Source organism: Gilvimarinus sp. 1_MG-2023 (genome assembly GCF_030548285.1).
On the sequence record NZ_JAUOSC010000007.1, the window covers coordinates 57,672 to 173,014 of the forward strand.

Annotated in this window: 98 protein-coding genes, 1 pseudogene and 1 riboswitch (2 of these 100 cut by a window edge); of the genes and pseudogenes, 54 read left to right on the top strand and 45 right to left on the bottom strand. The window is 49.4% G+C overall.

The features are described 5' to 3' along the window. Together glyS and glyQ are read right to left on the bottom strand one after the other, a co-directional pair. On the bottom strand, window positions 1-1,974 hold the 5' portion of the coding sequence (gene glyS / locus Q4563_RS09800; protein WP_303604390.1) for a glycine--tRNA ligase subunit beta. The gene continues 105 nt to the left of window position 1, outside the view; the window shows 1,974 of its 2,079 coding nt (coding positions 1-1,974); it begins with the start codon at window positions 1,972-1,974; its stop codon lies off the left edge, out of view. Window positions 1,975-1,977: 3 nt separating this feature from the next. Further along, window positions 1,978-2,925 (bottom strand): glycine--tRNA ligase subunit alpha, encoded by a 948-nt coding sequence (gene glyQ, locus Q4563_RS09805; protein ID WP_215974712.1) that lies wholly within the window; start codon window positions 2,923-2,925, stop codon window positions 1,978-1,980. 197 nt (window positions 2,926-3,122) lie between these two features. On the opposite strand from glyQ, the gene Q4563_RS09810 reads away from it, so the two are divergent. The 4 genes from Q4563_RS09810 to Q4563_RS09825 are packed head-to-tail and all read left to right on the top strand — an operon-like array spanning window position 3,123 to window position 7,182. Continuing rightward, a complete protein-coding gene (locus Q4563_RS09810) occupies window positions 3,123-3,992 on the top strand; it encodes a lysophospholipid acyltransferase family protein (protein ID WP_303604391.1) in 870 nt (289 codons plus the stop codon). A 19-nt stretch (window positions 3,993-4,011) separates the two neighbouring features. Then, window positions 4,012-4,722 (top strand): ATP-dependent zinc protease family protein, encoded by a 711-nt coding sequence (locus tag Q4563_RS09815; protein ID WP_303604392.1) that lies wholly within the window; start codon window positions 4,012-4,014, stop codon window positions 4,720-4,722. Continuing rightward, entirely contained in the window at window positions 4,719-6,242 is a 1,524-nt protein-coding gene (locus Q4563_RS09820) for an inactive transglutaminase family protein (RefSeq protein WP_303604393.1), read from the top strand. The genes Q4563_RS09815 and Q4563_RS09820 overlap by 4 nt, the downstream gene beginning before the upstream one ends. Further along, on the top strand, window positions 6,232-7,182 hold the full coding sequence (locus Q4563_RS09825; RefSeq protein WP_215974716.1) for an alpha-L-glutamate ligase-like protein: 951 nt from the start codon (window positions 6,232-6,234) through the stop codon (window positions 7,180-7,182). Before Q4563_RS09820 ends, Q4563_RS09825 begins: the two co-directional genes overlap by 11 nt. A gap of 4 nt (window positions 7,183-7,186) precedes the next feature. On the opposite strand, the gene Q4563_RS09830 is transcribed toward Q4563_RS09825, so the two are convergent. The 7 genes from Q4563_RS09830 to def all read right to left on the bottom strand — a co-directional run bounded on the left by Q4563_RS09830 (window position 7,187) and on the right by def (window position 13,751). Next, entirely contained in the window at window positions 7,187-7,609 is a 423-nt protein-coding gene (locus Q4563_RS09830) for a DUF3465 domain-containing protein (RefSeq protein WP_303604394.1), read from the bottom strand. Beyond that, on the bottom strand, window positions 7,594-7,947 hold the full coding sequence (locus Q4563_RS09835; RefSeq protein ID WP_215974718.1) for a VOC family protein: 354 nt from the start codon (window positions 7,945-7,947) through the stop codon (window positions 7,594-7,596). The genes Q4563_RS09830 and Q4563_RS09835 overlap by 16 nt, the downstream gene beginning before the upstream one ends. Before the next feature lie 43 nt (window positions 7,948-7,990). Next, complete coding sequence (locus tag Q4563_RS09840; RefSeq protein WP_215974719.1) at window positions 7,991-9,436, bottom strand: TrkH family potassium uptake protein; 1,446 nt, start codon at window positions 9,434-9,436, stop codon at window positions 7,991-7,993. Between the two features lie 52 nt (window positions 9,437-9,488). Then, on the bottom strand, window positions 9,489-10,874 hold the full coding sequence (gene trkA, locus Q4563_RS09845) for a Trk system potassium transporter TrkA (RefSeq protein ID WP_215974720.1): 1,386 nt from the start codon (window positions 10,872-10,874) through the stop codon (window positions 9,489-9,491). A 78-nt stretch (window positions 10,875-10,952) separates the two neighbouring features. Further along, entirely contained in the window at window positions 10,953-12,254 is a 1,302-nt protein-coding gene (rsmB, locus tag Q4563_RS09850; protein ID WP_215974721.1) for a 16S rRNA (cytosine(967)-C(5))-methyltransferase RsmB, read from the bottom strand. Continuing rightward, entirely contained in the window at window positions 12,251-13,216 is a 966-nt protein-coding gene (gene fmt, locus Q4563_RS09855) for a methionyl-tRNA formyltransferase (protein WP_215974722.1), read from the bottom strand. The genes rsmB and fmt overlap by 4 nt, the downstream gene beginning before the upstream one ends. Window positions 13,217-13,244: 28 nt before the next feature. After that, window positions 13,245-13,751: a peptide deformylase gene (gene def, locus Q4563_RS09860; RefSeq protein WP_215974723.1), complete on the bottom strand. Its 507-nt coding sequence runs from the start codon at window positions 13,749-13,751 to the stop codon at window positions 13,245-13,247. 169 nt (window positions 13,752-13,920) lie between these two features. Here def and Q4563_RS09865 point away from each other — a divergent pair, with 169 nt between their 5' ends. Together Q4563_RS09865 and dprA are read left to right on the top strand one after the other, a co-directional pair. Next, window positions 13,921-14,964: a LysM peptidoglycan-binding domain-containing protein gene (locus tag Q4563_RS09865; protein ID WP_303604395.1), complete on the top strand. Its 1,044-nt coding sequence runs from the start codon at window positions 13,921-13,923 to the stop codon at window positions 14,962-14,964. A 41-nt stretch (window positions 14,965-15,005) separates the two neighbouring features. Beyond that, window positions 15,006-16,106: a DNA-processing protein DprA gene (gene dprA, locus Q4563_RS09870; RefSeq protein ID WP_215974725.1), complete on the top strand. Its 1,101-nt coding sequence runs from the start codon at window positions 15,006-15,008 to the stop codon at window positions 16,104-16,106. Window position 16,107: 1 nt separating this feature from the next. On the opposite strand, the gene Q4563_RS09875 is transcribed toward dprA, so the two are convergent. After that, the gene (locus Q4563_RS09875) at window positions 16,108-16,260 is read right to left on the bottom strand and encodes a DUF3149 domain-containing protein (RefSeq protein WP_215974726.1); all 153 of its coding nucleotides are present in this window, start codon (window positions 16,258-16,260) and stop codon (window positions 16,108-16,110) included. Window positions 16,261-16,461: 201 nt separating this feature from the next. Between Q4563_RS09875 and Q4563_RS09880 the strand changes: the two genes are divergently transcribed. From Q4563_RS09880 to aroE, 3 genes are all read left to right on the top strand, one after another. Further along, window positions 16,462-17,028, top strand: a complete 567-nt coding sequence (locus tag Q4563_RS09880; RefSeq protein WP_303604396.1) for an L-threonylcarbamoyladenylate synthase — start codon at window positions 16,462-16,464, stop codon at window positions 17,026-17,028. A 77-nt stretch (window positions 17,029-17,105) separates the two neighbouring features. Next, window positions 17,106-18,023 (top strand): oxygen-dependent coproporphyrinogen oxidase, encoded by a 918-nt coding sequence (gene hemF / locus Q4563_RS09885; RefSeq protein WP_215974727.1) that lies wholly within the window; start codon window positions 17,106-17,108, stop codon window positions 18,021-18,023. Window positions 18,024-18,098: 75 nt separating this feature from the next. Continuing rightward, the gene (gene aroE, locus Q4563_RS09890) at window positions 18,099-18,941 is read left to right on the top strand and encodes a shikimate dehydrogenase (RefSeq protein WP_303604397.1); all 843 of its coding nucleotides are present in this window, start codon (window positions 18,099-18,101) and stop codon (window positions 18,939-18,941) included. A 17-nt stretch (window positions 18,942-18,958) separates the two neighbouring features. Here the strand turns inward: aroE and Q4563_RS09895 are convergent, their stop codons facing one another. After that, window positions 18,959-19,354 (bottom strand): GFA family protein, encoded by a 396-nt coding sequence (locus Q4563_RS09895; RefSeq protein ID WP_215974729.1) that lies wholly within the window; start codon window positions 19,352-19,354, stop codon window positions 18,959-18,961. Between the two features lie 61 nt (window positions 19,355-19,415). Further along, complete coding sequence (hpf, locus tag Q4563_RS09900; protein ID WP_215974730.1) at window positions 19,416-19,739, bottom strand: ribosome hibernation-promoting factor, HPF/YfiA family; 324 nt, start codon at window positions 19,737-19,739, stop codon at window positions 19,416-19,418. A gap of 221 nt (window positions 19,740-19,960) precedes the next feature. Here hpf and Q4563_RS09905 point away from each other — a divergent pair, with 221 nt between their 5' ends. Both Q4563_RS09905 and Q4563_RS09910 read left to right on the top strand, forming a co-directional pair. Then, on the top strand, window positions 19,961-20,386 hold the full coding sequence (locus Q4563_RS09905) for a secondary thiamine-phosphate synthase enzyme YjbQ (RefSeq protein ID WP_215974731.1): 426 nt from the start codon (window positions 19,961-19,963) through the stop codon (window positions 20,384-20,386). A 396-nt stretch (window positions 20,387-20,782) separates the two neighbouring features. Beyond that, a complete protein-coding gene (locus tag Q4563_RS09910) occupies window positions 20,783-23,188 on the top strand; it encodes a putative bifunctional diguanylate cyclase/phosphodiesterase (RefSeq protein WP_303604398.1) in 2,406 nt (801 codons plus the stop codon). Here the strand turns inward: Q4563_RS09910 and Q4563_RS09915 are convergent. The 4 genes from Q4563_RS09915 to Q4563_RS09930 form a co-directional block, all read right to left on the bottom strand. Then, complete coding sequence (locus Q4563_RS09915; RefSeq protein ID WP_303604399.1) at window positions 23,185-24,018, bottom strand: M48 family metallopeptidase; 834 nt, start codon at window positions 24,016-24,018, stop codon at window positions 23,185-23,187. The genes Q4563_RS09910 and Q4563_RS09915 overlap by 4 nt on opposite strands. Continuing rightward, window positions 23,966-24,466, bottom strand: a complete 501-nt coding sequence (locus tag Q4563_RS09920) for a YbjQ family protein (protein ID WP_303604400.1) — start codon at window positions 24,464-24,466, stop codon at window positions 23,966-23,968. The genes Q4563_RS09915 and Q4563_RS09920 overlap by 53 nt, the downstream gene beginning before the upstream one ends. 3 nt (window positions 24,467-24,469) lie before the next feature. Further along, window positions 24,470-24,784 carry a YbjQ family protein gene (locus tag Q4563_RS09925; RefSeq protein ID WP_215974734.1) on the bottom strand — a complete coding sequence of 105 codons (315 nt, stop codon included), beginning with the start codon at window positions 24,782-24,784 and terminating at the stop codon, window positions 24,470-24,472. Window positions 24,785-24,849: 65 nt separating this feature from the next. Continuing rightward, complete coding sequence (locus tag Q4563_RS09930; protein ID WP_303604401.1) at window positions 24,850-25,404, bottom strand: gamma carbonic anhydrase family protein; 555 nt, start codon at window positions 25,402-25,404, stop codon at window positions 24,850-24,852. A 139-nt stretch (window positions 25,405-25,543) separates the two neighbouring features. On the opposite strand from Q4563_RS09930, the gene prlC reads away from it, so the two are divergent. Continuing rightward, the gene (gene prlC, locus Q4563_RS09935) at window positions 25,544-27,634 is read left to right on the top strand and encodes an oligopeptidase A (protein WP_303604402.1); all 2,091 of its coding nucleotides are present in this window, start codon (window positions 25,544-25,546) and stop codon (window positions 27,632-27,634) included. Beyond that, a complete protein-coding gene (locus Q4563_RS09940; RefSeq protein WP_303604403.1) occupies window positions 27,631-27,873 on the top strand; it encodes a YheV family putative zinc ribbon protein in 243 nt (80 codons plus the stop codon). Before prlC ends, Q4563_RS09940 begins: the two co-directional genes overlap by 4 nt. A gap of 11 nt (window positions 27,874-27,884) precedes the next feature. Here the strand turns inward: Q4563_RS09940 and Q4563_RS09945 are convergent, their stop codons facing one another. Then, on the bottom strand, window positions 27,885-28,613 hold the full coding sequence (locus Q4563_RS09945) for a hypothetical protein (RefSeq protein ID WP_303604404.1): 729 nt from the start codon (window positions 28,611-28,613) through the stop codon (window positions 27,885-27,887). 169 nt (window positions 28,614-28,782) lie between these two features. Then, entirely contained in the window at window positions 28,783-30,129 is a 1,347-nt protein-coding gene (locus tag Q4563_RS09950) for an MATE family efflux transporter (protein ID WP_303604405.1), read from the bottom strand. Between the two features lie 604 nt (window positions 30,130-30,733). Here Q4563_RS09950 and coxB point away from each other — a divergent pair. From coxB to Q4563_RS09970, 4 genes are read left to right on the top strand one after another with little or no spacing between them, the layout of a single operon-like run. Next, on the top strand, window positions 30,734-31,876 hold the full coding sequence (gene coxB / locus Q4563_RS09955) for a cytochrome c oxidase subunit II (protein ID WP_215974740.1): 1,143 nt from the start codon (window positions 30,734-30,736) through the stop codon (window positions 31,874-31,876). 10 nt (window positions 31,877-31,886) lie between these two features. Further along, entirely contained in the window at window positions 31,887-33,437 is a 1,551-nt protein-coding gene (ctaD, locus tag Q4563_RS09960) for a cytochrome c oxidase subunit I (RefSeq protein ID WP_215974741.1), read from the top strand. Between the two features lie 33 nt (window positions 33,438-33,470). Then, entirely contained in the window at window positions 33,471-34,067 is a 597-nt protein-coding gene (locus Q4563_RS09965; protein ID WP_215974742.1) for a cytochrome c oxidase assembly protein, read from the top strand. 23 nt (window positions 34,068-34,090) lie between these two features. Then, a complete protein-coding gene (locus tag Q4563_RS09970; RefSeq protein WP_303604406.1) occupies window positions 34,091-35,005 on the top strand; it encodes a cytochrome c oxidase subunit 3 in 915 nt (304 codons plus the stop codon). 18 nt (window positions 35,006-35,023) lie between these two features. Here Q4563_RS09970 and Q4563_RS09975 read toward each other — a convergent pair whose 3' ends face one another. After that, entirely contained in the window at window positions 35,024-35,251 is a 228-nt protein-coding gene (locus Q4563_RS09975; protein ID WP_215974744.1) for a DUF2909 domain-containing protein, read from the bottom strand. A gap of 121 nt (window positions 35,252-35,372) precedes the next feature. Between Q4563_RS09975 and Q4563_RS09980 the strand changes: the two genes are divergently transcribed. The 6 genes from Q4563_RS09980 to acnA all read left to right on the top strand — a co-directional run bounded on the left by Q4563_RS09980 (window position 35,373) and on the right by acnA (window position 42,341). Continuing rightward, a complete protein-coding gene (locus Q4563_RS09980; RefSeq protein WP_303604407.1) occupies window positions 35,373-36,116 on the top strand; it encodes an SURF1 family protein in 744 nt (247 codons plus the stop codon). A 4-nt stretch (window positions 36,117-36,120) separates the two neighbouring features. Then, the gene (locus Q4563_RS09985; protein WP_303604408.1) at window positions 36,121-36,732 is read left to right on the top strand and encodes a hypothetical protein; all 612 of its coding nucleotides are present in this window, start codon (window positions 36,121-36,123) and stop codon (window positions 36,730-36,732) included. Between the two features lie 8 nt (window positions 36,733-36,740). Further along, window positions 36,741-37,766 (top strand): COX15/CtaA family protein, encoded by a 1,026-nt coding sequence (locus Q4563_RS09990; protein WP_215974747.1) that lies wholly within the window; start codon window positions 36,741-36,743, stop codon window positions 37,764-37,766. A 37-nt stretch (window positions 37,767-37,803) separates the two neighbouring features. After that, window positions 37,804-38,712, top strand: a complete 909-nt coding sequence (gene cyoE / locus Q4563_RS09995; RefSeq protein WP_215974748.1) for a heme o synthase — start codon at window positions 37,804-37,806, stop codon at window positions 38,710-38,712. Window positions 38,713-38,725: 13 nt separating this feature from the next. After that, window positions 38,726-39,379 (top strand): SCO family protein, encoded by a 654-nt coding sequence (locus tag Q4563_RS10000; RefSeq protein ID WP_215974749.1) that lies wholly within the window; start codon window positions 38,726-38,728, stop codon window positions 39,377-39,379. 226 nt (window positions 39,380-39,605) lie between these two features. Continuing rightward, window positions 39,606-42,341: an aconitate hydratase AcnA gene (gene acnA, locus Q4563_RS10005; RefSeq protein ID WP_303604409.1), complete on the top strand. Its 2,736-nt coding sequence runs from the start codon at window positions 39,606-39,608 to the stop codon at window positions 42,339-42,341. A gap of 24 nt (window positions 42,342-42,365) precedes the next feature. Here acnA and Q4563_RS10010 read toward each other — a convergent pair whose 3' ends face one another. Beyond that, window positions 42,366-43,391: an integron integrase gene (locus Q4563_RS10010; RefSeq protein WP_303604410.1), complete on the bottom strand. Its 1,026-nt coding sequence runs from the start codon at window positions 43,389-43,391 to the stop codon at window positions 42,366-42,368. Between the two features lie 357 nt (window positions 43,392-43,748). Between Q4563_RS10010 and Q4563_RS10015 the strand changes: the two genes are divergently transcribed. After that, entirely contained in the window at window positions 43,749-44,219 is a 471-nt protein-coding gene (locus Q4563_RS10015) for a hypothetical protein (protein WP_215974752.1), read from the top strand. Between the two features lie 210 nt (window positions 44,220-44,429). Here Q4563_RS10015 and Q4563_RS10020 read toward each other — a convergent pair whose 3' ends face one another. Beyond that, window positions 44,430-45,266, bottom strand: coding sequence for an oxidoreductase (locus Q4563_RS10020; RefSeq protein ID WP_303604411.1), 837 nt, complete (start codon window positions 45,264-45,266; stop codon window positions 44,430-44,432). A 316-nt stretch (window positions 45,267-45,582) separates the two neighbouring features. On the opposite strand from Q4563_RS10020, the gene Q4563_RS10025 reads away from it, so the two are divergent. The 4 genes and pseudogenes from Q4563_RS10025 to Q4563_RS10035 all read left to right on the top strand — a co-directional run bounded on the left by Q4563_RS10025 (window position 45,583) and on the right by Q4563_RS10035 (window position 49,490). Beyond that, window positions 45,583-46,479: an AraC family transcriptional regulator gene (locus tag Q4563_RS10025; RefSeq protein WP_303604412.1), complete on the top strand. Its 897-nt coding sequence runs from the start codon at window positions 45,583-45,585 to the stop codon at window positions 46,477-46,479. 1,257 nt (window positions 46,480-47,736) lie between these two features. After that, window positions 47,737-47,877 (top strand): annotated as a pseudogene (locus tag Q4563_RS23625) (hypothetical protein); the annotation flags it as partial. Window positions 47,878-47,995: 118 nt separating this feature from the next. Beyond that, window positions 47,996-48,979 (top strand): fatty acid desaturase family protein, encoded by a 984-nt coding sequence (locus Q4563_RS10030; protein ID WP_303604413.1) that lies wholly within the window; start codon window positions 47,996-47,998, stop codon window positions 48,977-48,979. 67 nt (window positions 48,980-49,046) lie between these two features. Then, window positions 49,047-49,490 carry a GNAT family N-acetyltransferase gene (locus Q4563_RS10035; RefSeq protein WP_303604414.1) on the top strand — a complete coding sequence of 148 codons (444 nt, stop codon included), beginning with the start codon at window positions 49,047-49,049 and terminating at the stop codon, window positions 49,488-49,490. Between the two features lie 133 nt (window positions 49,491-49,623). On the opposite strand, the gene Q4563_RS10040 is transcribed toward Q4563_RS10035, so the two are convergent. Beyond that, a complete protein-coding gene (locus tag Q4563_RS10040) occupies window positions 49,624-50,223 on the bottom strand; it encodes a hypothetical protein (RefSeq protein WP_303604415.1) in 600 nt (199 codons plus the stop codon). 1,105 nt (window positions 50,224-51,328) lie between these two features. Here Q4563_RS10040 and Q4563_RS10045 point away from each other — a divergent pair. From Q4563_RS10045 to Q4563_RS10055, 3 genes are all read left to right on the top strand, one after another. Then, window positions 51,329-53,719 (top strand): DUF4962 domain-containing protein, encoded by a 2,391-nt coding sequence (locus Q4563_RS10045; protein WP_303604416.1) that lies wholly within the window; start codon window positions 51,329-51,331, stop codon window positions 53,717-53,719. Between the two features lie 297 nt (window positions 53,720-54,016). Beyond that, window positions 54,017-57,226 carry a TonB-dependent receptor gene (locus Q4563_RS10050; protein WP_303604417.1) on the top strand — a complete coding sequence of 1,070 codons (3,210 nt, stop codon included), beginning with the start codon at window positions 54,017-54,019 and terminating at the stop codon, window positions 57,224-57,226. Between the two features lie 128 nt (window positions 57,227-57,354). Then, the gene (locus Q4563_RS10055; protein WP_303604418.1) at window positions 57,355-59,619 is read left to right on the top strand and encodes a polysaccharide lyase 6 family protein; all 2,265 of its coding nucleotides are present in this window, start codon (window positions 57,355-57,357) and stop codon (window positions 59,617-59,619) included. Window positions 59,620-59,981: 362 nt separating this feature from the next. Here the strand turns inward: Q4563_RS10055 and Q4563_RS10060 are convergent, their stop codons facing one another. The 5 genes from Q4563_RS10060 to Q4563_RS10080 all read right to left on the bottom strand — a co-directional run bounded on the left by Q4563_RS10060 (window position 59,982) and on the right by Q4563_RS10080 (window position 65,681). Further along, on the bottom strand, window positions 59,982-60,791 hold the full coding sequence (locus Q4563_RS10060; RefSeq protein ID WP_303604419.1) for a FadR/GntR family transcriptional regulator: 810 nt from the start codon (window positions 60,789-60,791) through the stop codon (window positions 59,982-59,984). A 207-nt stretch (window positions 60,792-60,998) separates the two neighbouring features. After that, on the bottom strand, window positions 60,999-62,093 hold the full coding sequence (locus Q4563_RS10065; protein ID WP_303604420.1) for a FecR family protein: 1,095 nt from the start codon (window positions 62,091-62,093) through the stop codon (window positions 60,999-61,001). Then, window positions 62,090-62,650 carry an RNA polymerase sigma factor gene (locus Q4563_RS10070; RefSeq protein ID WP_215974762.1) on the bottom strand — a complete coding sequence of 187 codons (561 nt, stop codon included), beginning with the start codon at window positions 62,648-62,650 and terminating at the stop codon, window positions 62,090-62,092. Before Q4563_RS10070 ends, Q4563_RS10065 begins: the two co-directional genes overlap by 4 nt. Window positions 62,651-63,013: 363 nt before the next feature. Beyond that, the gene (locus Q4563_RS10075) at window positions 63,014-63,976 is read right to left on the bottom strand and encodes a universal stress protein (RefSeq protein ID WP_303604421.1); all 963 of its coding nucleotides are present in this window, start codon (window positions 63,974-63,976) and stop codon (window positions 63,014-63,016) included. Then, complete coding sequence (locus Q4563_RS10080; protein WP_303604422.1) at window positions 63,960-65,681, bottom strand: cation:proton antiporter; 1,722 nt, start codon at window positions 65,679-65,681, stop codon at window positions 63,960-63,962. Before Q4563_RS10080 ends, Q4563_RS10075 begins: the two co-directional genes overlap by 17 nt. A 429-nt stretch (window positions 65,682-66,110) precedes the next feature. Here Q4563_RS10080 and Q4563_RS10085 point away from each other — a divergent pair, with 429 nt between their 5' ends. The 7 genes from Q4563_RS10085 to Q4563_RS10115 all read left to right on the top strand — a co-directional run bounded on the left by Q4563_RS10085 (window position 66,111) and on the right by Q4563_RS10115 (window position 71,655). Further along, window positions 66,111-67,013, top strand: a complete 903-nt coding sequence (locus Q4563_RS10085) for a dienelactone hydrolase family protein (protein ID WP_303604423.1) — start codon at window positions 66,111-66,113, stop codon at window positions 67,011-67,013. Between the two features lie 4 nt (window positions 67,014-67,017). Continuing rightward, window positions 67,018-67,788, top strand: coding sequence for an META domain-containing protein (locus tag Q4563_RS10090; protein WP_303604424.1), 771 nt, complete (start codon window positions 67,018-67,020; stop codon window positions 67,786-67,788). A 24-nt stretch (window positions 67,789-67,812) separates the two neighbouring features. Next, window positions 67,813-68,172 (top strand): MmcQ/YjbR family DNA-binding protein, encoded by a 360-nt coding sequence (locus Q4563_RS10095; protein ID WP_303604425.1) that lies wholly within the window; start codon window positions 67,813-67,815, stop codon window positions 68,170-68,172. Between the two features lie 101 nt (window positions 68,173-68,273). Beyond that, window positions 68,274-68,837 carry a GbsR/MarR family transcriptional regulator gene (locus Q4563_RS10100; RefSeq protein ID WP_303604426.1) on the top strand — a complete coding sequence of 188 codons (564 nt, stop codon included), beginning with the start codon at window positions 68,274-68,276 and terminating at the stop codon, window positions 68,835-68,837. Window positions 68,838-68,870: 33 nt separating this feature from the next. After that, window positions 68,871-70,277: a cytochrome ubiquinol oxidase subunit I gene (locus Q4563_RS10105; protein ID WP_303604458.1), complete on the top strand. Its 1,407-nt coding sequence runs from the start codon at window positions 68,871-68,873 to the stop codon at window positions 70,275-70,277. Further along, window positions 70,274-71,305, top strand: a complete 1,032-nt coding sequence (cydB, locus tag Q4563_RS10110) for a cytochrome d ubiquinol oxidase subunit II (protein ID WP_303604427.1) — start codon at window positions 70,274-70,276, stop codon at window positions 71,303-71,305. The genes Q4563_RS10105 and cydB overlap by 4 nt, the downstream gene beginning before the upstream one ends. A 14-nt stretch (window positions 71,306-71,319) precedes the next feature. After that, window positions 71,320-71,655 carry a hypothetical protein gene (locus tag Q4563_RS10115; protein ID WP_303604428.1) on the top strand — a complete coding sequence of 112 codons (336 nt, stop codon included), beginning with the start codon at window positions 71,320-71,322 and terminating at the stop codon, window positions 71,653-71,655. Window positions 71,656-71,745: 90 nt separating this feature from the next. On the opposite strand, the gene Q4563_RS10120 is transcribed toward Q4563_RS10115, so the two are convergent. Then, on the bottom strand, window positions 71,746-73,731 hold the full coding sequence (locus Q4563_RS10120) for a hypothetical protein (RefSeq protein ID WP_303604429.1): 1,986 nt from the start codon (window positions 73,729-73,731) through the stop codon (window positions 71,746-71,748). Window positions 73,732-74,056: 325 nt separating this feature from the next. On the opposite strand from Q4563_RS10120, the gene Q4563_RS10125 reads away from it, so the two are divergent. The 4 genes from Q4563_RS10125 to Q4563_RS10140 all read left to right on the top strand — a co-directional run bounded on the left by Q4563_RS10125 (window position 74,057) and on the right by Q4563_RS10140 (window position 81,179). Continuing rightward, entirely contained in the window at window positions 74,057-75,460 is a 1,404-nt protein-coding gene (locus tag Q4563_RS10125; protein ID WP_303604430.1) for a DUF945 family protein, read from the top strand. A 651-nt stretch (window positions 75,461-76,111) separates the two neighbouring features. Further along, window positions 76,112-76,651, top strand: coding sequence for a GNAT family N-acetyltransferase (locus Q4563_RS10130; RefSeq protein ID WP_303604431.1), 540 nt, complete (start codon window positions 76,112-76,114; stop codon window positions 76,649-76,651). A gap of 57 nt (window positions 76,652-76,708) precedes the next feature. Beyond that, window positions 76,709-77,272, top strand: a complete 564-nt coding sequence (locus tag Q4563_RS10135; protein WP_303604432.1) for a phage tail protein — start codon at window positions 76,709-76,711, stop codon at window positions 77,270-77,272. 301 nt (window positions 77,273-77,573) lie between these two features. After that, entirely contained in the window at window positions 77,574-81,179 is a 3,606-nt protein-coding gene (locus Q4563_RS10140; protein ID WP_303604433.1) for a beta strand repeat-containing protein, read from the top strand. A 202-nt stretch (window positions 81,180-81,381) separates the two neighbouring features. On the opposite strand, the gene Q4563_RS10145 is transcribed toward Q4563_RS10140, so the two are convergent. Further along, the gene (locus Q4563_RS10145; RefSeq protein WP_303604434.1) at window positions 81,382-83,958 is read right to left on the bottom strand and encodes a TonB-dependent receptor plug domain-containing protein; all 2,577 of its coding nucleotides are present in this window, start codon (window positions 83,956-83,958) and stop codon (window positions 81,382-81,384) included. A gap of 1,202 nt (window positions 83,959-85,160) precedes the next feature. On the opposite strand from Q4563_RS10145, the gene Q4563_RS10150 reads away from it, so the two are divergent. Both Q4563_RS10150 and Q4563_RS10155 read left to right on the top strand, forming a co-directional pair. Beyond that, window positions 85,161-85,721 carry a YdcF family protein gene (locus Q4563_RS10150; protein WP_303604435.1) on the top strand — a complete coding sequence of 187 codons (561 nt, stop codon included), beginning with the start codon at window positions 85,161-85,163 and terminating at the stop codon, window positions 85,719-85,721. Then, the gene (locus tag Q4563_RS10155) at window positions 85,711-89,646 is read left to right on the top strand and encodes an amino acid adenylation domain-containing protein (protein ID WP_303604436.1); all 3,936 of its coding nucleotides are present in this window, start codon (window positions 85,711-85,713) and stop codon (window positions 89,644-89,646) included. Before Q4563_RS10150 ends, Q4563_RS10155 begins: the two co-directional genes overlap by 11 nt. Before the next feature lie 77 nt (window positions 89,647-89,723). Here the strand turns inward: Q4563_RS10155 and Q4563_RS10160 are convergent, their stop codons facing one another. The 5 genes from Q4563_RS10160 to Q4563_RS10180 form a co-directional block, all read right to left on the bottom strand. Then, on the bottom strand, window positions 89,724-90,851 hold the full coding sequence (locus Q4563_RS10160; protein ID WP_303604437.1) for a glycoside hydrolase family 3 N-terminal domain-containing protein: 1,128 nt from the start codon (window positions 90,849-90,851) through the stop codon (window positions 89,724-89,726). A gap of 667 nt (window positions 90,852-91,518) precedes the next feature. Next, the gene (locus tag Q4563_RS10165; RefSeq protein WP_303604438.1) at window positions 91,519-92,286 is read right to left on the bottom strand and encodes a choline/ethanolamine kinase family protein; all 768 of its coding nucleotides are present in this window, start codon (window positions 92,284-92,286) and stop codon (window positions 91,519-91,521) included. After that, entirely contained in the window at window positions 92,279-92,896 is a 618-nt protein-coding gene (gene pnuC, locus Q4563_RS10170) for a nicotinamide riboside transporter PnuC (RefSeq protein ID WP_303604439.1), read from the bottom strand. Before pnuC ends, Q4563_RS10165 begins: the two co-directional genes overlap by 8 nt. Then, on the bottom strand, window positions 92,893-93,156 hold the full coding sequence (locus Q4563_RS10175) for a hypothetical protein (RefSeq protein ID WP_215974776.1): 264 nt from the start codon (window positions 93,154-93,156) through the stop codon (window positions 92,893-92,895). The genes pnuC and Q4563_RS10175 overlap by 4 nt, the downstream gene beginning before the upstream one ends. Window positions 93,157-93,227: 71 nt before the next feature. Further along, window positions 93,228-95,375, bottom strand: coding sequence for a TonB-dependent receptor (locus Q4563_RS10180; RefSeq protein WP_303604440.1), 2,148 nt, complete (start codon window positions 95,373-95,375; stop codon window positions 93,228-93,230). Window positions 95,376-95,427: 52 nt separating this feature from the next. Then, a riboswitch (TPP riboswitch) is annotated at window positions 95,428-95,526 on the bottom strand. Between the two features lie 155 nt (window positions 95,527-95,681). Between Q4563_RS10180 and Q4563_RS10185 the strand changes: the two genes are divergently transcribed. Continuing rightward, a complete protein-coding gene (locus Q4563_RS10185) occupies window positions 95,682-96,026 on the top strand; it encodes a HopJ type III effector protein (RefSeq protein ID WP_303604441.1) in 345 nt (114 codons plus the stop codon). Window positions 96,027-96,378: 352 nt separating this feature from the next. On the opposite strand, the gene Q4563_RS10190 is transcribed toward Q4563_RS10185, so the two are convergent. From Q4563_RS10190 to Q4563_RS10205, 4 genes are all read right to left on the bottom strand, one after another. Further along, complete coding sequence (locus tag Q4563_RS10190) at window positions 96,379-97,242, bottom strand: UDP-2,3-diacylglucosamine diphosphatase (protein WP_303604442.1); 864 nt, start codon at window positions 97,240-97,242, stop codon at window positions 96,379-96,381. 160 nt (window positions 97,243-97,402) lie between these two features. Further along, window positions 97,403-98,188: a zinc ABC transporter permease subunit ZnuB gene (znuB, locus tag Q4563_RS10195; RefSeq protein ID WP_303604443.1), complete on the bottom strand. Its 786-nt coding sequence runs from the start codon at window positions 98,186-98,188 to the stop codon at window positions 97,403-97,405. Further along, a complete protein-coding gene (gene znuC, locus Q4563_RS10200; protein ID WP_215974782.1) occupies window positions 98,181-98,942 on the bottom strand; it encodes a zinc ABC transporter ATP-binding protein ZnuC in 762 nt (253 codons plus the stop codon). Before znuC ends, znuB begins: the two co-directional genes overlap by 8 nt. Then, a complete protein-coding gene (locus tag Q4563_RS10205; protein ID WP_215974783.1) occupies window positions 98,935-99,432 on the bottom strand; it encodes a Fur family transcriptional regulator in 498 nt (165 codons plus the stop codon). Before Q4563_RS10205 ends, znuC begins: the two co-directional genes overlap by 8 nt. A 102-nt stretch (window positions 99,433-99,534) precedes the next feature. On the opposite strand from Q4563_RS10205, the gene Q4563_RS10210 reads away from it, so the two are divergent. Next, on the top strand, window positions 99,535-100,407 hold the full coding sequence (locus Q4563_RS10210) for a metal ABC transporter solute-binding protein, Zn/Mn family (RefSeq protein WP_303604444.1): 873 nt from the start codon (window positions 99,535-99,537) through the stop codon (window positions 100,405-100,407). Here Q4563_RS10210 and Q4563_RS10215 read toward each other — a convergent pair. Beyond that, window positions 100,381-100,653 (bottom strand): hypothetical protein, encoded by a 273-nt coding sequence (locus Q4563_RS10215; RefSeq protein ID WP_303604445.1) that lies wholly within the window; start codon window positions 100,651-100,653, stop codon window positions 100,381-100,383. The two genes, Q4563_RS10210 and Q4563_RS10215, sit on opposite strands and share 27 nt — an antisense overlap. Window positions 100,654-100,904: 251 nt before the next feature. Beyond that, a complete protein-coding gene (locus Q4563_RS10220; RefSeq protein WP_215974786.1) occupies window positions 100,905-101,180 on the bottom strand; it encodes a hypothetical protein in 276 nt (91 codons plus the stop codon). 333 nt (window positions 101,181-101,513) lie between these two features. Between Q4563_RS10220 and polA the strand changes: the two genes are divergently transcribed. Further along, window positions 101,514-104,234 (top strand): DNA polymerase I, encoded by a 2,721-nt coding sequence (gene polA, locus Q4563_RS10225; protein ID WP_303604446.1) that lies wholly within the window; start codon window positions 101,514-101,516, stop codon window positions 104,232-104,234. A gap of 424 nt (window positions 104,235-104,658) precedes the next feature. On the opposite strand, the gene yihA is transcribed toward polA, so the two are convergent. Beyond that, entirely contained in the window at window positions 104,659-105,285 is a 627-nt protein-coding gene (gene yihA / locus Q4563_RS10230; protein WP_215974788.1) for a ribosome biogenesis GTP-binding protein YihA/YsxC, read from the bottom strand. A 198-nt stretch (window positions 105,286-105,483) separates the two neighbouring features. Between yihA and Q4563_RS10235 the strand changes: the two genes are divergently transcribed. The 6 genes from Q4563_RS10235 to Q4563_RS10260 all read left to right on the top strand — a co-directional run bounded on the left by Q4563_RS10235 (window position 105,484) and on the right by Q4563_RS10260 (window position 112,989). Further along, the gene (locus Q4563_RS10235; protein ID WP_215974789.1) at window positions 105,484-106,164 is read left to right on the top strand and encodes a c-type cytochrome; all 681 of its coding nucleotides are present in this window, start codon (window positions 105,484-105,486) and stop codon (window positions 106,162-106,164) included. Window positions 106,165-106,283: 119 nt separating this feature from the next. Beyond that, complete coding sequence (locus Q4563_RS10240) at window positions 106,284-106,907, top strand: thiol:disulfide interchange protein DsbA/DsbL (RefSeq protein WP_215974790.1); 624 nt, start codon at window positions 106,284-106,286, stop codon at window positions 106,905-106,907. 143 nt (window positions 106,908-107,050) lie between these two features. Further along, a complete protein-coding gene (locus Q4563_RS10245; RefSeq protein ID WP_215974791.1) occupies window positions 107,051-108,784 on the top strand; it encodes a GGDEF domain-containing protein in 1,734 nt (577 codons plus the stop codon). Between the two features lie 136 nt (window positions 108,785-108,920). Then, window positions 108,921-109,439, top strand: a complete 519-nt coding sequence (locus tag Q4563_RS10250) for a PhzF family phenazine biosynthesis protein (RefSeq protein ID WP_303604447.1) — start codon at window positions 108,921-108,923, stop codon at window positions 109,437-109,439. A 157-nt stretch (window positions 109,440-109,596) separates the two neighbouring features. Continuing rightward, window positions 109,597-112,002, top strand: a complete 2,406-nt coding sequence (locus tag Q4563_RS10255) for an acyl-CoA dehydrogenase (protein WP_303604448.1) — start codon at window positions 109,597-109,599, stop codon at window positions 112,000-112,002. Between the two features lie 75 nt (window positions 112,003-112,077). Further along, window positions 112,078-112,989, top strand: coding sequence for a pirin family protein (locus Q4563_RS10260; RefSeq protein ID WP_303604449.1), 912 nt, complete (start codon window positions 112,078-112,080; stop codon window positions 112,987-112,989). 33 nt (window positions 112,990-113,022) lie between these two features. On the opposite strand, the gene Q4563_RS10265 is transcribed toward Q4563_RS10260, so the two are convergent. The 3 genes from Q4563_RS10265 to Q4563_RS10275 all read right to left on the bottom strand — a co-directional run bounded on the left by Q4563_RS10265 (window position 113,023) and on the right by Q4563_RS10275 (window position 114,408). Further along, window positions 113,023-113,211, bottom strand: coding sequence for a hypothetical protein (locus Q4563_RS10265; RefSeq protein ID WP_215974795.1), 189 nt, complete (start codon window positions 113,209-113,211; stop codon window positions 113,023-113,025). Between the two features lie 80 nt (window positions 113,212-113,291). Continuing rightward, a complete protein-coding gene (locus tag Q4563_RS10270; protein ID WP_215974796.1) occupies window positions 113,292-114,083 on the bottom strand; it encodes a DUF2145 domain-containing protein in 792 nt (263 codons plus the stop codon). Window position 114,084: 1 nt separating this feature from the next. Continuing rightward, window positions 114,085-114,408 (bottom strand): hypothetical protein, encoded by a 324-nt coding sequence (locus Q4563_RS10275; RefSeq protein WP_303604450.1) that lies wholly within the window; start codon window positions 114,406-114,408, stop codon window positions 114,085-114,087. A gap of 126 nt (window positions 114,409-114,534) precedes the next feature. Between Q4563_RS10275 and Q4563_RS10280 the strand changes: the two genes are divergently transcribed. After that, window positions 114,535-115,266 (top strand): helix-turn-helix domain-containing protein, encoded by a 732-nt coding sequence (locus Q4563_RS10280; RefSeq protein ID WP_303604451.1) that lies wholly within the window; start codon window positions 114,535-114,537, stop codon window positions 115,264-115,266. 50 nt (window positions 115,267-115,316) lie between these two features. Here Q4563_RS10280 and Q4563_RS10285 read toward each other — a convergent pair whose 3' ends face one another. After that, window positions 115,317-115,343: the 3' end of a hypothetical protein gene (locus Q4563_RS10285; protein WP_303604452.1), read on the bottom strand. Its footprint extends 1,152 nt past the window's final position; the window shows 27 of its 1,179 coding nt (coding positions 1,153-1,179); its start codon lies beyond the right edge, outside the window; it ends in the stop codon at window positions 115,317-115,319.

The following is a 115,343-nucleotide window of genomic DNA, read 5'->3' on the forward strand; positions in this document are numbered from 1 at the left end:
TGCCATCACCATAACTTGGTCGAAAAAGTTATCCACCGGCTCGCGCAAACTGGCCAGTTCGGCCAAGGCGTCGGCATAGCGACGTTCTTGATACAAAGGCGCTACTGAATTTGCCTTGCTGGCTACCGCTTCGGCCAATACTTTTTCAGCGTTTTCATGCAGTAAGTCGTTGTTAACCGAACCGCTGGGTTCGCCATCTAGCTTGCTTAGAATATTCGATACCCGTTTATTGGCGGCAGCCAGTGCTTCGGCCTCACTCATACGGGCAAATGCATCCACCGCTAAAACGCGCGCGTTAATATCCAGTGGATGACTAATGCCTTTGGCCGCTACGGCGAGATAAATCTCAGTGGCAATGGCGTCTTCTTCGTACCAGGCGCGAAAACGCTCGAGCATATAAGCTAGCGATTCGGCGACGGTTTCATCGGGCTTCGCGATATTACTACCGTGGCCGGCGACGGCGGTTTGCAATAAGGTCTTAAGATCGAGGTTGATACCCTGTTCTACCATCAGGCGCAAAGCGCCGAGGCTGGCGCGGCGCAAACCGAATGGATCTTTGGAGCCGGTGGGTTTTTGACCAATGCCAAAAATGCCGACGATGGTATCGAGCCGGTCGGCCAGTGCGATCAGCGTACCCGTGGTGGTTTCTGGCAGCTTGTCGCCGGCGTATTTAGGTAAATACTGTTCGGTTAAGGCCTGGGCAACTTCTGGGTCTTCGCCGTCATTTAGCGCGTAGTAATAACCGGCGATGCCCTGCATTTTGTCGAACTCCAGCACCATTTCGGTCACCAGATCCGCCTTGCTAAGCTCTCCGGCGCGGGTCGCTTTGGTGGCGTCGGCGCCAACATCCTGAGCAATCGCCGCCGCGAGGCTGGCAATGCGTTCGGTTTTCTCGTAAATGCTGCCGAGCTTGGCTTGAAAAACAATCGTTTTTAAACGCTCGCGCTGAGTCGCTAGAGGTGTTTTCTTATCGGTTTCGAAAAAGAAAGCGGCATCGGAAAGGCGAGGGCGAATAACGCGCTCGTTACCGTCGATCACTTGTGCGGGATCTTTCGATTCGATATTGGCCAAGGTAATAAAGTTGGGCTTGAGCTCGCCGTTGGCGTCGACCACATGGAAATATTTTTGGTGCTCGGCCATAGAGGAAATCAAGGCCTCGGCGGGCACTTGTAAAAAGCGCTCTTCAAACTTACCCGTTAGGGCCACAGGCCATTCCACCAGAGCGGTCACTTCATCCAACAGACCTTCTTCGATGACAGCGGTGCCGCCAATTTGACTGGCCTGGTGGTTGACCTGCTCAATAATCAGCGAGCGTCGCTCAGCCATATCGACCAATACATAAGCGCTGCGCAGCGTTTCTACATAATCGCTGGCACTGTTAAAGCTAATCGGTTGGTTGTGGTGAAAGCGGTGTCCGCGTGATTCGCGCCCAGCGGTTAAGCCGAGAATAGTGGCATCCACAACGTCATTGCCGTACACCATCACTAGCCAGTGTACAGGCCGGACAAATTCAGTGCGACTGGCACCCCAGCGCATACGTTTGGGGATGGGTAATTTGGCTAAGGCGTCGTTAAATATGTCGGCCAACAGTGCGGTTGCCTGTTCGCCACCGGCCTGTTGGCGGGCCACTAGCTTGTCGGCTTTACCGTCATTTTCAGTGCTTAAATCACCGACACTCAAACCATTTTTGCCAGCAAAGGCCTCGGCGGCTTTGGTGGGGTTACCGTCAGCGTCAAAAGCGATTTTAGCTGGTGGGCCCCAAACGGTGACTTCTTTGACTGGAGTGGTAGGGGCTAAACCTTTAATAATGATGGCTAAGCGGCGTGGTGCGGCGTAGCTTTCTATATCGGTATATTCCAAGCCCGCTTTCTGTAAGCCCTCTTGGGCTCCAGCGGCGAGCGCCTTGAGCAGAGACTTAAGTGCAACGGGGGGCAGTTCTTCGGTGCCCAGTTCAAACAAAAAATCGGCAGACATGGCTTATTTCTCCTCCGCGGCGAGCACTTCCTGGCGTAATGATTCCTTCGCCAGCGGGAAGCCTAGTTGTTTGCGTGCCTCATAATAGGCTTGAGCGACCGCTCGGGCCAGAGTGCGCACGCGTAAGATAAAGCGTTGACGCTCGGTCACTGAAATTGCATGACGGGCATCGAGCAGGTTAAACGCGTGAGAGGCTTTCATCACCATCTCATACGCGGGAAGGGGGAGGCCGGCCTCGACTAAGCGCTGGCTTTCGCGTTCGCAGACATCGAAGGTGTGAAATAAAAACTCCACATCGGCTTGTTCAAAGTTGTAAGTGGACATCTCGACTTCGTTTTGATGGAAAACATCGCCGTAAGTCACTTTGTCCCCAGTTGGGCTGATGGTCCAGACCAGATCGTAAATAGAGTCGACGCCTTGCAGGTACATAGCAATACGCTCAAGCCCGTAGGTGATTTCTCCGGTCACCGGATAGCACTCAATGCCACCGACTTGCTGGAAGTAAGTAAATTGGGTGACTTCCATACCGTTGAGCCATACTTCCCAGCCTAGGCCCCATGCCCCTAACGTTGGCGATTCCCAGTTGTCTTCAACAAAACGGACGTCGTGTACCAGAGTATCAATGCCCAGTTCGCGCAGTGACTCTAAATAGAGCTCCTGAATATTGTCGGGGGAAGGTTTCAACACTACCTGAAACTGATAGTAGTGTTGCAAGCGGTTGGGATTTTCCCCGTAGCGGCCGTCGGTCGGACGGCGGCAGGGTTGCACATAGGCGCTGTTCCAGGTCTCGGGCCCGATGGCGCGCAGGAAGGTGGCGGGGTGGAAGGTACCGGCACCCACCTCCATATCGAGTGGCTGTAAAACGACACAGCCCTGGCGAGCCCAGTATTCCTGTAGGGCGAGAATCAGCCCTTGAAATGTACTTACATCGGCTTGGGATCTTTCGGACACAAGGTTTCTCCGGATTTTGCGGTTGCAGGCCGCGTCATTTCGCGACTCTCGGGGTATCAAAGGGGCGAATTATAGCGTCAGAAAGTGTCTATTGGTATGGCGAGAGGCGAATCAATGGACAAAGTGTGGCCGACACCTTTCCGCTGGCGGATAAATTCCGGTAAGCTTCACGTCTTTTGCAAGATTGAGGGTATATCTTGAAGCAGCGTTTGATACTCTTAGTGCTGAAAGGGGTGGGCCGGTTACCACTGGGGGCCGCCCGCTGCTTGGGTGCGTTTATCGGTTGGATGCTGTACAAAACCAATGCGCGTGCTGCGCGGATCACTAAAACCAATATCGCACTGTGTTACACCGGGTTGCCACAGGCGGAGCGCGACCAACTTGCGCGCCAAAGCCTGATCGAAACCGGGCGCACAGGGGTTGAAATTCCTGTGTTGTGGCGGCGCAAAGAGTCCTGGTTGCGCCAGCATGCGCTGGAGTACGAAGGCGTTGAGCTCATTCGTCGCGCTCGTGAGGCGGGTAAGGGCATCATTATTTTGACGCCCCACCTAGGAAATTGGGAGTTGTTGGCCGCCACGCTGACATTACACGGTAAAATTACATTTCTTTATCAGCCGCCTAAGAACTCAGAGCTAGAAGAGTATGTAGTGGCCGCTCGCAAGCGCAGCCAGGTTGAGCTGGCACCCACTAACCGGCGTGGCGTTAGTATGCTGATAAAAGCACTGAAAGCCGGCGAGATGATCGGGATATTGCCCGATCAGGTGCCAGATAAAGGCTATGGCGGGGTCGAAGCCCCCTTTTTTGGTGAGTCGGCACTGTCCATGACCCTGGTTCACAACCTTCTGCAACGCACCGAGTGTGAAGTGTTAATGTGTTACGCCTTGCGTGTGGCGGGAGGCTTTAAGGTGGTGATGGCTCCCTGTGAGCCCGATATCCGCCACTCGGATGTGCTCATTGGGGTTACCGCTTTGAACAAATCGGTTGAAAACTGTGTCCAGCGAGCTCCGGCCCAGTACCAATGGGAATATAAACGATTCAAACGGCGTAGCGAAGGCGCACCCTATTAGAGGTAAGGATAAGATGGCAATGACTCGCTATTTATGGGTTGCAGTCCTATTGATTTTGTCAGGTTGCAGCCAGTCGCAGTATAAGCTGGTGGGGGTGGACGACCTCGCCGAGCTACAATCCTGTGCGGTAACAGCCGATAATCACCACCATTTGTTGCTTGAGCAGCAGTTGGAATTAAAGCAAGGAGTGAATGAGCTAATTAGTGAGATTGAGCGTTCGCGTGCCGAAGTAACCGCACTCAACCCCAACCCAGAAGAGTGCCTTAATTATAGCGCCCAGACACAATCAACCGTCGTCGAATCGGTAACGGTCGACGATGTGGCGAAACAACTAGTCGGCGCCAATGAGACGGTTCACTTCGAAGAGTTAAACATAGCACTAGCGGCTCGAATAGACACTGGAGCCATGATATCAACCATTCAAGTACGCGACATACAAACCTTTGAGCGCAATGGAGAAAGCTGGGTGCGCTTTAGCATCAATGAGGCTCCCGCCTTTGAAAAGAAAATGCTGCGCTATTCCCAGATACAAGGCCAGCGAGAAAACAAGCGCCCTGTTATCCAATTGCGTTTTTCCTTGGGGCGCGTCACCCAATTGGCGGAGTTTGCTCTGGCCGACACAGCGTTCCCGGGCAACCCGGTTAGGGTGGGGCGCATGGCTCTGCGCGATGTGATGGTAGTGGATGTCAGTCGCGATCATATTGCTTCAACCACGGATAACACACCATGAACCGGGGAAAAATACCCTTTTATTTGTTGATTACTGTACTAATTGGTACCGGTTTAACCACCGCTTGGTTAAGACACACCACCACGGAAGTTCCTTTAATACCCGGTGAGCAAAAACCCGTTTGGTTAATTGAAGGGCGAGTGGATTTTTATGCAGACGGCGGAGCGGTAACTGTCAATCTTGATTTACCCGACCAGGCGCCCGGCTTTCGTTTAATTAGAGAGCAGGCGGCAAGCCCAGGCTATGGTTTTGCCGTACTCGAGGACCAGAACAATCGCCGCGCTGAGTGGACCAAGCGCGAGGCCGTCGGCTTACAAACGCTTTACTACAACGCTCAATATATCCCCGTGGATAGCAAGCCTATTGAGGTGGACATTGAGCCCGAGCTGCAAACCGTTTTTTGGAGTGAGCCCCAGTCGACCGCAGCGCGAGAACTATTGCGCGGCGCTAAAGCGCGCTCGAGCAATCCTGCCAGCACCGCGCGTGAGTTAATTAAACTGCTTAACCCCAGCACTGCCGATCAAAATGCCGAATTACTACTGACTAAAGAGTTTAGTCGGGCCGAGTTATTGGTGAAGCTACTTAACCAAGCCGATGTTCCCGCGCGCAAAGTAATGGCGTTAAAACTTGAAGATGCGCGGCGCCGGCAGGTATTACAACCCATGGTAGAGTTGTTTGATGATGGTCACTGGCTTTTAATCGACTCAATGACCGGTGAGCAGGGATTGCCGCAAAATTTACTGCTTTGGTCGCGCGGTGAAGCCGCGCAGCTTGATGTATTAGGTGGTCAAAATTCGCGCCTAACCTTCTCCATGATACGTCAGACCGTTCCTGCATTAGCGCTGTCGCAAGTTCAATTTACCGATAATTTATTTAGCATGCTAGGTGTTTACAGTCTGCCGATTGAAGAGCAGAGCATGTTTAAAATGCTCTTCCTATTGCCACTGGGTGCCATGGTGGTGGTGTTTATGCGGGTGATGATTGGTTTAAAAACCGCCGGCACATTTATGCCGATTTTAATATCCTTGGCATTTTTACAGACCTCGCTGATTCCTGGCTTGGTTAGTTTTATTTTAATAGTCGGTTTGGGTTTATTGCTGCGCAGCTATTTGTCATACCTTAATTTATTATTGGTAGCTCGGATCGCCACGTTAATTGTGTTGGTTATCTTTTTGATCTCTATTTTAAGTTTGGTGGGGTATCAACTGGGTTTCAATGCCGGCATCACCATAACCTTCTTCCCCATGATTATTATCGCCTGGACCATTGAACGCATGAGCATTCTGTGGGAGGAAGAAGGGCCACACGAAGTATTGATTCAAGGCGGGGGCAGCTTACTGGTCGCCGTGATTGCCTATTTATTAATGAACGTGCAATTGATTAGCCATTTAAGTTTTAATTTTCCCGAACTTAATTTAGTCATACTGGCGTTGATATTAATGATGGGGCAGTACACAGGTTATAAATTATCCGAGTTACATCGCTTTCGTTCCATGAGTCATGTCGCCGATGCTGATTAGCCCGTTACGATTAAGTAAACTCGGTATGTTGGGTATGAATTGCCGCAACCGGGACTTTATTGGCCGCTACAATCGGCGTGACCTGTACCCGCTGGTGGATAATAAACTGCTCACCAAGTTCTTGGCGCAAGAGCACAATGTCGCCACACCCCAGCTGCAATTTGTGGTGCGTGAACAGCATGAAATCGTAAAAATTGAGCAACAGTTAGCCAATATGAACGGGTTTGCGATAAAACCGGCTAAAGGCTCTGGGGGTAAGGGTATTTGGGTGATTACTCACCGCGAGGGTGATCATTTTATCAAATCCTCCGGCGCCGAAATTACGCTAGATGACATTCGCCGCCATATGAGTAATACCCTAGCGGGGCTCTATTCGCTCGGTGGTGTTAACGATGAAGTTATTGTTGAAGATTTAATTGAGATTGACGACTGCTTTGAAGGCTACTCATTCGAAGGGGTGCCAGATATTCGCATTGTCGTTTTTCATGGCTTTCCCGTGATGGCCATGTTGCGCTTGGCAACTCATGCCTCGGATGGTAAGGCTAACCTACATCAGGGCGCTGTGGGGGTGGGCTTAGATTTGGCCACTGGCCGATGCCTTAACGCGGTGCAACACGGCATGCCAATCGAAGAACACCCCGACACTAAACGGCCACTCAAAGATATAAAGGTGCCAGACTGGCATGGTATGTTGACGCTCGCCTCACGCTGCTACGATATGACCGAGCTGGGTTATATTGGTGTCGATTTGGTTCTGGACGCTAACCGGGGGCCTGAGTTATTAGAGCTTAACGCCCGCCCCGGTTTGGCGATTCAAGTGGCCAATGGGTTTGGTTTACTGCCTCGTTTACGTCAAATTGAAAAGCTTAATCGCAAACACTACACACAAGCTGACGAGCGGGTCGAGTATGTGATGCAACATTTTTCGCGGCTCGATTAACACCCTACCAGTACTTTTTATCTTTATGCACTAGATAACCGTGTGGGTGCCTCCCCTTAGGGTCTCGGTGAGTCCAGTGCACCACTCCGCCTTTGGCGTTCCACTCATACTCACCGTAAAAGGTGACGCTATCCCCCCGTTTGAGAGTGTTAATTCTCGGTGCTAAATCGATATTGTGCGCAATCAGCAACGTCTGTGACGAGGGTAGAGTTAGGATAAAACGTTGGTGCTGAGAGCCCTTGGTATCATCACTGAGAATGCGACTAACCCGGCCCTTGCCTAATACCTGAACATCGCTGCGCTGATTTTGCCAAAGAGATGCAAGGTCTGTATCGGTGGTGTCAGCACAGGCACTTAATGCAAGGCAAAGCCAGACGACGAGAGAGAAACGAAACAAACCGAGCGCACCGACTATTGGTCGGACCATACCGCAAACTCACTGCCGCCGGGCTCGGTAAATTGAAAGCGGCGGCCACCGGGAAAATCAAAGGTCGGCTGGATAATGGTGCCGCCAGCATTTAATACGGCCGCTTCTGTAGTGCTGAGGTCGCGACTGAAAAAAACAATAAGAGCTGCCCCGTTCTCAGTAAGGGATACCGTATCGCTGGTGAAAAACCCACCTTCTATGGTGTCACTGACAAACGCGGTGTAATCTGGGCCGTAGTCGGTAAAACGAAAATTGAAAACGGATTGAAAAAACGCTTTGCTGGCGGATAAGTTGCGCGAAGGTATTTCTAAGTATTGAATGTTTTGATGATAGTCCATATACACCTCGGCGCATTGAAGCGCCCTTAAAAAATCCTATTGCTTAACGGCGCCAAAATACAGGGCTAAACAAAACCAATAAGGTAAACACTTCTAGCCGGCCCAGAAGCATGGCAAAACACAACACCCATTTAGCGGGGCTGTTGATGTCACTATAGTGTGATGCTACCTGACCCATGCCGGGGCCGAGGTTAGTAATACAGGCGCCGACGGCAGAAAAAGCCGTTTGTAAGTCAAGCCCGGTAGCGATCAGCAATAGAAACATCGCGGCAAAAGCCACCACATACATAGCAAAGAAACCCCATACGGCTTCAATCACCCGGTCGGGTACGGTGATATTACCCACTTTTACGGCAATAACCGCATTGGGATGAATCAGCCGATGAATTTCACGCACCCCCTGTTTATACAGCAGTAAAACTCGAATGGCCTTCATGCCACCACCGGTTGAGCTGGCGCAGCCGCCGACAAACGCGAAAATAAATAGCATATACGGCAAAAAGCTGGGAAAGCTGGAATAGTTACTGGCGAACCCTGCGGTTGTCATGGTGGAGACGAAATTAAAGATCCCCAGAAAAAAGCTCTCGTTAAATGTATATGACTTCGATCCTGCCAAATAGGCGACGGTCACGACACAACCGACAACTATCCAATAGAGGAAAAATTTTAGTTCGGCATCGGCAAAATAATGACGCAAAGATTTCTCACGCCAAACAAAAAAGTGCAGAGCAAAGTTAATACCGGCAATCAGCATAAACACGGTGCAGACCATCATGATTGCTGGCGATTGATAGTGCAAAATACTGGCGTCGTGGGTGGAGAAACCACCGTTGGCAATGGTCGAGAATGCGTGACAGATTGCTTCAAACCAATTCATACCCGCTAAGCGATAGGAAATAGCACAGGCGAGCGTAAACACCAGGTACATAGTGAATAGCGCTTTGGCGGTTTCGGTAATGCGCGGGGTAAGTTTGTTGTCTTTAACCGGTCCCGGGGCTTCGGCACGGTATAACTGCATACCGCCAATACCCAGCATGGGCAAAATGGCAACGGCAATAACAATAATACCGATGCCGCCGAACCACTGAAGTTGCTGACGGTAAAACAGTATAGAGGGCGGCAGCGTATCCAGTCCCGTGATAACGGTAGCCCCGGTGGTGGTTAATCCAGATATGGATTCAAAAATAGCATCGGTAACCGATAAGTCGAGCCCGTTGGAAAAAAACAGTGGCACTGCACCGAAGGCGCCCAGTACAAACCAGAACAGGGCGGTAATCAAAAAGCCATCGCGAGTGCGCAAGTCAGCTCGGCTTTTGTAAACCGGTGCCCAGATGGCAAGACCGCAGCTGAAGGTGACCGCAAACGCGACTAAAAACGTCATATAGTTGTGGTCGTTAAACCACAGACTGACGCTGACTGGCGTGAGCAGTATCAGACTAAACATCATTAAGAGCACGCCGAGTACGCGGGCGATTACCGCAAAATGCATAGCGGCTCCGGGATGTAGGGTCGATTAACAGTGAGCATATTGACGGCCATATTTAAAAGAAGGTAAAGCCCACTTGAAATAATTTTTCGATGTCGCGGGTATGTTTTTTGTTGAGCAAAAACACAATCACATGATCACCGCTCTCCACCACAACATTGTCGTGGGCAATAATCACTTCACTGCCCGAACCTTTTTCACGCACTATCGCACCGATATTGGCCCCTTGGGGGAGGTCGATATCTTCCAGCGCCCGACCCACCACTTTAGAGGAGCTTTTGTCGCCGTGGGCAATAAGCTCAATGGCTTCGGCCGCGCCCCGGCGCAGCGAGTGAACGCTGACCATATCGCCCCGACGTACATGGGTTAATAAGCTGCCGATGGTGGTGGTTTGGGGGGAGATGGCGATATCAATATCGCCGCCTTGTACTAAATCGACATAGGCTGGGTTGTTAATTAGGGCCATGACCTTGCGAGCCCCTAAGCGTTTGGCCAACATGGAGGACATGATGTTGGCTTCGTCATCGTTGGTCAGAGCCAGAAACACATCAGTGTCTTCAATGTTTTCATCGGCCAGCAAATCTTGGTCGGATGCGCTGCCCTGCAGCACAATGGCCCGCTCCAAGTGTTCCGACAAATGCGCGGCTCGCTCTTTATTTTGCTCTACCACACGAACGCTGTAGCGGTTTTCCAGCTTGCGCGCTAAGCGCATACCAATATTGCCACCGCCGGCAATGATAATGCGTTTGTAGGAGGTTTCCATACGGCGCAATTCACTGATTACCGCACGGATATCGTTTTTGCCGGCAATAAAAAAGACTTCGTCATCCGCTTCAATGACTGAGGAACCGGTGGGCATAATAGCCCGGCCGCGTCGATAAATTGCCGCCACCCGGGTGTCGACCGAAGGCATATGCTCGCGTAAAAAACGCAGTTCTTGCCCAACCAGTGGCCCGCCGTGATACGCCTTTACCGCAACCAGTTGCACCTTGCCTTCGGCAAAGTCGAGTACCTGCAAAGCTCCCGGAGTTTCAATTAAGCGGTGAATATAATCAGAAACCAGTTGTTCGGGGCTAATCAGTACATCAATGGGGATGGAGTCGTTGGCAAATAACTTATTATTGGTCAAATAAGCGGTGGCGCGTACGCGAGCGATTTTTGTGGGCGTGCGAAACAGACTGTGGGCCACTTGGCAGGCGATCATATTGATTTCGTCGTTATTGGTGACGGCCACTAACATATCCGCGTCTTCCACCCCGGCTTGGATCAAAATATCCGGGTGTGAGCCTTCGCCGTTGACGACGCCAATATCGAGGCGATCGCGCAGTTCACGCAAGCGTGCTTGATTGGTGTCAATAATAGTAATGTCGTTGGATTCGTCAGCGAGGTTTTCCGCTAAGCTGGCGCCCACCTGTCCTGCACCCAGAATAATAATTTTCATAAACCTGCCAGGTTATCCCTTAACATTGCGCTATGACTGATACATTCTTAATGGTAGCAACTTTACCGCTTTTGGCCGTCACTTGGCTATTTTTGTTAGCTTTGCGTAATAAAAGCCATCGTGATGATGGCTCGCTTGTAGCAATTGGCGGCCATGGGGTTGCGCAAGTCCCCAGTCGGCCTCAATACCGACAGATGCACAATCAGGGGTTCGGTTTACAAACGCCGCTACAACTTGGCTGTTTTCATCAGGCAGTGCCGAGCAGGTGGCATACAGCAGTATGCCACCTGGCTTTAGGGTTGCCCATAGAGCGTCGAGCAATCGGTTCTGCAGGTGAGTGAGAGTAGCAATGTCATCCGGGCGGCGCAGTAATTTGATATCGCTCTGGCGGCGGATGATGCCAGTGGCCGAACAGGGGGCATCGAGCAATATACGGTCGAAGAGCTTGCCGCTCCACCAGTCGGCGGTTTGACTGGCATCACCTTGTTGCACCTGGGCGTGAACACCCAGCCGGTCGAGATTTTCTTGGACGCGCTTTAGGCGTCGCTGATCGCAATCGAGTGCCACAACTTCCTCCAGTTGTGGCTGCAGCTGCAGTATGTGACCGGTTTTGCCACCTGGCGCACTACAGGCATCGAGTACCCGCTGCCCCGGGGCCAACTCTAATAGCGGGGCGGCTAGTTGTGCCGCCTCGTCTTGTACGCTGACAAGGCCTGTATCGAAACCGGGTAGTCCGGTAGGGTCAGCCGGTTTGTCCAGCGTAATACCGCAGGAGCTATAGCGGCACGCTTTGGCTTCGATGTTCTGCTGGGTTAAGCGCTCCAGATAATCCTCGCGCGTTACTTGCTGGGTATCAATGCGCAAGCTCAACGGTGGATGAGCATTGTTAGCCTCTAGCATTTGGGTATAGTGCTCTGGCCAAGCTTTGCGGTATGCATCGATTAACCACTGCGGGTGAGCTTTTTGAAATTCCGGGTTGCCGCCTAATTTGGCGACAATTGATTCGCCTTCGCGTTGGTAGCGTCGCAGGGCGCCGTTAATAACCCCCGTGGCCCAAGGTTTTTTCAGCGCTTTGGCGGCGCCAGCAGTTTCGCCAATGGCCGCATGATCGGGAATGCGCATAAAATCTAATTGATACAGGCCGAGCAACAGCAGCGCTTGAATATCGCTGTCTTTGGCGCGCAGGGGTTTATCCAGCAATTTGCGCGCGATCAGTTGCAGCCGGGGGTAGTAGCGCATGGTGCCATAACACAGCTCGCGCAACATTGCGTGATTACCCTCGTCTACTTGCTCTTGTACGGCGGGTAGGCTGCTGGCCAAAGAGCCCTTGTGGCGCAGTAAATCGGCCAGTACGCGAGCGGCGCCAATTCGCGGCTTCATGTATTGGGCTCCAGTAGCCGCTCACCCAAAGCGAATAATCCGGCGTTGCCTCGCAAAACATCGCTGACCGCCATAGCGCGTTTGCCGGGTAGCTGCAAAGATTCAATGCACAGGCTGCCACGGCCACAGGCGACGGTGATTTGATCTTCGCCAATCTGCACGATTTCACCCGGCGCGCCCTCTGTGGCGGGGCCCAGGCGGGCTTGCCAAATACGAATCCGGTCGTCGGGCGATTTCGCTGGGCGGGTAAAGGCGACGGGGAAAGGGTTAAACGCCCGAATCTTGCGGTGCAGCTCGGCCGCGTCTGCAGACCAATTCAACTCGGCTTCGGCTTTGGTGATTTTGGCGGCGTAGTTGGCCTCTGAGTCGTCTTGTGGCTGCGGCTGCGCTTTGTCGTCGGCCAATTGTTCTATCGCGCTTAACAGCGCCGGCCCGCCGAGAGACATTAAAGTGTCGTGCAAACTGCCGCCGGTGTCTTGATCCGTGATTGGGCAGCGTTGCTCCACTAGCATATCGCCTGTGTCCAGCCCCACATCCATTTGCATAATGGTCACGCCACTTTGGCTGTCGCCCGCCTCAATGGCGCGTTGTATAGGTGCCGCGCCGCGCCAGCGAGGCAGCAGCGAGGCGTGAACATTGATACAGCCTAGCCGCGGTGTGTCCAATACGGCTTTGGGTAGGAGCAATCCGTAGGCAACTACCACCATTAAGTCGGCGTTGAGGGCGGCCAGTTCGGCCTGAGCGTCGGCATCTTTTAAGCTTTGGGGTTGCAACACCTCAATACCGGCGGCTTCTGCGGCTTGTTTAACCGGGCTGGGTTTAAGCTTTTTGCCTCGTCCGGCGGGCCGGTCCGGCTGGGTATAGCAGGCGACAATCTGGTGGGGGCTATCGAGCAGAACGTGCAGATGGGCCGCCGCAAACTCGGGCGTGCCCGCGAAAATGATTCGCAGGGGTGTGGTCATAAACAGATCCGGTTGGTCATCGCGCGGCCTAGGCCTGGGCGCGATGTATTTTTTCCAGTTTTTTGCGAATTCGCTGGCGCTTTATCTGAGAGATATAATCGACAAACAATTTGCCGTTGAGGTGATCCAGCTCGTGTTGAATACACACCGCCAGCAGGCCATCTGGCTCGATGCTGTAAGGGTTGCCATCGCGATCGAGGGCATCGACGCGTATTTGCGTAGGACGGTCTACACTCTCATAAAAGCCGGGAACCGATAGGCAGCCTTCGTCGTAGGGCGCTTCGTCCTCGCCCAGCACGCTCACCTCGGGGTTGATAAACACCAAGGGTTCGGTCTGATCTTCCGAAATGTCCATAACGACAATACGTCGGTGAACATTGACCTGCGTGGCTGCCAAACCGATACCGGATGCGGCGTACATGGTCTCAAACATGTTGTCGAGCAGCGTGCGAACGCTATCGTCGACGTTTTCCACAGGCTTGGCAATAGTGCGCAAGCGAGGGTCGGGGAACTCAAGAATTTCAAGTAGGGCCATAAGCTTTGTGACAAACTTCTAGTAAAAAGGTAACAAGCGCTGCTAACATGATGATCGTACAGGAAATAACCTGAGTCTAAGCGTAAGCTCAGTGGTCGCGTAGCACGCTACTTTGCGCTATTATAACGTTTAAACCGCTCAGGACCGAACAAAAACAGGATCGGTTTCTATGAAAAAAATGATTTTTGCAATTCTGGCGCTCTCAGCGGCCAGTGTATTCTCTTGGGCCGAATCCTCGCCGTTCAAGTCCAACTCCCCCAGTGAGTACGTCGTGGTTGAGGGAGATACCCTGTGGGGCATCTCAGATACCTTCCTCGATGCCCCCTGGATGTGGCCTGAAATTTGGCACGCCAATCCCGAAATCGACAATCCGCATTTGATCTTCCCGGGCGATGTGGTGCGCATGGTGTACATTGATGGCCAGCCGCGCCTGACGGTAGATCGCACGGTTCGTCTGGCTCCCTCGGGTGATGCCAAGCTCGAGCCAACCATTCGTGTACTGCCCATAGAGGCAGCGATACCGGCAATCTCGCTGGATAAGATCGCTTCCTATCTGTCGCGCTCAACCATCGTGATGCCAGAAGATGTGGAGGCTGCACCTTACATAGTGGGTGGTTCAGAAAAACGCTTGGTTATGGGCATTGGCGATACCGGTTACGCACGCGGTGATTTCCCCAGTGATATTCACAACTTCAGTGTATTTCGCGAGGGCGAGTCCTTTATTGACGAAAGCGGTGAAGACGAGGACCTGTTAGGGGTTCATGCCGTGGGTGTCGGTGCGGTTGCGATTGATAAAGTACAGGGCGACATAGCTCGGTTGCGGGTAACCCGTTCAGATAAAGAGCTGCGCGCCGGTGATATATTGTTGCCCAGTAAAGAGCGCTCGGTGGACTCTATTTTCTACCCCAGTGCACCCGATTTCCCTATTGAAGCCGAAATGATTGCAGTGGAAGGCGGGGTCAGCCAGATTGGCACCTTGGATGTAGCCATTGTCAACAAAGGTCGTCGCGACGGAGTGCAGGTAGGTAATGTCTTTGAAGGCTTTGTGCGCGGCGAACAAATTGCCGACCATGTTACGGGCGAATCTATTCAGCTGATGGATGAGTCCGCCGGCTTGGTGATGGTGTTCCGCACCTTTGAAAAATTAAGCTTCGTGATTGTGGTTGAGTCAACCCGCCCGATGGCGGTGGGGGATATTCTCCGCAACCCCTAACGATAAGCGCCGCTTGGTGCTGAGATAGCAGGAATCTAGCCATGGATGGCATCGAATCAATCTTAACCCTTTCCTATTTGCCGCAGTTGGGGCCCGCTCGTATTAAGCAATTGCACAGTGCGTTTGGCAGCTGCGCTGATGTGTTAGAGCGCGATCCCCAAGTTCTCGCCGGTTATATGCCAGAGGTCGCACTGACAGAGCTCGGACACTGGCACCGCAACCCTGATCACCCCATTCGTGAACAAGTAAAGCGCGACAGTGACGCTTTGCACAGGCAGGAATCGACAATATTAACGTTTCTGGGGCATGAGCATTACCCAGAGCTTCTCTACAACATCAGTGCGCCACCGCCATTTTTAACGATACGCGGTAGTATCACGACGCTAGAGCTGCCGCAGATAGCGATGGTGGGTACCCGTCGCCCTACGGCTGGCGGTCGCGATGTGGCTCGCAGTTTTGCCCGGTACCTAGCAGGTGCGGGTTTTGCTATTACCAGCGGGTTGGCCTTGGGGGTGGATGCCTGTGCCCACCGCGGTGCTTTAGAGGCCAAGGGCGTTACTCTGGCGGTGCTTGGTACTGGATTGGATACAATATACCCCGCGCGCAACAGAGCCTTAGCGGATGAAATTGAAGCCGCAGGCGGCACTTTAATCAGTGAATTTTTACCTGGTACGGCACCCGAGGCCAAAAACTTTCCCCGTCGCAATCGGGTCATTAGTGGCTTAAGCTTGGGCACTATGGTGGTCGAGGCGGCGGTAAAAAGCGGTTCTTTAATTACTGCACGATACGCCCTAGAGCAGGAGCGCGAAGTTTTTGCCGTACCGGGGTCGATACACAACCCCATGAGTCGCGGCTGTCATGCCTTGATAAAAGACGGTGCCAAGTTAGTAGAAACCGCCGATGATATTATCGATGAGTTGGGGGCAGCAATTGCGTATAAAAAACAGCAATGTTCCCAACCCCAAGAGAAAGCACCCGAACAACACTGGTTGTTACCGTTTATGGGATACGATCCGGTCAGTGTTGACAGTTTGTGCGAGCGCAGCGGTGCCAACACCTCGGAAATCACCCCAGCATTGCTAGAGCTAGAATTAGACGGCCTAATTGAGCAGCGCGGCTGTCACTACTGCCGCATCTGTTGAGCTAGTGAGTCGATTTTTGGCGGCTAGTGTCATGCTCTGGATGTGTCTGACTATCAGCCTCTATATGCCGGTAAGCGTAGACGCCTAAATAGACCATAATCAGTACAATGGCGACGATGGTGGCCACGCTGAGCACTAAAACGAAATCGAACATAAGGTTTCTCCAGCCATAATCAATACGTTTAGCTTATTCCCTGTAAAATGTAAGGTTATTGATGTAGGTCAAACTAGGTTAGATTCGTTGTTTGGTGAATTAATCTAAGGTAAATTTGCCGCTTGTTGGCGCGAGTCAGTTTTTAGGATCGCGTTTTTATTGGCACTTCTTTGTCTAAAGTGATCCCCGGAAAGTAATGTTGTGACTATTTGGCTCAATCATCAACGTATTGTGCATGCGGCCCAAGTGATGAGGGCGGGCGGTGTTATTGCCTACCCAACGGAGTCCGTGTGGGGGTTGGGGTGCGATCCGGCCAACCATCATGCCATTAGGCGCCTGCTTCAGCTCAAGCGGCGTCCGCGTCATAAAGGGCTGATATTAATTGCGGCCGAAAGTGATCAAGTGGCACCTTGGCTTGCGTCCGTAAGCGCTGAACAGCGGGAGCAATTACGGACCACATGGCCTGGGCCGAACACGTGGTTGGTACCTAACCGAGGGTTGGCTTCTCACTGGGTGGTGGGAGATCATACAAGTGTTGCTTTGCGGGTAACTAACCATCCAGTGGCTAAAGCACTATGCATGGCCTTTGGCGGACCTATTATCAGTACCTCGGCCAATCCGCAAAAGCGGCCCGCAGCTAAAACATCCATACACGTTAGGCGTTATTTTGGCGCCCAGCTAGATGCCATTGCTCCTGGGCAGACCGGTGGCAACCCCAACCCATCAATGATTCGCGACTTAGCGAGCGGCTCAATTGTTCGCGGGTAAGAATCCATACGCTGGTTAATTGCTCGGGTGTACCCTAAGTCCGGTGCTGGTACAATGGCGCCCCTTGAGAGGACACTATGACAGATACCCCCGATAAAGCTTCCGTAAAAACGTATTTACTGGAACTGCAAAACCGTATTTGCCAGGCCCTGGAAGAGGTAGATGGCGGTCAATTTCAGCAAGATGAATGGCGCCGCCCTGAAGGTGGGGGTGGGCGCTCACGGGTGCTGGCTGATGGCGCGGTGATCGAAAAAGGCGGCGTTAATTTCTCCCATGTTACCGGCGGGCAGATGCCGGCTTCGGCTACGGCGCACCGTCCCGAATTGGCCGGGCGCTCATTCGAAGCGATGGGGGTGTCTTTAGTGATACACCCGAATAACCCCTACGCGCCTACCTCGCACGCCAACGTACGTTTTTTTATCGCCGAAAAAGAAAACGAGGCTCCGGTTTGGTGGTTTGGCGGCGGTTTTGATTTAACCCCTTATTACGGCTATATCGAGGACTGTGTGCACTGGCACAAAGTGGCCCAAAAAGCGTGCGAGCCGTTGGGTGACGAGGCCTACCCACGCTATAAAGACTGGTGTGACGAATACTTCTATCTGCCCCATCGCAAAGAGGCTCGAGGAGTGGGCGGATTATTTTTTGACGATTTAAACGCTCCGGGGTTTAGCAAAAGCTTTGAGTTTATGCGCTCGGTGGGCGACGCCTATACAGAGGCCTATATGCCTATTTTGCGCAGTCGAAAAGACACCCCATTTGATGATCGCCAGCGCCAGTTTCAACTCTATCGGCGCGGTCGCTATGTTGAATTTAATTTAGTCTACGATCGTGGCACTTTATTTGGCTTGCAAACAGGGGGGCGCACCGAGTCTATTTTAATGTCGTTGCCACCGCTGGTGCGCTGGCAATATGATTATGCCCCGGAAAAAGACAGCCCCGAAGCGGCACTCGCGCGAGACTTTTTGCCGGCCCGAGACTGGTTGGCCGACTCCTAAACGATAATAAAGACAGTAAGCGTTCGGTAAGAAATATCTGTTAACTTTGCCGCACGTTGACACAGTAGGTACCCCATGACGGACAGTTACGCAGTATTTGGCAATCCTATTGCCCAGAGTAAATCCCCGGTAATACATCGCCAGTTTTGCGATCAAACCGGTGAGGATATGAGCTACACCAAGCAATTAGTGGATGAGGGCCAATTTAAACAAGCGGCGGATGATTTTTTTGCCGCTGGTGGGTGTGGTTTGAATATAACCTCGCCTTTTAAACTGGATGCTTTCTCTTATGCCGATCACTTAACCGCGCGGGCGGAACGAGCCGGAGCGGTTAATTTACTGATCAAAGAGCCAGACGGTAAATTACTGGGTGATAACTCTGACGGTATTGGCATGGTCAATGACATGTTAAACCTAGGCTGGGAAATTGCCGGTAAGCGAATTTTGATGTTAGGTGCAGGCGGAGCAGTGCGAGGTGTTTTGCAGCCGCTGCTCAATCAAGAGCCCGAATCGATTACTATCGCCAACCGCACCTTAGCCAAGGCTGAAGATTTAGCCCAAGGTTTTCACGATTTGGGCAACCTAAAAACGAGCAGTTTTTCGGATCTGGCCGGTAAGCAATTCGATTTAATTATTAACGGTACCTCTGCCAGCCTGCGCGGCGATTTACCGCCCCTGCCGGACGGTTTAATAACAGATCATACAGCCTGTTATGACATGACCTACGCCGCAGAGCCGACCGTTTTTTTGACTTGGGCACAGCACCAAAAAGCGGCTCAATTAGCGGATGGCTTGGGTATGTTGGTTGGCCAGGCAGCCGAGTCTTTTTATGCTTGGCGACATATCCGCCCGGAAGTGGTGCCCGTTATTACTGATCTGCGCCGTAAAATGAACGAGAGTAAAAAGAAGGCGGGTTAACTTTAAGCGGTGGAGAATTAGTAGTGGCCGTACTTGGCATAAACCTCGGCACCAGTCATTTTCTCCGTGTGCTCTTGAGCGGCGTAATAGTCGGGCTTTTCCTCAATAAATACTTCTTGGCGCAAGGTAAATGACGTCTCGGGAAACAGGCCGGCTGATAAAATATATTCGTCGTTTGGCCGCAGATAGTAAAATAAATGTGTGCCACAGGTGGCACAAAATCCACGTTCTGCCCACTCGGATGATCGGTAACGGCGCGGAGTATCTCCGCTGAAGGTGACGGGCCCGCTACAGTGTACCGCGTGCAGTGGACCGCTGGTCCAGCGACGGCACATACGGCAGTGGCACAAGCCAGCATCGGTTTGGGTTTCGGTCGATACCTGGATAGCACCGCACAAACACTGGCCTTGCATACACAACTCCCTTACAAGCACGGCCGTATCGGCCGTGGCATTAAGTGATTAAGCGGAAAACCTAGGTTTCGGCAGTGTCTACGGAGGGTTTTTCGTGGCGATGGCCTTTAACGGCGCCTTTGCGATGTGCGAGGGCGGCTTCCAGTTTTTTAGCGGCTTGCGCGATGGCGCTGTACATATCTTGGTGGGAGGCTTGTACTGCCACCGGTGCGCCGAGATACTGGGTGGTAACTTCGATGCTTTGCGAGGCGCGCTCAACCGTGAGCGTGACATTGGCCGCGTCGAGCTGGGGAAAGTGGCTGGCAACCTTGCCTAATTTTGCTTCTACGTTTTCTTTGATTGCGTCGGTAACAGTGACGTGATGCCCGGAAAGATTGATTTGCATAGGGTTTTCCTTCCTCTACCTCTGTGAAGTGACAATTGTTGCCCGAGATTAAATCACCGAGCCACACTTTAAACATGAGCCTGAATAGACAAAAATTCAAGTGGGGAAATCAATTAAATTTAATCAATGAGTCACAAGTCGACATTTGTTAATCAACCTGTATGTTTTGTAACCTGTGCAGGCTCGTTAGTGACTTAGCAGGGCTTTTTAAAGGAACTCTTATGTGGATTCAGACCGAGATATCAATGCCGCCTAAGGCGCGTGGCTTTCATTTGATTACCGATGAAATAGAGCGCCAATTGCCCGATATGAGTGCAATTGCGGTGGGGTGGGCACAGATTTTCATTAAGCATACCTCCGCCAGCTTAACGCTTAATGAAAATGCTGACCCAACGGTTCGTGGCGATTTAGAACGTCATTTTAATCAATATGTACCCGAACGCGCGCCCTACTACCAACACGATTACGAGGGTGACGATGATATGCCTGCCCATATTAAAAATTGTATTTTAGGCTCCAGCCTTATGCTACCAATATCTAAAGGGCGATTTAATCTGGGTGTCTGGCAAGGGGTGTACTTGTGTGAACATCGCAATCGGGCTGGTGGTCGACAATTGGTAGTAACACTCAATGGCGAAGCAATGTGAGCAGCGCCTGAGCGGTCTGCAAGATCCCTTGCAAGCTTAATGATGGCGAAACCCTAGCGTGAAATTGCGTAAATGAGCCGGGTGATTATCGGGTAAAAGGGCTCTGGCGCCGAGGATTGTCGACATCGATCGACAACAACAGGTTTATCGAACAAAGATGTAAGGGCCGACTATACTAGAAATAGTTGCACTCAACTTGCGTAAAACAATTTAGAAGCCCTGCCGACAGGTTAAGCCCTATTGGTTGCAGGGCCGTTATAGCTCTTGAGTATAAGAGAAACTTCTGTCATTGTTGATTGGCAGTATTAGTATGTTAATACATGGGTTTTACCGTGTGTGACTGAAATAACCGTTTAATATGTGAGCAACAATAACAGCTCGGTTCACAGGTATAAAATGACCCTAGACCTCTTTCAACGACTTTCCTACAAACTGGCGCGTACCAGTTTTGTGGTTGTTGTAGTACTGGGGGTGCTAGTGGCAAGCCTGCAAGTCTATTTAGATTTTCGCACCCAATATCGAGAAATACTCAATAACGTAGAAGAAATTAGTCGAGTCAGTCGTAACTCGGCTCAACGCGCTGTGTTTTTATTGGATGAAAATTTAGCCGAGCAGGTAGTCCAGGGCTTGGCTGAATACCGGTTTTTAAGCCAAATAGCCATCTTTGATGACCAGAACCACCTTATGGCTCAGCACCACCAAGCTATCCAGCCCAGCCAGTCGCTCTGGCTAACCCGTCTTTTGGTAGGGGGGAAAGAAAGTTTTGAATACCCACTGATTGCCGAGGATGGCATGGTAATGGGAATGCTAAAGCTGGAGCTGAATAAAGATCGAGCGCTCAACCCTTTTTATCATCGAGCTTGGCGGGTTCTACTGACAGGTTCGGTGCGCAATTTCGGTATCGCCTTGGTTTTAGTGATGGTGTATCACTTTTTATTGACCCGCCCACTGGTTACCCTAGCTACCCGATTTGCCGCGCTGGATCACGCTCGGGTTCCGGTTAGCAATATTCCTCATCTGCGTAAACATGAGCACGATGAGTTGGGTTATATCGTTAATTCAGCCAACCGTTTGCTGGATAACTTTAATGAAAAACACGCCGAGCTCAAACAACAGCAACAACAACTGAGCCTGATTTTAGATGCCAGCCCCAATCAAGTATTTGCGGTGGATTTAGAAGGAACTTTGTTGTTTTATAATCAGGCATTTAAGCGTTATTTCGGGGCCGATCAGGCGAGCAATTATTTTGATTTGATTACCGAATGCGGTATTGAAGAAAGCGAGCAAATTCGAGCGTTGTTGCAGCGCGTGGGAAGAAAGCAGGCCCCCGTCTTTAATCGCCAGCAGCATTTCAGTGGTCTTCACAATGAAAGCCACATTATGCAAATGTCGTTAGTGCCCTTTGTCTCCGAACATATCACCCGTGTAATCGTTGTTTTGAATAATATTACCGAGTTGGTGGAAGCTGAGGAGCGAGTTGAGTATTTGGCCTATTGCGACACCCTGACCGGGCTTGCCAATCGCAATAAAATACTGGAGCAGCTGCAAGAGGATATTCATCGCTGCAAGGCCAGCAACCGCTACGGCGCACTGGTGCTTATTGACTTAAATGAGTTTAAGCGTATCAACGATACTATGGGCCATTCGCTGGGCGATGAACTCTTGCTGCATTTATCTGAGCGCATGGCAAAAAAGGTGCGTGAGCCTGAGACACTGGCCCGTTTGGGTGGTGATGAATTTATCCTCAGTATGCCAGAAGTGGGTACCACACAAGAAGAAGCGCGCAGTCGCGCGGAGCAAGTTGCCGAGCGGTTTTTACAAACCATCAATGAGCCGGTAACCCTAGCCAACCAAGACTTTGCGGTACAGGCAACCGTGGGCATAGCCCTTTACCCTTTAGGGGATGTCACGGTCGAAACCTTATTGTCGCAAGCCGATACCGCTCTGAATGAGGCCAAGCGTCGTGCCAGTGGGGCGGTTCAAGTATTCGAGCCGCAAATGGCAGCGGAAGTAAACCGGCTACTGCAATTGGAATCCGATATCAGGCTCTCCTATCAAGAACACCATTTTTCTTTTTACTTGCAACCGCTGATAGATCTACACGCACGCTCACTGGTAGGGGGCGAAGCGCTCATCCGCTGGTTCCACCCTATGCGCGGTGTGGTATCACCGGGGGAGTTTATCGGGTTTTTAGAAAACTCAGAGATGATCAATCTAGTCGGTATGCAATTATTGGATGATGTGTGCCAGTTTATTCGTCGTCATAAAGAGCAGGGGCGCTTCCCACCTGATATGCGAATAGCGGTCAATATCAGCGAGCGGCAATTGTACGATGCAGACTTTGTGGGCAAATGTATTTCCGTATTGCGCAAATACAAATTACCCGGCAGTTGTTTAGAGTTTGAAATTACCGAGGGCGCGGCTCTCCACAACCTCGATGAGGTAGTGGATAAAATGCGCAAACTGCAGAACGAAGGTATCACTTTTGCTCTGGATGATTTCGGCACTGGTTACAGTTCACTGAGTTATCTCAAGCGGCTGCCGGTAAATAAAGTCAAAATCGATAAATCCTTTATCGACGATATCACCATCGACCCCCAAGATGCTGCCATGGTGGCTTCTATTATTGCCATTGCTCGCAATATGAACCTGTTGATTGTGGCCGAAGGCGTTGAGACAGACGCGCAAGCACAGTGGCTGGCACAGTACGATGAAATATTGATTCAAGGCTATTTATTCGACAAGCCTTTACCCCCGGAAGTGTTCTCGCAAAACTACCTGCCTAAACCACCCAGCTATTAATCCCTGTTACAGAGAAGCCCCACTTTAAGAGGCGTGAGTTGGCCCGCGGTTGGCCAATTGTGTTGCTCGGCAAGCTTGAGTCTTCGTTGTTGTCGGTGGTCACTGTGGGGGTGAGTGGTCAACCAGCTAAGCGTTTGTGCGTCTTGTTCGCTGATCATTTCAAACAAATCGCCACTGCCATTAATGTGTCCGTAATGACGTAATAGAGCCTGATACGCCCAGGCATCCGCCTCTCGTTCAAACTCGCGTGAATAGCTGAGCAGTGCCAATGAGCCGCTGAGCCCCGCTAATTGGCCAGCGTTGCTCTGGCCAAACAATAGAGCTACCGAAAGCGAGAGTCCCAATTGCTGTGCGGCCGAGCGAATAGGGTGGCGCAGGTGTAGATGGGCAAGCTCGTGGGCGAGGACAAAGGCAAGCGCTTGTTCAGAGTTCATTTCACAGAGCAGTCCATCAAATATCACTATATGTCCCCCTAGGGTGGCATAGGCATTGATAGCCTCAGAGTTGTTTCGGTGTAGGGTAAAAGTGATTTCTGGGTCTAGTCCGCCCGCTTGGGCGATTTGCTCGGTTAATGTTTGCAGGTAAGCGGGTGAGTCTGTGCCTGATGATATTTGCCACTGCTCGGTTAAGGTGCGCTCCCAGGCAAAAGGGGTTAAGCGGGTAAGTTCAGTCAGTAACAGTAGTAATAGCCAGAAAAGAACAGCAAAAACGCCGATCACCATGGCTAAACGGCGCAGTAAGTCCGCCAGCCATGGACCACTTTGAGCATTAATATGCTCAGGTGGTAGGCGGTTGTGATAGGCCATGAGGGGGAATGAGCGCGGTGCCATAGGCCACCACCTCCAGGCAAGCGGTGCCTGCCCGGGCGCTGCGCCCGGCAATGGCGGCGGTTTGTAACTTCATATTAAAAACGCTTTGCGCCCCCAGTTGCTCTGCTTGCTCTTTCATACGCAAAATTGCTTCGCGCCGGGCACGATCGAGCAAGGTTTCGTAGGTGTCTAAACGCCCGCCTACCAGCATGCGCAGCACGGCGATAAAGCGCTTGAAGTAATCGGCGGAAATCACCACCGAGCCAACTACCAGCGCTGTGGTGGGCGCTGGTAGTTGTGGCGGCGGTAGGCGCTGGGGGTAGGTTAAGATGCCCACCAGTGCCCGCTCGCGCTGACGAATACTTTGGTAGTGACGCTTTTCAGCAATAGAGCCAAAAATAAGCCCACAGAGCATCAAAATAGAAAAGAGTACCAGTGGCCCAATAAACTGCATTAGTGCGGCAGACACGGCTTACGCTAGCTCAACGGCGGTGCCGTAAACAAATAATTCACTGGCGCCCTGAGCCACCGAGCTGGTGGAAAAACGCACATTCAAAATAGCGTTGGCGCCAATGGCTTGTGCTTGCGCCTGCATGCGTGCCATGGCTTCCTCGCGCGAATCGTTGAGCAGTTCGGTATAGCCTTGTAACTCACCGCCAAATACATTTTTAAAACTGGCGGCGATATCGCGCCCGACATGCTTGGCGCGCACCGTACTGCCTTGCACCAGTCCCAAATGCTCTTTAACCCGGCGGCCGGGCACTACTTCCAAGTTGCTGATTAACATATATTCCTTGCTCTAACGTCGTGTGAATTCAGTATAGGTGATTGAACCTTGTTGATTGCGGTTAATTACACTTCGGCTAAATACTGATCTTTAAGACGGACGTAATTGTTGGCCGAATAACAGAAAAAGTCGCGCTCTTTGTCGTTTAACAGGCGCACCTGCTTGGCGGGGCTGCCCATATACACATAGCCGGACTCCAAGCGTTTGCCCGGCGGCACCAGGGTGCCGGCCCCGATGACCACTTCGCTCTCAATGATGGCCCCGTCCAAAATAGTAGCGCCAATGCCCACCAGTACCCGATCGCCGATGGTACAGCCGTGCAGGCAGGCGCTGTGGCCTACCGTCACATCCGAGCCAATAGTCAACGGATAGCCCTCGGGGTTAAATGGTCCGGCATGGGTAATATGCAGTACCGTGTTGTCTTGAATACTGGTGCGTTCGCCTATACGTATAGAGTGCATATCACCGCGTGCCACAGCAAAAGGCCAGACGGAGGAGTCTGCGCCAATACTGACATCGCCGATTATCAGCGCTTTGGGGTCGACAAAGGCCCGCTCGCCCAACTGGGGGTGGTGACCTTGAAACGAACGAATGTTATCCGCTGTCGTGGTGGAATTCATAGTGGGTACCTCTGCTAAGCGGTGTATCATAGCCAGTATAAGGGGTGAGCCAGGCTCTGGGTCGAAAATAAGCCTGAACATACCCTATTTAATATCGGCCCCAGAGTATAACGGCTGTGGGCCCTAAACCGGAGGAAAAATGACCGATTCCCTAGCGCAAAACCCCCTGCTGAGCGATCAGCCACTGCCCCTGTTTGACGAAATAAAACCCGAGCATATTGTGCCTGCTGTCGAGCATCTTATCGCCGAGGGGCGAGCGCATTTGGAGCGGTTATTGGCCGGTAACGATAAGCCCACCTGGGACAGTCTGGTCGCGCCGCTGGAGGCTGAAGATGACAGGCTGGAGCGCGCTTTCTCGCCGGTGAGTCATTTAAATGCGGTGGTTAATTCGCCAGAGTTACGCGAAGCCTACAACACCAGCATAGCTTTGTTGACCGAGTACAGCACCGAGGTGTCGCAAAATCGCGACTTGTACAACGCCTACAAAGCTCTGGCAGAGAGTGATGAGTATTCAGCGCTGAGTACCGCCCAGAAAAAAGTGGTTGATAATGCCCTGCGCGACTTTGTCTTGGGCGGTGTCGCACTGGATGGTGAAGACAAGCAGCGCTTTGCCGATATCTCCCGACAAAAGTCTGAGCTGTCCACCCGTTTTGCCAACAATGTGCTTGATGCCACCGGGGCTTGGTATTTGCACTTCGACAGCGCAGATTCTCTCGCCGGCTTGCCCGAGTCGGCCATCGCGCAAGCGCGTCAGGCAGCCGAACAAAAGCAGGATGATCAAGACAACCCACTATCGGGATATGTTGTTACTCTGGATTTTCCCTCTTATCTGGCGGTCATGATGTACGCTAATGACCGCACCCTGAGGGAAAAAATGTATCGGGCATTTGTCACCCGGGCCAGTTCCGATGGTAAAAAAGCCGATGGCAGTAGCGCCGCAGAGTGGGACAATACGGCGTTGATTGCCGAAACACTTAAGCTGCGCCACGAGCAGGCGCAGCTGCTCGGCTTTGCCAGCTACGCCGAGCGCTCGCTGGCCACTAAAATGGCCGATAGTCCCGAACAAGTATTGGGTTTTTTACACGAGCTGGCGGAAAAGTCTCGCCCGCAAGCTCTGCAAGATGTGGCCGAACTTAAACAATTTGCGACCGAGCAGGGGTGTGACGATTTACAGGCCTGGGACCTAGCCTATTACAGTGAAAAGCTGCGCAAGCAAAAATACGATATTTCACAGGAAGAGCTGCGTCCTTATTTCCCAGCCGAAAAAGTCATTAGCGGAATGTTCGATGTAGTAGCCCGGTTGTTTGATATCGACATTGTTCCGGTGGCGGCATTTGCTAGCTGGCACCCGGATGTTCGTTTTTACCAGATTTACCGCAACGGTGAGCAGGTGGCGAGCTTTTATCTCGATTTGTTTGCTCGCGAACACAAGCGCGGCGGCGCTTGGATGGCGGATTGCCGTGTGCGCCGTCAAACCGAATCGGGTCTGCAATTGCCGGTTGCCTTTTTAACTTGTAACTTTACTCCGCCGGTGGGCGATACGCCTTCACTGTTGACTCACGACGAAGTCACCACCTTATTCCACGAGTTTGGTCACGGCCTTCACCACATGCTAACCGCCATTGATGTTGCGGCCGTTAGCGGTATTAATGGGGTGGCTTGGGATGCCGTCGAACTGCCCAGTCAGTTTTTAGAAAATTGGTGCTGGCAGAAAGAAGTAATAGGTAAAATGTCCGGCCACTTTGAAACCGGCGAGCCACTGCCGGAGGCGCTACTTGATAAAATGTTGGCGGCGAAGAACTTTCAGTCGGGCATGCAAATGATGCGTCAGCTTGAGTTCTCGCTGTTTGATTTTCGCCTGCACGCCGAATACAACCCTCTTAACCCAGTGCCAGCAGCCGTGCTGTTGGATGACGTTCGGCGCGAGGTGGCAGTTGTTCCGCAACCGGCGTTTAACCGGTTCGAAAACGGTTTTAGCCATATCTTTGCCGGTGGCTACGCGGCGGGTTACTACAGCTATAAGTGGGCGGAAGTGTTATCGGCCGATGCCTTTTCTGCGTTTGAAGAAGAAGGTATTTTTAACAATCAAACCGGCCATCGGTTTATGCAGTCAATCTTAGAGCAAGGTGGTTCGGCCGAGCCCATGCAACTGTTTATTCGCTTTCGTGGGCGCGAACCCTCAATTGAGCCGCTGTTAAAACACAGTGGACTTATCGCGGAGGCATCATGAGCAGTTATAGCGAAACCCCCCGGTTTTTAGCCGGGGCCATTTGCCCTAAATGCGAAGCTCTAGATCGTATTAAAGTCTACTCGAAAGACGGAAAGGATTATCGCGAATGTGTTGCCTGCGGTTTTCAGGATGAAATGCACTTTACTTCAGCCGCCAAAGAATTAGAGACTCGTGTTAATGCGCAGAAGCACACTGTGCCCACCGAAGTGGTCAACATCGTTAAGCTGTCGGATCAATAATCAAACTGTTCTTACAATCGCTCGCGATCGAAATTAAGAAAAATGGCCCTGTCTGACGCCAGGCAAGGCCAGCGAGATATTTCTACCGACCAACCACTTTGCTGGTGGCGGGCAAAAAACTTGTCAAAGGCGGCGCCAGAAAAACTGTACTCACTTAACAATAACTCAGCGGAAAAAATGACTGCCTGATCCAGCTCGTTGGCAAAAGGCTCGCCAATCAATTCGTGTGCGATTAAATTGGCGCGTGTCGTGTCCATAGGCACTAGCGGTTGGCCGCAGCGCAAAATAAATCGATCGTTAATTTCCTCCAGTAAACGATGAGCCAAATAGGCTTCGTCCAGCAGTGATTCGAGTGGGCTGTGCTCGGTGATTAAGTCGGGTGGTTTGAGGAAGTAATCGGTGGCAATAGTCAGTAAAGGTTGCACTTGTGGCAGTAGTTCAGAGTCGGCAGCCATTTCATAAATGGCTTCAACAAAATCGGGTACATGTTCGATATAGCGCACCACAAAATCGGCCAGTAATAAAGGTGCTGAGTCGGCCGGCAAACTGATAGAGGCATGTAAAGAAGAGGTGCGGTCCGCCAAGCGTTCCACCAAAGACGTCGTCCCTCTTGGTTGCTCAATGGCATGTTCTACAATGTCCCGAATGCGTCCAATCTGTCCCTGAAAGGTGGCGGTGTCCGAGTGTCTGCCAGCCATGGGCGTCTCGCTTGCGTGATTGAAATTGTCAGGGGCGTGCATTCGGTTTCCTTATGAAAACAACGGAGTTGCTTAAAAAGTAATATAAATAAGCACTAATGCAAGTTTGCAGAGAGATTAAAATCTTATTAGCACTAGCCGGAATTATACAAATAGGTATAACCGCGCGATTTAACCTAAAGAGTTATGTGTGCCAGCGACGTTTAAAACATCAGCGCGTTGATAAAAATTTCGCAGGTGGATTGATGAACAATACCCCCGCCATAAATAAGCCGCGGCTGACGTTAAAAAGACAAAAAGCTAACCAGAGCCCAGTATTACCCCAGCTTGTGCTTAACCACCAAGCGGGGAAAAACACGATAAGCATGCAGCCGAGCATGGTGTTTTGCATGGCACGAGTCATGCCCATGCCAATAAAAATACCATCCAGTTGATAACTCCAAACTGCCAATAACGGCAATGCAATCATCCACGGGTATTGTCGATTTGCCTCAAGCAAAACCTCAGGCAATTGTGTAAAAAGTTGTAACAAAGGCTCTTGGCCCAACCAAAACACAACGCTGATCAAAAAAGCGCTGGCCGCGGCCATAATCGTAGTGGCATTAATAATTCGTTTTAACTCGTGTTGGTTATTGGCGCCAACCGCTTTACCGCACAAGGCTTCGGCGGCGTGAGCGAAACCGTCAAGCGCGTGGGAAGTTATCATTAATAGCTGCAATAAAATGGCATTCGCGGCAACAATAGTGGTGCTGGCCCGGGCGCCTTGAGCTGTGAAGAACGTAAATACACCTAAGAGGCACGCTGTGCGAATAAACAAATGTCGGTTAATGGTCAATAGCGGCACGTATTCTCGCCAGGCCCACAATCGTTGCCAGTGCTCACGAATCGAGTTGGTTAAGGTTAAAGCTGATAAGTGGCGGCGCAATAAATAAAGGCCGCAGGTAAGCCCACTGTACTCGGCAAGCATGCTGGCATAAGCGGCGCCGTCACTGGCCCAACCGAGCCCTAAAATAAAAAGACAATCAAGAGCAATATTAAGTGCATTGGTGAAAAATAAAATGATTAGCGGGCTGCGAGTATTTTGCTGGCCAATACACCAACCAATAATGGTGTAATTAAGCAATGTGGCCGGAGCGCTGTAAAAGCGAATTTGACAGTATCGCTTGGCCAGCTCTAACGTTTCTGGAGCCGGCTGCATCCACAACAGAGCGAACTTTATTATCCAGCCACTGGCCAACACTAAGGCAAAGGCCAGCGCGAGCGCCAGTATCGCTGAGCGGAGCCACAGAGTTAACGTTTCGTCCCAGTTTTGGCCGCCCACGGCACGGGCCACCAAGCTGGTGGTGCCCATTCGTAAAAAACCCAACGACCAAAATACGAGGGTGATGATGCTGCCTCCAACCGCTACGGCCCCCAAGTGGGCGGCCGATGGAAGGTGACCCAATATGGCCGTATCGACAGTACCCAATAAGGGAACGGATAGGTTGGTCAGCATGATTGGCCACACCAGTGGCCAGATGCCAGAACTGGTTTGGCGCCAGCGGGAAAATATAGACAAAGTTGCGCTCATTGGCGGAAGTTGGCCAGAATTTGGCTGAAAAAACCTATTTTCTCACAGACTATAGTGCGTGTGAAATGCGATAAAGATATTGACTTTTGTGCCGCGCTATGGCCTTATAAAATCTGTAGTTGCGACGATTTGCCGCAGTTTATTTGTCGTACCCTTCCGAATTTCTTCGCTGGTACCCAATAAGCTAGGCCCAGTATCTACTGTTTCAGTAAATACTGTTGTGACTGTGTTTAAGGCGCTTGGAGTCTCGTTTAGTTGCTCCTAATAAACGAGTGGTGGCTTGTCACCACAACCCGCTGGGTTGGGTTCTCGTTTGGGTAACATTTAACCGCGTCTCAGCTGTCTATAGGCGGCTCTTAATCAGTTGCTACTCAGTTAGTGGCGCAGGATTAGTGCAGGTTGTGCCTCTGGTATAAGAGTGACAGGCTCTATAAATAAAAACACTTGTGGCGGTCACTCCGCATAAAGTGTTTGGCTGTGTGGCTGGCTAGCATACCGTGATCTAGGCCACTCACGAGCAGTAAAATCATGCAGGCAACGAATGTGCCTGCCTAATAATAAGCATAATGAAACTAAACGGAGAAGATGGGCAATGTTGAAAACAGCACGTGGCCTTTGTGCCTGGTTGCTTGGTTTCGCGGTGCTGTTGTCATCCAACTGGGTGCTAGCAGAGCAAACTGAGCAGTTGAAGTTCAATATGACCCGGGGGGTGACGCCGGTCAGTCAAGACATACACGGACTTCATATGCTGATGTTCTGGTGGTGTGTCGGCATCGGTGTGGTTGTGTTTGGCATCATGTTTTTCAGCATGTTTGTACATCGCAAGTCTCGGGGTGTAAAACCCGCCAACTTCCATGAAAGCACAATACTTGAGCTTACCTGGACGGCAATTCCATTCGCAATTCTAATCGCCATGGGCATCCCCGCCTCAAAATCCCTAATCGAACTCTACGATACTTCCGAGTCACAAGTGGATGTATTGATCACCGGTTATCAGTGGCGCTGGAAATACGAAATTTTAGGCGAAGACGTTAGTTTTTTTAGTAACCTCTCCACCCCGCGCGACGAAATCACCGGTTTTGCCGAGAAAAACCCCAATTATCTACTTGAGGTGGATGAGCCTCTGGTGTTGCCCGTGGATAAAAAAGTCCGCTTTATCGTCACCGCCAACGATGTCATTCATAACTGGTGGGTGCCGGCTTTTGGTGTTAAGCGCGATGCGATTCCAGGCTATACCAACGAATCTTGGGCTGTGATCGAAGAGCCGGGTGTCTACCGAGGCCAGTGCGCCGAATTGTGCGGTAAAGATCACGGCTTTATGCCGATTGTGGTGGAAGCCAAATCCGAAGCTGACTACCGCGCTTGGCTGGAAGAGAAAAAAGCCGCCGCTGCCGCCCTAGCCGAGCTGACCGAAAAAACCTTTACCTTTGATGAGCTCTACGCCAAAGGCGAAGAAGTGTATAACCGCTCTTGTGCCGCTTGCCACCAGGCTAGTGGTGAAGGGGTTCCGGGTGCCTTCCCTAGTTTGAAAGAAGGCATTACGGTCGGACCGATTGAACAACATATTGATGTAGTAGTGAATGGTGTTCCCGGTACGGCCATGCAGGCCTTTGGCGAGCAGTTGTCAGAAGTCGACATTGCCGCCGTCGTCACTTACGAACGTAATGCTTGGGCAAATAACATGGGCGATCTCGCTCAGCCGCTCGATATTTATAATCATAAACAGGGCAAATAGGAGGTAGACAATGGCTCACGGTCCCGCAAAAGGTATTACGCGCTGGTTGTATACCACCAACCACAAAGACATCGGTAGCATGTACTTGTGGTTCAGTTTTGCAATGTTCTTTTTGGGTGGCATATTCGCCCTGGTGATTCGCGCCGAGTTGTTCCAACCCGGGCTGCAAATCGTTGAACCTAATTTCTTTAACCAAATGACCACCATGCACGGTTTAGTGATGGTGTTCGGTGCAGTGATGCCCGCCTTTGTTGGCTTGGCAAACTGGATGATTCCTATGCATATTGGCGCGCCAGATATGGCCTTGCCACGTATGAATAACTGGAGCTTCTGGATTCTGCCGTTCGCGTTCGCCATGTTGTCGTCCACCTTGTTTATGCAAGGCGGGGCACCCAACTTCGGCTGGACGTTCTACGCACCACTGTCCACCACCTATGCACCCCCCTCGGTGACCTTCTTTATTTTTGCCGTGCACATCATGGGCGCCAGCTCGATTATGGGGGCCATTAATATCATCGCCACCATCGTCAATATGCGCGCTCCTGGCATGACCTACATGAAGATGCCACTGTTTGTTTGGACTTGGTTAATCACGGCTTTCTTGCTGATCGCGGTAATGCCCGTGCTGGCTGGTGTGGTCACCATGATGTTAATGGACATCCACTTCGGCACCAGCTTCTTTGATGCCGCCGGTGGTGGTGATCCGGTTCTGTTCCAGCACGTGTTCTGGTTCTTCGGTCACCCCGAGGTGTACATCATGATCTTGCCGGCCTTCGGTATTGTCAGCGCGATTATCCCAACCTTCGCGCGCAAGCCACTGTTCGGTTACGCCTCTATGGTGTATGCCACAGCCGCCATTGCCTTTTTGAGCTTTGTAGTTTGGGCGCACCATATGTTTACCGTGGGCTTACCCATCGCCGGTGAGCTCTTCTTTATGTGGGCGACCATGCTGATTGCGGTACCTACCGGGGTGAAAATCTTTAACTGGGTGGCGACCATGTTCCGCGGCGCCATGACCTTTGAAACGCCGATGTTGTTCTCAATTGCCTTTGTGATTTTGTTTACCATTGGTGGTTTCTCGGGTCTGATGCTTGCCATAGCGCCGGCGGATTTCCAGTATCACGATACCTACTTTGTGGTCGCTCACTTCCACTATGTTCTGGTGCCCGGTGCGATCTTCTCGATCACCGCCGGCGTGTACTACTGGCTGCCCAAGTGGTGCGGCAACATGTACAACGAAACCATGGGTAAAATGCATTTTTGGCTGGCGTTTATCGGCCTGAATGTCACCTTCTTCCCTATGCACTTCTCGGGCTTAGCGGGTATGCCGCGTCGTATTCCCGATTACAACATGATGTTTGCCGACTGGAACATGATCTCTTCAGTGGGTGCCTTCTTGTTTGGTGCCGCTCAGGTAATGTTCTTGTACAACGTCATTGCAACCATCGTTTCGGGCAAAAAAGCCACCGACGAAGTGTGGGAAAACCCAGAAGGTTTGGAGTGGACAGTTGCGTCACCGGCGCCTTACCACACCTTTTCAACACCACCGGAGTTGAAATAACCCATCGCCTAGGCGCGCGGTTGAGAAATAAACATGAAGTGGTTGCCGGAAAATCCCAATACCCGATTAACGGTGAAACTAACCGCTATCGTCAGCTTCATGTTTGTTTTTGCAATCTTCATTATGCCGCCAATGTACGATGCGTTTTGTGAAATAACAGGTTTAAATGGAAAAACCGGCGATCAGTATCAAGCGGTGGATGTGAAAATCGATACCAGCCGTGAAATTAAGATACAGTTTGTCGCCACCAACAATGAGGGAATGCCCTGGCAGTTTGGCCCAGAAGTGAAAACCGTGACGGTTCATCCAGGTGAACAAACGCGGATTAACTACTTGGCAAAAAACACCACCGGTAGAGATATGATCGGGCAGGCCGTACCCTCTTTGATTCCATACAAAGCGGCCAGTTATTTTCACAAAACAGAGTGTTTTTGTTTTAACCAACAGGCGCTGTTGGCCGGTACCGAAGCAGTTCTACCGATGTATTTTATCGTCGATCAAGACCTGCCCGAATACATCAAAACAATTACGTTAAGTTATACATTGTTTGATGCCACCGACCGATTTAGCAAAGAAGAGTTGTTAAGCATGGCCGAAGCAGGGCCAGTAACATTAACCGCAGAACAATAACATTTTGCGCGGGGAGTAGAATTATGAGTGGAGGAACCTACTACGTACCGGAACAGAGTAAGCTGCCGATTTTTGCCAGTTTTAGCCTGTTTTTAACGGTATTTGGTGCGGCCAATTGGATAAATGGTAATTCCTATGGCACCTGGCTATTTTTTGCCGGTGGCTTAATGTTTGCCGCCGTATTATGGAATTGGTTCAGTATTGTCATTAGCGAGAATATGGCAGGAAAGAACAGCCCGCAGCTAAAACAATCCTATGTTATTGGCATGGGCTGGTTTATCTTTTCCGAGGTTATGTTTTTTGCCGCCTTCTTTGGCGCCTTGTTTTATATTCGCACTCTGGCAGTGCCTTGGCTTGCCGGTGAAGGTGATGGCGGTGTCAGCAGTGAATTACTGTGGCCCGGATTTGAAGCCCAGTGGCCGCTGATGACCACCCCCGACATGGCCGTTAACGGCGAAGAGGCTCTGCGCAAAGGCCCAGAGCAGAATATGAGCTGGCCAGGCTTTGGCGGCTTATTAAGCTGGCTGCCATTTTGGAACACCGCTATCTTGATGACCTCCAGTGTGACGGTACATTTTGCCCATACCGCTATTAAAAACAACAAGCGTAAGCAGTTTAATATTATGCTGGGCTTGACCGTATTGTTAGGGGTTATCTTCCTAATATTACAAGCGGAAGAATATATTCACGCCTATACCGAACTGGGCTTAACGCTTGAGTCTGGCATCTACGGCTCCACTTTCTTTATGCTGACAGGTTTTCACGGTGCACACGTCACCATGGGTACCATGATGCTGCTGATTATGTGGTTGCGATCGGTCACCAAAGGCCACTTCAAGCCCGACGATAATTTTGGTTTTGAAGCGGCCAGTTGGTACTGGCACTTTGTCGATGTCGTTTGGGTCGGCTTGTTCTTTGCCGTGTACGTATTTGGTTAAAGATTGAATGCCCTGAGGTTAGCGTAAATGCTGATCCCAGGGTGCGCTATCGGTAAGAATACCGGTGTAAAAACCGTAACCGACGCAGATCATCATCAGTACCGCCAGCGTTATACGCACGCCCAGCGAGTAGAGTGTGCGTTTAGAATCGGGAACACCGGCATCGCGCAATAAAAAATTTAGGCCCGCACTCAAGCTGAGTACGACGCCAACAAATAAAATGAGAATGATAATTTTCAACCACATAGCAAAATCCTGAAAATCGCCCTAATTCGTGTTATTGGGAACGGGCAGCATACCCCTGCCACTGGCAATAGTCACCTACGGATTAACCCGGCTCGGGATCGCAGCACAAGTAGGTATCACTGTGACACCCACACCATCACCCCAGTTAAAATTCACGCCCAATATCCCTCTGGTGATATTGTCGTTAGTATTATTACCAGCGCTCATTTCACTGGGTGTTTGGCAGCTGGGTCGTGCCGAGGAAAAACGATCCATAGAAGCGGCACTCAATGCACGACAAACTCAGGCGCCCATTAACCTCGACTGGCAAACTCAACTGGCGCCCTATACACGTGTCATTGCCCGAGGCCGGTTTGATAATAATCGAATATGGTTAGTGGACAACCGACAACGCGGAGGGCGTGTGGGCTATGAGGTGGTGCAACCGCTACGATTAACCAATGGATTTGAAGTCTTGGTCAATCGGGGCTGGGTGCAAGCACCGGCCAAGCGTGAGCAAATACCCAGTATTGAGCCATTGATCGGGGAACACACCGTGTTTGCTTCGGTGGCAGCTCTATCGGATCACCCAATGTTGAGTGCCAAAAGTCAATCGGAACAGTGGCCAAAAATTATTACTCAAATTGCACCACAAGAAATGCTGGGTACGAGTAAGCAAGCCCGATCGTATTATTTAAATATTGATTCGGCCAGTGTTGGAGCCCTGCGTACCGAGTGGAAGGCCGTGAATATGAAATCTAGCAAGCACACCGGCTATGCGGTGCAGTGGTTCGCGATGGCCTTGGCGTTATTCGTGCTCTCTATAATTGCCAATACCAATATTGCCAGTGTGTGGCAATACAGAAAAAACAACGAGGTAAAATAAGACTATGTCTGCTAAAAAAAGTAAACGCCGGGGGCAAATTCAAGCAGTACTGCTGATGTTAGTGGTTGCACTGCCCATGGTTGCGGCTTATACCATTTACCATACCGGTTGGGGCATGCCCCAGGGCACAGTCAATAAAGGTGTTTTATTACAGCCTCCGCAATTGTTAAGTGAGCTGACTCCGCGTTTATCCGATGGCGCCGAGTGGGACATTAAAAGCGAAGAAAAACGCTGGCGCTATGTGATACCTGGCCATGCCCAGTGTGACTCGATATGTATGGAGAATCTTTACTTAACACGCCAAGTACATATTCGCTTGAATGAAAAAGCGCGTCGGGTGGAGCGTATTTATTTATTACTGGACGATGATTTATCGCCTGAATTAGCCGAGCATATCGCTCAAGAGCATCCAAAGCTGCGAGTCATGCAAGTTGCCAATACAGAATTTAACTCGGCATTAGCTGCCACCAACTTTGCAGACAATAGCGTGAAAGCAGGCCGATATTTTTTAATGGATCAAGAAGGCTATTTAATGATGGCATATCACCGCGACGACCAAGGCGGTGAGCTGTTAAAAGATATTAAAAAGATGTTGAAAACGTCATACGAAGATTAGGGCGAACGATGACTAATGAAAGATGGGTGTGGGGATTTAGAATAGCACTACTGGCCACCGCGCTGGCCTCTTTAGTCGTGGTGCTCGGCGCATTTACCCGACTGGCGGATGCCGGGCTGGGCTGTCCAGATTGGCCCGGTTGCTATGGCCACCTGACCTGGCCGACAACGGCCGATCATGTCGAAGCTGCCGAAGCACTTTTTCCTGAATCGCCGGTTGAGCACGATAAAACCTGGCCGGAAATGGTTCATCGCCATTTTGCCGGAGCGCTCGGTTTATTGATTTTGGGCTTAACCATTGTAACCTGGCGCAAGGCCAGCAAAACCCGTACAGAAGTGCCACGTTGGCATACAGTTGGTTTGCTGGTGTTGGTGATAATTCAGGCCGCCTTTGGTATGTGGACGGTAACACTAAAGCTATGGCCACAAATCGTCACCGCACACCTATTGGGCGGTTTTGCCACTTTAAGCTTGCTCTGGTTATTGGTACAGCGCTTGGGACCTTGGCGCTGGGTGACCCAACAGCACCTAACACTACAATCGCTCAAGCCCTTAACTGTGTTGGCGTTAGTATTGGTTACCCTACAGATTGCATTAGGTGGTTGGACCAGCTCTAACTACGCCGCTCTAGCGTGTACCGACTTTCCAACATGCCACGGCCAATGGTGGCCAGAAATGGATGTTGTGCGCGGATTTAATTTAACGCAAACCATCGGCCCCAATTACTTAGGTGGGCTGCTGGAAGGCGATGCTCGCACGGCTATTCATATGGCGCACCGCTTCGGGGCTATTGTGGTGACCTTAACGTTATTACTGCTGTTGCGCCGCTTATTGCAGGTGCGAGTGGCGCGTCCAATGGGGCTGGTGTTGGCCACGGTTCTGGCCGCGCAAATTACCTTGGGCATCACCAATGTAATGGCTCACTTACCGCTGGCCATTGCTGTTGCTCACAATGCTGTAGGCGCTTTATTGTTGCTGTGCATGGTAACCTTGACGCACCGTGTCTATACAGCCAAAGTAGCGATACCACAGTAAGTGAAAACCCATAAATGAATAAACGAGTAACTGCTGCATGAGCCACACCCAAGCCGTTGAACAATCGCCCAGCTGGCGCGATTATTATGAATTAACCAAGCCCAAAGTGGTTATGTTAATGATCCTAACCTCGGTTATCGGCATGCTATTGGCGGTACCTGGTATGGTACCTTTGCATGTATTGATTATTGGCAACCTGGGTATTGCTTTGTGCGCGGGCTCGGCAGCGGCAGTCAACCACCTGGTGGATAAAGGCATCGACCAGAAAATGGCGCGTACTCACAATCGTCCGGTTGCCAAAGGGCGGGTCGGGCCGATGCAGGCTCTGGTATTTGCCGGTGTGATTGGCGCGCTGGGCATGGCGCTGTTGGTGATATTCATCAATACCCTGACGGCCGTCTTAACCTTGGTGTCGTTGCTCGGTTACGCTTTGGTTTATACGCTGTTTTTAAAGCGCGCCACACCGCAGAATATTGTTATTGGCGGTATCGCTGGTGCCGCGCCGCCGCTGCTGGGTTGGACGGCCGTAACCGGTACGCTCGATGGCCACGCATTGTTATTAGTGCTCATCATATTTGCCTGGACGCCCCCGCATTTTTGGGCTTTGGCCTTGCACCGCAAAGACGATTACGCCAAAGCGGGTGTCCCTATGCTGCCGGTTACCCACGGCGAAAAATACACCAAGCTGCATATTTTTCTATACACCATCATTATGATTTTGGTGACCTTACTGCCCTTTATTACCGGCATGATGAGTTGGATCTACTTGATTGGCACGCTCATATTAGGCGCGGGATTTTTATACTGGTCGTTTATGTTAATGGTCAGCAAGCGCGAAGGATTGGGGATGGAGACCTTTAAATACTCGATCATTTATTTAATGGCATTATTTGTGGTGATGTTGGCCGACCACTATTTGTTGCCTACCCATCCGCTGGGAATTTAACGGAGTCAATAGCATGAGTGATACGCAAAATACTGCCCGTAACATACGCTGGACAATTTTCGCCTGTGTGGTGTTTATGGCCGCTGCCGTGGCGCTGGTGGTGAATAAACTTGTCACCCCACGGGTTATGAGTAATGACGAGTTGCGTATCAATGGCGCTTTGATTTTTGAACAGCCGCGCCGCTTTGAGGCCTTTGAACTACTCGATCAAAATGGCGAGACATTCACCCAAGATGATTTTAAAGGCCATTGGTCGCTGTTGTTTTTCGGGTTTACACATTGCCCGGACATTTGCCCCACAACTATGGCCGAAATGTCGCGCTTAATGGGCGCACTGCCTGAACCCATTGCCGCCGATACCGAAGTTATGCTGTTTAGTTTAGACCCCGCGCGCGATACCCCCGCCATTATGAAAGAGTATGTGGCGTACTTTGGTGACGACTTTATCGGCGTAACCGGTGAGTTTTTAACCATGCGGCGCTTTGCCAACCAAGTGAATGTTGCCTTTAGCAAAGTCACCCAAGGCGATGATTACACCGTCGATCACTCCGGTAATATTGTGATTATTAACCCGCGTGGTGATTACCACGGTTTTTTTAAGCCCCCCTTCGAGTTGGCCAAACTCAAAGCGACCTTTAGCTCCATTTACCAAAGCTTCGACGGCTAACCTCGCCCCGGCAGCCGCGCTAGCCAGTTAAGTTAGCGCGGCTGCCGGGTGGGCGAATCTTGCAAAATCTTCTCTGATTTACAAAACCATAGGCGTTTAAGCCACTACCGACTCGCAAAACTGCCCATCTGGCCCTACGCTTAATAGATAAACGTGGCGGCGCGTTCTTTGCTTTATTAACTGGAAAGTAAGCGCCAAGTAATACAACTCAGCCGGGGAGGTTCAGGTGAAAAACAGCTTTAATGCCAAATCTACATTGACGGTCGCAGGTCAAGACTACCGCTATTTTCATTTAGGAGCGCTGGCCGATCAGTACAATCTCGATCGGTTGCCCTTTTGTCTGAAAATACTGTTAGAAAATTTATTGCGTAAAGAAGACGGTAAAAACGTTAGCGAACAAGACATACACACCCTGTGCCGCTGGCAGGGCTCTGATGAGGCCAGCGAACAGGTTAACTTTACCCCCGCGCGCGTGGTGTTGCAGGATTTTACCGGGGTTCCAGCCGTTGTCGATTTAGCCGCCATGCGCGCGGCTATGCGCGAACTAAAAGGCGACCCGGCCAAAATTAATCCGCTGGGGGCGGTGGACTTAGTCATTGACCACTCGGTAATGGTGGACTATTACGGCTCAGCCAACGCCCTGGCCAAAAATACCGAAATTGAATTTCAGCGCAACAACGAGCGCTACCAATTTTTGCGTTGGGGTCAGCAGGCCTTTTCTAACTTTAGAGTGGTGCCGCCCGGTACCGGTATCGTCCACCAAGTGAATTTAGAGTATCTGGCCAAAACTGTATTGGTGGAAGAGCAGGGCGGCGAGCGACTGGCGCTCCCCGATACTTTGGTGGGCACGGATTCGCACACCACCATGATTAACGGCCTCGGTGTACTCGGTTGGGGCGTGGGTGGCATAGAGGCCGAGGCCGCCATGTTGGGGCAGCCCATTACCATGCTTATTCCAGAAGTGGTCGGGTTCGAGCTAAAAGGCGAGCTGCCGCCCTCGGCTACCGCCACTGATCTGGTACTGACCGTCACCCAAATGCTGCGCGAGCACGGTGTGGTGGGTAAATTTGTCGAATTCTTCGGCGCAGGGCTGGCCAATTTGCCACTGGCCGACCGAGCCACGATCGCCAATATGGCGCCGGAATACGGCGCCACCTGCGGTATCTTTCCCATTGACGATGAAACCCTTAACTACTTAACGCTCACCGGCCGCACGGCAGAACAAATTGAGCTGGTAGAGGCCTACGCTAAAGCTCAGGGGTTGTGGCGTGGCGACGATGACCCCGTGGCAGATTACAGCGACATTCTCACGCTCGACATGGGCGATGTAGTGCCCAGTCTGGCTGGCCCCAAGCGCCCGCAAGATCGCATTGCCCTAACCGATGCGCAAGATGCTTTCCGGCAGTTGTTAACCGAAGAGCGTGAAGAACAGGGCAAGGTGCTCGCCTCCAGCGATGGTGAGCGTTTTGCCAGTGAAGGCGGGCAAACCGCCATCGACAATACCAATGTGGGCGATACCGGCGGTGTGCCGGTGGAGTACAAGGGTGAGCAGTTTACCCTGCAACCCGGCGCCGTTGTTATTGCCGCTATTACCTCCTGTACCAATACCTCCAACCCCGCAGTGTTAGTGGCGGCCGGTTTAGTGGCCGAAAAAGCGCGCGCACTGGGGCTCACCAGCAAACCCTGGGTAAAAACTTCATTTGCTCCCGGCTCGCAAGTGGTGCCCGCCTATATGCAAAACGCCGGCTTGTTAGAGCCGCTGGCCGAGCTGGGTTTTAATATTGTCGGTTTTGGCTGTACTACCTGTATTGGCAACTCCGGCCCGCTGCCCGACCCCATTCAAAACGCTATTCGCGCCGAAAACATGTTGGTGACCGGCGTGCTATCGGGTAACCGCAACTTCGAAGGCCGTATCCACCAAGACGTGCGCGCTAACTACCTGGCCTCGCCGCCACTGGTGGTTGCCTATGCGCTAGCGGGCAACATGAATGTCGACTTACTTAACGAGCCGCTGGGTACCTCGCAAGACGGCAAGGCGGTCTATCTAAAAGACATTTGGCCCACGCCGCAAGAAGTCGCGCAAACCATTGGCAGCGCCATGACCGATGGCCTGTACAGCGAAAAATACGCCGATGTATTTGCCGGCACGCCGGCTTGGCAGGCCCTGCCGGTACCGGATGACGACATTTACACCTGGCCCGACTCCACCTACGTGAAAAAACCGCCCTACTTTGAGGGCATGAACATGCAGCTGCCCGAACAAGGCGCGATACAACAGGCACGTTGCTTGGTTAAAGTGGGTGACTCCATTACCACCGACCATATTTCACCGGCCGGTGCCATTAAGCCCGACAGCCCCGCGGGCCTATACCTAAAAAGTCAGGGCGTTGAGCAAAAAGACTTTAACAGCTACGGCTCACGCCGCGGTAACCACGAAGTAATGGTGCGCGGCACTTTTGCCAATGTGCGTTTAAAAAACAAAATGGCCCCTGGCACCGAGGGCGGCTGGACCACCTATCTGCCGACCGACGAGCAAATGAGCATTTATGATGCATCGCAAAAATACCAGGCCGATAAAGTCCCGCTGATTGTGTTGGCCGGTAAAGAATACGGCACCGGTTCCAGCCGCGACTGGGCCGCCAAAGGTACCAATTTGTTGGGCATTAAAGCGGTGATTGCCGAAAGCTTTGAGCGCATTCATCGCTCCAACTTAGTGGGCTTTGGTGTACTGCCACTGCAATTTAAAGACGGTGAAAGTTATGAGTCTTTGGGGTTGGACGGCTCAGAAGTATTCGACTTTGCCGCCATTGAAGGCGAACCCAAAACCATAAACATAACCGCACACAAAGAGGGTAAAGAGATTAACTTTGAAGTGCGCGTGCGCATCGACACCGAAGTGGAGTGGGACTACTACCGCCACGGTGGTATTTTGCACTATGTGCTGAGGCAGTTGGCGGGGTGACTACGAATAGACGTATCGAGCAGGCTATGCGAAAGCATAGCCTGCGTTTTCTTCGCTTATTCCATCGATGGGGCTAATAACGCCTAGCTTTCCGCGCTTTACGACGTGTGTGTAAATCTCAGTTGTTTTAACATCAGAATGCCCCAGTAGCTCCTGAATCGTGCGTAAGTCGTAGCCACTCTCAAGTAAGCGCGTTGCAAAAGAATGCCTAAATGTGTGGCAGGTAACGTGTTTAGGAATGTCCAGTGAACGCATAATCCTGCGTAAATGCTTAGTAACAGCGGTATGATGTAAGTGATGCCTTCTAATTTCCCTCGTGCGAGGGCAGGGGCCGGGGCGGCTGGACGGAAACAAATACTGCCATTTGCTCGAAGTCGCGGCAGACGGATACTTTCTAGATAAAGCATCAGGCAGATAGACGCTGCCTAACCCGCTCTTTAGGTCGGTGCAGTGTAACTGCTTTACCAACTCTATTTGAGCTTTTATATCTGGCAGTAGAGATTGTGCTAACAAAGTCGTTCGGTCTTTACGCCCTTTGCCTTGCCGTACATGTAATATCAGGTTGTCAAAATCAATATCCAATAACCGTAGAGATAAACACTCCGCTTGCCGCAGGCCAGAGCCATACATAATAGAAAACATCAGCTTAAACGGTTGTTTTGCATGATCAATAATCGCTTGGGCTTCTACGTTTGATAGCACTGTTGGTATTCGTTGGTGCACCTTGGCGTACTTAAAGTTTAAATCCGTTAGAGGCTTTCGTAAAAACTCACGATACATAAACACTATGGCATTTAGGGCGATACGCTGCGTATTGGCCGAGTTATTGCGATCGGTGACCAGATGAGTTAGCCAAGCCTCGACCTCTGGCTCAGACAACGTTAGAGGGTGGGCCATCTTGCTGAAGCGTATAAAATTGACAACCCAATGCACATAAGTTTTTTCTGTTTGATAGGAAAGGCCCCTATATCGAATAAACCCACGAAGCTGATCGATAAATCGAACGCTTTTATGGGAAACGTAAACGGGTATATCGTTTGGTGTCTTCATAAGCGACTCCTATAGCTGTGTTTATATACAGTTATAGGTGAAAACACCCGTTATGCAAGCAGGTGAACATGAGACGGCTTACTTTCCGATTCTGAAAGCGCAACATTAAATGTGATATTTAGTAGATATTTCATGGGCTTAAAGACTCAAGCTCACGAGATGTAATAAACATGATACATTGCCGGCTGCTGTTCAATTTGGCTTCTTTACCTTTCTATCGAAATGCGCCAAATTTACGGAAATTATATAAATTACAGTGAGTTGTAGCGCATATCTAAAAGCATTCTGGGTGTGATACATTGCCGGGCGCATTTTACAACTCGCACATTAATAAGCTGTTAACTGCATAATTAAATTATGGATATATTAAAAGATATAGAAATTTTAAGTATCGCCAAATTGGCCATACCTGCACTTATATCAATTATTGGGTGGTTTATTCTCAGTAGCCTTTCTCGGTGGCGAGAGAAAGAGAAATTAAGAGAAGAAAAACGCTTTGAGTATCTTGAGCAGGCATACTTCAATATCACGCAGCTAAGAGCTGTAGGCAATCTAACTATTGAGGAGCTGTCCGCTTTATGGACTGAGATTTCATCTTCTATCGAGCTTTACGGTACTGAAACCCAGATTAATCTATGGAGAAGCATCGTAGATGAAATTTCAGGGGGGGAGTCTGACTACCAACAAGTAGACCCTCAACCAAAAATTGTTTCTTCGAAAGCACTGGGCCAGGTACTAGAAAGCATTAGAGATGAAATACGTGAACATCTGAAATATCAAAAAGTTGAAGGCGGGATTCCTTTTCTTGTTCACCATAAGAGCAGTTAACAAGCGCCAGCACAACCGCACACTACGTGTGCTGGACTCGCAACATGTTGCTCGCCTGTGTGGCGGGCGTTATATCTACTTAAGGATCTAACAAGTTTGTGGTTGTCCTCGCTTCCCTTTCCCTTGCACGACCAGATAGGTGCAGAGCGGCCGCCGAATAGTGGTGACCAGCAAGGCTGCTAGGGAAGTGAAGTGCTTGTACATCGTTGTTTACTCATAGTCCGTCGAGGCCGACAGGCTTTGCCACACATCGATTTCTGCGAGTCGCGCGGTGAGGCCGTTGCGGGCCATTTCCAACGCATCTGAGCCAAGCAATAGATGCAGTGGCGGTGTATCTGCATTCGCTAGCTTTACAATCGCTGGCCCAATTTTGACCGGATCGCCAGGTTGGTGATGACTGTAGCTTTTGTATGTGGCTTCAACCCTGCTCCGAACCTCTTCATAATCGTCGATAGGGTTATCGCAAAAACGTATCGATTTGTTATCCAGAAAGTCGGTACGAAAATAGCCGGGTTCGACGACTGTGACATTAATACCCATGGGTGCTAAATCATGAGCTAGATTGACGCTGAACCCATTTACAGCGAATTTGGACATTCCGTAAAGCGTGCAAAGATCAAATCCTATTTCGCCGCCGATTGAACTGATGTTAATGATATGGCCTGAACGCTGACAGCGCATCACTGGTAGGACCGCGCGTGTTAACCGTGTTACGCCAAACACATTGGTATCAAATTGGCGCCGTATATCTTCTTCCGAAGATTCCTCGAAAATACCGAGGTGGCCATAGCCGGCATTGTTCACCAATACGTCGATAGCGCCAAAACGTTCAACGGCGGCCTCCACAACTGAATCGGCTTGTGTGGTGTTTGTGACGTCTAGTGGCAAGCACAATAGCCGTTCAGTATGTTCGTTGAAGGCTGTACGCGTAGCATCCACGTTGCGTGCCGTAGCGACAACATTGTCGCCGCTCGCAAGTGCCGCACGTGCGACTTGAGCGCCCAGGCCACGAGCCGCACCGGTAATCAACCATGTTTTACTGGACATTACTTGGTTCTCCTTTTGGTGATGAATAATTTGTCATTTGATGTCTCGGTGGTTGAGGGTGCCAAACGCCCCCCAAGATTTGATAGAAATCGGAATATTCACTTGTATGGCACCTGTCTGTGACAACCCTGTTTGTACACGGATGTACCTACTTGCAATGCGAAGGCTAATGAGTCGAAAAACCTATGGCAGACACTATTTTCTATTGAAGGCCAAAAGAGAAGGTATTCTTGTTGTCTGGATTGTTTGCACGATCGTCCGACTATAATCTATTTCTCCTTCCCGAAAGCCGGGTGCAGCCGTATCATGAGACTCTATGAATACACTTGAGACTTTGGTTGATCTAATCGACCGCCACACTCAACGGGACGGTAGCCATATCAGCCCTGTTCCAGGGTTGAAACTGCTGCGTGCATCATCACCGAGCATGTCGATGCCAGTGATTTACGAGCCTACTCTGTGCCTTATTGTTCAGGGCGTGAAGCAGGTATGCCTTGGGACAAAGACTTTTCAATACGATACTGGTAATTATTTGATTGCCTCTGTCGAATTGCCAGTCGTAGGAACGGTCATTGAAGCCAGCAGTACAGAGCCTTATCTCTGCTTACAATTAGACTTGGATAAAAGGGTGCTATCGGATCTAGCAGTTCGCTACCCGGATCATTCTATTAAGGCATTTGCTTCTCCTACTGGTTTGGCACTCAACCGAACCACTGCTGCCTTGCACAACGCCGCGGTACGCCTAGCGGCCTTGCTGGACACTCCCGAGGACATTGATGCGCTTGCTCCACTTATTATTCAAGAAATTCTCTATCGCTTACTGACTGAGCCGGGCAGCAGTCTAATCAGAAAAATGGCGCAAGCCGATAGCCGATTGAATCAGATTGCTCGCACCATCCGTTGGATGAGAGATCACTTTCACGAGCCATGTCGTATTGAGCATGCGGCTAAAATCGCGGGTATGAGCCGCTCTACATTCCACTTACATTTCAAAGCCATTACCACCATGAGTCCGATTGAGTTTCGTACACATTTGCGCATGCACGAAGCCCGCCGGTTAATGGTTAGTGATGGGCTGGATGCCGCCAGTGCGGGTTTTAGAGTCGGCTATGAAAGTCCTTCGCAGTTCAGCCGAGACTATGTTCGCCTATTTGGATTGCCGCCTACAAAGCATACTGGACAGCTGCGCGAATTGTTTAATGCTGCACGATAAGGAAGGTTTGATGCGTATCTTGGTTTTAAAAAAATAGGACACCCACAGCTTAGAAAGGCTTAGCTTGGTATGGCTTTTTACTAACCGTTTTTATGTGCTTGGATCATTGAATCTTGAGTTATTAGGGAGTCGATCAATTTATCCAATTTACGGCATAATAATCTTGGTCATAAGGCCTATCGTGAATATCGGGCGAGAGGGAGTATCGGCTGGTTGTGGGTGGATACATTAGTGAGTACCCCAGTTGATCCTATTTAACTTTATAGAATCTCTATTTTTAGAAGATAGCATATTGCCCACTCCAGTGCTGTTAGGTATTGCAGATGAGCCGGTATCTATAAGTCTATAGACTTTAATGCGAATTAAAATAAGTAACCGGTGGGCTGCTTTAGGGTTAATCTCATAAAAAGAAGATAACGAAATAGAACGGATTCAAAGGTTGTTTGCCATTTATATTAAACGCATAAACCTAAATATGCAGTTGTCAGAAGGAGGGGTACAGATATAGGGATCTCATTCGTTATCTTGGCATTAGGTAAAGAAATAAAATATGAGGCGTTTACATGGTATAACTATGATCAGTAGCAAATGAGATATAATAAGTCGTTTTAGTGTTCACATACAAAAATCCGTGCGGCTAGAGTGGTTTATGCTTCGATTCTATTAATTTCTAAATTGTGTGTTAAGTCTAAAGAGGATTGTTAGTGGATTTGGAGCGTACAGTTATATTTAGTAATGTTACACATGTCATTCTTGGTGGGTCGTATCTAATTTCTCTCTTTTCGTTATTTCTGTTGCGATCGAAAATAAAGAGTATAGGTATAAACTTTGCCATTGTTGGTTTTCTCAGTCTCCTTATAGTTTCTTTTCTTAATGCATTTACAGGACATTTTTTTAGTCTAGAAACAATTAAAGAAATAGCGATATGGAGATACTTGGTTGAATGTATTAGCTTTTTTACCATAAGCTTGGGTGTTCTAATTTTTAGTTTAGGTTTTAAAAAGAAATCTAAATAAGGAAAAGTACGCCTTGAGCTTGCCCCACTTTATCGGACATCTTTAGATAACTCATCTGAAGGTGGGAATGCCAAAATATAAAAAGCCACGTAAAACATGAGTATATTCAATAGAGTTCAATGTGCCGACGGAAAAATGAGCTACGGTGCCGGCATCCAAAGTAAACAGGTAGCAGGGCGAGTGTTGGCATAACGCACAGTGAGTATTGTCCTGTATGATGCACTTATGATCATTACATCACTCACTGAAAAGCGTACTTATAGGGAATGTCCGGTTTCAGAGTTTTCGTGATTTGCATCGAGCATTAAAACGATATATAAACAATTCCTACAATACGGTGAGCTTGCAGTCATGGAGTAAATACTCGCCGATAGAGTATTAGCTCATGGAAGGTTGGGATTATAAGAGGCCAATTTTGTGGGAGCAGATCAACTTCTTTGAAAACACAGAATTATGATTTATGGTAATTCTTGAATTAAATTTAAATCAAAGTAAATTTTATGGAAAAATCGGATTGGAATACAATAAGGAAGCAATTTCCGCGAAAAGGGTTGTCTAGAGCAACCTTACTTATTTGGATGTGCGATTTACTTTTGATTGGATTTTCTTTGTTTCTCTTTCAGTTGAAAGGTGTTTATATAATATTATCTTGGTTTTTTCTAACCATAGCTCTATTACACACTTACTTGTTACAACACGAAGCAACTCACAATGCTTTATCTAAAAGTAGTACGGTTAATGATTCTCTGGGGCATTTTTTTAGTTGGTTGATTTTCATGCCTTATCTCTCAAGAAAGCGATCGCACGTATTACATCACCGTTATACAGGGCATCCGACTCTCGGTCCTGCTAACAAAAGGGCGATTGAGTTTTTCTCTGTCCTCTCTGACGATATGTCTAGAAAATTAGAGCTGATTTGGAAATATTGGATACCTCTATTTGTACTAAATGATAGAGTCGGTCTTTGGCGAGATCCATTTCAAAACACTCATAAAAATCATGATTCTCTATCCCTTAAAAAAGAACGAAATTATTCAATTTTATATATTTTATTATATCTACTGGCGCTAATAGTACTGTTTAGAACTTCTCTCTTGGTGACGGTATTATTTTGGTATCTTCCTGCACTTATATTTTTATTTTATTTGGAGGAGCTAGTTAATTTGCCACACCATGCGGAAACTCCATTGTTAGGTAAGGAAGAAAAGCCGTTGCATTTCTCTAAGCAATATTTAGTGTCCCATTCATGCAAGCATGTACCTATTTGGTCAAATATTTTTTTGTTAAATTTTAACCGCCATATTCCACATCATCTGTTCCCTTGGGTTCCCTGGGATCAGCTTCCTCGTTTAGAGGATAAGATAAGAATGAATATTGCTCCGTATATAATAGAAGAAAAAACCCGCAATGAAATTAAATGGTCCATAACAAATCGTAAACGTTCGATCTTAGATATAATAGGGCATTATTTTGATAAGCGATAGTGTTTTTGAAATTAGAAAAGTAATTTAAACGTAACAATACTCTTTAATCAAAATTATATTACTCAATATGAATTTTAAATTAGTAGAAACTGATAAAGAACGCCATTTGGTACAAAAACTGTATCATGATTGCTTGGTGTTAGAAAGCAACATGCAAATTCAGGAGTCTGGAATTATTAATATGTACCCTCAATTGGAGGACCGGTACAATAGCGATGTGATATTCGTTAAAGAAGAAGATAAAATAGTGGGTACTATTAGCATTTCAAAAGATATTCACTTGGGCGCACCTGCTGATAAATACTTTCCCAATGAAATGACACAGATACGTAAAAACAACAACAAAATATGTAATGTCTGGCGTATCTGTACGCACCCAGAATACAGATCAAGAAATAGCTTAATAAAAAAACTCTTAAAACAGGCAATACAAATTATTATTAAAAAAGATTATGAGGAGATTGTTATAGCAGTGAACCCTGATAATGGTTTTTTTATAAGAGGGTTTTAAATTTTACTGAAATTGCTCGAACCGCTCAAATGCCTAACGAATTAATATCAGCCGGAGTTATTCTAATGAGGGCACCTCTTAAAGAATTACCGGAATATTGGAAAAAAGATGTTTCATACTTCTAATCAATCAATTACTGATTAACGTCAAAAAGAAGCGGTTTTACTTGTGCGCGCTTTATAATAGTTTCCACAATAGGCAGCACTACTTCAATTTTGGCACTGTCTACTATGGATAATGTAATCCAATAAATGGCGTTATTGTGTTTAAGTAGATAAAAGCCAACGCGCTGGTTTACTTTATCTTCGGAAAACTCATAGACCCTGTACCATACTTGTGCATCTTGATTCGTAAAAAATTGGGCACGATCAAGAACCGATATTGTATTGGACAAACTGCGGTGTTTTAATTTTCGCTCTAATATTCGCCAAAGCATATGATTCCGTTTCCAGCCGCTGATCATGCTAGCTGAAATAAAATAACTTGGTTGGTTGCTTAAGTAGCCAGCCAAAACCGTAGAATCGCTGGTGTCTGGATGTTGTATGGTGGATATAATTAGAGAGTCGGGAGGAGCGAGTAAAAGTCCAGGCGCTAATTCTACCGTTGGGTTTGCAGCCCATGCTGGAATGATAATAATGCAGAGTAATACGACGGCAGCAGGCTGGCGCAGGCGGCAAGCGTATAACGACCAGGCAATAAAAGACCGGGCGCTTAGGCTTAGAAGTGCTAGCAAATCTAGCCGAGGCCTGCATATACGCATGTTATTGATTTAACCCACATTGGCTACAGCTAATTAACACTGCAACGTCTGACTATTATTGTAGTGATCACTTTCCAGTTTCCCACGCGACCATCTTATAAGAGTTTTACCGACTTTTGTGTTTTTGTGCAACCCATTTCAGGTTTTAGAGTGATCCTTCAAATATAGTACCTAGAGGTAAAGAATACAATATTGTCAGTCTTTAGATGGCGGAAAACACTAAATCAGTCGTTAGTTAAGGAGCGAAGTCATACCTCGTGAAGGAGAAAACAATTTGAGTTTAGCCAAATAATGTACCTGTTAGAGTGTATTGGCCAACTAGGTGGTGGTTGAAACAGATACGCAACGGCTAGCTAGTGTAGAGCAATTTAATATTTCCAATAATAACAGTGAAATAACATTAACCGATTTTGAGTATGACGGTAAGCCCACTCTACGATAGGTCTTTGGCATATATACGCAAGCGGTACGGGGCACATATTCCAATAGATACAGCGTTAAATTTCTGACAGGTACTGGATTGCAATTCATTCTAGGTCGTAATAGTCAGCTTAATATTAATAATGATGACGCCAAAAAGAGAAGTACGCCTTGCAGCATAAAAGTAAAATGTCCAGCGCTGTCATTATTGTTTTGTCTTCAGTAGGAAGAGCCCTGGCCATTGATTAATAATCAGAATTCTCTAATGGATAAGAACAAAGTGAACAAGTTAACGAAGAGAAAATTTCCATTAGTATTCTCTGAATTTAATCGGCCACGTTGATTTAAAACACACTGGTGATTATGAGGATTTAGCCAGCGCCGATGCTAGGAGCAGAGGGAGTGATCGAGAGACGGAACACGAACGAGAAAAACCATAAATTGGCAGATCATGCCATTCTCAATTCGTATTTTATAAATAGAACATAAGTGAATTATCGTTTAACAGTTTCTATAAGGGTGTATTTAAAGGCGAGTGTATTTTGAAAAGAACGATTTCGGATGAAATAAAATATAAAGTATCAGATCTATTAGTGCCGATTTCAGATTTACGCTTTTATGGCCCCTTGTATTAGGTATTGATAAGAAAGGGTACATTATGAAATTTAGATTACTATTTGTCGCCAGCTTAACCCTAATGGTAAATGCTGGGTATGCGGAGGTGGCATTCCCAGAAAAACAACCAGAAAACGGAAATTTTAATAGGCCAATTCCCAACCAAGTGGTGGATGTATCGCCTCCGGGTTTTAGTTGGTGGCGTGCGGCACCGAGGGGTGAGGTCAGTTATCGTTTGTCGATTGATAGTGACGCTGGAAAGCCTGTGTATGTTTCAAAGTTGCAGAAAGATCCTGTCTATGTTCCCAGTGAAGTGTTGGCACAAGGTGAATATGTATGGCGAGTTGAGGCTGTTAACAAACAGGGGGAAACAGTCGCGATTAGAGCCCCGCAAGCGTTTACTGTCGCCGACGATGCTTTGGACTTGCCTTGGGTTGATCCAAAAACCTTGCTGCAACGAGTGGAGCTTGAGCACCCCCGATTATTATTTCCAAAGGCACAATTAGACGAAGTGAAAAAAACATTGAAGGGGGAACGCAAGCTCGCTTTTAATGATCTGAAAGCTATGGCTGATACTGCGCTTACTATGGAACTTATGGTGAAGCCAGATTTTGATAAATATGATATTGAAAAGGAATACCCCGCTCGGCGCACGGCGTACCGAGCCTCCTATTTAAAATTCACCGATGTATACACACAAGGTATGACTCCCTTGGCATTGGTTTACTTAATGACCGGTGAAGAAAAATATGGCTTGGCGGCAAAAAAACACCTACTGCATGTACTTGATTGGGAGCTAGAGGGTATTGGTTCACTGGATGAGGGGTTTGATGAAATAGGATTGCGTATTGCTCGCACTGCCGCTCAGGGCTATGACTGGTTATACGATCTATTAACGGAAGAAGAACGCAAGGCCGTTAAGAAGATGCTGCTCGCCCGTGGCGATCAAATGTTAAATCGTTTAAAAGGGCGGGATTATTTAAATTTCTCGATCTACAGTCACGATGGCCGATTGCCTGGCTATTTGATGGAGTTTGCTATTGTTCTGGCTGAGGAAGAGCGAACCGTTGAGTGGTTGGACTATGCTCTTAAAGCATGGCTAACGGTTTATCCGCATTGGGGAGGCAGCGAGGGTGGTTGGGCCGAAGGCGTACACTATGCCATGTCTTATAATGATCGGTTTATTACTCCTTTGCAGTCGCTCTATGTGGCGACGGGCTACAATTTATGGAATAAAGCCTATCTAAGAAATATGCGACACTTTCTTACCTATGCGGTTGCGCCTCTGGGGGAGGTGATTCCATTTGGCGATATGGAGCATAATCCGGTAAGTAATTACGCTGGTGATCTATACTCAATTTTAACTTTCCATGCTTTGAATTATGGAGATGCTAAAGCTAGATGGTGGGCCGAACAGTATAAGGATCAGCGAATGAATACGCGGCGACTGGGAGCTATGCATCGTTTAATTCACCCTGATGCTATCGGTTCGCAAAAGCCTAATAAAATGCCACAGGATAAATTATTTTCAGGCATTGGCTGGGCCGCATTACATTCAGATATTTTAAATCCTACAAGTGATTTAATGCTGTTGTTTAAAAGCTCGCCTTTTGGTTCGGTTAGTCACAGCCATGCCGATCAAAATAGCTTTGCGATTATGAAAGGGGGTAAGGCACTGGCTCACCCTAGTGGTGCTCGCTTTCCACAACATTTCTCACCCTTTCATGTGGAGTATACCCGACAAACACTGGCTCATAACGCATTGCTAATTAACGGTGAGGGCCAAATTGACAGAGATGCAACAGCCACGGGAGGTATTGTCGATTTTCACAGTACCGAACACTTAGGTTATGTAGTAGGTGAAGCTGAAAGAACTTATGGTGACAGGCTTGATGAGTATCAGCGTCATGTTGTGATGATTCGACCCTCAGTGGTGCTTATTATTGATGATATGGCGGGGCCAGTACCTTTTACTGTTGATTGGTTATTGCACAGTAAAGAGGCAATGCACCTTGATCAGGGCAAACAACGTATAGACTCCACCCGTGGTGATGAGAAAATGCGTACTTATCTGTTGGCGCACGAGGAGCTCGAATTTACCGTTTCGAATCGATGGCCGGTTGATCCAAAAAAGGATTACCCAATGGTTGAAACACCGGCGCCGGCTAACGAGTGGCATTTTTCTGCGCACTCCGGATCACAAGCCAAGCAAAAAGTTATAGCTGCGGTAATGCTAATTGCCGATAAGGGTGTTTATCCAGATGTAGAGATGACCCGTAAAGGTGGAAAAATTACTTTAAGTGGCCAGGTTGGTGGCGACCACTGGGAGGCTGTTTTACAGGTAAATCCACAGGAGAAAAATAGCGAGCAATTACTCGATTTGTGGTATCAAACGGCTGAAGAAGGGCTACCAGAGACGATTAAAATTCCATAAATCTATATAATTTACGTTCCTTAGCGCCCAGTGTGCCAGAATTAAACGTGGTGCATTGGGCGATTTTTTTCCCAGTGCCGTAAAAGCCTAGTGCTCGGTAGAGAAAAAGAACTGTTCTACTAGCACTAAGATTTAAATATTAATAATATTTATGGCGGAAGCTAAATCCTCAGTCGTCTAATAAAAAGCGGAGTAAATAACTTCGCGTGGGAGAGAGTTGAAGTGACTATAAAGCCAAAAGCAATACTTCCTGTGTTATTGGGTTGTGCGCTATCTGCTCAAGCGGAGACTTCTCAATTGGGAACGACCGTTAACTTCAATATCTCTAGTGATAAAGCCGACATAACTCTCACCGAGTTTGCTCAGCAATCGAACCTAACGGTGATCGTTCCTTACGACAAAGTATTTACCATCGATACCCCCGCACTTGAAGGAAATTATTCCATTATAAATGCGGCAGTAACTTTGCTGGAAGAAACTGGTCTTCGCTTGGCGGTGAACCAAAATGGTCAGCTCACTATTAGAACGAATAACGATATAAAGAGGATTGACTCCATGCTGCAGAAAAATAAACTATCCAGCGCCGTAATCATGGCTCTAAGTACGTTGGCGAGCGCGCAAACTATCGCGCAGGAAACGGAACTTGCCTATGAAGAAAATAAAGATGAAATGGTGATTGAAGAGGTCATCTCGATCGGTATTCGTGGCAGTTTATCAGCGGCCATAGATGTTAAACGTGATTCAGATCAAATCGTCGATGCGATCGTAGCGGAAGATATTGGTAAGCTGCCTGACAACAATATTGCCGAGGCGCTGCAAAGGGTAACCGGGGTTTCAATTAACCGTGACTTTGGTGTTGGCTCAGAGGTTTCCATCCGGGGGTTGCCGCAGAATAGGGTTGAGTTAAATGGCCGATCGACACTGGGTGATGGGCGAAATGGTGTGAATTTTCAGGATTTTCCGGCGAGCTTTTTGTCGCGGGTTGAAGTAGTAAAGTCACCCACGCCGGAGATGATCGAGGGGGCTCTTGGGGGTACAGTTAATTTAAAAACGATACGACCGGTCGATTTAACCGAACCAGTTGCAGCCATTTCCATTGACGCTGAGTATGCGGATAAAACCGATAACTGGGCACCAATATTAAGTGCATCAGTGGGTAATAACTGGGACTTGGGTGATGCGGGGACTTTTGGGGCCATGGCAATGCTGTCCTACCAGGACCGCGAGTTGCGTCGCGATCGATACGAAGTCAACCTCTTCGTTTACGATGATATAGATATGAACCTCGACGGCGAAGTCGATGCTACTGATAGCGCTCAGAATACACCCAGTGGACAGTATGTAGTACCTATGGGCCATAAGTACGAACCCTATATAGAAGAGCGCGAGCGTACTGCGTTTAATGTGTCTTTACAGTGGGAGCCGGCATCGGGCCAGGGTAATTTTTATCTGGATTTAAATGGTACTGAACGCGATGGGAACCAAGAAGCTTATTCAATTCTTCCATCGGAAGGCAATCCAGTGGCAACCAGTAGCTCTTTTGAAGATGATAAAGGGATGCTCAACAACTATCGTATTGAAGGCGTTGCTCTAATCCCTAAAACATGGAGTGAATTTCGGCAGACGGATACGACCTCGTCGGCACTCGGTGGCGAGTGGCACTTTACCGATAACATTAAGGTAAGTGGTGAGTACTCTTACGCTGAATCTAATACCTATCAACCTCGATCAGAATTTAATTTGCGTGGTGTAGACCCTGTCGCTGAAGCGGAAAATCCACAAGATACGAATGATTTTATAACCAGCTACTCTGTTATTAATGCCAATGACTCAATGCCCAGTGTAATTTTTGACGGTGGCAATCACATCAATAACAACAGTTTATTAGCTCTTCGGGAGTATAGAACCCGCGATTTATCCATCGACAACGAAGAAGAGGCATTTCGGCTAGACGCGCAGTACTCCGACATTGGTAAAGGTGATTGGCTTACCATCAAGGCCGGTTTCCGCACTACTGAACGCGATTATACGCGGCAAGAGGCTGAAGTAAGGTTAACAAACATTTATCGGGATATGTTCGACAGTAATGGCGATCCAGGTATTATTTGGGTAAATGATATTGAAAGTCAGTTTCCCGGTAGCATAATCTCACCCAATGTTTCGGCTGATGCGTTTGAGCATACGGGCTTTGCCGGCGCTAACGATTTGCGCGACTTTACCGTGTTTGATGCGGGAATCTTGAAAGATACTGAGCAAACATTCTCTATTGTGCAGAGTCTTCTGGCTGGCAGTAACTACAATAGCCCGGATAATAGCAATGGTTATATTGATACTTCCGGTAGTCGTGCTGACAATCTACAGGAAGTGACCGGTTCATACGCATTAATTAATGAACAAACCTCTGCGGCCTATTTACAATTCAATCTAGATTTTGAAAACGTCAAAATGGTCTTTGGTGGGCGTCAAGTAAATACCGAGCTAACCTCTACCGCCTATAACCAAGATGGCGATGCGTTAGTTTCAGAAACCAATAAGTACAATGACTTTCTGCCTAGCATGAACATGAGTGTTTATATTTCTGAAGACACGATTCTTCGCTTTGCCGGGGCTAAGGTTATGCGTCGAGCAGATTTTGATTTATTGAGTCCAACCTATCAATTTAATTCAGACCGCCTGCTTGCGACCAAGGGTAATCCTCAGCTTGAACCCTTTAGAGCGACACAATTTGATATTTCTGCGGAGCATTATTTTGGTGAAGGAGATATGTTATCGGCGACAGTTTTCTTCAAAAATGTGGAGTCCTTCCTGAAGTCTGAACAGTTTTGCTCTTATCAGCCCGAGGTTGTTCAGCAGCAAAACCTGACTGTACCACTTAATGTGTGTATCAGACCTACGGCGGTAGGGGATTCATCGACTTATTTATTCACCGATGATCCAGCAGAGCTTGCCAGTTACGTTGAGCAGGGAAGAAACGGTATTTTAACCACCGTATCTACCAATGGGTCGAGCGGTACCATTGAAGGTGTAGAGTTGGGATATCAGCAATCGTTCGACTCGTTACCAGGTGTATGGTCCGGTCTGGGGCTTATTGCCAACTACACTTTCTCGAAAAGTGAAGATCCAGATGGTGTGCCACTAGAAGATATTTCAGAAAACAGTGCAAACTTGCAGGTGTACTGGGAGAATGAAACGTTTGGAGTGCGTCTAGCTTACAGTTATCGCGACAAGTTCTTAGATAACAATCTGCATAAGCGTGTATCTCGTTTGGGGGATCAAGTGGCCTTTGGTACTGGGGCTGAAGATCCAACAGAGGGCAACGATTATCGAGATGGCTTGGAGCAAATTGATCTGTCTGCCAGCTGGAATGTGAATGATGCTCTAACTCTGGTGGCGAATGTTAATAACCTGACCGGTGAAGCGAATTTCAACCAGGGTGCTACAGGTACGACTTGGCAAATTCAGGAGTCAGGTCGCCGCATGTCATTGGGTGCACGCTACTCCTTCTAGGTTTTTAAGTTAGGCAACAATGCGGGCTCACCCACCAATTTAGGCATAGGCATTCGGTTTTGCCGAATGTCTGCGGGTGAGCCTTATTTCACCGGCCGTTTAGGCCCGCGATACTGCATGGTAGATGTATGAGATTTAATAACATAACAAAAGTATTACGCACTTTAGTGTGCTTGGTGTTCAGTGTGCTATTGCTCACGGTGCACGCTTCTGCTGAAGATTATTTGGTGATGGATAAGGAGCAATATACCTCGGCAGTTAAAAACCTCAAGCCGGGCGATACGATTGTATTAGCCAATGGGGTTTGGCATGATTTTGAAATAGTGTTTGAGGGAGTGGGTACAAAAGACAAACCCATTACTTTAACGGCGCAAACAAAAGGCCAGGTTGTTATTTCGGGCAAATCTAACCTGCGTTTGGCCGGCGAGCACCTGCTGGTGTCGGGGTTAGTCTTTAAAGATGGATACTCCCCTACCACTTCGGTTATATCATTCCGTAAAAATATCGATGAAATAGCAAATAACTCCCGTGTTACAGAAATTGTTATAGACCGATTTAATAAAGCATATCGCGGCGAGGCAGACTATTGGGTTGCGCTATACGGCAAGTTCAATCGATTTGACCATAGCCATCTGGAAGGTAAGGGTACTAAAGGGGTGACCTTGGCGGTGAGGCTCGACACTGAGGCAAGTCGAGAAAATCACCATCGGGTGGATCATAATTACTTTGGTCCAAGGCCAGTGCTGGGAGCAAATGGCGGTGAGTCGCTTCGTATAGGCACCAGTCATTACTCAAGATCGCGTTCGGAGACGACGGTTGACCATAACTACTTTTACCGAACCGATGGCGAACACGAAATAATCTCCAACAAGTCGGGCGGTAATCGCTACCAAAACAATGTTTTCTTTGAAAGTAAGGGTACGCTAACGCTTAGGCACGGCCATGACAACTTAGTAGAAAACAATGTATTTATTGGCAACGATATTATGCATACCGGTGGTATTCGAGTGATTAATGAACGTCAAGTGGTGCGTGGAAATTATCTTGAAAACCTTAAGGGTGAGCGTTTTCGAGGGGCTTTGGTAGTTATGAATGGTGTGCCCAACTCGCCATTGAATCGATACGATCAAGTGAAAGATGCAGTAATTACCAACAATACGGTTATTAATGCCAGTCAAATAGTATTGGGAGGTGGTAGCGATGACGAATTAACAGCTATTGCGGAAGATACGATTTTTACCAACAATCTTATCTACAATAAGAGTGGTGAAGATATATTTACTATTTATGATGATATTTCGGGCATAGAGTTTAGTGGCAATATTCTACACAAAGTGTCTAACCCAGATATTAAGAAAGGCTTTAAGGCGGAACAGGTTGTCTTGAAAAAATCTGACAATGGTCTGTTGTATCCTTTATCGAATGAACTTAAGAACGTCGGAGTTAGTGCGGACTTAAAACCAATTGATAAAAAATCAACCGGCGTGGCCTGGTATCCCAAACAAGAGAGGGGCGTTGAGTTTGGGGCGGGAAGCATTGTTAAGGTGAGTGCTGAACCAGGGGCATTGGAGCAAGCCGTAGAAAATGCATCGGCTGGTGATGTACTGGTGTTAGAGTCAGGTACATATTTTTTAACTAAGCTTGTGGTGATTGATAAACCACTAACTCTGCAGGGTGCGGGGGAGGTAACAATTGCGTATGAGCGTTCATCTTTGTTTGAGGTGGCAGAGGGCGGAAGCTTGCATTTGAAAGGGCTAACTATTACTGGTGCCAAAGCTCAGGATTACAGAGGTAATTCAGTAATTCGAACCAGCCGTCAGTCAATGCTTAGCAATTACCGATTGTTGATCGAAAGCTGTGTGGTGACGGACCTGGATGTAAATTTAAAATTCAATTTTATTCACGCCTCGCCAGGAACGCTCGCGGATAGTATTGAGATAATCAATTCAACATTTAGTGATATCAGTGGTTCTGTTATGAGTCTGGAGTCTGATAAAGACCCGCACGGAAATTATGTGGCAGATTATATTACTGTTCAGGGCTCGGAGTTTACCAATATTGGTGGAACAATATTACAAATCTTCAGTGAGGCTGGTGAGAGTGTCTTTGGCCCGCATTTTCTGATGGAGGATTCTGTCCTTGATCGTGTCGGCATGGGTAAAGATAATCTGAGTGGTGCGTCATTAAGTCTGCATGGTGTACTTGCAACGGATATTCGTAACAATAAGCTTATCGATAGCGCGCGAATAAAAGTTAATCATATTAAGGGTGAACCTAAAACCAATATTATTGACAATATATTTCAGGCGACTGAAAGGCCTGTTGTGAATGAGTTGTTTTATGTCAATAAGACGCCCAGCGCACATTTAGAAGGCAATAAATTTGTAAATTAGAGATATTGCTAGGAGTCTGATTACAGATAGGTATATATGCCTAAAAATTAACTGAATGAATCAATAGTTTTGTCTTGCTCAGGTCATATTTTCTCTCAAAGGGCCTATCTTCACCTTATGTGGGATATTAAATTTCTCGCGTAAGGTGTTTTTTTGTCTAAGTATACCGTTCTGTATATACACACTGTGTGTACTTTTCCTATAAGATCTTATGAGTGTGGAAAACAGGTAATGGCTTAAATCTCTAAGTGCTGATATTTGTACGGTAGGCAATTGAATGGAAAATCGGTAGGCGGTGTGAATACATTCTAACTCAGTTTCTACGAGTTATTTTTACGTACTTTGACGTTGTGATGAATTACTTAGAGTGGTGAGTGTAATGTAGAGGTGTCATCCACGATGATATCGGCTGGAATTCGATTGAGTGAATAGCGCTCACGACGTTCCCTTGCAAGCATTAGCATCTGCTTCATGGCTCTTTCTTCGCTGGTATTGTGAAGAGCGTTTAGGATAAAAGAAAAGTGTTCACGAATGTTTGCTCTGGATCCTTGAGAGTTTTTAAGCTGTAAGGCATTAAAGATCGTCTGGTGTTGTTGGATAAATACGGATCGTTCGTGTTTCATGATGGTTTTATATGTGGTGCGTATGTCGGTTGAATGTTCACAGGCACGCATAAGATTGCGCACGATGTCGATAAGTGAACGGTTCAAGGTGGAACTGACCAAAATAGTATGAAATTCGTTCTCAGCCTGACGCAGAGAGTCGATATCTTCTGCGTGAGTTGCGTGCATAAGCTTGATTGTACTTTGCAATTGATCAAGTTGTTCCTCAGAAATGGTCGACACCGCTAACGCGGATACTTCCGACTCTACCAAGCTTCTGGTTTCAATCAATTCAAACGGGTTATGGTTATAATTGGTAGGTGAAGCGTAAGTGTCTGGGGGCAGTATATAGGCCCCTGATCCGTGCCGAACCTCAAGCTTTCCCATCACCTCAAGTGCAATAATAGCTTCGCGTACAGGCGCTCGGCTTACCTTGAACCGCTGTGCTAATTGGTTTTCTGTTGGCAGTCTACCGCCGGCCTTAAATTCCCCTACCGCTATAAGTTGTATAATCTTAGCTACAATTTTTTGATAAGTGCGTACAGCCGCTGGTTGATGCTGCTTGCTCATAGAGCCTCCTGGGTATTGATCAGTCGTCGTCGGGTGTATGATCCGAGTGTGTTGACGAAGTTCCCTATCAGATTGTACAGGGCGAACTTACCTGTTGGCGGCCTTTGAAAAAGGCCGCGCCTGCGTAAATTGTACGTATTGGCAGTCCCGTATTATGGGGCGATGGTGTGTGAGTGTTCTGTATGAAAGCTAATGAGTGTGTTCTGGTTAGCCGTCATTGCTATCACTTGCTTTCCCGTCACCCTGCAAAGACAATTCGATGATGTTGGATTCAGTTTTATGATGGTTAATTTTAAAGTTCTCATGCAAAGCATTCAGTAAACCTTCGACATCACCTGCTTTGTATAGTCCGGCAATACGCATATCCAAAATGGCAGCGTCCATGACTTCGAATTCAGTGGGCGTATATCGACTAAGCTCCTGTAAAGCTTCGCGTAAGGTTTCTCCACGAAACACTAGGTTGCCATCGCGCCAAGATAGTTTATCTTTGATGGCGCTATTATCAATTGTTTCTACCTGTGCTGTTCGGCTATCACGCACACTGAGTTTCTGCCCTTTGGTTAACTCGCGTACAGGCTCTAGCACCAACTTTGATGGATCACCACGCAGGCTGTCTGGTTTGGCTGAGGGTTTAACTCTTACTCGCCCGTCGGTGACGATCACATCAAAATTTTTCTTATCTCTTAATAGCACATTAAAAGCCGTGCCAACTGCCTCGACAATTCTGCTACCGGTATCCACGCGCAAGGGGCGTTGTTTGTCGTGTGCTACTTCTACGTGTAATTCACCTTTGTGCAGTACTAAAAGTCGCTCTTGGTCACTGTAAGTAACGGCCACTTTAGTGTCTGTATTGAGTAACAATTTGGTGCCATCGGGCAAATTAACACTTGAGTGCACACCGATGCCCGTTTCATACAGTGTGTTTGAGGTCTCTGAGTTGACTTGCTTTTGTGATGCTGTTGATTCTTGGGTGTTGGGTAACATCGGTGCCAGTAGATTAAAGGCAAGTGCCAGAGCTAGTATGGATGCGGCGGCAGCCCAAACGGTTCGACCTTTGCTGTGGCTAGGTTGTACTTCATTGGTTGGTGGGTCAAACAGCTCAGATAAAACTGAGAGCCTGTCCATACGATCCCACAGAGCTGCCATTTCTAAAAAGATCTCACGGTGTCTGGTGCTTTCGGACAGCCAGGCACGCAATTGTGCTGTCTCTTGCTGAGACAGCTCCCGGTCCAACCGTGCTACCCAGAGCGATGCGGTATCGTAAACCTGCTCTTCGGTTTGGAGTTGATATACATTACTCATTGCGAAGCCTCTTGGCTCGTACTTGTGCCTTGTCGTTTGGTTGTCCCTGGCAAGTTCTGCTGCATATGCTTTTGGCAGCGTCGTAGGCCCGAAGCAATATGCTTTTCTACTGTGTTTTCACTAATATTCAATTGTTGTGCAATCTCTTTTTGGGTGTATCCATAAACCTTTTTAAGGACAAAAACCTTGCGACATTGCAAAGGTAAGTGCCGTACCGCCTCACAAAAATGTTCAAATTCTTGTTTGGCCGCGACCTGATCGTAAACTTGATCAAGCTTCTCAATCGCTCTATCGAGATCCACACTGTCATCTTCGGTGCTAACCGCCAGTCGGGTTTCGGAGCGTTTGAGGTAATCCAGCGCTAAATTTCGTGCCGTTCGGTACAAAAAAGAGCGCGGATGACTGATCTGCTCACTATTTTTGACAGTGCAAACCCTTACATAGGTCTCTTGTACGATGTCCTCAATCTCTTTTGGGGGCACCATACCAGACACCGCACGAATTAAACCTTTGCGCACGGACATATAGATTGATTCCAAGCTTTCTTTTTTGGTCATTGTTATTATGGCACTCAAAATACAACGGTAAAAATAGCTGGGACGTCTCTAAAGCCATCGCCCTCATGTATTAGACGAATTATGACCCCAAATCCGCCAATACTTTAAGCAGAAAGTGATTATTTGAGTCAAAGGCGAGCATTTAGGGCAAATACTAGAGAAGGGCAGCCCAGCCCAGCGGTGATGAGGGCTATGCAACTAGACTAAAGCGTGGCCCTCATGGTTCTGTCTGCCCATTACTGGGTGTAAATCGTTCTTATCCCGATGCTGCCCATCAACTATCATTTGATTGCTCTAATGATACCTCCAATACAGAAATAGGTGTAAGCTCGCGCACGATAGGGTGCTGTGTGGGTCAATCCACTACTTGATGGGGCACACAAATCCTTCAGGTTTAATGGCCAGTACCGAACACTGTAATTGCGATAACACCGATTCGGCGGTGTTACCAATAATGGCGCCAGGTATTCCTGTTCTTGCTACGGTTCCCATAATAACCAAATCTGCGTTTAAGTCGTCAGCCATTTTGGGCAGCTCATGATCAGCGATGCCTCGGACAACATAGGATTTTGGCGCGAGATAACGATAAGTGCTTTCACCCAGTGACTGCTGTAAGTTAGTTAAAAGCACTTTCATTTGGTAACTTCTTCGCTGATATTCCGATTCGTATAGGTCTTGCTCGGTATTGCTAGGTTGGTCCACCCAGAGGCTGACGAAGCCCGCTTCTGGTACATCGTATGTGTTAACAATGTGTAAAGCAGTGAAATCCGCAAGACTTAACGCACTGGCAATACCGAGCATTTTTCTATTAAGGTCGGCGTTAAGTGTTTCATCCGCTTCGGTATCAAAATCGACGGCTACAATGATATTTTTGTAGTCAACGTTGACATTGTCCTTTAGTAGCCAGACCGGGCAGGGGCAATTGCGCAATAATTGCATATCGTTGCTGCCAATCAAACGTTCAAGCCAGCTGATGTGGTCGACCTGTTTTATAACTAAATCAAATGAGTTCTCGGTGACAGCGCGAACGATTTCTATATACGATTTTCCTATTCTTAAGTCAGCGGTAGGGCTGATGTTTTGAGATAAAGAGTGGACATATTCCTGTAGGCGAACTTTTTCACGCTCAATAATGAGCGATTCCGCCTCTTCGTGGTCAATTTCTATTTCTTGAGAATAAGAGGATAGGGATAGTTTGGGCAGCACATACAAGATGGTTAATGTAGCTTGAGAATTCTCTGCCAAAGTAATGGCTCGTAATAACGAGGCTGGCGGCTCAGTGTAGTGATCGTCTAAAACGTAAACGATATTACGAAATAACGCCATGTTTCTCTCCTTGATTTTGTTCTCTCTGGGGTTGTTCTGGCAAACCTTCTAATAAAAGCTCGACTGCTCTGTCTGCGGCATCTTGAAATGGCTCCAAAATGAGGTCTACCCCCAGTAATTGCAGCTCTTCCGATTCTTGACGGCTTTGCGATGCCGTAGCGAGTTGACCCTTAAAACCGCCCGTGCGGGTAAGTTGAACAATGGTTCTTCGAGTATCTTCGGAGTTAATGCCGGTATGATGGTGAGGAACGGTAGAGACCACCCACTTAGCGTGACGCAAAGGTAAATCGGCAATAAACTCGGCATCGGTGACATCACCATAAGCGGTGTCCAGACCTAAATAGTTCCAGCGTTTAATAGCCGCAGGGTTGAAATCAACACCCAATACATTGATGTTCTGCGCTTGCAGGCGGGAGGCAATTGCAGTGCCAAGTCGTCCCAAGCCAAAAACAATAACGGGACAAGTGTTGCCGGAGTGATGCTCTGTGGGCTTTTCTCGCGGCGCGCCCTGGCGTTCAAACCAGCCTAAAATAGGTTCGAATAATGCGTAAAGTTGATGTGAGTAAGTGATCATATAAGTTGATGCGGCGATTGTAACGATGCCCACCAGTGTCACCAAGCCTAAAATATCTTGTTGTACATGGCCTAAACTGATGCCCATGGCGATAAAAATTAACGAAAACTCGCTAATTTGTGCGACGGTTAAGCCGGCTAGAAATCCGGTGCGTTTTCGATACCCCATTAAACCCATAATGATAAGTACAATTAATGGGTTACCAATCAGCACAAATACAGAAAATAAAATAGCTCCGGTTAGGTGAGAGCCCAGCAGTGATAGGTCAATCGTTGCTCCTAAGGCAATAAAAAAGAACAACAATAAAAAATCACGCAAGGGCCCAAGGCGCGCCGCAATACTTTCCCGAAAAGGCGTTGAGGCCAGAGCAACCCCAGCGAGTAGGCCGCCGACCTCCATTCCCAAGCCGACAATTTCCCCAATGGCAGCGAACAGAGCCGCTTGAGCGATGGCATATATAACCAACAGCTCTGAGGCCTTGGCGAGTTTTTCGGTAAGTGGGTTGGCGATATAGCGGATAAAAAATATAACAAAAATAAGAAGTGCCAAGCCCGACAAGGCCACCTGCCAAATAGAGGCGTTATGATTTTCACCGGCGCCAATACCAATGGCGGCAAGAACAATCATGGCGACAACAACAACCAAGTCTTGCACAATCAGAAAGCCCAGTGCGATCTGGCCATGCAAAGAGTCTATTTCTCGTTTATCGGAGAGCAATTTAACGATAATAATGGTCGAAGAAAAAGTCAGAGCGACCGCAATATAGAGGCTGGAAATAGTATCGAGACCAATAGCCAAGCCAATTAAGTAACCAATAATGGAGGTGAAAGCCACTTGCCCTAGGCCGGTCATAACCGATACACCACCAATAGAGCGAATTAATTTGACGTCTAATTTAATACCTACTAAAAACAGGAGAACGGCGATGCCGAGCTCAGAAAGCAGTTCGATTTGTTCTTTAGAGTGAACTATGTCCAGTCCAGAGGGGCCAGAGAGCAAACCTACGGCGATGAAGCTCACAATGAGTGGCTGGCGCAATAATAGGCCGATAAACCCTACAATTGCGGCCAGCACTAGCAGTGCGGTAATTTCCGTAAATGCTGATTGTGCAATCAGCTCTGTTAGGTTCATATATGATTCCTGAGTTTTGTCACGTAAAGCTTACTGATGATATCAACACGCCGTGTAATGGTTATACCTAGTCCCTACATCATAGAATAACCATACGGTTTTTATGGGGCGTAAGTGTTAGTAAACGTTAAGTGGCAATGTTGTTTGAAGTTATATCTATCAGCCTAGAAATGGTTTGCAATACTCTTATGGCTTATACTTGATTTGGCTCAAATTTCATGGGGCGTTTAAAGCATTTTTTATAAAATGTTTTATCCCTAGCATCATGTTGAAGAGCCATGTAAACGCCAGCGTGTGAATAATTTGTATTAGTGAGACGTTAAAATCAAAAAATGCTTTTGTGGGATGCTAGTAGGGCCCAGTTCTGGCCTTTGAGCCTACTTTGGCATATTGGCCTTAAAAACTTTAACCAAAGTCAAAGGAAAAGTTATGAGCGAGAGAGCGAATACTGCCCAAAATACCCATATCCCTCAAGAAGCGTTTGATTGGTATGACGAATACGCTCATGGTGGCATGGATCGCCGCACGTTCATGCGTAAATTAGGCACCTTGGCGGCTGTTGGCTACTCAATGTCGATGTTGACCACGGCGCTCTTGCCCAATTATGCACTGGCCGAGCAAGTGTCCTTTAATGATGAGGACATTACCGCCAGTTATGAAACTTTTGATTCACCCGAGGGCCACGAGCAGGGGCGGGGTTACTGGGTCAGACCTGCCACCTCTGCCACGTCTTACCCAGCGGTATTGGTCATTCACGAAAATCGTGGTTTAAATCCCTATGTGAAAGACGTCGCCCGCCGGTTGGCAAAGGCGGGCTTTTTGGCGTTTGCGCCGGATGCCTTATTCCCGTTGGGCGGGTACCCGGGCAATGATGATGAGGGCCGGGCTATGCAGCGCACCTTGGATAAGGAAAAAATCCAGCACGATTTTGTGGCAGCGGCCAAGTTCTTAAAAACTCACTCGCTGAGTAACGGCAAGCTCGGGGCTGTAGGATTTTGCTTTGGCGGTTATATGGTGAATTATTTATCTGCCGTCGACAGCGATTTATTGACCGCTGGGGTGCCTTTTTATGGCACGCCCGCACCGAAAGAGCTGCGCCAGAATATTGAAGCTCCATTGATGGTGCAACTGGGCGAGTTGGATGAGCGCGTGAATAATACCTGGCCCGAGTATGAACAAGATTTAAAAGCCAATAAAGTCGACTATCAAATGTTTATGTATAAAGACGCTCACCATGGCTTTCATAATGATTCTACCAGCCGGTTTGATCGAGCCAGTGCCGATTTGGCCTGGCAGCGTACCCTCGCCTTTTTCACCGAAAAATTAAGTTGATTCAATGCGTAGAGCTGCCCTTATCCCTTCCAAAGCCAAAGGCCTGCATATTATTGCAGTGTTAGCCGTTGCGGCGATACTGCATGGCTGCACCACCTCACACGTTAACGGATTGTCGCCACCATTGACGGGGCAGTGGCAAGTGGAAGACATTAATCAGGGCGGCATTATTGATCGCAGCATGATTACCGTAGAGTTCGATAGCCCCAATCAAGTGGCGGGTTTAACCGGGTGCAGCCCCTATACGGCGAGTTTGGATGCCACCGATGGCGGGTTTGAGGTGGCGCAGTTAGTCATTACCCGCAGCAGTTGTGTGTTGGCATTACAGATGCAGGAGCAGCGTTTTTTGACGGCTATGTCAGAAGCTGCACGTTATAGCATTGAGTCGGCAACGTGGCTGGATATTTATGACGCCCAAGGCAACCGGAGGTTAAGGCTCATTCAGCTTGGCGAAAACTCGAATCGTCCAGCTGGCGCCAGTGCTAACCCTAAACCCAAACCTAAGCCCCAGTCCAGCCCCGCTGCAAAACAAGATCAATCCTCGGGGCGGCTACATCGCTATCACTGCGGGGCTTTAGGTCAAGTATCCAGCCGCTTTTTAGGGCCAGAGACACTGGCGATCACGCAAGCCGAACAAGTGTTTATTGTGCATCGTGAGTTGTCCGCCTCGGGCGCTCGCTATACCGGTAAAGACATTGAGTTTTGGAACAAGGGAAATGCCGCCCAATTAACCCTGAATGGCACAGCGTACACGTGTACCTCTAGCGATTCGTAAAATAACAGAGCCTAGGCCAAGCTCATGGACTATCAAGCCTTCAACGACCTGTGCGCGTCTTTGCCTGCTACCAGCCATGTGGTGCAATGGGGCAACTCCGATGTCTGGAAGGTGGGGGGCAAAGTCTTTGCGGTGGGCGGTTGGCAAAAAAACAATCAGCCCGCCTTCACCTTTAAAACTTCGGATTACCACTTTGACCTACTGAGCCAAGAGCCGGGCTATCGACCGGCACCTTATTTAGCCTCGCGCGGGTTCAAGTGGATTCAGCAATACGATGCCGGCCCCGCACAGGATGACGCGCTCACCTATTACCTGACCGAATCGCACCGTATTGTCGCGGCGGGGTTAAGTAAAAAACGTCAGCGCGAGCTCGGCCTGTTGTAACCCCATAGTGATATGCATTCGGGGCAAAATGCTGAGCCAAAGCTTGCCCTCAGGTGGCAATAGGTTTACTATTTTCAGTAATTACTGAAAGTTGAGAAAGTATGAGCACAGATTCTTCAGAGTTTATGACGCCAATGATGAGGCAAGTAGTAGCGAACTTCGGCGAAATGGGCAGTCGTTGGGGGATAAATCGTACTGTGGGGCAAATCTATGCGCTGTTGGTGCTCAGTGAGGCGCCCTTAAATGCCGACCAAATTGGCGAGGCGCTGTGTATTTCTCGTTCTAACGTGTCTATGGGTCTCAAAGAGCTGGGCTCTTGGCAATTACTGACCACAGTGCACTACCCGGGGGATCGCAAAGATTACTTTAATGCGCCAGAAGATATTTGGCAGATCGCCCGCACCTTGGTGGCCGAGCGCCGCAAGCGCGAAATTGACCCCACCTTGAGTGTATTGCGTGACGCACTGATGCAAACCCCACAAGACAGTCGCGACGCTTACGCGCAAAAGCGCATTCATCAAATGCACGACTTAATGGAGCAGCTCACTCAGGTCTCCGAAGAGTTTAATCAACTGTCTACCGAGCAACTTACGCGTTTACTTAAGTTGGGTGCAGGGCTCGGTAAAGTGCTGGATTTTAAAGGTAAATTAACCGGTAAGTCTTAACTTGTGTCTTAACCATGCGAGGTACCCATGGAGTTGCTCGACACCTTGATGTTATCGCGTATTCAGTTTGCTCTGAATATTAGCTTCCACATCTTATTTCCCACCATCACCATTGCCCTGTGTTGGGCTCTGTTATTTTTTAAACTTTGCGCCAACGCCACTGGAGACGATACCTGGAATCGCATCTACCGTTTTTGGGTAAAGATCTTTGCCCTGACATTTGCATTGGGTGTGGTCAGCGGTATTACCATGTCTTTCCAGTTTGGCACCAATTGGCCCGGTTATATGGCCAAGGTTGGCAATGTGGCGGGGCCATTATTGGGATACGAGGTGTTAACCGCCTTCTTTTTGGAGGCCACCTTTCTGGGGGTTATGTTGTTTGGTGGCAATCGTGTATCCAACAAGGTGCACACCTTTGCCACCCTGATGGTGGCCGTGGGTACAACCCTGTCAGCGTTTTGGATTTTAGCGCTTAACTCCTGGATGCATACCCCGACCGGTCATGTCCTACGCGATGGTATTGTTTACCCCGAAAGCTGGTTGGCGATTATTTTCAACCCGTCGTTCCCCTACCGATTTGCTCACATGATGCTGGCTTCATGCCTGACGTGTGCTTTTTTAATTGCCGGCGTGTCGGCCTACCGACTGCTGCGCGGCGACAATAAACCCGGCCCTAAATACACCTTAAAATTTGGCTTAACAGTGGCACTTATATTGGCTCCCACTCAAGCTTTGGTGGGGGATTTTCACGGCTTAAATACACTGGAACATCAACCGGCTAAAATTGCCGCAATGGAGGGCATTTGGCATACCGAGCACGCCGCGCCACTGTTGTTATTTGCTCTGCCCGATGCTGAGCAACAAAAGAATCACTACTTCCTAGGCATTCCAAAACTGGCCAGCATTATTTTAACCCACGACCCAGAAGGTGAAGTGCAAGGGTTAAACGAATTTCCCGACGCCCACCCGCCAGTTGCCCCAGTATTTTTTGCCTTTCGAATTATGGTGGGTTTAGGCTTGCTGATGATTTTAATCAGTGTCTTGGGCCGCTGGACGCTGCACCGACGTGGCCAGCTCCCTAAATGGCAGCTGCGCGTACTATTGGGCATGACTTTTTCTGGATGGATGGCAACCTTGGCCGGTTGGTATGTGACCGAAATTGGCCGGCAGCCATTCCTAGTGACCGGTATATTGCGCACGCGAGAGGCGGTAACCGATCAACCTGCAGAGTTTGTATGGATATCATTGCTGGCGTACGCGACTGTATATTTGGTTTTGTTGACAGCTTATATTCATACGGTCTTTTTAATGGCGCGCAAGGCTTCTGTGCTGGAAGGTTATAGCGATGCACAGCCCACGAAGAGAGAGCACTCTGTCGAGCAAAAGTCCTCAGCAAAGAGCAAAACCTTTAATGACCCCTCAAGGGAGGTTCAGCCATGAGTGAAGATATTGTATTGACGGGTTGGGACTACTGGTTGCCAGTGATTTTTATCGGCTTAATGGGACTTTCGTTTTTTATTTATGCGGTCTTGGATGGTTATGATTTAGGGGTGGGAATTTTATTACCCATGGATGCTAAAGCCGCCACCAAGGATGAGCGCGACACTATGATTGCCTCCATTGGCCCATTTTGGGATGCCAATGAGACATGGCTGGTACTAGCGGTGGGTTTATTATTAATTGCCTTTCCCAGTGCCAACGCATTGATATTGGGCCAACTGTACTTACCCGCACTGGTGTTATTGCTAGGGCTCATTCTGCGCGGAGTCGCTTTCGACTTTCGCGCCAAATCGCCCAGCGAGCATAAACGCCGCTGGGATTGGGTCTTTAAAACGGGCTCCATGCTGGCAACCTTTAGCCAAGGCGTTATGATTGGTTTATACGTGGTGGGTTTTGAATACAATGCGTTAAGTATAGCGTTTGCGTTATTGAGTGGCGTGTGTGTCAGTGCTGGTTATTGTTTTATTGGTGCCGCCTGGCTGGTAATGAAAACCGAGCACGATTTACAGCGCCGGGCGGCCAATTGGGCGCGCACCATGTTGTGGGTAACACTGTTGGGCTTAGCGCTTATTTCAATTGTGAACCCATGGGCAAATCCAGATGTGTACGGCAAATGGTTTGGCTTTCCGCAATTTTTTATTTTGCTATTGGTGCCCCTCAGTATTTTTGTGATCAGTGTGGTAACTGAATTATACTTAAGAGACTTCCCTCGCACCGGAGAAAGGTGGTGTTGGTTGCCATTTGCCGGCGCTGTGGTGTTATTTTTGCTGAGCTTTTTGGGTTTGGGTTACAGCTTTTTCCCCGACATCGTTCCCGGCCAGTTAACGGTGTGGCAGGCAGCGGCCGATTCGTCGGCGTTAATTCCAATTGGTTTGGGCGCTGTTATCGTAGTGCCGGTTATTTTAATTTATACGGCTTACGCCTATCGGGTGTTTTGGGGTAAGGCAACAGAGCTTAAATATCATTAACCTTGGGCGAACAGATGCCTGACTATCTGTTGCTTTTGATCTCTGCACTGCTGGCCGTTTATTTACTGTCGGTTATTCTCGGGCGGTATGTTATACGGCGATTGTTAGTGCCGCTGCAGCCGGGATGGAAAAAATATGGGGTAATAGCGGCTGTGCGAGCGCTATTGTTTACGCCTACATTGACCATCAGCGAATCAGGGGTGGTTATTTTGCCGGCGGCATTTGCGTTGATTTTTAGTGATATACAAAAAGGTTTATGGGTGTGGCCGGCACCGATAATAGTGTTTGCGGTCAGCTTATTATTTACGTATCGGCGCATTCGTTTGGTTCACGCCTCATCCGAGGCTTAGTAACTTCAATTCGGTGTGCATTAACCAGCGAACATTAAGCCGAGTGATTCTATTTCTTGATGCCCGTCACCAAACAAAAAACTGTATAAATTACCGCGTTTGCCACTGTACCCAGGTGTTTATTGGTGTGCGCCAAGTGAGCCCATTGCTGGACCGCCAAATAAAGGTAGACCTGGGAGTGGTCATAAGCAAGCCTGAGGCGTCTACCGTTACAGCCGCTTGAGAGAGGTCGCCAATATTAGCGCTGCCTAATTTAGACCAACTTACAGCGTTGTTGCTGGTATAAACATCAGCGTTAGGACCGTTTGCGTCGCCTCCGAGTAAATAAAGAGTATCTTGCCAAGTGACGATATTGGCCATTGCCTGAGCCGGGAAGCCGGCTGAGTTTGTAACCAGCTGCCAATTTATTCCATCGGTAGTGGACCACACATCACTGTAAAGACTATTGGGGTTGTCTTGGTTTCGGCCGCCAAGTAAATACAGTACATCTTGATATACAAACAGACTGAAATCATTGCGTGCCCCAAAGGCTGGGCTATCAGTTACTAACGTCCAATCGCTGGCGTTGTAGCTTTGCCATACGCCAGCGCTGCTTATTAGCCAGAGAGTATTATCATAGGAGATCAGGTGGCTACTGACGGAGGCATCGATAGCGGGCTCAGTTAGGTTCACCCAGCCACTGTCGGTTAAGTGCGAAATGGTATGGGTGTATTCGGTAGTTTTGCCGCCGGCCAGATAAATCTCTCCGTTAAGAGTCGTCGCCGATTGGTACCGGTTGCTTTGGCTTAACGTAAATTCCGATTCAATCCAGTCCGTGCCACTGATGCTCGTCCACACCGAGACGGTGTTATCGCCATCGCTGTTTTTCCCACTGAATGACCAAAGCTTGCCATCTTGTGATAGCAGGGTATTGCCGGTGCGAGGTAAAAAAGGTTGTTCCTGCGGCACAATATGCAATGAGTCTGACTGATATTGATCAGTTTCAAAACTAAAATACACCGGCGAATCTATAGTAACGGAGTTGTTGTATGGACTGTCGATGGTGGAATAGAAAGGTATTCTTGCATAGGATCCACAATTAACAATAATATTCAAGTTGCAATCATAAGTCGATCGCACCAAGTCAAAGGGTTGTAACTGATCAGTCCACGACAGCCTAGTTGAGTTGGGTCCCAACATTACTGTTAAGTCAGAAATTATATCGAAAACAGTTAGAGTGTATTGTCCTTGGGCCTCGGCATAATAATCGTCTTCAGCTTTTATTACTTGTATATCGGTGGTGCCATTATGCAGGGGTAGTATGGTGCCGGTGTCAGTGTTTATACGGGCAATATTGGGTTGAGAGCTCGCGAAAGAAATAGCTCCGTTGCCGGATCCGCCGCTAAAAGTGAGAGCTTCCAGCGCAATAGAAATAGGTGCGCTGATCGCAGGTTCCGTGAACACTAGAGGTAGCTGGGGGTGTTTTTGCACAGTCACGCTATAGTGGGAGCTAATGTCGGTGTAGCGTTCATTGGCAGGGCGGTAAGCGGTGATGGTGACAGTGCCGTCATCCAAATACGTTAGAGCGCCACTGGCGGAATCAATACTGACAAGGTCTGGTGCGCTACTGCTAAAAACGGTTTGTGCTTGTCCCGAACCGCCGTGCAAAGAGTTGTTAAATGGGGTGTCATCAATAAATTGTTCAATAGCTGCCTGCTCAAAATACAAAGGTGCCTGCTGGGCAAGATAGACCTTAACTGAGTAGCTCGCCTGAGTTGAGAGGTTATTCGCGTCTGCCGCTTTAATAGCAGTAATAGTTGTTTGGCCAGATTTACGCGGTTCAAGCCGGCCAGTCACCCTGTTGACAGCGGCAACGCTGGTATCACTAGAGCTATAGCTGACCGAGCCTTCACCGGCTCCTCCGAGCAGTGTGTTAGAAGGAGGCGTTTGACCATAGTTGAATGTGATGTTCGATTGAGAAAAGAATAACTGAGGTTGAGCTTGCTTGACGGCATCTGGATTATTTGGCCCTTGGACACCCGTGCCAGAACTGTTGCCACCGCAGGCCACTAGACCAATACAGCACGCAATTATCATAGCTTTGCTCAGCCAGCGCATAGGCGGGCACGGTGTAGAGTTAATCATTAGCATATCCAATTCATAATGGTGGGCGCTAACCAATATAGCGTATTTGCATCGCAAAGGCATTATTGAGTCAAATTAGGTTATGCCGTACCCTAAGAATGAATAAATATCGGTTTTTGATTAAGCCTCAGCACTTCAATAGTTGGGTAGAAATAATACACAGGTTTTACTTAAGTGGCGGTAAGCTAAGCAGTAAAAACCATGCGAGCCGGCTTCGAAAAAAGCTATGGTAAGCTAGTGGCCTTGAATACCAATAGCATATTGAAAGGATTTCAGAATGAAAAAACTTGCTGGCATAGTTGTATTGACCGTCGTAATTGCCACCTTGTGCGCGCCCGTTTTATTGGGCCGTCATGCCCAAGGGCATATTGAGCAAGTAGTCCAGGCCCTCAACGACTACCCGGGCTACAATGCATCCATTACACGCTACCAGCGCAGCTGGTTAACCTCCAACGCCGAAATTGAGGTTGGTATTGATCTGGGGCCATTTATCACCGATCCCAAGGACGAAGCGCTACCTATGGCGATAAGCCTGCTGATCTCTCTCGATCACGGCCCGTTGTTACTCAATGACGGCTTTGGATTGGGTTTGTACCAGTGGCGTGCGGGACCTGCCGCTAAGACGCAAGCTAATATTAATCAAGCACTGGGTCTCGATGACAGTGAGCCGTTTTACCAGATATCGGGTAAAACCTCGCTTTTGGCTAACACTAAATTTAAAGACAAGCTGCGCGCCTTTGTAATGCAAAGCAGTGAACTCAGCGCGGCTTTTACCGGTTACGAAGGCGTGGGCAGTATTTCCAGCACCGGCCAGCTGACCTACACCGGCGCTGTACAAGAAGCCTCTGTTACCGATGCCACCAGCAGTGCCTCCCTGGCGGATCTTGAAGCGCATGTTAGTGCGGATCTATCCCGTATAAATTGGAACATTATGCTCTATCCCAGTGATGCGCGGTTCACCGTAGGGCAAATTCAAGTGCGGCCGTCATTTGGCGCCGGTGGCTTGGCCACGGGGGTCGGCATGAGTACAAGTGTGATTTTTAATGAAGATAGCAGCGCATTTGATATGTCTTCTGAAATGACCTTTGATGCCATTGCCAGTGAAGCCATTAATGTGTCAGATGCGATTGTGGCTATATCAATGTTAAATATAGACATCGAGGCCTACCGAACCTACATGGATGCTTACAGTGAATTTATGCAAACAGCCGCAGCCTCAGCGAATGCCCCCAATGCGGAGGCACCAGACCTCTCGCAAATATTTACTCCACAAATCACGCAGGAATTTTTGGCGCGGGGCCCCGAGGTGCATATCGATCAGTTGGCGTTCACCATCTCCCAAGGGTCGGCCAATGCAGATATAGCATTGAGTGTGAATGACAGCGCCGACGCACCTCCGGCAGATCCACAAATGCTCGCCCCGTGGTTAGTGAACGCACTGGTTATGGACGCCAGTCTGGAGTTAGACCGCAGCTTAGCCGATCATTTCGGTCAGTTAATGGCGGGGGCGCAAGGCGCTCCAGCCGATAATGGCGGTAACCCAGGCGCCGATCTGGTAAATATGTATATTGAGCAAGGCATGCTGGTTGAATCGGCCGGAGCCATAAGTGCTGATATTAAATTGCAAGAGGGCGCACTTGAAGTGAACGAGCAGCTGATTCCCCTTGGCGCCATGATGTAACTATCCTCCATATTGCGTTCGCGGGCCGAAGACTCGCGAACGCACCTCTAGTGTTAAGCACATTTTATACCTTTTGCTATTTGCACACTCAAATAGACACTGGGTCGTTTATTCACAATGCCCCGGCTACATTTTTATGCTACAGGCCTTTGGGGCGCCGGCGCAGTGTGAGTGAAAAACGTTCACCGAATTAGTCCATGGGCTCACCAAATCGCAGACCAAGTTGGTGTTGGATCTTGGTTTGGCGTCATAGAATTTTGTCACAAGTCCCCGTAAAGCAATGGCAATCATAGTGATTGACATCGAGTGGTGCATGTAAAGAGTCATCATGAATAGCTTGCGTTATTGAAAAGTTTCAATGATAAAAATTCGATTATTAACATTATCTAGCGTGGCATTTAAATAAACAAAAACAGAAAAAACGACATTGAATATCCCCATAAGACCGTTGATTTTTGTGATAGTAATTAAAAGAGTCATTAGAGGTGAGCCTATAGACCTGTCAATATGGCGCCAACCTCAACATTCGGATATTGAATAATTGTATCTGAGTATAATTCAAATTAGATATAGCTATATTATTGCAATAGGGTCTTTTCGTGTGTTCTCATTCGCATGTATATCCGCTATATGTATGGGTCTTAAGCACAAATGAATCTTTTGGTTATGGAGGACTTTTCAGATCTTGAACTTCATACTTCTCTATACATAACCCTACGCCGAGTTATAAAAGCCGATAGTGAATTTTTAGAAACATTATTTTTATCGGCTCGGCCTCATTTGCAGGCGTTACCACTACCTAGCATCTCAAAAGCTATTTTGATAAAACAACAATGGTTAATGAAGGAGGCCAGCTTTGCTAAGCAGTGGCCTAGTTATAGTTCTTGGGTTATTTGTAGCGATGCACGACCGATAGGTGTTATTTCAATCGATGTAAATAAAACGTCTTTCCATATTTTAGAGGTTTGTATTGATCCTGAATTTCAAGGGCAAGGAGTTGGTACCTCTATTATTAATGCGCTGAAGTTGAAGGCTGAAACCTGCGGCTTGGCGATTAGTTTGTCGGTTGATAAAAATAATATTGCGGCACTGTGCTGGTATAAAAAAGGTGAGTTTATCGTGTGTGGAGAAACGAGCACACACCTGTCGTTACTTTGGAATAGTGAACCGATAAAAAATTCAGTTGTTTGAACAAGGATTATGGATAGTGTCACAACTAAATGCTAAAAACCTACTAGGAGAGTAATCATGGAACCATTTCTCGGTGAGATCCGTACCGTTGGCTTTAATTTCGCGCCCCGTGGCTGGGAGCTTTGTGCTGGTCAACTGATACCTATATCGAACAATAGTGCATTATTCTCATTACTTGGGACCACCTATGGTGGAGATGGCCGCACGTCTTTTGCCTTGCCTGATTTGCGTAGTCGCAGCATTGTTGGCTTTGGGCACGGCCCCGGGCTAAGCAATACGAGTTGGGGCGAAAAAGGCGGAGCAGAGCAAAGAAACATCAGTGTTGCAAATCTTCCCCCTCATTCTTCGTCCGTAAACTTAGAGGTTGCAATACCGGCGACCACTAATAGCGAAAATCTTTCCTCCGAACCTGATAAAACTAAGCACCTAGGCCCCGCACAAGATGGTGGTCGGGCTGCCGAGCTGTATTCTGAAGAGGCTGTCGATACCACGTTAGCTCCATTTCCCGTGACTGGATCCACCAGCTCAATTGGGGGGGGGTACCCCCTTGAAACCCGCGACCCTTATTTGGGTATTTATTATGTAATAGCAATGCAAGGCATTTTCCCCTCTCGTAACTAACCAATATTCTGTGTGCACGGCTCGCTAGGTCTTCCTGGCGGGTCAGTATCGACATACCTAAAATGGAAGAAAAGGCGCAAAGCGCGAATAAGGAAACCGCATGCTAGGGCAATTTTTATATCTGCGATTAGTCACTACCCGTTTATCTAAACGGTTTGTTCACAGCCTAGGTTTGGCTTGCTTGGCTTTAATATTTAGCCTGATAGGCCAGAATGCGCATGCGGTAGCTTTTACTGAGACTTTCACAGCAGATCCCACAGGGGGTAATCCGACAGCCTCTTTTACAACGACCAATGGGGGGGTGTCGTTTACTTATACTTTTACTGCTGACGGACAGGGCGGTGATTTTATACACGATACACAAGGGGATGGGGATGGCGGAAGCAATGGTATTAATATGGAAGACGGTGGATTAGGGGGAGATACCGAACGAGTTATTATTACTAGAACAGACGGCAATGACTTTGTTTTTAGCAGTATTTTTCTTAACGCTCGGATTAACACTCAGATTTTGACTGTGCAAGGCTATGAGGACGGTGCAGCGGTGGGCGCAGCGCAAACTATTGCCCCGGGCGCAAACAACACACTGATGTTTGGAAATATTACGGTTGATGAGGTAAGAATCACGTCAGCAGAATTTTATCAAGTCGTGTTAGATTCATTCAGCGGTAACACCACAGTTGCCGCTAACACCCCTCCCACCGCAAGCTCATTTACAGCGGCGAATGGCCCGTATGAAGATGCCACTTACACTTTTGCCACGGCCAATTTTGGTTACAGTGACGGCGATGGTGACTCATTGTCGCACTTGCTTATTGAGGCGCTACCGGCTGCTGGCACACTTTATGTTGATGCCAATTCGAGCGACACCTATAACGCTGGCGAGGAGCTTTCTGTTTCTGATCAGGTCAGCTTGGCTAATCTAAACGCCGGTCATTTACAGTACGTTCAGTCAGGCTCGACCGATACCAGCTTCCAGTTTGAAGTAAACGATGGCACCGATACCAGTACGGGCAACTATGTAGCCACGCTGAATATGACCCCAGTCCCGACCGTTTCCATAGCGGTATCTCCAACCAGTCGGGCAGAATCCAACAACACAGCCAATGTTATTACCGCGACTTTATCCGGCAGCTATGTGGCTAGTACGGTAGTAAATTTGGGTTTTACCGGTACTGCAACCGGTGCGGATTACACGGTATCATCGGGCACCATAACCATAGCCGCAGGCTCAACCACCGGCACCGCAAATATCACTAATGTTAATGATGGTGCCCAAGAAGGTAATGAAACGGTGGTGGTTGATATTACAAGTGTCACCAACGGCGTAGAAAATGGTATTCAGCAAATAACTTATACGATTGTTGATGATGACTTCCCCCCTTCTGGTTATGCCGTGGCCTTGGATCAGGCCAGTATTAATAGTATTAATGAAACCGCTGTCAGTTTTACGTTTGCCGGCGCAGAGATAGGCGCGACTTATAACTATACCCTCAGCAGCGACGGTGGCGGCTCTAACGTGACGGGCTCGGGGACCATTACCACCGCCACCGACCAAATCACTGGTGTCGATGTGAGCGGGCTGGGTGATGGCACTTTAACTTTATCCGCTACGCTCACCAATGGTGCGGGTGCAGGTGCAGCCGCCACCGATACCGTGAGCAAAGATGCCACATCGCCCAGCGGGCACTCAGTGACTTTTGATCAAGCCTCTGTGACGCAGGCCAACGAAACAGGTATTAGCTTTACCTTTGCCGGAGCTGAGGTGGGTGCGAATTATAGCTACACCATTAGCAGTGATGGCGGCGGTGCCAATGTGACCGGCTCTGGCACCTTGGCGAGTGCGACCGCGCAAGTAAGCTCGCTGGATGTTAGCGGTTTAGGTGACGGCACGCTGACACTGTCAGTCGTATTGACCGATACGGCAGGCAATGCTGCCACGGCAATCACCGATACCGTGAGTAAGGCGACTACACCACCCAGTGGTTATTCCGTGGCCATGGATCAGGCCAGTATTAGTAGTGCCAATGAAACCGCTGTTAGCTTTACGTTTGCCGCCGCACAGGTAGGAGCGACTTATAACTATACCCTCAGCAGCGACGGTGGCGGCTCGAACGTGACAGGCTCAGGGACCATTACAACCGCCACCGATCAAATTACAGGTATCGATGTGAGTGGGCTGGGTGACGGCACCTTAACTTTATCCGCTACGCTCACCAATACTGTGGGAACAGGTGTGGCCGCCACCGATACCGTGAGCAAGGATGCCACATCACCCAGTGGGCACTCAGTGACTTTTGATCAAGCTTCGGTGACGCCAGCCAACGAAACGAGCATTAGCTTTACCTTTTCCGGTGCCGAGGTGGGTGCGGATTATAGCTACACCATTAGCAGTGATGGCGGCGGTGCCAATGTGACCGGCTCTGGCACCTTGGCGAGTGCGGCCGCGCAAGTAAGCTCGCTGGATGTTAGCGGTTTAGCTGATGGCACGCTGACGCTGTCAGTCGTATTGACTGATACGGCGGGCAATGCCGCTGCGGCGGTAACCGATACGCTAGCGAAGGATGTGCAAGTACCAACCGGCTATAGCGTGAGTTTTGACCAGGCGTACATTAACGCCACCAACGAAGCCGCTGCCAGTTTTACTTTTGCGGGGGCCGAAGTCGGTACCACTTACCAATTCACCATTAGCAGCGATGGGGGGGGCGCTAACGCCACTGGCAGCGGCACGATTGCAACCGCTACCGATCAACATACCGGGTTGGATCTAAGCGGCCTGAATGACGGCACCTTAACCTTGTCCGTTACCTTGACTGATTCCAACAGCAATACCGGTGTCGCTACAACCGATACCGTAACTAAAGATGTGATAGCGCCATCGGGTTACAGCGTGAGTATTGATTTGTTGGGCGAGGCACAAATTAATGTCACCAATGAATCCGTGATTGAGTTTATGGGCACAGGTTTAGACGTGGGCACCACGCTCAACTATGCGTTTACCAGTGATGGCGGAGGGGTGCCGGTGACAGGAACCGAAACGGTAAGCGCCGCCTCAGAGCAATTTGATAATGCGGGAGCAGGTTTTGATCTCAGTGGGCTAACCGACGGTACCATCACCTTAACCGTCACTCTGGAAGATGCGGCGGGGAATGTTGGTACAGATGCGACCGATACGCAAACCAAAGATGCAGGCCCCCCGACGGGTTACACTGTTAGCTGGGATGAGGCGTTAATCAGCGCGACAGAGGCAACTGCAGCCCCCTTTACCGTTAGCAACGCAGAAATTAGTGCGACCATTGACTACAGCATTAGTAGTTCGGGCGACGGCAATACCGCCACCGTAACCGGTAGCCTCGTCGCGACCAATGCAACACAAGCATTGAGCGCGGATATCAGCTCGCTGACTGATGGCGTACTGACCGTTGAAGTAACACTGACAGATGCAAGCAGCAACTCGGGCGCGCCGGTATCCGACAACTCGGCCAGTTTAGAGACCACTGTGCCTTCTGGTTACTCGGTAACAATTGATCAGGCAGTGCTTGAGGCGATTAATATTTATGCCGTGAGCTTTACCTTTGCCGGTGCCGAGGTTGGGGCTACTTATCAATATACATTCAGCAGTACCGGTGGTGGTGCCAATGTGACTGGCAGTGGTGTAGTTGCCACAGCCACTGATCAAATCACAGGTATTAATCTAAGTACCATGGCTCCCGGCACTATTACGTTGTCGGTTACACTGGAAGATGCCGCTGGTAACCTTGGCGCTGCTGCCACGGCATCACGGGTACTGGCAAGTAGTGCGCTGGGCCCTGCCCACTTACCGGTAATGGGATGGCAGTCTTTGTTACTGATGTGCATGGCGTTAATATTTACCGGCATTATATCGTTGCGATATAGGACCGGTTAATGTTGCCTATGGCATAAAAAAGGCTTAGCTCGGGAAACCGGGCTAAGCCTTTATCGTGTTAATGGTCCCCTAGCTAAACAGGGGCTTGTTAAAGTGAAGCATTGAATAACCCTCAGCCTGGACACCGCTAAAAAAATCTAATGAAAGCGCCCGCCCCACGGTTGATGTCGACTAAGCTTGGAACTTAGCTGTTCTCTCGGCGTTAAAAACGGTAGTTAACCCCCAGCGAATAAAACGCGCCGTTAAAACCAAAAGGCGCGCTGCGGCGCGAGTAGCGAAACACGGTGTCACTGGCCATGTCTTCGGCACCGGCGGTGGATTCAAACAACCCGCCGCGCGAGTTGGTGTTGGTGACCTCGTCTGGCGTGACATCAAAAATATTATTGCCGGAAAAATACAGTTCCAGTTGGTCGGTTAAGTCATAGCCCAGGCGTAGGTCGGTTAGGGTTTCGGCACTGTAGGTTTGTGGGCTGCTGTCTACTACTGTGTATTCGCCGTAGCGGTTAAAACTCAGCGTGGCCGAAAAGTCGCCGCGGTGATAGTCGCCGGTTAATGCCAGTCGATCTTCTGGCTGCCAGGATTCGACGATTGAAATATCCTGTGAGCTAAAGACCACGCTGGGGTCTAGCGAGGCAATGGCGCCGCTTTGTGGTACATAGGTGCTAGTAACTTCGGTGTCCGTGTAGTTGGCGGCAAAGGTAATGTCTAGGTTGCCATCCAGAAGTTCCACGTCAGTGTAGGTGGCCACAACATCCACCCCACGGGTTTCGGTATCGGCTCCATTTAAAAAGAATTGCGCGGCGGCCACATTGGCCTCGGTTAACGCCGTTTGTAAAAGGCCGTCGCCCGGATCGTTATCAGCGGTTAGCTGGTTGCTGATGCCGATGCGATCTGCAATATCAATTGAGTAAACATCCACAGTGACACTGAATTGATCGTTAAATTGGGCCACCAGCCCCAGGCTGATATTCTCCGATTGTTCCTCGACAAGCTCGGGCACACCCAGCGCGCGCACCACATCACTGTCGTTGCGAAAGGTGCCCACGGTAACCGCGCCGTCGTCGCGAATTTGTGTGCTGATATTATTAAAATACAATTGTTGCATGGAAGGCGCCCGAAACCCCGTACTGTAGGCGCCGCGCACAGTTAGTTGTTCGGTTATATGAAAATTGCTCGCCAATTTGTAGTTAAAAGTATCGCCAAAGCCGTCGTAGTCATCCCAGCGCACAGCGGCGCTTACCAGCCAGTTGTCCGTAACCTGATATTCGCCATCGACAAACAGCGAGACCACTTGCCGGCTTTCGTTCACTGCCGAGGCCGGGGCAATACCATTAAAGCCCTGAATGGCGCCGCCGGCATCTTGCGCGTACAGGGCCGCGCCGGTGTTGGGGTCGGTGTCATAATCGTCCCACGCGTAGCGCTCTCCGGCGGTAATGGCGTAACCGTCGCGGCGCCACTCAGCGCCATAGGCGAGGTTAATATCGCCCAAGCTCTGAGTTAGGTTAATGTTTAGAGTTTGCAAGTCCAGCGCTAAGCCATAGGCGTCTGCCTGACGGGGCATTTGAGCGCGTACCTCGGCATCGCTTAGGCCTTGTCCGTAACGCAGGTAATTGGCGTAAGAGTAGTTACCGCTGTTTTCGGTGGTGTAATCAATGGTGTTTTCGCCGTAGGTATAGGCAACATCCAAATGCGTGTGTGCGGTTAAATCCAGCGCGTAACCCATACTGGCCGAAACATCGTTAATGACCGATCCAATAATGGGTAAAAAGCCGTCGGGGTCGACGGGGTTTAAGCCATCACTCAGCAGCGCATTGTCGACGTCATTAGTGCCGGTGGGGTTACGGTAAAACGCGCCGGACTGATTGTCGCGGCCCGAATAGGTGACAAAACCATACAGTTCGCCGGGGCCCAAGTCTAAACCGGCATTGACCGCAATGGTGTACTGGGTAGAATCGGCATCGCCAATGCGAAAGCCATCCCGCGCGGGGCCGTTGACTTCTTGTTGGCTAAATTCATCGGCCGGCTCTAGGTAGCCATTGCCGTCGGTATCAACGCAGCCACCGTAGAGGCAGCCACCTTGCGGGTCGGCCCGATTGGTGTAGGCGCGGTCGCGAAAGTTGGCGGTAAAATTAACAAAACCGTCGCTGCCCAGCGCCAAGCCTTTGTTCACATCTAAGTTGACGGTTTCGCCGTCGCCCTCGGCGGTTTGGCCCACAGAGCCCGATACTGATCCGCCCTCGCTGGCATCTTTAAGTACAATATTAATAATGCCGGCAATAGCATCCGAGCCGTACTGCGCCGCGGCACCATCGCGCAAAACCTCTATGCGGCCAATGGCGGCGGGGGGAATCGCGTTTATATCCGTTCCTGCGGTACCGCGCCCCACCGAGGTATTAATGTGCACCAGCGAGGCTTGGTGGCGGCGCTTGCCGTTGATCAATACCAATGTTTGGTCTGGCCCCAGCCCGCGCAAGGTGGCGGGGCGTAAGGCATCGGTGCCATCGCTCACCGATGAGCTGGAAAAGTTAAATGAGGGTGCTACCGCTTGCAGCATACGCCCAAGTTCGCTTTGCCCGGTGCGCGCCAGCGTCTCGGGGGTAAACACGTCCACCGGTACAGGCATGTCGTCCAAGGTACGCCCCACAGTGCGCGAGCCTAGAATTAAGACCTCTTCAATGCGAGGTTCATCCGCTACCGACTGCGCCAAAGCGCTGGTGCTGCAAAAAGGGAAAAAAACAGTTGAACAGATTAAAGGGAAAAGGCGTGCATTCCTCTGCATAGGGAAATCTCCGTTAAGTATTTGAAGCAATTATAGACAAGACCGAAATAACCTAAAAGAAAAGAACCAAAATAGAGGCCAGGTAAATAGCCAAAGTGGGTGATATAGAATGAGGATAAATTACTATTGAAGTGCGTATCTAGCTGAAAATTTTTGGTTAATAATATTAATTGGAAGGTATTTGAGTCAGAGGGCTGTCGCTTAATTCGTTTTTATGCCGAGTCGGATTAAGTTTTTACTAACAGCAGAGGTGTCTATGTAGAAAATCAATCGCGCGAAGCATTGCACTGGAGTATTACAATCTTATTCGGTTATGCCATTGCGATGGCATGACCATTATTATTATCAAAGCACTGCTGTTTCAGGCTTGTCAGTCAGTGCTTTTCGCGGCGTAAATAGCTCTTATGCCCGGGTTCTTCCTTCGGTAATTTTTTGCTCAGTAAAAATATGCCCATATTTAAACAACAACAATAACGATTCAAGCCGAATCTCGGTTTAAAAATCAATAATAAATGTAATAGACAAAGCGACGGTAAGTGTATTGCGCCGGACAGTAGCCATGGCCCAGTATGTTCACGCTGTAGGCTCTGGCTGATATTGTAAATATTCACCACTGGTATATTGCAAACAGCATGGAAATAACCGATAAAACAAAATTGCCAGATCGATCAATGCGTTTAAAAGCACCTGCTATTAATGCTGTTTCCCAGTTCTAACTCGACCACTTTAGGATGAACCTCTTGCAGTAGTTGCCTGCTAAAGCTGCCCTTGGCATTTATTTTCTCGTCAAGTCCTGGGCTCAATCTCAGTACACGCATTTGAATATCTCTTTATCGCGGCTGATTTGGTATCCAGTCTCGCGTTCACGTAGCGCTTAAAATCACATCTTGTTATGATTAATTACTATAAAGAACATCATCTAACCTAGCTATGCGAGCAGTGATGTACCCGATTTGGCTTTGACGCGAGCGGAAAATTTACACGTTTATGTGGGTAAAGTTTGTAAATTGATGCGAAAAGGTTTGGACGTGCTGTTCAGAATAAGTGAGAAGGCGGTGGATGTGGCGCACTGGTTGTATGGGCCGCTACCGTGAATTGGTTCAGTGTTTATTGATGAAAAGCTCTTAATTTTTTGGGGTCGAGCATAGCGAAGTAATGCAGTAGCCCGCTAACAAAGCGTTTAATATTGATGGTAGGAGTTTATGAGTGAGACACGAGATGCTATTGGGAAATTTTTGTTTGTAGCCGATACGAAGCAGCTTGTAGATTTGGTAATAGTGGCGGCGAGCCCCAGTATATCGAGTATCCAGCCTGCTATTGAAATGTATAAAGAGGGTTTGACGCCTCGGATTGTGATTTCAGGTGCGGGAATCATGACAAGTGGCGTACTTGAATGGCAGGGCTATCGTGACCACGCGCTAGCACACGGTGTGGCTGAGGCAGACTTGTTGCTTGAAAAGCACGCAACAAACACCAAGGAAAACATGATATTTACCTCCGCACTTGTCGCCTCAAGCACCGGGGGGTGGGATGACATCCACAAGGTGGCTCTTTGCGCAAAACCTTTTCATATGCGGCGTGTATTAATGACAGCTTGCCAGCACTTGCCGTCACATCTTCGGTTTGTATCCATCCCGCCCAACGACCCTGGTGATATTGCCCGCGATACATGGTGGCAATCCGAGTACGGTAGAAAGCGTGTGCTCGAAGAGTTGGGGCGCATCAGCACTTATGCAATGAAAGGCGATCTCGGTGGATTTTAAGGGCAAGAACATCCATGTGATCGGTGTTGGTGGTAGTGGTATGTTTCCACTTGCGCTCCTTTTATGTGCGGCTGGCGCTCAAGTCAGGGGGATTGATCACGCTATTTCGGATAAAAAGCGCCATGCACTTACCGAGGCAGGTGCCCGCATTCTGTTGGATAAAGAAAATGGCTTAGCTCACGATTTCTCATCACCTAAGAGCTGGCTGTGTATTGTTAGCCCTGCAATTGCTGCCCATCACCCAGACTTGCGCGCTGCGCGACGTCTTGGCGTAAGAGTATTGAGTCGTGCCGAGGCGCTCGCCTTGGTAGTGGCTGAGCGCGAGACAGTCTGCATTGCCGGCAGTCATGGTAAATCGACAACAACCGCTATGCTTAGCTGGGTGTTTACCATGGCGTCTCAAATCGATATCGGTTACATGGTTGGGGCCGAACTGGACACTACTCTACCCGCTCGAGCCGGCTCTAGCAGCGCCCCTTTTTTTATGGAAGCTTGCGAAGCTTACCGAGCGTTATCTAGCTGGGCAGCCAGCCATGCGATCTTAACCAATGTTGATGACGAACATGTTGAGCAGTATGGGGGTGATAATGGCCTCGCTGAAGCTTTTGTTGGGTTTTTATCACGAGTGCCGAAAACGGGGGTGCTCGTCGTCAATGGTGATGACCAAAAGGCTTTAAATCTTGCTCAACAAGTGGGGCGTAATATCATTAGTTGTGGCTTCAGCGCGGGCAATGATATACGGGTTGTCGAGCGCGACGGTGCACTACATATTGAGCGCGACGGCAATTCTCTCGGTATTTTAAACCTGGGTGTTGCCGGGCATCATAATATACAAAATGCAGTGCTCGCTTTCGGTATGGCACTGGAGCTAGGCCTTGAAGCTAGCCAAATTTTGTTAGCGCTGGCCAGCTTCCAAGGTGTGAAGCGTCGTTTACAGGTGGTGAGTGACATTCACCAACCGCGAGTAATTGATGACTTTGCCCATCATCCCGCCGAGATTTCAGTGGGGTTACACGCTTTGCGTAAAGATACATCCGGGCGTCTTATTGCTGTGGTGGAGCCTCAGCTACATAGCCGTATCTCTCGTATGGCCGATGAATTCGTCGCGGCGCTGAGCCTGGCCGATAAGTGTTTTATTTTGCCTGTGGCCGCCTTAGGAGAGTCCACAAGAAAAGGTTGTGGTGATCAAGCGTTAGCGCAAGCCTTTAGTCATGCTAAGCGGAATTATGAAGCCGTTACTGATCGGGCTGAGTTGTTGCAGCGACTGTCGGATTTTGTGGCCCCAGACGATACTGTCATTGTTATGGGTGGGCACACAATTTCGGGTTTTGCTCAACAGCTTACTGCCCGTCTCGCCACACCTAAGTCTGCGCACGTTGCTAACCTCTCGGTGCTTGTCGGGGCTCAAACACCACCACCGCCCGATTTGCTTGCGCTTGTGGTCGATCATGTACGCAATACCCCCGCAGCGCCAGCCATCGAGATGGGCCATCGCGTTCTAAGTTACGCTCAGCTTTGGCAGCGCTCTGCAGCGTTAGTCGCGCGCCTGCGGTTGGCCGGAGTAGAGAAGGACGATGTGGTCGGTATTTATCTCAAGCCGAATATTGATCGAGCTGTATCTTTTTTAGCGACCTTGCGCATCGGCGCCATATACTTACCGCTTGACCCGTCTTTGCCTGAGCAACGCATCGCTTATATGCTTGATGATGCTTCTGCAAGTGCCGTTATTGTGAATGCCGCTAGTCCTTCACTTCCTCCTGATGCCCCCGCTTTTGTTTCAAGTGACCTTCTCGATGTTGAACCATTAGGTTCGGTCGGTGCCACTAACTGTCACAAGCCGAATGACTTAGCGTATTTGATTTATACCTCGGGCACGACGGGCAAACCGAAAGGGGTTAATATTGCTCGTGGTGCAATTGCCAATTACGCCGTCGCGGTTTGTGCGCCGTTTAAACTAACGAACCAGAGCCGCGTGTCATGGGTTAGTGCGTTTGGTTTTGACGTCAATATCGGAGATATAGTATTTACTTGGGCGGCTGGGGCTTGCCTCGTTATGCCAACCGAGATCGAAAGTCGTGCCGGTGCACCAATTGGATATTTTACTGCCCAAAAACGTATTAGCCACCTATCGTTAACTCCCTCGGCTCTTAATTCGATTCCGATCGGTAACTATCCAGATCTTAAAGTCATCATCCTAGCCGGCGAGTCTTTTCCATCGGCCCTCGTCCGGGCCTGGAAGCACAAAGGCCGCACTTTTATTAACGCTTATGGGCCCACCGAGGCCACGGTCGAGGCGACCTTTGCGTATTGTGATGGAACCGATCCAATTACCATTGGTCGGCCTTTTGACAATATAGGCGTGTGTATTCTTAATGCAGCGCTAGAGGTCGTTGAGGTAGGCTGCGAAGGAGAGCTTTGCTTATTTGGTGCCGGTCTGGCCGCGGGCTATCACAATCAGCCGGAGCTGACGGCGGCGCAGTTTCCAACATTGCCCTGCTCATCATGGATCCAAGACCAAACGGAGTTGCGAATCTACCGCACAGGTGACCGCGCCAAAATTAATGTCGATGGCGATGTTATTTTTTGTGGGCGTACGGATGATCAACTTAAGATTCTCGGGCACCGAGTTTGTCTCACTGAGATAGAAACAGCCCTTTGTGCTCTGCCCGATATACACGATAGTGCGGTAACCGTGGTGCAGGGTAAAGACGAACATGCGCGCTTAGTTGCTCACGTTGTATTAGCCCCCAGGGTGTTATCTCTCGATATAAAGACGGTGCGCGCCGCTTTAGCGCAATCGCTGCCGTCCTATATGCAACCCTCAATTTTGCAGCCTGTTGCGCATATTCCGCTCACCCCTAATGGCAAGCGCGATCGGGCCGCTTTGATCGTACCACCTTCGGCGCTTGTGCCCAAAGCCACCAAGGCACCGGCCACCGCCATTGAGAAACGTCTGTTGGAGTTGCTGGCCGAGGTCGCCCCCACGGTACAAATCGATGGCATTCGCGACAACCTTAGCGATGCCGGCATGGACTCCATTGACTTAGCCGCACTGCTTGTGGCCATTGAGAAAGCTTACGGCATTTCGCTAGACATAGCTTTCTCTGCGGGCAGTGAAACTATTGAGTTTTTATCGCTATCGGTTGAGGCAAATTTGGCAGCGACTGTGGTTGCATCAAGTGAAAAGGCAATGCAGTCGAAACTGACCAACATTGTACTGCCGCATTTAGCAAGCTGGCCCGGGCAAGCCGCCACCGCGCAGGGGCTTTTACGGCAAAACCGTAAAAACACATGCGCTACAGTGCTTTACTGGATGTTTCAGGCTGGCAGTGAGTTTTCCGCCTTAGAGCAGGCCGTTGCACCGGCCGGAATAAAAGTGATCGGTACCCGCTCGGGGCACCTTCTATATAAATATACCGATACCAACCTAGCGGCCATTAGTGCCTCGATTGCCGACGAGATCGAACAGCTGCACACCCGCGGTCTCATTCACCTTGGTGGTAACTGTCAGGGCGGAATGATTATGCTACATGTCGCCAAGGAGCTTCTTCGCCGTGGGCGTACATTAGGGGCGGTTATTCTAATGGAGCAAGGCCGCTTTCCGGCTCACCCTGGACCGGTCGCTTTAGTGTTTGGTGATGGTAGCTATCTCAATCCTTATATGTTGATGGATAATCCAGATGCTGTCTTTAAAGCAGCCTATCCACTGGGGTACAGCGTTGATATTATCAAGGGGCGGCATGGACAATACTTCGCCTCACAAAACATTGCCTCACTGGCCTCGGTAATCACGCGTCATGTGCATAACTGCGAACCTGTCAGAGACTCTTTAGCGGTATTAAAGCTATTTATTAAAATTAGAAAATTCTGTTCTGAGTTTGGGCCACGGTTGGCTCGCCACTTTTCTGGTGACCCATTAGCGTGACTGAATAAAAAGACTTAACGTTCACGGTAAAAATTATTGCCAAAAAATACAATCTTAAAAATATCTGAGATAAGGTGTTAATTTTGTAAAACAGAGCCCTGCTTTTCCTGATGCCGAAGCTTGCGTACCCGGTTGGCCGCGGCTAATACTTGAGCTTCGCTAAGCTGTCCCTCTGCGATAGCTGTGCGAACCCAACTTACTGCACGTTGAGGGAGCAAGGGGTCATAGTTAAAGAGATTCTTGATCATAATAAGATCGTTGCCAGCGGCGATTGACTTCACCAATGCTTCGCGCCTGCTCATGACTCGGCTCATCGCTTTCATATCAAGGTCATCGGTAACGATGACCCCTTTATAGCCCAAACGTTGACGTAAGAGGCCCGTAACAAGCGTTGTGGATGTCGATACTGGTAGGCCTTCGGGGGCAATTGAATCAATCCGCAGATGCCCGGTCATCATCAATTGTGGTGGGTTGGGGGAGGCGAGCAAGCGAATAAATGGCTCCAGTTCCTGTTCGGTCCAGGTGGTAGAGATGTTGGCAATAGCGGCATGACTATCGTTTACGGCTTTGCCATGGCCGGGAAAGTGTTTGGCGGCACATAATACGCCTGCGCTCGTAAACCCTTCTACAAAGGCTTGCCCATAGCTCGCAATAACTTTGGGGCAGATGTGGTAGGCGCGACCGTGACGTCCAATTCCGGGTGTGCTTGGCACATCGATATCCAGCACCGGCCCCAGGTTTACATTAAAGCCCAGATTGCGCAATTCGAACCCAGCTTGGCCATACAGCGCTCGAGCCTCGGGCAGAGACATTGTTGAGGCAATTTCGCGGGCTCCGGGCAAATAGGTAAAACCGTGCGCTGTGGTTAAGCGTTGCACAATGCCACCTTCATGGTCGATGCCGAGCAGTGGCCTGCATTCATTGCGGCAAAACAACTTGATAAGTTCTTTAACTTTTTTCAGTGAGCCGATATTTTGACTGACAAAAAAGACGCCCCCAACCTGACCGCGGCTCATTTGTCGAGCCAGAAGCCGGGCCGAAGGGGATTTGGAATCTGCGCCATAAAAGCCAATCATCAAAATCTCGCCGACGGCTGCGGCTAGCGCATCTTGTGAACGAAACCACCCAAACCAAGCCGCAGGATAATCGAACATTCCGCGCGCAATACCAAAGCCTGCTAACGCTATGCGTTTAAGTTTATGCACAGATATCATGGGTGTTATGAGTTCACGGGTCAGTATCGGCTTAAGGCATTAGTGTTTAATGTGAGACGCAAAATGTACGAGCATGCCATGGTGTTGCCCCTAAAAGAATCAATATTTGAGAAAACGTCGTAGGCAGCATATTGATACGTAATAATGGTCGGGGCTAAAAAAGAGAGCTAATACTTGCTGCTCTAAAAATGTCTGGGGCGAGCTAATTTCGTTGTCCCCGATCTATCGAGTTGTGTTGCGGATGCCCATATTGTTTAGATGCAGAGGCTTAGCTTACGAGTCATTGTAAATTGCTCGCTCTGTAGCGGCAAATGATTGTTCGTAAAAAGAAGTAGCCTCTGCAGTTTCATTGCGAAAAAGCCACGTAATTTTATCTAGTAACAAATAAAGCAAGGCGTGGCAGTTTTGTGCTAAAGGTCATGCAAACCGGAAAAACCTTGGACACCATTGGTTGCATTCCGATTACCAAGTGCTCGAGCTCACTCAAACTCCCGCCAGTGTCACCACCGCGAAAACCGAAAAACCGTGGTGCAGATAACGCAGTAACCAATGGTAAGTTATACGTTTTGAGGGTGGTTACATATTAAAAACAGACATGGTATAGCTTAAAGCGGATAAGAGTAGCTGTTTTAAGCGGCGAACCCTGTATGGGTACGAATTACACTTTTATCCGCTGTTGTTTAATGACCACTTGCACACGCTCCCAAAGATCGTTGGTCCATCGGGCCAGGTCGTGAATAAAGGGTTCGCGCACAAGGCTTGGGCTGATACTCCAGCGGTCGATGTCCGGGTGGCCGATGGCGGCGTATTCCCAGTCGATAAGGTAGAGGCGTCCGCCGGTATCCAGCACATTTTCCGGAATCATATCGTGGTGGGTGAGCTTGGGGTGCCAGTCAGCTTGATCGAACGCTTCCAGCTCGGGCAAAAATGTTTGCCACTGCTGGGCTAGATCTGTAGTTATGGCTTGCGCCCGCGATAGAAAATTCCAGTAATGATTTAGATAGGCAAGGTAGCTGCGCCGGCTGGTAGCGGGGTTAAGCGCTTGCACGGTTTGTAGCAGATTAAGTAGACGCTTGCGCTGGATAGGGTTGGTGAAATCGCTGCTGTTCCAGGTGCGGGCCTCAATAAAAGGCAGTAGGGCAAAGCGCTGATTGGGATCGCGATGAATAGGCTCTGGAGCAATACCCGCGTTGGCAACGGTGTGGGCAATTTGAGCTTCGTCGCTGCGGTTGATACCCAGATGACGACCGCGCGGATTATTGATGCGCAGCACAAGGGCTTGCTCTACCCCCGGCGCTTTCACTTTAAAGTTGCGGTTGGTGCGCCCACCGGGAATGGGGCCAAGAATTTTAGGCGGCTCGGTAATGGGTAGTGGCCAGTCGCGCCAACCCGCCAGTATGGCTTGTAATACGTTTTGTTCAGGCATCGCCAGTGGTTTGTAGGCGATAGTCCCTGCGCCAGTTGATCAGGCCAAATATGGAAATAATCAAATACGATACCAGCAGCAGCGCTGTTAAATACAGGCCGCGGTCGATAAACAAAAATATCGATATGCTGTTGATGACCATCCAGTAAAGCCAGTTTTCCAGTATTTTACGAGCCACCATAAAGGTGGTGATGACGCTGGCCCAAGTGGTGAAGGAGTCTAAGTAGGGCCATGCAGCCTCAGTATACTGCATGAGTAGGGCTCCAGACACTAGGGTAATGGTTAAGATGCCGGCACCGGCCTTTAGGTGTTGCGTTAAGCCCCAGCGTCGAATGGGAAGGGATGTGTCATTTTTACCTCCGTGACGCCACTGCCACCAGCCATATACGGCCATGACCATGTAGTACACATTAAGACCGGATTCCATCAGTAGTTGAACATCCCAAAACAAGACCGTGTAAATGGCAGTACTGGCAAAAGCGCAATACCAGCAAAGACTGTTTTGTTTTACGGCTAACAGTAAATAGGCAACCGCCAGGGCGACGGCTATAAATTCCCAGGCCGACATTTGTTGTATGGCTGTTAACAGTTGCTGTTTAAAGTCGCTCATGTATTGGTCTCGGGGAGAGCTTCAAAGCCCGGTAGAAATTTGGTGACAAATACCGCTTTGCCCCAAGTCTCGACGCTGTAGCGCAGTCCTTCGGTGAGCACTTGCATAACGCGTTCGTAATCGCCGGTTATAAGTGTGCAGGTGGGTTTGGTGCTGATCAGCAGGCCTTCTTGTTGATTGAGCCAATCGATAAACCCTTGAATCGGGGGAATATAGTCTTCGTTAAACGGGTACATACTGATTTCGACCGATAACTTCATGGCGAACTCCTAAGAGGTGTCCGGCAGGTTACCCTGCCGGCGCTTGGTGTGGGCGTTTAGGTTATTGTGGCTTAAAACTGCACCTTGGCGCTAACACCGTAAACACGAGGCTCGCCGTATTGAGTGTAGGGCTCGGTGGCGTAGGCTTTGCGCGGATCGTTACCAAAGCTGCCAAAGCCACGCACCAGCGTGTCTTCATCGGTCAGATTGCGCCCCCACAAGGCGACTTCCCAGCGACGGGTGGTGTAGCCGAGGCGGGCATTTACCAGCTCGTAAGCGTCAGATTGCGCCTCGTGGCGACTGGAGAAATAAAAGCTGTCTTTGCCTTCAACCTCTACCCGCGCAAAGAGTTGCTCGGTAAAGAAATACTCGCCACCGACGGTGAACTGATAGCGTGGTGCGTGGGGCAGGTCGTGGCCGGACAAGTCGTAAGGCGTGCCTGTGTCTTCATCCGCTTTGGCGTGCGCGTAGCTGGCAAATTCGTCAAACTCCGAACGCAATAAACCGAGACTGGTAAACAGTACCAGTGAATCATTTGCTTGCCAGTTGATTTCGGCCTCTAGGCCATAGGCGCTACCTGCGGTGGCGTTGGTTGTGTAATCGGGAAAGTCACAGGGGCAGCTATCACCGGCGAGCGGGGTGACCAGAGATTGTTTGGTTTGGACGTCGTCACGGTCTTGATAAAACAGCGCCAAGTTGGTGTTTAAAGTGTTGTTCAGCGCGTTAAATTTAGCACCCGCTTCGTAGTTCCAGAGAAACTCAGGTTGGTATTCACGGTTTTCCACCGCGATAGAGTTATTGCTATTAAAGCCACCGGCTTTGTAGCCACGGGAGACCAAAGTGTAAAGCAGAGTGCTGTCGCTCGCTTGATATTCAAGGGCAATTTTTCCACCTAGCATATCGTCGCTGGGCTCAAAGCTGGCGCTGTCACTATCGTGATAGCTGGCGGTGCGCTCTTCATAGCGCAGACCGGTTACCAGGGTTAATGTATCGGCCAGCGGAATATCCAACTGGCCGTAAACTGCACTGCTCTCGGCGTCGAAGTGGCTGGTAAAGGTGCCTTCCAGATAGGTTTGTTCGCGGATTAAAGCTTCGTTTTGATCGCGGTAATAAACACCCGCTACCCAGCCCAGCTCACCGGCCTGGGTGCTGGATACTAAGCGTAAGTCAACGGTGGTGTTGTCGATATCGCGTAGATAATTGTCGGTGGAGTTGTAGCCGTATTGCTGTTCGCCTTCGACTACACAGTTAAAGTCTTGGCACAAATCGGGGTAGGCCCAGTCCTCATCGTAACCATATTCAGTGTCGGATTGAGCGTGACTAACCAGTCCAACAAAATTAATGCTGTCGGATAGTTCCAATTGTAAGCGGGCGGAGCCTGTTAAGGTTTCAATCCGGTCGTGGCCGGGATTGTCGGATAACGTGCTGCGGGTGTTGTCCAGCGAGAAACCGTCGTAACCGTTATCGACATTGACATACAAGCCGGTCACATCCAGCGTAATCTTATCCGCCGGTTGCCAGCGCAGTTTGCCGCGGGCGGTTTGCTCGTCTATGTTGGCATTGTCATCCGTGTTGAGGTAGGCATTTTCCTGGTAGCCGTCTGAGGTATTTTGCTCTAGCGCAAGACGCCAGCCGAGGGTGTCGGTCATGGGGCCGCTGAGTGTGAGGGCGGTGTTGTAGCTGTTGTAATTGCCCACGGTTGCGGTGGCTTCGCCACTAAATTCGTCGGAAGGCGCAGCGGATACCATATTGATTAAACCCGCCAGCGCGTTGGCTCCGTATACCGTGCCCTGAGGACCGCGCAAAATTTCGATTTGGCTGATGTCCAGCGTAGTGGCTGCGCCGCCCAGGCCGGTTAAATCAATGCCATCGACCAACAAGCCTACCGAGGGGTTAACGGGTTCGACGAACTGGCTGCGCTCGCCGATACCGCGAATTTGAAAAAAGCGGCCGCGCGAGGCGCCGGCGGAAAAGTTTACATTGGGGGCGGTGTTTAAAATCTCGGCTAAGTGCTGGGCGCTGCGCTCGTTAATGGCGTCGGCGTTAATGACCGTGGCACTGGCCGCCAGTTGAGTCAATTCGGTCGCTCGAAAATCGGCGGTCACCACCATTTCTTCAATGGCTTGAGGGGCAGCTTGTGCATTGGTCGTTAGGGCTAAGCACAGTGCAGACAGGGCAAAAGTCTTGTGCGGTAAACGGGGTGAATAAGCGTGGCTCATAGAGTCTCCAAATAGGCGTAGGAGACCCGGCATGCAAAGATAGCGTAGATAAAAAGAGGTGCTCATCCTATCCCTACGCCGGCATTAACCGGATCAGGTTCAACGGGTCCGCATATGCGTCTCAGGCCAAAGGCCCCCCCGAGGATTCAATCTTGCGATTTGTTGTGGCGTATTTTACGCTGATTTAAAGCCCCTCGCCAGTACAAAGCACCTGTGGGCGATCAGACAGTGTAGAATATCGTTAGAAATCAACCCCCCGAGGCTAGCTAAGCGCAGCTATCAGGGCTATTTAATGAAGGCGATAGAATGACTCTGGATATTTTTCTCACCAAGTTAACCTCAGAACCGCTTAATGTTGAATTTAAAGAGACGATGGCCGTGATTGATGCTTGCTACGATTACACGCCCACCGCTTTTAAAAATGGCGATACGCAAAACGCTGCTGGCACAAACGAGGGTTCTTGCAAAATATTGGCGTTTGGTTTGATGAATGGCCTAACCGAGGCGCAAACTCTAGCGTGCTTTGGCCATTTTTATCGCGAAGATGTGTTGCAAAATCCAGAGGGGGATGATCACGCCAACATTCGAAACTTTATTCAATATGGCTGGCAAGGTGTTCAGTTTGATGGCGATGCATTGGTGTTGAAATAAAGAGCTTTTGTAAAACTCTATAAGCTGTATAGACTACTTATTTTAATTTGACCCATCTTCAAAGGGTGGGGCGGAAGTTGTAAGCGTGTGGCTATTATTAGCGAGCCACACCGACAGGGCCTTCATGCTTTGACGATACTCGCATGAACTGCCCTCTTTGTCGTTTTGTTGCATGTACCTTGCCTACCCGCTTACCCCCTCTGAAGTAGATGTCCGTTCGGCCAACTACTGGGATTTAAGTGCAACACTTGATAGTTAGCCAAATCTATCCATGGGGCTTTTATCGAGTATTTGCTCCGTTTAAAACAAAATCTGGTTTAGTGGCATCGCTGTTGCAATGATGTTTACAATGTTAAGCGGCTTGCTCGACCTTGCCGTTATTATTTTTGTCTTGTTGCCACTGCACTTGATCACTGTAATGCAGTAGACGCATCTCGCCGGAAAAATCTTCCACAATAGCTGTACAGCTTTCGATCCAATCACCGGTATTACAGTAGCGAATCCCGTCTTTTTCCAGCATGGCTGGGTAGTGAATATGCCCGCAAATTACACCGTCGAAACCGCGGCGGCGCGCTTCGTCCATCGCTTCGTTTTGATAGGTTTCTATTGCATCCTTGGCGCCTTTAATATTTTCTTTAATTAAGCGAGCGAGGGAGAAGTACGGCTGGCGCATCCATTTGCGCCAGCGGTTGGCCCAGCGATTGATAAACAATAATAAGTTGTAACCAATATCACCAAAAAAGCGAGTAATAAGCGATAGATTAATATAAGCATCCATGGCGTCGCCGTGCATGATTAAGTAACGTTTGCCGTTAGCACAGGTATAAACGTGCTCTTCAATAATTTCGATGGGCCCGAAAAAATTGCCGCAAAAACGACGCATGGGTTCGTCGTGATTGCCTGGTACATAAATTACGCGGGTACCACTGTTGGCTAATTCGTACAGCTTGAGCATGACTTGGTAATGCTGTTGCGGCCAGCGAAATTTTCGTTTCATGGCCCACATGTCGATAATGTCACCCACTAAATACAAAGTGTCGCAGCTAATATTGTCGAGAAACTCTAATAAGTAGCTGGCTTTGCAATCGCGATACCCCAAGTGCAGATCAGAAATCCAAATGGTTCGCCCTTTTATTAATGATGTAGGGGAGGGGCTATTGTTGCTAGTGGAGATTGGTTGTTGGGTAGACTTTTCACTGGCAGTCATAGTTGTCATCGTCACGGCCTCAGTGTTTTGATGAGCAAAGTCTGGTGTTTTCGCATGACAGTCAGGCAACAAATTGGTGAAGGTTTGGTTACATAATGAACGCAGAACGCAGAACGCAGAACGCAGAACGCAGAACGCAGAACGCAGAACGCAGAACGCAGCTGTTACTTTAAAGTTTATTGGGTTTAAGCAAAGACAGAATAAAAATAGAGGTAGTGCCGAGGACGATGGCGGGCCCGGCGGGCCAGTCCCACAAGTATGAAGCACTTAGGCCGGCCACAACGGCCAATGCCCCGATTCCTGTTGCGGTTAACGCCATTTGCTCGGGAGTATGGGTTAATCGGCGAGCGGCGGCGGCGGGAATAATCAATAGGGCGGTAATTAAGAGGACGCCCACAACTTTCATCGCAATGGCGATCACTAGCGCCATTAACAGCATCAGTGTGGTGCGCACGAGTGTGACGTTTACCCCTTCAACGTGGGCCAGATCTTCATGCACGGTAATGGCCAGCAGTGGTCGCCACAGCCAGATTAACAAGGCAATCACAAGGGTGCTGACAATCCAAATTGCCACTAAATCGGTGGGGGAGGTGGCGAGTATGTCGCCAAACAGGTAACCCGTTAAATTGAGGCGAGCAGGGCCGATAACGCTGATGGTCACCAACCCCAATGCTAAGGTGGAGTGTGACAAAATGCCCAGCAAGGTATCACTGGCCAATTGGCGGCTGCGTTGCAGACCCACCAAAATTAACGCTATTGCTAAACAGCCAAAGGCCACAGCAATATTGAGATTGATATCCAACAATAAGCCAAGGGTGACACCGAGCAGCGCCGAGTGAGCCATGGTATCGCCAAAGTAGGCCATGCGCCGCCATACCGCAAAGCATCCCAAAGGTCCGGTGGCCAGCGCCACGCCAAGGCCTGCAGCCAGTGCCAGTATTAAAAACTCAGGCATGGTGTGAGTGGTCCTGATCGAGCTCGGCGCAGTCATCGTGAGCGTGGTCGTGATGATGGGTATACAGGGCCACTTGGGCCTCGGCTTTATGACCAAACAATTCCAAATACGCCGGGTGGCTGGTGACTTGCTCGGGATGGCCGTGACAGCACACGTGGCCATTTAAGCAGACAACCGTATCGGTGGTAGCCATTACTAAATGCAAATCGTGGGAAATTAGCAAGACGCCGCAGTTAAGCTCGGTGCGAATATCATTAATCAGGGCGTAAAGTGCGGCTTGGCCGGCGACATCCACACCTTGAACCGGCTCGTCTAAAACCAGCAGTTCGGGTTTTTGCAGTAGGGCGCGCGCCAGTAATACCCGCTGAGTCTCCCCACCAGATAGTGCCTGCATGGGCTGGCCCAATAAGTGGGGGGCGCCGGTACGTTCGAGCGAATGCCTAACTTCAGTGGCCTTGCGGCCGGTGAGGGTTAAGAACCGTTGCACCGTCATGGGTAGGCTGGGGTCTAGGTGCAGCTTCTGCGGCATATAGCCGATGCGCAGTTTGGGTCGGCGATAAAGCTCTCCGCTAGTGGGCTGGGTAAGACCAAGTAGGGCGCGCACTAGTGTGGTTTTGCCTGCGCCGTTGGGGCCAATTAAGGTCACAATTTTACCGGCCTCTACGACAACAGAGGCATTGTCAATCAGAGTCTTGCCGCCGCGCACAACGCTTAGTTGGTCTGTTTTAACCAGGGTGTTAACCGCTTCAGCCATTGCTATCACTCTGCGCTCGACAGTCGGGACACAGTCCGAAAACCTCTAGCGACTGAGAGTGCACATTAAAGCCAGCGCCTTGGGCGGCTTGATTAATGCTGTCGCTGACCTCGGGCGATTGTATTTCCTCGGCCCGGCCGCAGTCGTCACACAATAAAAAATGCGAGGCGTGTTGGTGATCGGGGTGTGGGCAGCCGATAAATGCATTCAAAGCGCCAATACGGTGAATCAGTTTTTGCTCCAGCAGAAAGTCCAGTGCTCGATAAACTGTGGGCGGCGCTACTGGCTTGGGGGCTTCGGCGGATAACAAGTCTAACAGGGCGTAAGCGCCCAACGGTTTGTGGCTTTGCCAAATAAGTTCAAGCACTTGTTTTCGCAACGGGGTCAGGCGTACCCCGCGCTCTTGGCACAAGGTGATCGCGGCTTGCAGGGCACCGCTGACGCAGTGTTGGTGGTTGTGGCGACTGAACGCAAGAGGAGCTTTACTCATACGTCGATTGTAACCGATATGTTATAGTATAACTAATATTACTTTTTCGCGGATCATTGCATGCTTGTAAAGTTTAAGGGCCGTTGCGGTTGGTGGATCGGTGTGGCATTTTCAATGTGGTTTTTTGCCTCCCCGGTTAAAGCGGTTGAATTGCTGGCCAGTATTAAGCCTTTAGCGTTGATTGCCAATGAGTTGGCGCTGGAGTCCGACCGGGTTGATTACATGTTGCCCGCAGGGGTGTCGCCCCACGCCTATGCATTGAGTGTCTCGCAAATGCGTCGCCTGCACAGTGCCGATTTAATTCTTTGGGTTGGTCCCGAACTAGAATCATTTTTGCAAAAACCCGTGCGTGCGCGCTCGGCCGGGCACGTATTGACCTTGGCCGACCTGACCGGTTTGCACTGGCCGGAAGAGAGCGCCGCTGAAGCGCAGCATCACGATGATCATCACGACCACGCACATGAACACGATTTACATTTATGGCTCAACCCGCAAAATACGCTGCGGGTGGTGGATGCCTTGGCGCAGCGTTTAGCCATATTGAATCCGGCCGGGGCGGCAGCCTATGCCGAGAGAGCTGATGAATTTAAAGGTCGATTACGTGCTTTGGATGCTGAGTTAGAAGTGCAAATGCGTGCGATAAGTGCGCGTGGTTTCGCCGTTTATCACGACGGTTATGGGCACTGGGTTGCGCGCTACGGCCTTAATCAGGTGGACTATGTGACGGTTACCCCCGACCAGGCGCCGGGCGCAAAACATTTGGCACAACTGCAAAAACACCTGCGCCAAGAGGCGAGCTGTTTGTTTGTTGAACCCTATAGTGATGTCAGTGGGGCGAAACGCATGGCGCAAAATTTAGGCTTGAGCGTCGCAGAGCTTGACCCGCTCGCGAGTGCCGCCGATCTCAATAGTTACGAATTACTACTGCGCCATTTGGCCAATCGCTTTTCAGCCTGCCTGCTTGGTCAGCTCTGACATTGGCATAAGATTGATGCCGCTGCGATTGAGTAGGCTGAGTTGCTGAGGGTATAGTTCACCGGCTAAATGCTCACAACATGTTTGAACATCGGGGTGGATCGTGACGGCTGCCGCGCGCAGTAGCTGAATTTGGCCTTCGAAACTGGAGAGCCGGAAGCGGTTACCGGTATGGCGGTAAACCAAGCTCGCCAGTTGCTGGAGTCGATAAATCGCTGCTTGTGTAAAAATGATTTTGCTGCTCATTGTGTGATTCCCTTCTGACCATGGGCCAGTGCAAAGTCATATTGTTTGTAATCAATAGAGTGTAGGCAATGTGTTTCGATATGCGGGTAGCATTTAAAAAACTGTGAACTCTTTTGCTTAGATATTTAAGCCGCAGCAGATCTTTTGGTTATATGCTGACGCATGAATCCCCAAAAGTTTTATTGCTGACGGTTTCTTAAAAGCTTTAATTACAAGCAGTGTTGGATTTGCTCACAATCGGTCTAAGGTTTTTATAACCCTAGGCGACGCTTCATATCCTGTTCAAACTTCTGATCGAGCTTGGCGCTGATTTTATCGGCCAAATCGTCTGAGGTTTGAGTTACTTCCAAGTCGACTACTTTTAACTCTTCGGCAGTGTTAAGTGCTTCTTCAGTTTTGAAGTTGATGGCTTGGGTGGTTTTGGCGGCGGCCAGATTTAGGCGTTCGCTCATATCTTCTTCGGCTTCATTGGCTATTGCGCCGTTTGCTAATAGCAATCCTGCCAGTAATACACCATAGGTCTTCATAAGATGCCCTCCGTTGGTTGGTGATACTCGGGTGCTGGTGTGTCACCTGAGTGTATGGGGTGTTATCAAGCGCTTGTGGCGTTTGTTACCCTTCGTTACCTATAGTAACAAAAAGTGACGAGAAGTCCAGTGATAAAGGCCTAAATGTCAATGTATTTTAATAAGAGTTTGATCTAACTAGCTGTTATCTAGTCGCTTTTAGCGTAAAAGCAGCCTTAATGTGGATTCTTGTGACGGCGGTAACACTTTTTCTCGGGTGTCACCGTTGGGCCAAGGCGGGGGGTATTGGTGTATCCTTCGCATTTCTTTGACTCTCAACAGGCCCTTTTCGTTATGTCTGAGCAGGCACCCGTCGTTCTTGTGGATGGTTCTTCCTACCTTTACCGCGCTTATCATGCGCTGCCCCCGTTAGTGAATTCGCAGGGCGAGCCTACCGGCGCGGTTAAAGGTGTTATCAATATGATTCGGCGTTTGATAAAAGATTACCCACAAAGCCCCATTGCCGTTGTCTTTGATGCCAAGGGCAAAACTTTCCGCGATGATTTGTACACCGAGTACAAAGCGCAGCGCCCACCCATGCCCGATGACTTACGCCCCCAAGTGGAGCCCATTTTTGAGATTGTGCGCGCTATGGGTTTGCCGCTACTGGTGGAAGAGGGAGTTGAGGCCGACGATGTGATTGGCACCCTGGCTGCTCAGGCGGAGGAAAATGGCCGGCCGGTGGTGATTTCAACCGGCGATAAGGATATGGCGCAACTGGTGAACCCTCGGGTCACTCTGGTGAACACCATGACCAGCACGCTGATGGACGTTGCCGCCGTAAAGGAAAAATATGGCTTCGGGCCCGAACTGATGATCGACTTTTTGGCGCTGATGGGCGATAAGGTCGACAACATTCCGGGCGTGCCCGGGGTGGGCGAAAAGTCAGCCAAGGCGTTACTGCAGGGTGTGGGTGGGTTAGATACGCTCTATGCCAACTTAGAGTCTATTCGTGAGTTGGATTTTCGCGGCGCGAAAAAAATGCCAGAAAAGCTCCTTGAGCACAAAGATATGGCCTATCTCTCGTACGAGTTGGCCACCATTAAGCTGGATGTGCCTCTGCATGTCAGTGTGGGCGACATTGCCGTGGGCGAGCCCGACCTGGAGGCGTTAAAAGCGCTTTACGAACGGATGGAGTTTAAAACCTGGATTGCCGAAGTCGAGCCGACCGATGCTGGGCAGGCAATCCCAGTCACTGAAGCGCTTGCAGTAGAGTACGACACAGTTCTGACCCCAGAGAGCTTTGATGCCTGGCTGGAAAAACTCAAACAAGCCGAGGTGTTTGCTTTCGACACCGAAACAACCAGTCTTCACGCCATGGAGGCGGATATTGTGGGGGTGTCGTTTGCCGTAGAGCCCGGCAAAGCGGCCTATGTGCCGGTGGCCCACGATTATTTAGAGGCGCCCGATCAGCTCGATCGCAACAGCGTTCTTTCTGCTTTGCAACCGTTATTAGAGGATGCGAGCCGAGCAAAAGTGGGACAAAACTTAAAATACGACCGCAACGTGTTGGCTAACCACGGCATTAACTTGCGCGGCATCGCCTGGGACACCATGCTTGAATCCTACGTGTTGAACTCGGTGGCGGGTCGTCACGATATGAACTCGTTGGCGGAGCGCTATTTAGATACGGCGACCATCCATTTTGAAGATATTGCCGGCAAAGGCGCTAAACAGCTCACCTTCAATCAAATTAAAGTAGAAGATGCTGCCCCCTACGCCGCGGAAGACGCCGATATTACTTTGCGCCTACATCAGGCCTTGTGGCCGCAGCTCGAGCAAGACGATGCTCTGCGCGGGGTGTTGCTGGATATCGAGATGCCGCTGGTGCCAGTATTGGCCAATATTGAGCGCAATGGCGCGTTGGTCGATGCCAATCAGTTGGGCAAGCACAGTCAAGAACTGCAGGTTCGCCTGACCGAGTTGGAGCGTGAGGCGTACGCTATCGCCGGGCGCGAATTTAATTTGGCTTCGCCCAAGCAGCTGGGCACTATTTTGTTCGAAGAGCTCGAATTACCGGTGGTGAAAAAAACCAAAACCGGCGCGCCCTCCACTGCCGAAGATGTCTTGCAAGAGCTGGCACTTAATTACCCTTTGCCCAAGCTTTTACTGGAACATCGCAGCCTAGCTAAGCTGAAGTCCACCTATACCGATAAGCTGCCGAAAATGATTAACCCCCGTACCGGCCGCATTCATACCTCTTACCATCAGGCGGTTACTGCCACCGGTAGGCTTTCCTCCAGTGACCCTAACTTGCAGAATATTCCGATTCGCACCGAACAGGGGAGACGTATACGCAAGGCATTTGTGGCGCCCAAGGGCTACAAAGTTGTGGCGGCGGATTATTCGCAAATTGAACTGCGCATCATGGCGCATTTATCGGGTGATGAAGGCCTGCTGAATGCGTTTGCCCAAGGGATGGATGTGCACCGGGCAACCGCGGCGGAAGTCTTTGCCACCGATGTGGATAAGGTCACTGATGAAATGCGTCGCCGTGCTAAAGCGATTAATTTCGGTTTGATTTACGGTATGTCGGCCTTTGGCCTTGGCAAGCAGTTGGGCCTGGGGCGCAACGAGGCGCAAAGCTATATTGATCGCTACTTTGAGCGCTACCCCGGCGTGGCCCGCTATATGGAAGAAACACGGGCGCTGGCGCACGAAAAAGGCTATGTGGAAACGCTAATGGGGCGCAGGCTCTATCTGCCGGAAATCAATGCCCGCAATAAAATGTTGCAACAGGCCGCCGAGCGAACTGCGATTAATGCCCCGATGCAAGGTACCGCAGCGGATATCATTAAAAAAGCGATGGTGGTGGTCTCTCAATGGCTGGATGACTCAGAGTTGGATGCCAAGCTGGTTATGCAAGTGCACGATGAACTGGTACTAGAGGTGGCAGAGGCTGATTTAGACGCTGTGCGCCAAGGTGTTGAGCAGCGCATGGAAGCTGCCGCTGAGCTGGCGGTACCTCTGTTGGTTGAGGCGGGTGTGGGTAACAACTGGGATGAGGCGCATTGAGGCCGGAAAGTGGCGTATAAATTACCAAAATAGCCATTTCAAAGCGATAAACACAAAGAAAATAGATAATTTATAAAATTTGTTGAACTTTTATCCAAGGGGGCGTTCAAAGAATTAGCACACTGAATAGTACGATGTTTTTTTTCATGAGCTCCTCCTCGTTTGGCCGCAAGGTCATTTGGCAGAAAAATTTCTGACAATAGCCCCCACCACTATGGTTTGGGGGCTTTTTTTATGGTTCAGGGAATGTGATCTGACGCACTGCCTACAAATTTTTACATTTAGGGGCGAACTAAACCCGCTAAGCTAAGTCTCAGTAGTTACTCACTACGCGGTTGATCCGTAACTGATGCCATCCCCCAAGGGTGTCAGTATTGTAGCCGGCAAATTTTTTGCCGGCTTTTTTTTGCCTGTCATTTGCGGGTTAGCTTGGTTTTGAGGTTTGGCCTGTTAGCCAGCCAGTAAGCACCTGCTTGAGTTGATCCAGCCCCGCATTTTTTAAAGACGAGAATGTCTGGGCAGTCACCAAATCATCCACCCCAGCTTCTTTAAGAGACTTGCGCACCTGCAGCAGAGTGTTTTGGGCGGGGCCTTTTTTCAGTTTGTCGGCTTTGGTTAACAGTAAGTGGACCGGCATTTCCACCTCAATTGCCCAGTTTAAGACCAGAGTGTCGTAGTCTTGCATCGGGTGGCGGATGTCCATCACGATCACCAGCCCAGCCAAACACTTGCGCTCGTGCAAATATTCGGACAAATTTTCTTGCCACTGCTCTTTCAGTGCGCGCGACACCTTGGCAAAGCCATAGCCAGGTAAATCCACCAGGCGGGTGGTTTCTGACAGATCAAAAAAGTTGATTAATTGCGTGCGCCCGGGTGTTTTACTGATGCGGGCGAGCTTTTTATTGTCAGTCAAAGTGTTAATGGCACTGGATTTACCGGCATTGGAGCGGCCGGCGAATGCTACCTCAAGCCCTTCTTCGGGCGGGCATTCACGGATACTGGGGGCGCTTTGAGTAAAGGTAGCACCGCGAAAATGAATGGTTTGTGTCATGAGTGTAAGCGCTGTATTGAGTGGAGGTCGCAAGCCTAACAGACTGCGGGCCTTTTGTGATCGGTCATTTAGTATATAATGCCCGCTGCAACCGGCTCGCACCCGTCGCCAAAGGCGCTTGTGTGGGCAATAAATGCCTGGCCCTTACGTCGAGGCAGTACAGCCAACACTATAATTGACGATGTCACAGGTTAGCCAATGAAAAAACTTGTTTTACCTCTGCTTATCGCACTCGGAGCACCGACTCTGTCGCAAATGGCCAGTGCCGCAGGCGATGCCGCTGCTGGGGCCGAAAAGGTCGCCGTTTGTGCTGCATGCCACGGCCCCGATGGCAACAGCCCTGCTCCGTCTTTCCCTAAAATTGCTGGACTGGGCGAGGCGTATATCTACAAGCAATTGCAGGATATCCAAGCTTGGGATAACGCCAGCGGCGACGATAAAGCCAAAACTGGTCGTCCCGTGGTGGAAATGACAGGCATGCTGAGCGGATTGAGCGATCAAGACTTGCAGGATATTGCCGCTCATTACGCCTCTCAGGGAATGCAGCTGACCGGCTCAAAAGAGTTCACCGTTAAAATAAACAGCGGTGCCGAGGTTAGCTCGCTGGATCTGGGTGAAAATATTTACCGCGGCGGCAACATGGAAACCGGCGTGCCGGCGTGCAGCGGCTGTCACTCACCCACAGGCTTGGGCAATGCTCCCGCAGCTTATCCGCGCCTGGGTGGTCAATACGCCGAATACATCGAAAAGCAGTTGAAGGCCTTCCGCGGTGGTGAGCGAACCAATGATGGTGATCAAATGATCATGCGTTTGGTGGCAAAAAACATGAGCGATGCCGAAATTAAAGCCGTAGCCAACTATATTGCAGGCCTGAATTAAGCAGGGCTAGTAGCCAAGGGCGACTTAGGTCGCCTTTTTTGTGGGTTGGAACTTTGCCGGCAAGGCGATGCTCTAACTCAGGTAATAAATGTGTCGTGAACCCTAAAGGGAGCAACTTTATGCGAGTGTTAATCGCGTTTATCGGAATGGTGTTGAGCGTAGTGGCCTGTGCCGACGAAGCGCCTAAGTATCAAGAAGGCAAGCAGTACCACGCGCTGGCCGAGCCTATTCGGACAGATAACCCAGACAAAATCGAAGTGCGGGAAATGTTTGCCTACACTTGCGGCCATTGTTTTCGCTTTGATCCGCTGTTGCATGGGTGGGCCGAACAGCAAGCCGACGATATTTATTTAGTGCGTACGCCTATGGTTTGGGCCGGCGCTATGGAGCCCTATGCTCGCGCTTACTACACGGCGAACACACTGAAGGTGCTGGATGAGTCCCACATGGATCTGTTTAATGCCATACACTTAAAGCGCACTCGTTTTGGCTCAGTGGAAGATTTTGCCGAGTTCTTTGCTCAGTATGATATCGACAGCGATACCTTTATCAAAACCTTTGAGTCTTTTGGGGTTAATAGCTTGTTGCGCCAGGGTGATGCCAAAGCGCGTGCGGCAGAGATTAGCGGTACCCCAGAGTTGGTGATTGATGGTCGCTACCGCATTAGTGCCAGCGATACCGGCGGTCATAAACAAATGCTAGAAGTGGCCGACTACCTAATCGAGCAGTTGCGCGCCGAGTAATACTCCCGCTGTTTCTGCTTTAAAGCCCCGCCGGTGCCGCCTGCGGGGCTTTTTTGTGTCCGTCTTTGTATGCACAGTGCTATGGCGTCAGAGTCTATAATAAGTCAGACTGACTTGAGTACGATAATGGGAGTACGAATCTGGTGAGCGATGCAGGCAAAAATAAGTGGCGCGATAAATATCTGGATGCTTTGGATCAACACGAGGCCCTAGAGCGGCAGGGCCAAGAAGAGGTGAAGTTGTTGCAACGGGCGTTGCTGCGAGTCAGTATTGCCGCCACCGGTCAACAGCCCGAGCTCGACCGGACATTAGAGACGCTACGCGGCACTTTGCGCAGTGGTGATAAAGGGCAGCTCCAAGCGGCGCTTACCGAGGTCGACGGGGCGCTGCATCAGTTTGACCAAGAGCGCGATGAAACTACCCGAGAGTTGAAAGGTAGTTTGCAATCATTGATTGTACCGCTGCTTGCCCGCGAGCCCGAGCGCCCCCTAAAACGCAAGTTGCGCAATCTCGCTCAAGATGTATCACGCCAGCGCGACCTTTTGTATATCTATCCCTCGTTATTACATCAACTGGCGCAATTGCAGGCTCAGGTTTTTGCCGATCAAGAAGAGACAGGTAGCGACGAGCACAAAGAAAAATCCAGTGGCTTAATGGCCCGTTTATTGGGCCGGAGTGATGATTCAGCTCCATCGGGGCTTACAGAACATAAGTCAGAACCTGGCGATACGAACGAGATCGACGAAGAGCAAGAACTCAACTTGGCGCAAGTGGATCGCGCACTGTTTGAGTTAAACCCTAATGCCAGCTTACGCGACAGTGCCACTGTATCGGATAACATGCGGTTGATTATTACTGAGCTTCTGGTCAGTGTTGAAGCGCAAAATCTTGAGCCCGCACGTGTGCAAAGTTTGCAGCGGCGCTTGCGCTCGGGCATTACCAATGCCGATTTACTGCCCGTATTAGAAGAAGTTCGCGATCTTATTATGGCCGCCTATGTGGCAGCCACTCGCGCTTTTACTGTGTATTTATCTGAAGTGAATTCTGAGCTTGCCGATATCTACCAAGCATTGGGTGTGGCGTCGGATGCCAGTACAGACTTAGAAACTGCATCGGCCACCATGCAAGCCGATATGATGGCTGAGTTTGAACAATTGAGCCATAAGGCTGAAGAGGCCACTGATTTAAATCAGCTGAAATCACAGGTGCAAAATCGAATAGGCAATATCCGCGCGGTGCTGTCTACTTTTCAAGAAAGCTCAAAGGCCAATGGTCCGGTAACCGAGCAACTCGTTGCCTTGGCGCAAAAATTAAAAACCATGGAGTCGGAAGCGGAAAAAAACCGTAAAGTCTTAGAAGAGCAGCGAGCTAAAGCCCTCACGGACCCGTTAACCGGTGTACCCAACCGAGAGGCATTCAATGAGCGAGCCACCATCGAGGTGCAACGCTACCGACGTTATAAAAACCCGTTATCCATAGCGATCGTTGATTTGGATTATTTCAAAAAAATTAATGATTCATTTGGCCATCAAGCCGGCGATCGAGTACTGAAAGTGCTTAGCAACGCCATTGTAAAGCGTCTGCGCGATGTGGATTTTTTTGGCCGCTACGGTGGTGAAGAATTTGTTGTACTACTGCCTGAAACAGACGCAAAACAAGCTTATCAGTGTCTGGATAAAATTCGCTCGGGTATTGCCCGCACGGATTTTAACTATCGTGACCAACCGGTCGAGCTAACAGTATCTATTGGAATTGCCCAGTTTTCCGAAGCAGATACACTAGAAGCAGCTTTTGAACGGGCAGACCGCGCTCTGTACGATGCTAAAGCCGCGGGCCGTAATCAGTGTAAAATAGCAGAGCTGTCAGATGAACCATAAGTAAATAATAACGGAACCATTAACCACGCCGTGTTCTCTCATATAGAACAAGGCTGTGTACTGGGCCAATCAATAAGGCACAACCTGTATCTATATCTGGGGCATCAATTTGCTTCAATACCACAAGGAGGTGGTTTTGAAATTACCTATGTATATTGTTAATGCCTTCGCTGAAGGCCCGTTTAGCGGCAATCCGGCGGCGGTAGTAATCAGTTCAGACCCTTTGCCAGAAGTGCAAAGGCAGGCCGTTGCCGCGCAAAATAATTTGTCTGATACTGCTTTTGTGGTGAGCTCGGCAGAAATTATGGGGCTGTGCTGGTTTACCCCCACGGCAGAGGTGGATTTGTGTGGCCACGCCATCTTGGCAGCTTTGGCAGTGCTTGCCGATATGAGTCTAATCTCACACTCGCAGCAATTTTTCATCGCATCGGGCGTTATTTCGCTATCACGTGAAGGTCCTGTTTGGCAGTTAAACTTTCCCGCGCGCCAACTGTCATCGCGCGGCGGCATGATCAGTGGGCACTGTGAAGGTGACGGTTGTTTATTAAAGGTACCTGTACCATATTCGCCCGGGGTGAGATCTACCTGTAAAGCGCCGTTTTACTCTGCGCCAGCGTCTGATGGCGGTGCTGGAGCTGAGCGTCTGGTTTGCTAAAGTGTTAAGAGAGCGGCGGCTTCCTTAATCAGAGGTTCCTCACAGTCGGCCGCAAAAACAGGTGCTAATACCGCCGTTCTCGACTATTGTTATCATTAGCCCTAGTGTACATGTGTCTGTGGGCCATTCTTATTCTAAGTCGTCGGAGATCCGATCTATGTTCTTGTTGTCATTGGTTTTATTCATCGCGTTACTGACAGCAGTGCTCTACTATCAGCCCGGGCTGATGGTCAGCAGTGTCGCCTTATTAGTAGGACTTTTTGGCCTTACCTTTATATCGGGCGCTATGTGGCTGATTTTAATTCCCGTAGCGGCGATTTTGCTTCTGCTTAACCTTCCTCCTTTGCGGCAAAAGCTGATTACCCAGCCCGCCTATCAAATTTTACAAAAAGCCATGCCGCCCATGAGTGTGACCGAGCGTGAAGCCATGGAAGCTGGTACCACTTGGTGGGAGAAAGACCTTTTTAGCGGTAAACCCGACTGGAAAAAGTTCGTCAATATCGAGCTGCCTCAGCTGACGGAGAAAGAACAAAGCTTTCTCGACAACGAAGTGGAAGAGCTCTGTGGCTTAATTGATGAGTGGCAAATATTCCAAGATCAGGACTTAACCCCCGAAGCATGGCAATTTCTTAAAGATAAGGGCTTTTTTGGCCTGATTATCCCGGAAGAGTATGGCGGCAAAGATTTTGGCCCCTATGCGCAAAGCCGCATTATGAGCAAAATTGCCAGCCGCTCGGGCACGACCGCAGTAACAGCCATGGTGCCCAACTCTCTAGGGCCGGGTGAATTGCTAATGAAATACGGCACCGAGGAGCAAAAGCAGCGCTGGTTGCCAGGTTTGGCCAATGGTTCAGAAATCCCTTGTTTTGGCCTCACCGGCCCAGAGGCGGGCTCCGATGCCGGCTCTATTCCCGATATTGGCGTGGTTTGTCAGGGCGAGCACGAGGGGAAAGAGGTGCTCGGTATTCGCCTCAATTTTTCCAAACGCTGGATCACTTTGGCGCCTGTCGCCACCGTTGTGGGGTTGGCCTTCAAATTGCGTGACCCCGACGGCCTGCTAGGTGATCACGATAAATCGGATTACGGCATTACTTGTGCACTCTTGCCCGCCGATCACCCTGGAGTGGAAATAGGCCGCCGACACAACCCGGGCTCACCGTTTATGAACGGGCCGGTTAAAGGCACGGACGTGTTTATCCCAGTGGATTGGATTATCGGCGGTGCCTCTATGGCCGGTAAAGGCTGGCGTATGTTGATTGAGTGCTTGGGCGCGGGCCGCGGTGTGTCACTGCCGGCACTGTCGACCGCCAGCGGTGAAATGAGCTACCTAACCGTGGGCGCTTACGCTCGCATTCGCCGCCAGTTCAATATGGAAGTGGGTAAGTTTGAAGGGGTGCAGGAAGCCACAGCGGAAATTGCCGCCAATGGTTATACCCTAGAAGCATTCCGCCAACTCGTGACCCGTGGGCTGGACTTTGGCGCCCCCTCGGTAATGACTGCCATGGCGAAATACCACGCCACTGAAATGATGCGCACCTCCGTTAACCACTCCATGGATGTGGTCAGTGGCCGTGCCATTCAAATGGGGCCGCGCAATTTTTGTGTGTTTGCCTATCGCTCATTGCCGGTAGCGATTACCGTCGAAGGGGCCAATATTTTAACCCGCTCGCTGATGATTTTCGGTCAGGGCGCCATGCGCTGTCACCCTTATTTGTTTGATGAGGTGCAAACCCTACAGGCGGAAGATAAAGAAGCCGCATTAGCCGAATTTGATACCTTGTTTATCAAACATTTGGGGCATGTGTTTAGCAATATCACCCGGCTCAAGCTCTATAGCCTAACCCGCGCTAAGTTCAGTTCAACGCCGGTGAATGCCGACGATTTCTCCAAGCCTTGGTATCAAAAAATCAATCACCTGAGCGCTGCACTGGCGGTGGCCTCCGATGTTGCGTTGGGCGTATTGGGTGGCGACATAAAACGGCGCGAGTTGCTATCGGCTCGATTGGGGGATGTTCACAGTCAGTTGTTTATTGCCTGTAGCTTGCTTAAATTTCACAGCGTGCACCCGCGTACCGCAGACGAAGATGCTCATGCTGAATACGCTCTAACTCTAGCCTTACACAAGGCACAGCAAGCACTGTTGGATTTCTATCAAAATTTCCCGCAGCGCTTTTTGGCCTGGGCGTTTAAGACCGCAACCTTTTTGACCGGGGCGCCTTATCTGGCCCCGTCCGACTCCGATGTTCGCAGACTCGGCAATTTAATTATGGAAGATAACACCGTGCGCCAGCGCTTAGCGCAGTACGTGTATGTTAGCCAAGATGTGGAAGACGCGGTCGGTCGGGTAGAGACAACCTATCAGCTGTTATTGGCCTTGGGGGATGTGTGGCACTCCTTCAGCCGCGCACAAGCCAAAGGCGAGCTAACTGGAACAACACTGGAGCAGCGTCTGGATGATGCAGTTGCCAAAGGCATTATTCAGCCGGCGGATGTCGAGCCTCTTAAAGAGTACGATGCCAGACGCTTTGATTGCCTACTGACGGATCATTTTGAAAAACTGTAAAGGGGTCGATTAAAAAGGTCGCACCTAAGTGCGGCCGAACATTGCTCTATATAATAATCAATAGGAGAGCACATAATGAGCATGGAGCCAAAAGCGGCGAGCAATCAGCCGTCCATTTCCAGTCCGGCCGTACAAACGGTCATTCAAGCCAGGCAGCGCCCTATGGATGATTTGGTCGTGCGCCAAGCCCTGCCTGCGGCTGAGCGGTGCACGATTGGGCCATTTGTTTTTTTTGATCATGTCGGCCCCAACCATTTCTCTCCTGGCACGGGATTGTCGGTGCGGCCGCATCCGCATATTGGTTTGGCCACACTGACGTATTTATACGAAGGGGTTATTCGCCACCGAGACAGCCTCGGCTTTCGGCAAGACATTAAACCCGGCGCCGTTAACTGGATGACCGCAGGTCGCGGCATTGTGCACTCGGAACGCTCTCCAGAAGAGAGAACCGAAACCTCTCATACGTTAATGGGTTTGCAAGTTTGGGTGGCACTGCCGCAAGAAGCCGAACAAATGGCCCCAAGTTTTGTTCACTTTAGTGCACCAAGCCTGCCGGATATACAACAGCCGGGCGTTACCATAAAAGTCATCGCCGGTCGTTGTTTTGGTTTGACCTCGCCCCTTGTTACCCAGTCGCCGCTTTTTTTTGTTGATATTCGTTTGGATGCTGGTGCGAGTACTACACTGGAAATCGATTACCCCGAGCGGGCTATTTATATCGTACAAGGGGAGCTGAGCCTAAGTGGCAACACTTACCACGAAGGTCAAATGCTCATACTACAACCTGATGCCGAGGCCAAGGTGACCTCCCATAGCGAAGCGGTGTTTGTGGTGGTGGGCGGCGAGCCTTTGGCCGAGCCGCGTTACCTGTGGTGGAATTTTGTAGCCAGTGATAAAAAGCTGATCGAGCAGGCCAAGCGCGATTGGCAGGCAGGGCAATTGGGCCATATACCGGGGGATAAAGAATCGACACCGCTGCCCACGTAGAGGGAGTCCGCGAGCTTATAAGCGAAGTTTAACCTATTGCTTTGGAGTGACTTGCTTGCCGGCTGATCGGGCAGTAGTGTCATCCAAATCTTTACCGACCTCCATACAGTGTTGATACTGAGCCGGGTCGGTCTCGTAACTGCACCAGTAAGCGTCGTCGGTTTGTTGTTGTGAACAGGCCGCTAATAACGCTATCGGTAAACCAATCAAAGCAATTTTCATTGTGGGCGTATCCTCTGGCAATACTGTTAAACCGTAAAACAAGGCGGACCCTGTTTTACGGTTTATACCACAGACAAGACTTAAAAATCCGCAGGTGTTAGCACAGACATTTTTTTCACTAAATTGTTTGAATCTAAGTAGCGAGCAATACTGTGAAAAGTGGCGGTGGCCACCGGTCCTTTGTGGTCGTCGGTCGCCACATCTTTTAATAACAAACCACCCAACTGCATTTTAAGCCGGCTTTCGTGTACGCGCTGCGGTGCAAAGTGGGCGCGGGCATTACGCTTTAAGCGATCCCGATCGGTGGTTTGATAAATAGCGCTGTTAATCACATCGAGCGTGAATTCGGTGCAGTTTTGATAGCGGGCATCGAACGGATTGGCTATCGCGGAATAATTCTGGTGATGCAGTTGTGCATAGTCGTTACTGGCAATCAGGTTAATTAAATCTTGCTGCATTTGGGGTGTTGGAATCAGTATGCCCGCTTTAAGCTCTTTCGCCGACCAGAAAAAATCCACGGGGTAGTCTTGCACTAGTTCACTTTGATCTACCTCGGGGTCTTTTTGGTAGAGGTTGTAAATGGCATAGCCTTTATGGGGCGTGCCGTCTTTATCTTCAATGGTGGAGTAAACGGCAATAGCCGTGTGGGTAAATTCAATGCCCTTGGGTAATTCATCCGGGGGGCGACCCACGCGGGCAATAATAAAAGCGCGTGCCCCTTGCCCGGCGGCGTAGCGCTCGACAGATTTGGCGAACTGAGTAATCTCTTCGGTGGGAAAGGTGTTGTCTTCGCCGTTGGCACTGCCCGCCCATAGGCGGGCAGGCAGCAGCGCGACGAGCGTAATAACACAGTAAGTCGCGATACGGGTCATATTAAATTCCTCCGTCGCGCTTGGGTAAATGACGCGGTGCCGGGTCTGCGATAATCACCTTGTCGGAAACTTCCAGCGGGGCATCCTCCAGGGCAAAGTCCATCATCACATCGCCCGCTTTACCCGCGGCCTTGCCCACCTCGCCGACCACAATCATCGGTGTGGCAACGGCGCCGCTGACTACCTTTGCACCGGCCACCGCTGAATGCCCAGCGGCCAGCCCCGAGTGTTTAATGGCTTGGCTGGCGTTATCGGATGCCGCGCAGGCAGGCAGTGTGCAAAGGGCGGTTAGAGCCAGTAATCCAATTTGTGTTGTCTTTTTCATCGTCGTTCTCCTTTGAAGTGTGGTTGGCGACTGCCAACGGTGACCACTCTACCGGAGGGATATAAAACGTAAACAAACTCTGCTAATGTAGCGGAATCGTGAACTAAAAGTATAGGAATAATAGCCTTGAGCCAGATCCCACACCTTTGTGGTGCGCTAAAATCGATGTTGAAGTCGCGCGGGGTAACCTACCGCGACCTGGCCGCTGCGCTGTCCATGAGTGAGGCGAATATAAAACGCATGTTCGCTCAGCAGAGTATAAGTCTGCAGCGGCTGGAGGCGATTTGTCAGGTTTTGGGCCTGTCGCTAACGGATTTTATCGCCCAGTGCGAAACGAAAGAGCGCAGTATTACCCAGCTCACCGATGAGCAAGAACTGGAACTGGCCTCGGATATTAAGTTGTGTTTGGTGGCGGTGTGTTTGCGCGACGGCTGGACTTATTACGATATTGTGGAGCACTACCAGATATCCGAGCACGAATGTATCCAGCTATTGGCGCGGTTGGACCGGCTCAAGTTGATTGAATTGCTGCCCGGTAACGCCTTTAAGGTTTTGATTTCTCCCAATGTACGCTGGACACCCGGCGGCCCCTTGGACCGCTTTATTGCGGGCGATGTGATCGGGCACTTTTTACAGGGCAGCTTTCGCGAACCCGAGAGTTTTCGTTTTTACCTGCGCGGTTCTTTTACACAGTCGTCTATTGAGCATTTGCAAAATAAGCTGGAACAGCTCACTTTAGAGGCGGAAGAAATGAACCGGCAAGACGCGCGTATACCACTGGATAAGCGCACCCATATCGGCATATTGCTCGCCATGCGGCCCTGGGAGCTGTCGGCGTTTAGGGCGTTAAGGCGATAAAGGATTGGCTGGGGTTGTTGCCCTCGCGTGGCGCGAGGGCAAGTGAAGCCTTAACGACGTTTACGCAGTACGCGGGT

Bases quoted from the DNA above. Each gene is read 5' to 3' on its own strand.
- Q4563_RS09815 (WP_303604392.1), top strand. From the start codon at position 4,012: ATGACTCGCTATTTATGGGTTGCAGTCCTATTGATTTTGTCAGGTTGC.
- Q4563_RS09820 (WP_303604393.1), top strand. From the start codon at position 4,719: ATGAACCGGGGAAAAATACCCTTTTATTTGTTGATTACTGTACTAATT.
- Q4563_RS09825 (WP_215974716.1), top strand. From the start codon at position 6,232: ATGCTGATTAGCCCGTTACGATTAAGTAAACTCGGTATGTTGGGTATG.
- Q4563_RS09830 (WP_303604394.1), bottom strand. From the start codon at position 7,609: ATGGTCCGACCAATAGTCGGTGCGCTCGGTTTGTTTCGTTTCTCTCTC.
- Q4563_RS09835 (WP_215974718.1), bottom strand. From the start codon at position 7,947: ATGGACTATCATCAAAACATTCAATACTTAGAAATACCTTCGCGCAAC.
- Q4563_RS09840 (WP_215974719.1), bottom strand. From the start codon at position 9,436: ATGCATTTTGCGGTAATCGCCCGCGTACTCGGCGTGCTCTTAATGATG.
- trkA (WP_215974720.1), bottom strand. From the start codon at position 10,874: ATGAAAATTATTATTCTGGGTGCAGGACAGGTGGGCGCCAGCTTAGCG.
- rsmB (WP_215974721.1), bottom strand. From the start codon at position 12,254: ATGAAGCCGCGAATTGGCGCCGCTCGCGTACTGGCCGATTTACTGCGC.
- fmt (WP_215974722.1), bottom strand. From the start codon at position 13,216: ATGACCACACCCCTGCGAATCATTTTCGCGGGCACGCCCGAGTTTGCG.
- def (WP_215974723.1), bottom strand. From the start codon at position 13,751: ATGGCCCTACTTGAAATTCTTGAGTTCCCCGACCCTCGCTTGCGCACT.
- Q4563_RS09865 (WP_303604395.1), top strand. From the start codon at position 13,921: ATGAAAAAAATGATTTTTGCAATTCTGGCGCTCTCAGCGGCCAGTGTA.
- dprA (WP_215974725.1), top strand. From the start codon at position 15,006: ATGGATGGCATCGAATCAATCTTAACCCTTTCCTATTTGCCGCAGTTG.
- Q4563_RS09875 (WP_215974726.1), bottom strand. From the start codon at position 16,260: ATGTTCGATTTCGTTTTAGTGCTCAGCGTGGCCACCATCGTCGCCATT.
- hemF (WP_215974727.1), top strand. From the start codon at position 17,106: ATGACAGATACCCCCGATAAAGCTTCCGTAAAAACGTATTTACTGGAA.
- aroE (WP_303604397.1), top strand. From the start codon at position 18,099: ATGACGGACAGTTACGCAGTATTTGGCAATCCTATTGCCCAGAGTAAA.
- Q4563_RS09895 (WP_215974729.1), bottom strand. From the start codon at position 19,354: ATGCAAGGCCAGTGTTTGTGCGGTGCTATCCAGGTATCGACCGAAACC.
- hpf (WP_215974730.1), bottom strand. From the start codon at position 19,739: ATGCAAATCAATCTTTCCGGGCATCACGTCACTGTTACCGACGCAATC.
- Q4563_RS09905 (WP_215974731.1), top strand. From the start codon at position 19,961: ATGTGGATTCAGACCGAGATATCAATGCCGCCTAAGGCGCGTGGCTTT.
- Q4563_RS09910 (WP_303604398.1), top strand. From the start codon at position 20,783: ATGACCCTAGACCTCTTTCAACGACTTTCCTACAAACTGGCGCGTACC.
- Q4563_RS09915 (WP_303604399.1), bottom strand. From the start codon at position 24,018: ATGGCACCGCGCTCATTCCCCCTCATGGCCTATCACAACCGCCTACCA.
- Q4563_RS09925 (WP_215974734.1), bottom strand. From the start codon at position 24,784: ATGTTAATCAGCAACTTGGAAGTAGTGCCCGGCCGCCGGGTTAAAGAG.
- Q4563_RS09930 (WP_303604401.1), bottom strand. From the start codon at position 25,404: ATGAATTCCACCACGACAGCGGATAACATTCGTTCGTTTCAAGGTCAC.
- prlC (WP_303604402.1), top strand. From the start codon at position 25,544: ATGACCGATTCCCTAGCGCAAAACCCCCTGCTGAGCGATCAGCCACTG.
- Q4563_RS09940 (WP_303604403.1), top strand. From the start codon at position 27,631: ATGAGCAGTTATAGCGAAACCCCCCGGTTTTTAGCCGGGGCCATTTGC.
- Q4563_RS09945 (WP_303604404.1), bottom strand. From the start codon at position 28,613: ATGCACGCCCCTGACAATTTCAATCACGCAAGCGAGACGCCCATGGCT.
- coxB (WP_215974740.1), top strand. From the start codon at position 30,734: ATGTTGAAAACAGCACGTGGCCTTTGTGCCTGGTTGCTTGGTTTCGCG.
- ctaD (WP_215974741.1), top strand. From the start codon at position 31,887: ATGGCTCACGGTCCCGCAAAAGGTATTACGCGCTGGTTGTATACCACC.
- Q4563_RS09965 (WP_215974742.1), top strand. From the start codon at position 33,471: ATGAAGTGGTTGCCGGAAAATCCCAATACCCGATTAACGGTGAAACTA.
- Q4563_RS09970 (WP_303604406.1), top strand. From the start codon at position 34,091: ATGAGTGGAGGAACCTACTACGTACCGGAACAGAGTAAGCTGCCGATT.
- Q4563_RS09975 (WP_215974744.1), bottom strand. From the start codon at position 35,251: ATGTGGTTGAAAATTATCATTCTCATTTTATTTGTTGGCGTCGTACTC.
- Q4563_RS09985 (WP_303604408.1), top strand. From the start codon at position 36,121: ATGTCTGCTAAAAAAAGTAAACGCCGGGGGCAAATTCAAGCAGTACTG.
- Q4563_RS09990 (WP_215974747.1), top strand. From the start codon at position 36,741: ATGACTAATGAAAGATGGGTGTGGGGATTTAGAATAGCACTACTGGCC.
- cyoE (WP_215974748.1), top strand. From the start codon at position 37,804: ATGAGCCACACCCAAGCCGTTGAACAATCGCCCAGCTGGCGCGATTAT.
- Q4563_RS10000 (WP_215974749.1), top strand. From the start codon at position 38,726: ATGAGTGATACGCAAAATACTGCCCGTAACATACGCTGGACAATTTTC.
- Q4563_RS10010 (WP_303604410.1), bottom strand. From the start codon at position 43,391: ATGAAGACACCAAACGATATACCCGTTTACGTTTCCCATAAAAGCGTT.
- Q4563_RS10015 (WP_215974752.1), top strand. From the start codon at position 43,749: ATGGATATATTAAAAGATATAGAAATTTTAAGTATCGCCAAATTGGCC.
- Q4563_RS10020 (WP_303604411.1), bottom strand. From the start codon at position 45,266: ATGTCCAGTAAAACATGGTTGATTACCGGTGCGGCTCGTGGCCTGGGC.
- Q4563_RS10025 (WP_303604412.1), top strand. From the start codon at position 45,583: ATGAATACACTTGAGACTTTGGTTGATCTAATCGACCGCCACACTCAA.
- Q4563_RS10030 (WP_303604413.1), top strand. From the start codon at position 47,996: ATGGAAAAATCGGATTGGAATACAATAAGGAAGCAATTTCCGCGAAAA.
- Q4563_RS10035 (WP_303604414.1), top strand. From the start codon at position 49,047: ATGAATTTTAAATTAGTAGAAACTGATAAAGAACGCCATTTGGTACAA.
- Q4563_RS10045 (WP_303604416.1), top strand. From the start codon at position 51,329: ATGAAATTTAGATTACTATTTGTCGCCAGCTTAACCCTAATGGTAAAT.
- Q4563_RS10055 (WP_303604418.1), top strand. From the start codon at position 57,355: ATGAGATTTAATAACATAACAAAAGTATTACGCACTTTAGTGTGCTTG.
- Q4563_RS10060 (WP_303604419.1), bottom strand. From the start codon at position 60,791: ATGAGCAAGCAGCATCAACCAGCGGCTGTACGCACTTATCAAAAAATT.
- Q4563_RS10065 (WP_303604420.1), bottom strand. From the start codon at position 62,093: ATGAGTAATGTATATCAACTCCAAACCGAAGAGCAGGTTTACGATACC.
- Q4563_RS10070 (WP_215974762.1), bottom strand. From the start codon at position 62,650: ATGACCAAAAAAGAAAGCTTGGAATCAATCTATATGTCCGTGCGCAAA.
- Q4563_RS10075 (WP_303604421.1), bottom strand. From the start codon at position 63,976: ATGGCGTTATTTCGTAATATCGTTTACGTTTTAGACGATCACTACACT.
- Q4563_RS10080 (WP_303604422.1), bottom strand. From the start codon at position 65,681: ATGAACCTAACAGAGCTGATTGCACAATCAGCATTTACGGAAATTACC.
- Q4563_RS10085 (WP_303604423.1), top strand. From the start codon at position 66,111: ATGAGCGAGAGAGCGAATACTGCCCAAAATACCCATATCCCTCAAGAA.
- Q4563_RS10090 (WP_303604424.1), top strand. From the start codon at position 67,018: ATGCGTAGAGCTGCCCTTATCCCTTCCAAAGCCAAAGGCCTGCATATT.
- Q4563_RS10095 (WP_303604425.1), top strand. From the start codon at position 67,813: ATGGACTATCAAGCCTTCAACGACCTGTGCGCGTCTTTGCCTGCTACC.
- Q4563_RS10100 (WP_303604426.1), top strand. From the start codon at position 68,274: ATGAGCACAGATTCTTCAGAGTTTATGACGCCAATGATGAGGCAAGTA.
- cydB (WP_303604427.1), top strand. From the start codon at position 70,274: ATGAGTGAAGATATTGTATTGACGGGTTGGGACTACTGGTTGCCAGTG.
- Q4563_RS10115 (WP_303604428.1), top strand. From the start codon at position 71,320: ATGCCTGACTATCTGTTGCTTTTGATCTCTGCACTGCTGGCCGTTTAT.
- Q4563_RS10120 (WP_303604429.1), bottom strand. From the start codon at position 73,731: ATGATAATTGCGTGCTGTATTGGTCTAGTGGCCTGCGGTGGCAACAGT.
- Q4563_RS10125 (WP_303604430.1), top strand. From the start codon at position 74,057: ATGAAAAAACTTGCTGGCATAGTTGTATTGACCGTCGTAATTGCCACC.
- Q4563_RS10130 (WP_303604431.1), top strand. From the start codon at position 76,112: ATGAATCTTTTGGTTATGGAGGACTTTTCAGATCTTGAACTTCATACT.
- Q4563_RS10135 (WP_303604432.1), top strand. From the start codon at position 76,709: ATGGAACCATTTCTCGGTGAGATCCGTACCGTTGGCTTTAATTTCGCG.
- Q4563_RS10145 (WP_303604434.1), bottom strand. From the start codon at position 83,958: ATGCAGAGGAATGCACGCCTTTTCCCTTTAATCTGTTCAACTGTTTTT.
- Q4563_RS10150 (WP_303604435.1), top strand. From the start codon at position 85,161: ATGAGTGAGACACGAGATGCTATTGGGAAATTTTTGTTTGTAGCCGAT.
- Q4563_RS10165 (WP_303604438.1), bottom strand. From the start codon at position 92,286: ATGCCTGAACAAAACGTATTACAAGCCATACTGGCGGGTTGGCGCGAC.
- pnuC (WP_303604439.1), bottom strand. From the start codon at position 92,896: ATGAGCGACTTTAAACAGCAACTGTTAACAGCCATACAACAAATGTCG.
- Q4563_RS10175 (WP_215974776.1), bottom strand. From the start codon at position 93,156: ATGAAGTTATCGGTCGAAATCAGTATGTACCCGTTTAACGAAGACTAT.
- Q4563_RS10180 (WP_303604440.1), bottom strand. From the start codon at position 95,375: ATGAGCCACGCTTATTCACCCCGTTTACCGCACAAGACTTTTGCCCTG.
- Q4563_RS10185 (WP_303604441.1), top strand. From the start codon at position 95,682: ATGACTCTGGATATTTTTCTCACCAAGTTAACCTCAGAACCGCTTAAT.
- Q4563_RS10190 (WP_303604442.1), bottom strand. From the start codon at position 97,242: ATGACAACTATGACTGCCAGTGAAAAGTCTACCCAACAACCAATCTCC.
- znuB (WP_303604443.1), bottom strand. From the start codon at position 98,188: ATGCCTGAGTTTTTAATACTGGCACTGGCTGCAGGCCTTGGCGTGGCG.
- znuC (WP_215974782.1), bottom strand. From the start codon at position 98,942: ATGGCTGAAGCGGTTAACACCCTGGTTAAAACAGACCAACTAAGCGTT.
- Q4563_RS10205 (WP_215974783.1), bottom strand. From the start codon at position 99,432: ATGAGTAAAGCTCCTCTTGCGTTCAGTCGCCACAACCACCAACACTGC.
- Q4563_RS10215 (WP_303604445.1), bottom strand. From the start codon at position 100,653: ATGAGCAGCAAAATCATTTTTACACAAGCAGCGATTTATCGACTCCAG.
- Q4563_RS10220 (WP_215974786.1), bottom strand. From the start codon at position 101,180: ATGAAGACCTATGGTGTATTACTGGCAGGATTGCTATTAGCAAACGGC.
- polA (WP_303604446.1), top strand. From the start codon at position 101,514: ATGTCTGAGCAGGCACCCGTCGTTCTTGTGGATGGTTCTTCCTACCTT.
- yihA (WP_215974788.1), bottom strand. From the start codon at position 105,285: ATGACACAAACCATTCATTTTCGCGGTGCTACCTTTACTCAAAGCGCC.
- Q4563_RS10235 (WP_215974789.1), top strand. From the start codon at position 105,484: ATGAAAAAACTTGTTTTACCTCTGCTTATCGCACTCGGAGCACCGACT.
- Q4563_RS10240 (WP_215974790.1), top strand. From the start codon at position 106,284: ATGCGAGTGTTAATCGCGTTTATCGGAATGGTGTTGAGCGTAGTGGCC.
- Q4563_RS10255 (WP_303604448.1), top strand. From the start codon at position 109,597: ATGTTCTTGTTGTCATTGGTTTTATTCATCGCGTTACTGACAGCAGTG.
- Q4563_RS10260 (WP_303604449.1), top strand. From the start codon at position 112,078: ATGAGCATGGAGCCAAAAGCGGCGAGCAATCAGCCGTCCATTTCCAGT.
- Q4563_RS10265 (WP_215974795.1), bottom strand. From the start codon at position 113,211: ATGAAAATTGCTTTGATTGGTTTACCGATAGCGTTATTAGCGGCCTGT.
- Q4563_RS10270 (WP_215974796.1), bottom strand. From the start codon at position 114,083: ATGACCCGTATCGCGACTTACTGTGTTATTACGCTCGTCGCGCTGCTG.
- Q4563_RS10275 (WP_303604450.1), bottom strand. From the start codon at position 114,408: ATGAAAAAGACAACACAAATTGGATTACTGGCTCTAACCGCCCTTTGC.